This is a genomic window from Lutimonas vermicola, from assembly GCF_038433205.1.
Classification (GTDB): Bacteria; Bacteroidota; Bacteroidia; order Flavobacteriales; family Flavobacteriaceae; genus Lutimonas; species Lutimonas vermicola.
Map to the genome: position 1 here is coordinate 718,090 of NZ_JBCDNA010000003.1, position 115,343 is coordinate 833,432.

Consider the following 115,343-nt stretch of genomic DNA (forward strand, 5'->3'; position numbering starts at 1 on the left):
TCGGGGCCGAGTAGACATAGTCATCCAATACTACGGCAACGAACTTTCCAACATTGGCTGTAGTCATTTTTGCCCATTCCTTGGTTCCTTTGCTATTCATGGTCATGCTCACCTCAGGGTTAGCACCTAACTGATCGAAAACCTGTGAAGCGTCTGAAATTACATCACCTTGAATCGGTGCTACATCGTTACGGTTAGATTTCAGGGCATAAAAATTAATAAAATCATTGTTCGATTTTGCATCCCAGGCGAATTTGGCATATTTTAACTCACTTGGAAGCAGTGCCCTTACCTCTTTCATCGCAAGATATTCATTGATAACAGCGGTGTCTTTAACACTGGCAGTTGCAATAATTGAACTGATATCATTTTGTGTTTGCGGAAAACGCACAAATAATTTGCTGAATAAAGGGTTGGTGCTTTCAAAATCCACCGAATCCTTAACTTCTCCTAAAAGATCATCAATTTCATCATCCTTTGAAAGTACAGAATCCTTTTCGACTGTCACTTCCTCAACTTTTAAAATTTCGGCGAGCTTTGTATTGGCAGATAAAAAGAACTGAACCAAATCCTGGTTGGTATATACTTCCCAAAATTGCAATTCAGCAGTACTTTGCAGTAATTTTCTTACACGATCAATGTCTTTGGCACCCGGAAGTTCAATAAGAATTCTCCCTGATTCCCCAATTCTTTGAATGTTGGGTTGGGTTACACCAAAACGGTCAATCCTGCTTCTCAATACTTCAAATGCCGTATTTATGGAACCTTTTACTTCTTCCTGTAAGATTGGTTTAACCTCGTCATCGGTCATCTTGAAATTGATCTTATCTTTCAGGGATTTATTTCCAAAAATACTGGGATCACTGAGTTTTACCGAACCGTTGCTGGCTGCATCAAAAGCTTCATAGAACAATTGTAAATAGTCTTTATCACTATCTTTTTGCGCTTTTGTGGCATTGATAAGTGCCTCGTTGAACACCGGATTTTTCGATTCATTCGATAAACCGAATAAAATATCTCTAACAGATACTTCTAAAATCGCATTAATCCCTCCCTTCAGGTCTAGCCCAAGGTTGATTTCTTTTTCTTTGACTTCATTGTAAGTAAATTCAGTGAAACCCAAATTAACGACTGGTTCATTGGCAACAGAATCCAGGTATTCTCTTTCCATAACACGCAGTGCTTCAGTGTCTGTTGCATCAGCTTTGGATTCTGAGTAGATAACGGCATCATTCTCAACATTTTTTGCAAACCACGTGAATGATAACTGGTATATGCATACCACACTCAAAATGACTGCAAATAATCTAATAAGTCCCTTGTTTTGCATTCTTTATCTTATTTAAAATCTTATTTTTGATATAATCGGGCAAATATACTCAAAAGATTTAGCTTTGAAAGAAATAAGTCCTAAATTTTGGGGCAATTCTGGGATTAGTTTTAGCCAGAAATTTTGCTATTTTAGTAATGTAAATCTAAAAGATAAATGGAACACTTAACTGACATTGAAATCGCCCAGAAAACCACTTTGATTCATATTAAGGACATTGCCTCCAAACTAAAAATTGATGAGGACGATCTTGAATTGTACGGTAAGTTTAAAGCAAAGCTGCCCCTTGACCTCATTGACGAGAAAAAAGTATCTTTAAACAACCTTGTTTTGGTAACAGCCATAACCCCAACGCCTGCCGGTGAGGGTAAAACCACGGTATCTATAGGGCTCACAGAAGGTTTAAACAAAATTGGAGAGCAGGCAACCGTAGTTTTAAGAGAGCCGTCGCTTGGCCCTGTTTTTGGTATCAAAGGGGGAGCTGCCGGAGGCGGATACTCTCAGGTGGTTCCTATGGAGGATATTAATTTGCACTTTACCGGTGATTTCAATGCAATAGAGAAGGCAAACAATTTGTTGTCTGCGCTGGTAGACAACAATCTGCAGGCGAGCGATAATTTGAATATTGATCCGAGGTCAATTTTCTGGAAAAGAGTTATCGATATGAATGACAGGTCATTAAGGAATATTACTATAGGCCTCGGAGGCACAGCAAATGGTGTGCCTAGAGAAGATGGCTTTAATATTACACCTGCTTCAGAGGTGATGGCAATACTTTGCATGACCTCCGGGTTTGAGGATCTTAAGAAACGACTCGGCGATATCTTTATTGGTTTTACTTTTGATAAAAAACCTGTTTTTGCAAGGGATTTAAAAGCAGAGAATGCCATGACGATTTTATTGAAAGACGCGATCAAACCGAATTTGGTTCAAACCCTGGAGAAAAATCCCGCTATCATTCACGGAGGACCTTTTGCCAATATTGCGCAGGGAACAAACACTATTTTGGCCACAAAAATGGGCTTGTCTTTATCAAAGTATGTGGTTACTGAAGCTGGTTTTGGAGCAGATCTCGGGGCAGAAAAATTCCTGAATATTATATGCGCGGCATCGGGCCTTAGCCCAAAAGCGGTCGTGTTGGTGGCCACTATAAGGGCTCTTAGGCACCATGGAGGAGCAGCTACGGATGCTCTCAATAAACCGGATGTAGGCCTTGTGGCCAAGGGATTTGCCAATCTGGAAAAGCACATTGAGAATATTAGAAAATTTAACATACAACCTGTCGTTGCCATTAATTCATTTATAAATGACAGTATTGAAGAAGTTAAACTTGTAATCGAAGGCTGCGAGAAATTAGGGGTTAAGGCGGTTGTTTCAAATGGTTGGACAAATGGGGGAGAAGGCTGTAAAGATTTGGCTTTTGCAGTTAAAAAAGTTGTGGAAGAAGACCGGTCGCAGTTTAAACCTTTGTACGATTGGAAATCTCCTGTAAAAGAGAAGATCGAAAAAATAGCCCGTGAGATTTATGGCGCTTCGGGCGTGAATTATGATAAAAAGGCCGAACTTAATCTAAGGAGAATTGATCGGCTTGGTTTTAACAATTTTGCTATTTGTATGGCAAAAACTCAAAAATCATTCTCCGATGATGAAGCACTGAGAGGCCGACCAGAGAATTTTGTTGTTACTGTCAGGGAAATTGAGATTGCTGCCGGAGCCGGATTTATCATACCTATCTTAGGTAAGATGATGAGAATGCCCGGATTGCCTGCCCATCCGGCATCCGAGAATATGAGTATTGATGAAAATGGTGTGATCTCTGGCTTGTCATAAGTATTGAAAACAAATGAAAAAAGCCATCAGTCTTAAGAATGATGGCTTTTTTTATATTAAAAAGGAAGAGAATTAGTTAACTGTTTCTTCCAACAGGCCATTTGTTTTTCTTACGGCTTCAGCGCTGGTTGTCAACTTCTCTTTTTCAGCATCTGTTAAATCGAGCTCAACAATTGATTCGATACCATTTTTACCGATGATACAAGGAACACCTATAGAAATGTCATCAAGCCCGTATTCTCCCTCTAAAAGTGCAGAACAAGGAAACATTTTTTTATGGTCGCAGGCAATAGCCTGAACCATAGATGATACAGCCGCTCCAGGCGCATACCAAGCACTTGTACCGAGCATTTTTGTCAAAGTAGCTCCTCCCACTTTAGTGGCTTCTGCAACTTCACTGATTTTCTCCTCGGATAAGAATTTACTTACAGGTACACTGTTTCTCGCTGCGAGACGCGTCAATGGAATCATTCCCGTGTCACTGTGGCCTCCGATAACCATACCTTCCACATCTGATGCAGGGCAGCCCAAAGCTTCTGCAAGGCGGTATTTAAATCTGGCACTATCAAGAGCACCTCCCATTCCGATAATACGGTTCTTAGGTAAACCAAGTGCCTTATGTGTTAAATAGGCCATGGTGTCCATAGGATTACTTACAACGATAAAAATAACGTTTGGTGAATGTTTTAGAACGCTGCTCGCAACAGATTTGACGATCCCGGCATTGATTCCGATAAGTTCTTCTCTGGTCATTCCGGGTTTGCGCGGAATTCCACTTGTGATAACAGCGACATCACTGTTGGCAGTTTTTGAATAATCATTGGTACTACCTGTGATCAAGGTGTCAAAACCGTTTAATGAGGCGGTTTGCATAAGATCCATAGCTTTCCCTTCGGCAAAATTTTCTTTAATGTCAATGATGACAACCTCAGAGGCGAAATCTTTGATTGCGATGTATTCGGCACAACTCGCTCCAACTGCTCCTGCACCAACTATAGTTACTTTCATGTTACTAGAATTTATAATTAATTAAATATGTTTTTCTAAATGTCAAAACCCAAGGTCTTTTCAGCATCTTGGGTCTTGTCTAATGTTTAAATGTCAATGTTTGCGTATACTGCGTGTTTTTCAATGAATTCCCTTCTAGGGGGAACATCGTCTCCCATAAGCATGGAAAACACCCTGTCCGCTTCGGTGCCATTTTCTATAGATACCTGACGCATGGTTCTGAATTCAGGATTCATAGTCGTATCCCAGAGTTGCTCTGCATTCATCTCACCAAGACCTTTATAGCGCTGTATGGTTCCTCCACCAAATTTCTCTATGATTAAATCCCTTTCAGTATCAGACCAGGCATATTCTTTTTTTGCACCTTTCTTAACCAAATATAAAGGTGGGGCAGCAATATAAATATTACCGTTTTCAACCAATTCACGCATATAACGGAAAAAGAAGGTAAGGATAAGTGTGGCAATATGGCTTCCATCAACATCCGCATCACACATAATCACGATTTTGTGATATCTCAGTTTGCTGAGGTTCAAGGCCCTGGGGTCTTCCTCGGTTCCTATGGTTACACCAAGAGCTGTATACATGCTCTTGATCTCTTCATTTTCAAAAACCTTGTGTTGCATGGCTTTTTCCACATTAAGGATTTTACCTCTTAGGGGTAAAATAGCCTGAAAATTTCTATCACGGCCCTGTTTGGCAGTTCCACCCGCAGAATCTCCCTCGACTAAAAAGATCTCACATTTTTCAGGATCATTCCATGCACAATCAGATAATTTACCAGGAAGTCCACCTCCTGACATCACTGTCTTGCGTTGAACCATCTCTCTTGCCTTCGCTGCTGCATGCCTTGCCTGAGCAGCAAGGATCACTTTTTGAACGATAATTTTAGCATCATCCGGGTTTTCTTCAAGATAGTCGGTTAGCATTTCAGAAACGGCCTGACTAACGGCCGGACTTACATCCCTGTTACCAAGTTTGGTTTTGGTCTGGCCTTCGAATTGAGGTTCAGCTACCTTTACTGAAATGATGGCAGTAAGGCCTTCCCGAAAATCATCACCGGCAATGTCAAATTTTAATTTGCTCAACAATCCGGATGTTTCCGCATATTTCTTGAGCGTTTGTGTCAATCCTCTTCTAAAACCGGATAAATGCGTACCGCCTTCATGGGTGTTGATATTGTTGACGTAAGAATGAAGGTTTTCTGTATACGAGGTATTGTACACCATAGCGACTTCAACAGGGATACCGTTTTTTTCGCCTTCCATGCTAATCACGTCAGATATGAGTTGCTCTCTGGTGGCATCAAGGTATCTTACAAATTCCTTTAGGCCATCATCACTGTAAAATTTGTCATAAACAAAGTTGCCTTCTTCATCTTTATGTCGCTTATCTGTAATTGTGATCGTAACACCTTGATTTAAATATGATAGTTCGCGCAACCGGGCAGAAAGAATCTCATAGCTAAAAACTATTTCTGTTTGAAAAATTGTGTCATCTGCCAGAAAGGTTACTTCTGTTCCGTTTCCATCTGATTCCCCAACTAGTTTTACCGGATAAAGGGCCTTTCCCTTTTCGTATTCCTGTTGCCAAGTTTTGCCATCTCTAAAAACCGTAGCTTTTAATTTATTCGAAAGGGCATTTACAACAGAAACCCCAACTCCGTGCAAACCACCGGAAACTTTATACGAATCCTTATCAAATTTTCCTCCGGCTCCAATTTTGGTCATGACAACCTCCAGGGCAGAAACCCCTTCTTTGGCGTGCTTGTCTACAGGAATTCCTCTACCATTATCTCTTACGGTAACAGAGTTGTCCTCATTTATATAAACATCAATTTTATCACAGTGCCCGGCCATGGCCTCATCGATGGAGTTATCGACAACTTCATATACAAGATGATGAAGTCCTCTTGAACTTACATCTCCAATGTACATGGATGGTCGCATCCGAACATGTTCCATGCCCTCTAAAGCTTGAATGCTATCAGCAGAATATTGATTTTTTTTAGTTTCTTCACTCATATTTTTTAGTTCTCTTTTTGTCCAAAAATTTAAAACGTACAAATATAAGAAAACCCCCATTTTTTAGGTCTTTTTTTGAAGTTATAAACTGTGAAGTTATCAACATTTTTGGCTCCTGAGGTGATATTTTTCACGATGCGGAGCAGGAGGCTGTAAACCATAAAAAAAACCTGCTTAGAAAGTTTCTAATACAGGTCTCTTTTTTGATGCAAATTAAAATAGCTTAATATTTGTGTATTTGCAAACGTTAACCATTTAGAGATATCATTCCCCTCAGTCCAATATTCTAACTGATCAACTTTATTATAAACTAAAAGTTTACTTTTGAAATATAACTTAAACCAAAGTACAAAGCACTCTAATTTAAATCAGATGTAAATTTAATTATCAAATCTGAAGAAAATCTGAAGTTTTATTCAAATTTGATAATATTTTTAAAAAAGCCTGTAAAAAACATTATTACAGGCTTTTTCATTCAAATCAAAACAGGTTAATGTTTTAATCAATGTGCTTAATCTGTCTTGCAGGTTCCATTCCCCTCAAAATATTACCCTTCGGATAGATTATGCTGATATCTTCATTGTTATTTCAGTATTCATAGCATGAATTTTTGAACGTTCTGAAATAGTTATATAAGAATTATAACAATCAGATAACAGGGCAAATGTAAGCGTCGTTTCTAAAGAAAATCTGAAGAAGCGCAAAGATTTTTGAAATATACCTTTTGGTTAAAAATAGATTGAGATATTGTGCTGATTTTCAACATACGAATGTATAATGTTCCAGTTGTAATTATCACATATTTTTTTTACGATGGCCAATCCTAGACCGAAAGAATTGGAGGCGTTACTCTCCTTTTTAAACCTTTCGAAAAGTGAAGTTGACTGCATTTTAGGGGGCTCCCCTGTATTCGAAACACTTAAAAATAAGTTGGTCGTTAATATCTCGATCCGGCCTCCTGGGATATTATGCTTTATCGCATTACTGATCAGGTTGGTAACAACCATATCGAATAATAATGGGTTTGCCTGAATTTCAACTTCAAGAGTCGATCTCATATCAACGGTAAGATTTTTATTTTCAATAAAATCTTCAAAAATTTCAAGTTGCCTTTCGATTACAGAATTCACATTTATGGTCTCAAGATCCTTAAATTGTCTGTTTTCAATTTTTGCGAGCAGTAAAAGGGTCTTATTAAGTTTAGAAAGCCTTTGTACCGACTGATAAATTGTTTTAATCTGGGAAACCTGGCTTTTTGTAAGGTTTTCAGATTGAAGCAGGATTTCAGATTTGGACTGCATGATTGCCAAAGGAGTTTGCATTTCATGAGAAGCATTTTCTGTAAATTCCTTTAAATTATTGAAGTCAGACTTGATTTTATTAGTCAACTTCGACAATGAATTGTTTAATTCCTGAAATTCATCAATATTTGATTCCTGAAGTTCCAGCGGTTTGTCATTTTCGACCGAAAAGTTTTTGAGCGTTTCCAAATTGTTGTAAAAAGGCAGCCAAACATTTCGCATGATAATCGTGTTCACAAAATAAACCGTTATGATCAAAAGCAATACAACAATCCCTACAGATAGGGTAATGGCAAGGATGAAATCCTGATTTCGCACCAATGAGCTTCTGGTGCTGATCTGATATGTTTTCCCCTGCAGCGTCTGTACTGAGGTCAGTTCCCTGTATAATTCATATTTCTCCTTATTATTGACAACCTGATACATCAAAGTGTCTTTAAAATACAAAGTGTCCCTTGGCGGGTTTGTCGATTTAAAGTCTTCTACGTCAAAAATTGGAAGCGGATATTCATATTTGATCTTTTTGGCGATGAGTTCCTGGTCCCACAACAATTTCTCGTCTTGCTTCTTTGTAATGACACGCTTTAAAGTAAAATAAATGACAGTACTGGAAATTATAAAAATAATAACCGAATAGATAATGTAGGTCTTTCTAGTTTTTTCAAATAATTTCATCGATCATTCAAAATTTATAAGGCAGTATTTTCGGGATTGAATCCTTTTGAAGTACAACTGTATTCAACATAGGTGACTTTATTCTCCAAATTTATATCCCAAGCCATAAATGGTTTGAAGATAGTCATTTGCACCGCTTTTTTTGAGTTTTTTCCTCAAATTTCTCATATGGGTATAAATAAAATCGAAATTGTCAACCATATCTATGTTATCACCCCAGAGGTGCTCTGCAATTGCTTCCTTGGTCAAAACGCGGTTTTTATTGGTAATAAAATACAACAGCAAAAAGTATTCTTTTTTGGTAAGATCCAGGGTGACTTCGTTAACGATAGCTTGTTTGGCAACAGGATCGATTTCAATTTCCTGATAAACAATATTATTGCTTCCTTCAAATTTTCTTCTCCTCAACAGAGAATTAACCCTTGAATTGAGTTCGGCAAGATGGAATGGTTTCGTAATATAATCATCTGCACCCAAATCAAGACCTTTAAGCCTGTCATCCAAAGAATCTTTGGCCGATACAATTAAAACCCCTGTTTCCGGGCTTTTTTCCTTGATGAATTTCAATAGGTCCAACCCGTTGCCATCAGGAAGGTTTATATCAAGTATAACCACGTCGTATTTATAGGAGATCAGCTTGTCTTCTGCTTCAAAAAAATTGGGAGCTGTTTCACACACAAAATCTTCCTTTTCCAAATAGTCGGTGGTTGCATTGAGTAACTCTAATTCATCCTCTACAATCAATAGTTTCATCTCGTCATCAATTTAAGTTTTACAAAAATAGAATAATAATGGCATATTGGAGAAATTATTGCAGTTTTAACAGACCTTTGGCTCTTTATGAATCTAGACGAAGAACCTCTTGTTATTTGAAAAATGGAATTGCTTAAAATATTTTTGGAAATATTACGTTATTAATGGTCGAATGATTAATCAATAATTATTTGTTGCTATGAATAAGAAAATAATTACCTCAATGCTTTTCTGTGCATTGTTGTCAAGTGCAATGAGCCATGCTCAAAAATTTGATAATCTTGACAGTGATCCTGTCGATATCGCATATCTGACTACCAAGAAAATTCCAAAGCCTTTGGTAAAGGTTGTATATGGAAGGCCACAGAAAGAATCAACACATGTATTTGGCGATCAGGTCCCTTATGGGGAAATTTGGCGCACGGGTGCTAATGAAGCGACCGAAGTGAAGTTTTTTACCGACATGTCTTTCGGAAGAAAGCTGGTAAAAGCCGGTACCTATGTGATGCACACGATTCCCGGAGAAAAGGAATGGACCATTATACTCAACAGCAATACCGATACCTGGGGTTGTTATTTCTATGATGAAACCAAAGATGTTGTTCGTATCAGGATCCCTGCCAGGGAAGCTGAAGTAGTGGATGTTTTTTCTATTGGTTTTAAAGAGGATTTCAAGAATACTTTTATGGTATTGGCTTGGGATGATACAAGAATAGATATTCCTCTTGCAACTCAAGATGTGATTTTAGCCAAAATTTAAATCTATGAAAAGGATATATTTTAATTTGGGAATAGCTTTTGTGTTTTCGATACTGTTCCTTACTGATGCCGGCGCGCAGGAATTCAGAGATTTGGATGCCAGTCCTCACGACATTGTATATTTTAGGACCAATAAGATTTCGCCACCAAAGATTAAAGTACTTTATGGAAGGCCGAAAAAAAATGGAAGAGAAATCTTCGGAAATGTAATTCCGTTTGGTAAAATATGGAGAGTTGGCGCGAACGAAGCTACTGAAGTTGTTTTTTACAACGATGTGGTGTTTGGAGAAACAGAAGTGAAAGCAGGAACTTATGTCTTATATGCAATACCCGATCAAAATGAATGGACCCTTATTTTAAGTTCCAATACAGATGTATGGGGTACTTATGAATATGAAGAAAAATATGATGTGGCAAGAACCACGGCAAAAGTGAGTAAGGCCGAATTCCTGGAAGCATTCTCAATTGGCTTCAAAGATAAAGGGAAGCACATCAATATGGTGCTTGCTTGGGATACCACAAGGATTACCGCTCCAATCAAAATAATTTTGTAGAAGAATACACTTTCTCCCCATTGATATAAGTTCCATTTATCTTGATATTTGGAACTTCTTCAATTGGTACCTCCATGATATCCTGATCAAGAATAACAAAATCTGCGAGTTTATTTTTTTCGATCGATCCTTTTTCTTTTTCCTCAAAATTGGCGTATGCGGCCCAAATCGTCATTCCTTTTAGCGTTTCTTCCCTGCTTAAACCATTGTTTATTTGAAACCCTTCCTCCGGATACCCTGTAAGGTCTTGTCTGGCAACAGCCGCATAAAAAGTGTACATTGGGTTTACTTTTTCAACAGGAAAGTCGGTGCCCAAAACGATTCTTCCATTAATTTCAAGCAAGGTTTTATACGCATAAGCCCCTTTGATTCTTTCCGGCCCCAAACGGTCTTCGGCCCAGTACATATCACTGGTAGCATGAGTCGGTTGCACAGAAGGTATAATCTCTGTGAAATAATCGAAATCATCGGGATCGATAACCTGTGCATGTTCAATGCGCCACCTTCTGTTCGTTTGGCTTTTGAGTACTCTGGCATAAGTTTTAAGAATATAAGCGTTAGCCGAATCTCCAATGGCGTGCGTATTCATTTGAAAATCAGATTTAGCAATGGTATTGGCTATTTGATCAAGATCTTCAAGACTTGTCACCATGGCACCAAAATGTCCTTCGCGGTCGCTATATGGCTGTTTCAGTGCAGCCCCCCTGGATCCTAAAGCTCCGTCTGCATATATTTTAAAGGACCTCACATGAAGTCGGTCAGTTTTTGTAATTCCTTTTTTTAAGTAATAATCTAAATTTTCGGGACTAACCGAAACCATTGCATAGACCTTAATCTTTAATTCATCATTTTTTTGAAGGCTATCAATAAGGTCTATGGTTTCTTTTTGTAATCCGGCATCGCTCACAGTAGTAAGTCCCAGTTTTAAGCAATGACTCTCTGCATCTTTAAGAGCTTTGACACTATGGTTGATTCCGGCTTTTGGCATGATCTTTTTTACCATATCCTTAGCATTGTCAATAAGAACACCCGTAATTTGGCCCTTGTTTTTTACGATTTCACCACCTGAAACACTGGTTTGAGAATTAATTCCGGCAAGGTTAAGGGCGGCTTGATTTACCAGAAATGCGTGATCGTCTATTCGGGATAATACCACCGGTGTCTCCGGAAAATGAAGATCCAATTGGTCTTTTGTAGGCAATTGCTTCGTTTCCCAGTCATTTTGATCCCAGCCATAACCCGTTATAAAGTTGAGGTTCTTCTCCTTTTGGAAGGCTAAAACTCTATTGACGACCTCATCTAAACTGTTCGTTCCGGTGAGGTCGACTTGTTGCATAAAAAAGCCCAAATCGTTGAAATGGCAATGGCCGTCAATAAGTCCTGGAACTATGGTTTTGCCTTTAAGGTTCAGGATTTCTTTTGAGGTGAATAGATTGTTTATTTCCTTTGAACTGCCAACGCCAATAAACAGGCCATCTTTAATGGCAAAGGCCTGTGCCTTGGGCAATGCGTCATCAACCGTATAAATATTGGCATTGGTTACAATAAAATCGGCTTGCTGTTTATCAGAAGTACAGGATATAAGCACGAAAGTGCTTATCAGGTATATGAGGGGCTTATACATGATTTTTTTTTAGAGGTAAATAAAAAGTAAAGATATAAAAATTAAGATATACTTGACACTTTGTGCTTTCCTTCTTTAAGTGTAACTTTGGCCACTTGAAATAAACAGCACATCAGGCCTTGGGTTTTAAAGGATAAATCAATTGTTTTCAGGGAATTGAAGTTTAAAACCCAACTATTTCGGGGCTTGTGTTAAAAGATCAACTGAAGGGATACCTTATATATAGAAACGAATGAAATATTACTTTAACGAGATTGAAGCCAAATGGCAGAAATACTGGAGCGAAAATCAAACATTTAAAGCTGAGAATAAGAGTGAAAAAGATAAGTTTTATGTGCTTGACATGTTTCCTTATCCTTCAGGGGCAGGACTTCATGTAGGTCATCCCCTTGGGTATATCGCTTCGGATATTTACGCGCGTTACAAGCGACACAAAGGCTTTAATGTATTGCATCCTCAAGGATTTGATTCTTTTGGATTGCCTGCCGAACAATATGCGATTCAAACCGGACAACATCCTGCCAAGACCACACAGGAAAATATCAAAACCTACAGAAGGCAGCTTGACCAGATGGGCTTCAGTTTTGATTGGAGCAGAGAGGTGAGAACTTCAGATCCGTCATATTACAAATGGACACAATGGATTTTTATCCAGTTATTCAATGCTTACTATTGTCTGGATGCAGATAAAGCTAAAGATATTTCGGCATTGACGGCAATATTTGAAAAACACGGAAATGAAAAGGTCAATGCTGTCTGTGATGAAAATACTGCTTTATTTTCTGCCGAGGAATGGAATTCTTTCGGTCCGGATCAGAAAGAATTGGTGCTTTCTCAATACAGGTTGACTTATCTGTCGGAAACTGAAGTCAATTGGTGCCCGGATTTGGGAACCGTATTGGCTAATGATGAAATAGTGAACGGGGTATCAGAAAGAGGAGGCTTCCCGGTTGTACGAAAGAAAATGAAGCAATGGTCGATGAGGATTACTGCTTATGCGCAAAGACTGCTGGATGGTTTGAACAGGATTGACTGGCCCCAGCCCTTAAAAGATGCTCAAACGAATTGGATTGGGAGATCTGAAGGAGCGATGGTCAGTTTTGAAATAGAAGGTTATGCTGCCTCGATTGAAGTGTTTACAACAAGGCCAGACACGATTTTTGGAGTATCTTTTATGACTTTGGCCCCTGAACATGAACTGGTTGCAAAAATCACAACTAAAGAGCAGAAATCGGACGTTGACAGCTATATATTGTCAACCTCCAGGAGAAGTGAGCGTGACCGGATGGCTGACGTAAAAACTATTTCGGGAGTGTTTACAGGTGCCTATGCCGTTCATCCCTTTAGCGGTGAGAAAATTCCCGTTTGGATCGGTGACTACGTGTTGGCAAGTTATGGAACGGGAGCTGTTATGGCAGTGCCATGCGGAGATCAGCGGGATTTTGAATTTGCCAAACATTTTGATTTGGAGATACCGAATATATTTGAAGGTCAGGATATTTCAGAAGGTGCTTGCGAAGACAAGGGCGCTGTAATAGCAAATTCCGATTTTATCAATGGTTTAAAGGTCAAGGATGCGATCAAAAAGGTTATTGAAGCACTCGAAAAAAGAGGAATTGGAGAAGGGAGGATCAATTACAGGTTGAGAGATGCTGTTTTTTCAAGACAGCGATATTGGGGAGAACCCTTTCCGGTGTATTATGTGAATGGCCTGCCTAAAATGATCGACAAGGATTATTTGCCTGTTACCCTGCCGGATGTTGAAAAATACCTGCCCACCGAAGATGGAAAACCGCCTTTAGGAAATGCCACCATATGGGCCTGGGATACACAAACCAATAAAATCGTATCGAATGATTTGATCGATGAGCAAACAGTTTTTCCTTTAGAATTAAATACCATGCCGGGATGGGCCGGAAGTTCCTGGTATTTTAACAGGTATATGGATGCTGATAATGACAATGAATTTTGCGGTAAGGAAGCACTGGATTATTGGCAAGATGTTGATTTATACATTGGAGGTAGTGAACATACAACGGGGCATTTGCTTTATTCCAGATTTTGGCAGAAATTTTTGTTTGACAGAGGCCATGTACCCGTAGATGAATATGCTAAAAAACTTATAAACCAGGGAATGATATTGGGAACATCTGCCTTTGTTTATAGAAAAAAAGGTGAAAATACCTTTATTTCACATGGATTGATAAAGGATAAAGACGTACAGCCCATTCATGTGGATGTATCACTGGTCAATGCATCAAACGAACTCGATCTTGAAGGTTTCAAGGATCACGCTTTGAATAAAGATTTTAAGGATGCAGCTTTTGTTCTTGAAGATCGTAAATATATCGTGGGACGCGAAGTGGAAAAAATGTCTAAATCCAAATATAATGTTGTGAATCCTGACGATATTTGTCGCGATTATGGAGCCGATACCTTGAGGATGTACGAGATGTTTTTGGGTCCCCTTGAACAGGCAAAGCCATGGAACACTGCCGGAATAACGGGTGTTCACGGATTTTTAAAACGTCTTTGGAAGTTATTTCACAATTCAGGTGAATTTTCGGTGAGCGAAGATGCTCCCGGTCCAGAAGAATTAAAAATTCTGCATAAAACCATTAAAAAAGTAGACGAGGACATTGCTAATTTCTCCTTCAATACTTCTGTGAGCTCCTTTATGATTGCCGTTAATGAATTAACATCGCTTTCATGTTCCAAAAGAGGCATATTAGAGCCCTTGGTTGTGCTTATTTCACCCTATGCACCTTATATTGCCGAAGAACTCTGGAGTAAGTTGGGTCACAAGGGATCTGTTTCGACTGTTGATTATCCCGTTTTTGAAGCTAAATATGTGATTGAAAGCACAAAAACCTACCCTATTTCTTTTAATGGTAAGATGAGGTTTACCAAAGAATTGTCTTTGGACCTCGATAAAGAAGCCATTGAGAAAGCCGTTATGGAAGATGAACGAACGCAACAGCAAATGGGAGGCAGAAGCCCTAAAAAAGTAATTGTTGTTCCAGGTAAGATCGTGAATATTGTAGGTTGAGTAATTGATTTATCTACAGCAACTCATCTTTGTATTTTGTTTGAAACTATTTGGATATTTCTTTTAAAAAGGTCGAATATTCAAGAATTTTATTCTAGTTTTGGATTTAAACACAGCCTATGAATTTAAAATTACACAATCCTTTTATTTTTCGAAATTGCTATTTAAGCCTCTTGTTATTGGGTGCTCTTCCTTGTGTTATGGCACAAGACCTTTATGTTGGACCGAATGCAGAGTTTTATTTGGCTAAAGATCTGGCATTTACAACCAGCAACACTGTTGTTGCTGTTGATGCCAGCGGAACTTTCTCTATGGAAGCCGGGACGAACTGGGGTTCTGCTCAGGAATTTGTCGATGGAAATGTCAGCGTTTTTGGTGCTGGCGAAACGACCCTTCCGGTTGGTAACAAAGGGGTGTATGCTCCGGTTGTTATGAAACACAGTGCAGATGTTTCTGCTCAATATTCAAATTCAGCGCCTTCAGGAGGAACTAATGGTACTGACGTTGACGCGGTAAGCGGAGTAGAATTCTGGGAACTGACAGGAAATGCAGTTGTTACCTTGCCATGGAATGAAAATAGCGATATTACTTCCCTTGTTAATGATAATGGAGGGGTATTGAGCGCTGTTTCAATCGTTGGACTCAACGGGGGTGTTTGGGATTTGATCAGCGCATCTCATAGTTTTACGGTAACCGGCGATCTTTTAAACGGTAATGTAGCGAGTGACCTTAACAACGAAGTTAATTTAGACGGATTTGGTCAATATACCTTTGGAATAGACAATCAGGTGGTTTTATCTGTCAATGACCTGTTTCTTTCAACCGGTATTAATTTGTTGTCAAATCCTGTCAAGGCTGAAGAAAGTGATATAAGGTTTATGGCTTCAGGAGAAATGGTTGACCTAAAAGCTTCTATTTATGACATCAACGGCAGGCTAATGAAACGGTTTGATAAAATTGAACTCTCTGTTGGAGAAGGCAACCTTCCCAAATCAAATTTGAAAAGCGGTTTATATTTTTTAAAATTTGAACACGAAGGAAAACAAGGCGTAAAAAAACTAATCATTGAATAACAATAAAACCATCATGAATAAATTATATACATTTTTACTATGCACAGTTATAGCAATAACTTCAATACATGCTCAGGTTGGAGTAGGAACCAGCTCACCGGATGCCTCATCGGCTCTTGATATCAGTTCAACTGATAAAGGTTTGTTGATCCCCAGAATGACCACGGCTCAGAGAACTGCCATCACGACACCTGCGAACAGCTTAATGGTTTTTGATACCGATACGAATTCCCAGTGGATATATATTGATGGTGCCTGGGTTGAGTCCAAAGCAGGGGTGGGGAAGTTTGTAGATGGAGCTTCGCCAGATATAGCCTATTATCCTGGTAGGGTGGGCATTGGCCTAGATCAGTTTTCAACCGTACATAAGTTGTATGTGAGAGGGGAAAGTGATTTAAATGCGATTAGAACTTCTGTTAAAGTTGATGCTTTTTACACTGGATCCGGTACAAGTGTGGCTACCTATGGATTTGGAACAGAAGTGAAAAATAATGGCACAGGAATCATTGGCTATGCCATTGGAACCCAAGGGATCATTAGGAACTCGGCTTCGAGTGGGGGTATGACCAACGCGGTGGGCTCATATCCACAGATTTACAATGATGGTAATATAACTTACGGGTCGGCAATGATTGCTGAAAATTACAATAATGCCGGTACTATGACTACAGGCCGTGGAATGGACGTTGGCTTAATCAATGCCTCCGGGGCTTCTATTGGAACGGCTTCTTTAGCCTCTATGTTCGCTACTAATGAAGGTGCAATCACAGGAGATGGTTATGGTTTATTTATCGGAGGAACGGGCTCAGGCTCAGTGGCAGGAAACTCCTATGGATTATTTTTGTCTACGCCTTTCTCTAATGTCGCAGGAACGGCTTATGCCTTGTACTCGGATAATGTAAATAATTCATATATGGCTGGTAATTTAGGTGTTGGTACCCTGGATCCGCAGCAAAAAGTCCATATCACGGGAGTACTGCGTTTAGAGCCCCAGGCTGTTGAACCAGCCGGAGGTTTGGGGGATTTTTATGTAAACACAGACGGCACTCTCTATTTTCATGACGGAACAAGCTGGAAGGAAGTTCAAGTTGGGCCTTAATCAAGTGTTTGTTATTATAAGCTCAGTTAAATCTGTTTATTGTTAGAAATAACTCAATTTTTCTTTGATAATTAAAAAAAGTTTATAAATTTGCTTGCTCAATATGAGAAATAATACAATTCATACATGGTGGTGGTCTTTACAAAACAGAAAATTTGTGAAGTAGTAACCTGTATATAAAAATATCTATTAGGCTTGTCTTCGCGACAGGCCTTTTTTTTTAATCTGAATTCAATGAATTATAAATTAAGAACTTATTACAAGAAAATCCTTTCAGACACCATAACCCCTGTAAGTATTTACCTAAAGATCAGAGATACCTTTCCAAATAGTATTTTATTGGAAAGTTCTGATTATCATGGAAATGAAAATAGTTTTTCCTACGTGTGCTGTAACCCAATTGCAAGTATTACGGTTAAGGATCAGGTAGTAAGTGAAACTTTTCCTGATGGGGCTTCCAGCCTGACTACATGCAATTCAGCTCATGAGATTCCCGGAATGATACACGATTTCAGTCAAAAGTTTGAAACTGAAAACCAAAAATTCAAATTTATCAATAACGGTCTTTTCGGATATATCGGATATGATGCCGTAAGGTACTTTGAAGACATTGAAATTGCCAAAAAAGAAGGGGACCTTGACATTCCTGATATTTATTATGCGGTTTATCAAAATATCATTGCCATTAATCACTTTAAGAATGAGGCCTATATCTTCTCGCATTCTTATGATCAAAAAAATAATATTGAAGAAATCCATCAGTTGATTGGCAATCGTAATTTTGCCTCCTATTCATACAGCAACGCAGATGACGAGACTTCTAATCTTTCTGATAAGGAGTTTATGGAGCATGTGGAACTTGCAAAAAAGCACTGTTTTCGGGGCGACGTTTTTCAATTGGTACTTTCCCGGAGGTTTTCCCAGGGTTTTAAAGGAGATGAATTCAATGTGTACAGGGCACTTCGATCGGTAAACCCTTCACCATATTTGTTTTATTTTGATTACGGGAACTTTAAGATATTCGGATCCTCACCCGAGGCACAGCTCGTAGTGAACAATGGCAAGGCAGAGATCCATCCTATTGCAGGAACTTTCAAAAGAACAGGAGATGACGAAAAGGATCTCGCGGCAGCCAAATCTCTTGCTCAGGATGAAAAGGAAAATGCAGAACACGTTATGCTGGTTGATCTGGCCAGAAACGACCTGAGCAGAAACGGAAAGAATGTAAAAGTTGAAAAGTATAAGGAAATCCAGTTTTTTTCTCATGTAATCCATCTTGTGTCGAAAGTGATCGGACAGAAGTTTAAAGATGCAATTACTTTTCAGGTCGTGGCAGATACTTTTCCGGCGGGAACCTTATCCGGTGCCCCGAAACACAAGGCCCTGCAACTTATTGAAAAATATGAAAAACACAACCGGACATTTTACGGAGGAGCCATTGGTTTTATGGATTTTAAAGGCAATTTTAATCACGCCATTATCATCAGGTCTTTTTTAAGCAAGAATCATCGATTGCATTATCAGGCGGGAGCCGGAATTGTTTCTAAATCAACTGCAGATGATGAATTACAGGAAGTTTATAACAAATTAGGGGCCTTAAAAAAGGCCATGGAACTTGCCGAAAACATTTAAGCTATGAAGAAAATATTAGTAATAGATAATTACGATTCCTTCACCTATAACCTGGTTCATTATTTACAGGACCTAGATTGTGAGGTTACGGTCAAGCGCAATGATAAATTGAGCCTGGAAGAGGTCGCCGAATTTGAAAAGATTCTTTTGTCACCGGGCCCTGGTATTCCGGATGAGGCCGGCCTTTTAAAGGCAATTATCAAAAAGTATGGATCAACAAAGAGTATTTTGGGGATCTGTCTGGGCCAGCAGGCCATTGCCGAAGTATACGGAGGCAGCATTGAAAACCTGAATAAGGTCTACCACGGTGTTTCCACTTCGATAAAAAGGATCAACGAGGATAAAATATTATATAAGGATATTCCCGTGGAATTGGAGGTAGGCAGGTACCATTCATGGGTGGTGTCAAAAGATTTACCTGAGGATCTCATTGCAACCTCGGTGGATGAAAACGGAGAGATTATGTCTTTAAAGCATATAGTACATGATGTCAGGGCGGTTCAATACCATCCTGAATCTATCCTTACGCCTGAAGGGAAAAAAATGTTGAAAAACTGGGTCGAATCCTGAGTAACAGAAAAAAGCAGAAGAAAAATGAAAGAAATTTTAAATCGCCTGATCAATCAGGAAACAATTTCTAAACAAGAGGCAAAAAATGTGTTGGTCAACATATCAAAGGGCGTGCATAATTCAAGCCAAATAGCTTCTTTTTTGACCGTGTATATGATGAGGAGCATTTCGGTGGAAGAACTGGACGGATTTCGTGAAGCTTTGCTGGAACTATGCCTTCCGGTAAATCTTTCTGATTTTAACACCATAGATCTTTGCGGCACCGGAGGAGATGGAAAGGACACCTTTAATATTTCAACCCTGGCCTCATTTGTTACTGCAGGAGCAGGTGTAAAAGTGGCCAAGCACGGTAATTACGGAGTTTCCTCTTCATGTGGTTCATCTAATGTCCTCGAATATCTTGGGATCAAATTTTCAAGTGAGGAAGTTTTTTTACAGGATGCCATCGCAAAAGCGGGCATATGCATTTTACATGCGCCGCTCTTTCATCCTGCCATGAAAAATGTGGCCCCAATACGAAAAGAACTGGGAGTAAAAACTTTTTTCAATATGCTCGGGCCCATGGTAAATCCTTCCTTCCCCAAAAATCAAATGGTTGGTGTTTTTAACCTGGAACTGGCAAGAATGTATGGTTATTTATATCAGACAACCGATAAGAATTATGCGATTTTACATGACCTTGCCGGATACGATGAGATCTCTCTTACCGGCAGGACCAAAATGATTACCAATGAAGAAGATAAAATTGTTGTTCCTGCTGACCTGGGGATACAACATATTGAGCAAAAGGATATTTATGGTGGTAAATCGGTTAAGGAGAGTGCAGAGATCTTTTTAAAGGTGTTACATGGTGAAGGAACAGAGGCGCAAAGTAATGTTGTTTGTGCAAATGCCGGGTTGGCGATTTCGGTCGTAAAGGAAATCAGCCACAGGGAAGGGTTTGAACTTGCAAGGGAATCCCTTTTTGGGAAAAAGGCTCTGGAAGCCTTTAAGCTATTACACAATATCAGTAATTTAAATTAAGTAGGTTTTGGATATTTTAGAAAAAATAGTTCGAGATAAAAGGGATGAGGTGTCATCAAAAAAGAAGGTATTGCCCTTGTCCTATTTGGTTACTTCGCCTCTTATGCAAAGAGCTTCCTATTCCATGGCAAAAGCGGTACAACAAGGCAGTGGTATTATTGCTGAATTCAAACGAAGAAGTCCTTCCAGGCAGGTCATCAATCAAAGCGACAGCGTCATTGATGTCATCAGGGGGTATCAAAGTGCCGGTGTTTCAGGGATATCCGTTCTAACCGACACAAAATATTTTGGAGGATCCCTGGATGATTTGATCCAGGCCAGAGCACATCTTGAAATTCCTTTGCTTAGAAAGGAATTTATTATCGATCCTTACCAGATCTATGAAGCCAAGGTCTTCGGCGCAGACCTGATCTTATTGATTGCAGCTGTTCTCAGCCCTGAGGAAATAAGCCTGTTTTCACAGTTGGCGCATCAGCTCGATCTGGAAGTATTGCTTGAGGTCCATAATGAAGATGAACTAAAACAATCAGATCTTGAACATGTTGACCTGGTAGGTGTAAACAACAGGAATTTAAAAACCTTTGAGGTAAACCTTGAAACAAGTAAAGATCTCGCTCCACTCATACCTGACGACAAAGTAAAGATATCAGAAAGTGGGATCAGTTCTCCTGAAGCGATCCATATCCTGAAGGGATTTGGTTACAAAGGTTTCCTGATAGGAGAGAATTTTATGAAAACCGAAGCTCCGGGAGCATCAGCCAAACAATTTATAGCAGCACTTCGAGATGAAAATTAAAGTTTGTGGAATGAAATATAAGGATAATATACAGGGGGTTGTTAGTTTGCAACCTGATTACCTGGGTTTTATATTTTATGAAAGGTCGAAACGACATTTTGAGGGAACTTTCCCTGCGATCCCTGATGGTATCAAAACAGTGGGTGTATTTGTGAACGCCGAACAAAGTTTTATAAAGTCTACGGTGGAAGAACACGCCTTGAATGCGGTTCAACTGCACGGGGATGAGTCTGCCTCATATTGCGAGGATCTCCGGGCTGTTTTAGGTAATGATATTGAAATCATCAAGGCATTTTCCATATCAGATCGGTTTGATTTTAACAATTTGAATGTTTTTACGCCTTTCTGTGATTTCTTTTTGTTTGACACCAAGGGGAAAGAAAGGGGAGGAAACGGTATATTATTTGATTGGAATGTTTTGCAGCGTTACGATGTTGAAAAACCTTTTTTTTTAAGTGGAGGAATCGGGCTGCAGGAATTGAATCAGGTCCAGTCTTTTTTGAAATCGAAAGCAGGTGAATATTGTTATGCCATTGATGTGAACAGCAAGTTTGAAAGCGAACCGGGAATGAAAAAGATCAAAGAATTGAAAAAGTTTATTGAATTAACAAAAACATGAATGAGATGAAAAAATCATATCACGCAGATGATAAGGGTTACTACGGTGTATTTGGAGGGTCATTTGTTCCCGAAATGCTGCATCCCAACATGGAAATTCTTCAGGAATCATATTTGAAGATCATGAATGAACCATCTTTTAAGCAAGAATTCAAGGCCTTGTTAAAGGACTATGTCGGAAGGCCATCACCTTTATATCTTGCCAAGAGATTATCTGAAAAGCACGGAGCGAAGATTTATCTGAAACGAGAAGACCTGAACCATACAGGGGCCCATAAAATCAATAACACGATTGGCCAGATCCTTTTGGCCAAAAGACTGGGAAAGAAACGAATCATTGCCGAAACAGGCGCCGGGCAGCATGGTGTTGCAACAGCAACCGTCTGCGCTTTGGCAGGGATGGAATGCACGGTTTATATGGGTGAAATAGACATCGCAAGGCAGGCACCCAATGTGGCCAGGATGAAAATGTTGGGAGCAAAAGTGGTAGCAGCCACTTCAGGAAGTAAAACCCTGAAGGATGCCACGAACGAGGCTATCAGAGCGTGGATCAACGATCCGGTGGAGATTCATTATATCATTGGATCCGTGGTTGGATTTCATCCTTACCCTGATATGGTGGCCAGGTTTCAATCTGTTATTTCAGAGGAAATGAAATGGCAGTTGATGGAAAAAGAAAATACTGAGTACCCTGATTATATAATTGCCTGCGTGGGAGGCGGAAGTAACGCCGCAGGTGCATTTTACCACTATCTCGACCACGAAAAAGTGAAGCTAGTGGCAGTGGAAGCTTCGGGAAAAGGAGTGGATTCAGGTGAATCAGCGGCCACAAGTGTTTTGGGAAAAGAAGGAATCATACATGGAAGCAAGACATTGTTGATGCAAACCGAAGATGGCCAAATTATTGAGCCCTATTCCATTTCAGCCGGGTTGGATTATCCCGGGGTAGGCCCTCAGCATGCCCATCTGTTTCGTTCTGGCCGTGCCCAATTTTTGAACGCCACTGATGATGAAGCCATGTTGGCCGGGCTTGAATTGAGTAAATTGGAAGGCATCATTCCTGCAATTGAAACCTCCCATGCCCTTGCTGCACTTGATAAGATGAAATTTAACAAAGAAGATATAGTAGTTGTGAATTTGTCAGGAAGAGGCGACAAAGACCTGGATACCTATATCAAATATTTTGATCTGTAGGATTTTAATAAATCAAATTCGTTTTTAAAAAACATACAGAACATAAAAAAGTCAAAAAAATGAACAGAATAGAACAAACCTTATCGCTACACGGACCTGAAGGTAAGGACCCGAAGAAACTATTATCCATATATTTTACGGCAGGTTACCCTGAGCTCAATGACACTGCCCGGATCATCAGGGAACTTCAGTCATCCGGAGTGGACATGATTGAGATCGGATTGCCTTTTTCTGACCCTTTGGCTGACGGGCCAACCATTCAGGCAAGTAGTACCAAGGCTTTGGAAAATGGCATGCACACCGAAAAACTTTTTGATCAACTCGCTTCCATTCGTGAAGATGTATCTATCCCCTTGCTGATTATGGGTTATTTTAATCCAATGCTGCAGTATGGGATTGAAGCATTTTGCGAAAAATGCAGTCAGGTGGGTATTGATGGATTGATAATCCCTGACCTTCCTGTAGATGTTTTTCATGAACAGTATGCGCCAATTTTTGAAAAATATGGTCTGTATAATGTGTTTTTGATTACACCGCAAACCTCCGATGCCAGAATCAAATATATTGATCAAATTTCAAAAGGGTTTATTTATATGGTTAGTTCTGCAAGTACTACGGGCGCCAAAAACAGCTTTAACAAGGGCCAATCCGATTATTTTAGGCGTATCTCGAACCTCAAGCTGGAAACGCCACAGATTGTGGGATTTGGTATTTCAAATCATGAGACTTTTAATCAGGCAACTTTATTTGCAAACGGGGCCATAATTGGCTCCGCGTTCGTTAAATTTTTAAAGGAGAATTCCATAAAAGAAATCCCTGAATTTATACAAGGAATTTTAGGAGCCCGAACTTAACAGTAAGATAATATATTCTTAATTTTTCTTTAATAGGATTGTTTAATTCAGCATTGTAAATACACCTAATTTTGCATTTGAAATGTATCCAAAAGCTGTAAGATTGGGATTAGTAGGAAAATTGGAATATCGAAAAAAGATATTCATTTATTTATCGGCAATATTTATTGTGTTTACAATCCTTGTATTGTTGTTTCAGTACAAGCGGGAGCGCGATTTTAAGCGTGATCAGATAGAAGTGAGCCTGAATAATATTGCTGAACTGACCTATAATTTCATCAAGCGAAAAGGCCTTGATCAAAATAGAGGGATGGGCGAGTTGGATTCTCTGTATCTCTATAGCCCAAATGAGAATATTAGGGTCACCGTATTAGATAAAACCGGTAAGGTGCTTTATGATACCGAAGTAAAGGATGTGACGACGATGGAGAATCATTTGTACCGGCCCGAAATTCAAAAATCTTTGAACAATGGAAAAGGGTCAAACATCAGAGAGTCTGCCACGACGGGATATGAATATTATTATTACGCGAAAAACTATTCCGATCTTTTTATCCGAACCGCGGCTCATTATGATATAGAAGTAAAGAATTTCCTTGGCGTCGAAAAGCTTTTCTTGTTTTATTTAATCACGTTGTTTTTGGTGACTTGGGGGTCTATAAGTTTGATCACAAGAAACTTGTCGTTAGCCTTATTAAAGCTCAAGGATTTTGCTACACGACTTAGTCATGGAGAAGAAATAAAAGAAAAAGTTCAATTTCCCAAAGGCGAATTCGGAGAGATCAGTGAGCAAATTGCCGATATTTATGATAAACTCACAATTGCAAAGAGCAAAATAGAGATTGAGAAAAACAAGTTGTATTCCCATTTGATCGCATTAAATGAAGGCATTGCATTTTTTACCCGGGATAAAAAGAAAATTCTAAGGAATAATCATTTTATCCAGTATTTGAATATAATTTCTGATGAAACCAATATATCGGAAGAGCGTATTTTTGAAGTTAAGGAGTTTAGGAAATTAAATGAATTTTTAAACCAATACCTGGTTGAGGAAGTTGTGATCAAACAGAGTGAACTTCCCCATCTGGAGGAGGTCATCTATAAAGACAAGAGAAGCTTTAATATACATGCCATAATTTTTGCAGACAAAACCTTTGAAGTAGTGATCAGGGATATCACCAAAATAGAAAAGCAAAAGAAAATCAAGGATGAAATCACTTCGAATATTGCGCACGAACTGAAAACACCGATCACAATCATTTTGGGTTACCTGGAACTTTTGAAAGAAAACCACCTGGAAACTGAAGATCGAAACAAGTATATTGCTAATGCTTACAAGCAATCCGAAAGGCTTTCTGACCTGATCCAGGATATTTCTATGTTACATAAGATGTCTGAAGCCAGGGAGCAATTTAAATATGAAGAAATCAATCTGAATGAGTTGATTTTCGAAGTAAAAGAGTCTCTTAACCTAAGCTTGAAGGAAAAAGACATTAAGGTAAACATCAGGTTGTCTAAACCGATTATAATCAAGGCAAACAGATCTTTGCTCATCTCGGTTTTTTATAATTTGTTTGACAATGCCATTAAATATGGAGGAGATCATATTGAAATCTGTCTGAATAATTATTTGGAGGACTCGAATTTTTATTATTTTTCATTTTCCAACACAGGCAACAGTATTGATCAAAAACATTTTCTTAGAATTTTTGAAAGGTTTTATCGGGTTGATGAAGATAGGTCCAGGCCAAAAGGAGGTACAGGATTAGGGCTTTCCATCGTAAAAAATGCAATTCAGTTGCACGGCGGGGAGATTACGGCCGGCAGTTTAAAAGAGGGAGGTGTTGAATTCCTGTTTACCATATCAAAATCTTAGAAAAAACAAGGTATAAATGCTTTTTTGAATTTAGTATCTTTACCGAAAAAGCGATGCCAAGTATTAATAAATTTTCCCTGCGAACAAGAATCTTTATTGCAATGATTTTCATTGTTGTAATTGCTTCGGTATTGATTGCAGCTGTTACAATTTATCAGTATAACGAGGAAGCTGAAGAATATCACAAGAACAGGCTTGAGAGAAAAGAAGAGGCAATTAAAGCAGCCATCACTTATGAACTTAACCGCGATACCATCAAGCAGTTTGAAACGGTATTGTTGCCCAGCATCCTGGAAAAAAAGTTGAATGAAATTTCAGACATTCACAATCTTGATATTAACATTTACGACCTTCAGGGAAATTTATTGAGAAGTTCCTATGCAGAGAATGCCACTGACACGACCGACGCCAACCTTTCAAAAAATATGCTGCAGCGATTGGCTTTTAATCCTGATCACCGTCTGGTCCTGCAAAAATCTGACGAAGACGGCGTAAAGTTTAAATCTTCATTTTCATATTTGATAGGATCGGATTATAGCCGTGTTGGTATTATTGGTGTTCCTTACCTGCAGGATAATACATTTCAGGACAAAGAACTGAAGGAATTTTTAGGGCGTTTGTCTTTCGTTTATTTATTGATTCTTTTTATCGCTATAGTCATGGCATATTTTCTTTCCAAATACATTACAAAATCGCTGGAAAATGTAAGCAGAAGGATGCGACAAACCAAAGTGGATGGGACCAATGAAAAAATCATCCTTGACAATGCCAGCCAGGAGATTATCAATTTGGTGGATTCTTATAATAGTATGATTGATCAAATTGAAGACTCTGCAGTAAAACTGGCTCAAAGTGAAAGAAAACATGCATGGAGGGAGATGGCCAGACAGGTGGCCCATGAAATTAAAAACCCCTTGACACCGATGCGATTAACTGTACAAAGTTTTAACCATAATTTTGATCCTAAGGATCCGGACATCATGGCTAAAATGAATGAATTTTCAGAGACTTTAATCCAGCAAATAGATATCATGAGCTCTATCGCCTCTGCATTTTCAAATTTTGCTCAAATGCCCAAGCCTAACAAGGAAGTCCTCAATATTGTGGATGAGGTGAAGAGAGCGCTGGACATATTTCATGAATACAATATTCATTACCATTCCGAAAAGCCTGAGATCATTACTAATTTAGATAAGATTCAACTGACCAGAATAGTAACAAACCTGGTTACCAATGCTATTCATGCTCTTGAAAACAAAGATGATCCGCAAATAGAAGTGAGCGTTTCAGAAACTGAAACAGAGGTGTTGTTAAAAGTAAAAGATAATGGTACGGGTATTGAAAAATCGGATTTGGCAAAAATATTTGAACCAAAATTCACAACAAAATCAAGCGGAATGGGTCTCGGGCTACCTATGGTTAAAAATATTGTAGAAGCCTATAATGGAACCATAACCGTTGATTCCGGAGTGGATGAAGGGACTGTTTTTTCAGTATCTTTACCCAAAGAATAGATAAACTTAATTTTTTTGTCCGATGGCATATCAGCATATTATTATCGAGATTGACGATTATCTGGGCTTGATTACAATTGACCGCCCTAAAAAGTTAAACGCTCTGAATAAGGAGACAATTTCAGAATTACACGATGCCTTTAAAACACTGGATGACGATAAGGATGTGCGGGTAATTATTATTACAGGAAGTGGAGAAAAAGCATTTGTTGCCGGTGCCGATATTGCCGAATTTGCCAATTTTGACATGGCTCATGGAAGGGAATTGTCAAGAAAAGGACAAACTGACCTTTTTGATCTTGTCGCCCACCTGTCTACACCCGTTATTGCAGCCATCAATGGCTTTGCCCTTGGAGGCGGACTGGAACTTGCGATGGCAAGTCATATCAGGGTAGCCAGCAGCAATGCTAAAATGGGCTTGCCGGAGGTTTCCCTGGGCCTGATTCCAGGCTATGGCGGAACCCAAAGGTTACCACAGCTTGTTGGCAAGGGAAAAGCTTTAGAAATGATTACTACCGGAGGTATGATCGATGCTGATGAAGCACTGGCTTACAGATTGGTCAATCATGTTGTTTCTCAGGAAGAACTTCTTTCTTTTTGTGAAGATCTTGCAAAAAAGATAGCCAGGAATTCACCCATGGCCATTAGTGCAGCCATCAAGGCCGTTAACGCAAATTACAAAGAGTCAGTCAATGGATTTGATGTGGAAATTGAGGCCTTTGGAAATTGTTTTGGCACAGATGATTTTGAAGAGGGGACTTCTGCATTTTTAGAAAAAAGAAGACCCAAATTTTAAACAGGCTCACAAGTCATTGAATTCCATTCCACTCATCATAGAATTGATTCAAATAGGCCTCCATAAATTCATGCCTTTTTTGCGCCAGTTCCCTGCCGGTTTGGGTATTCATTTTGTCTTTAAGAAGCAATAATTTTTCATAGAAATGATTGATCGTAGGGGCTTGGCTGTTTTTATAGCTTTCTTTGTCCTGATCGACTGCCGGAGGAATCTCCGGGTCGTATAAGGATCTGTTTTTATACCCTCCATAATTAAATGCCCGTGCGATTCCAATAGCACCAAGGGCATCAAGCCGGTCTGCATCCTGAATTACTTTAAGCTCGTTTGATTCAAATTTGCTGTTATCGCCTTTATCCAGACTGGTTTTAAAGGAAACATATTTAATGATATTTTGAATATGATCAATGATGTCTTCTTCCACGTTTATACTTCTTAAAAACCCAGCAGCTTTTTTCGGCCCGATCGATTCATCTCCTCCATAAAATTTTGCATCGGCTATATCGTGTAACAAGGCTCCTAATTCTACAATAAAAGTATCAACATCTTCGCCCCTGGCGATTAATTTTGCATTTTCATACACTCTTTGAACATGGTGCCAGTCATGACCTGCTTCGGCTCCGCGTAAGGTCTCTTGTACAAAGTCGGCTGTAAGGGCGATGAGCTTTTTTTTATCCATATTGCAAAATAAAAAAACCTCCTGATTAAAAGAGGTTTAAATGAAATAATTATTTGATTGATTTACTGAAAAACCGCGGTACACTTCCCATCCACGCAGGTTATACTACTGGGTGGCATGGCTATAAAGCAATCTGATTGAATACTGTATTTTTCATTATATTCTTTTTCCAGTTCATTGAGTGTTTCAATCTTTGCTAAAAAAGTAACAATATCAATCGAGTTCGAATAAACGATATATTCCCAGAAACCGCCACAGGGTTTTGCTCCAATGCCAACACTGTAACAACTGTATTCCTCAGAGCAAATTGAAGTGCCTGCCAGGTTTTTGATCTCAATTGTGAGATTGTCAATCACTTCTTTTTCGGCTTCCTGTGGAGAAATTTGATCGGAATCGTCACAATAAATGACCAAAAAAGTCATTAACAACAAAAGAAACTTCATAACATGGATTTAACAAAATTCTTCATAAGCCCCAGCCAGATTCGCAGCGATCATGTCGGCCGATCTGCCTTCAATATGATGTCTTTCAAGCATGTGAACCAATTGGCCGTCTTTAAAAAGCGCAATTGAGGGAGATGACGGCGGAAAAGGAATCATCATTTCCCTGGCCTTATTTGTAGATTCAACATCAACACCTGCAAATACAGTCGTTAGATGATCAGGAGCTTTTTCAACCTGCAGGGAGGCAATTGCACCTGGCCTTGCCGTTCCCGCGGCACAACCGCATACAGAGTTCACCATGACCAGGGTCGTTCCTTTTTGTTGCAATGCCTTTTCAACATCCTGTGATGTATATAATTCTTCAAAACCTGCATTCACTAATTCCTGACGCATAGGTTTTACCAATTCTTCTGGATACATAATTTTTATTTTTTAGTTAAATATTTGAGTATACAAAGATAAGCAATGAAAATATATTAACCAGCATAGCCTAAATTAAGTTAAGTCCTGATTGTGGCATAAGAAATCAAAAAGTTTACCATAATTTCCGTTGCAATAGAGCGTAACAGGTGAAGAACAGATGGGTATTAAAACGACCTTTTCCTTCCTACAAGCCCCGGATGGGCTATTTTTCACAAAATATTTGGATTTGAATTGGCTTAAAATGTGTCCAGACGCGTATATTTGTGCTTTTTAATTAAGTATGGCAAATTTTTCGAAATGGCTTGGTGCAGGTTTGGGATGGACCTTTGCAGGTCCAATTGGCGGCATCCTTGGTTTTGTTTTAGGCAGTTTTGTAGATGAATTCTCCGAAAGCGAACTTTTGGATGCAAATAAAAATGCGGGAAAAAAACAATCAACCCAGTCCGGAGATTTTGAGATCAGTTTATTGGTACTGGCGGCTATTGTTATCAAAGCCGACGGAGGTGTCGACAAAAGGGAGCTTGATTTTGTGAGGTCTTCATTTGTAAGCATGTACGGCAAAGAACGTGCTAATCACGCTTTTAAACTTTTTAAAGGAATTATTAGTAACAATCGAATTTCCACTCGACAGGTTTGTATGCAGATCAACAGACATATGAATCACCCCTCAAGGCTTCAGTTACTCCATTTTTTATTTGGAGTAGCCAAAGCGGACGGGATGGTCACTGAGAAGGAATTACAAAAGATCAATACCATAGCCGGATACCTGAATATCAATCAATACGATTTCAATTCCATTAAGGCCATGTTCTACAATGAGGTTGACAGTTCGTATAAAATCCTGGAAATTAAAAAATCGGCATCCAATGAAGAGCTCAAAAAGGCTTATAGAAGAATGGTCAAAAAATACCATCCTGATAAACTTCAAAATCTGGGCCCTGAACATGTTAAAGGAGCAGAAGATAAATTCAGGGAGGTACAAAGGGCCTATGAGCATATTCAGAAGGAAAGGGGTTTATAAGAAGACAGGCCTAAATGATCTCCTTGTTTAGAACGAACAGATTATTCCGGTTCTGACCTTAAGGAGTCTTTCTCTTTTGCAAACCAGGGTTTGATCACATCATTTAGGATATTCCATTTTTGACTTTCTTTTTCAATTGGGTTACCAAGGATCCATTGGTCATAGATCCGATCAAAGGTGCCGTCCTGCTTTCTGAAATCGATCCATTTATTGATATAACCACGCCAAATATTGTCTCTGGCGAGAGGAAATACCAGTGCGTTATTGATGTGATACGGCAAAGGGTTAACTACCTTATAATCTGTTTTAAATATTGTGACTGAAGCAGCCCTCTCAGCGCTGGTTAGATGGGCATCAATAACCACGGAATCATTACGGGTGCTATCAATTTCATTTTTCATATGTTGACTAAGGGTAAAAAAGTCATTGATCTCAGGAACAGGATAAGCACCACCCTTAGGAAAATAGGATAAGAATTCTTTAGCGATTTCTTTGCGGTCTATATATGAAACTGTAAATGTGTCCAGTTTTGAAGCTGTGTTAAAATTATCAAACATATTGTTATCCTGTTTGGTGAGGAGTGCCAGGCTAACATTGAGATAAGGCTTTGACAATTCAACTTCTTCAGCATAACGGCTTGACAAGAAAATATCGGACATCACTATGTCAAAATAATCTGATTTAATGCCGTCTAAGACAAAACCTGGTTTGATAGGCACAAATTCAATATTTACATCAAGATCGGCCGCCAGTTGATGGGCCAGGTCAATTCCATAACCTACAAGGGCGCTGTCTTTATTGTAAAAAGTAAAAGGACCTGCGTTTTCATAAAATCCGATTCTGACCTTATTCCTTCTTTTGATTCTGCTCAGGGTATTTTCTCCTCTCCACTTCGGATTCGGATTGGGACCTGACTTCTCAAGGATGACATAGTTTTGTTGGTTACTGATCAGTTTAAACTGATTAACGATCTCCAGATTGCTTGGGATATTTTTCATACTTGACTCCAGGATCAATCTTAGGGCAACGACTGATATAACAGTCGTAATTGAAATAACGACAAGAGCCTGAATAAACTTCCTTTTTTTAAACTTTATATACCCTCCGCAGGCTGATACTGTCAAAAGGGTCAGGGTAATCAGGTGAAAAGCACCCAATACGACCCTGATCCTATCTGTAATGACAGTTGAAACCACGAAAAGCTGGAAGGTTTCTTTCGGGATTTTTAATAGGTCCAGGCTAAAAGGCAGACCTGTGATGGGAGCCACAAAACTACTCAGCAGGGTGGAACTTAGAAATATGGGATAATCTGAAAAAGCAAGGGCTTTACCCGTGAACCAGGCCGCAAAGGGCACAAAGATAAAAATCATCAAGGTACCGAGGTTGGGAAAAGGATAAGCCAGCGGCATGATAATATCCACCCGGTCCTGATCCTCTTCCGTGGCATGATCATCAGATTGGATGATTTCTTTGATATTCTCGATAAGTTGCGGATATACAACAATGATTTTCCCTGTTGCAAAAATTGTTATCAGGGTTGATCGGGTAATTCTAAAAATGGTTTTTGAAGAATAGGGTGTAAATATTGCTATGAGATAGGGTAGCACGATAAAGGTGATCAGAATCACAGCGAGCAAATAGACGAAAAGGTAGCCCTGTAAACGGCTGAGATCAGACCAGCTTAAGGTGCTCACAACACCTGCAGCAATACTAAAAACGCCCAAAGGTGTAATTTTAATGATCATTTTATTAACTTGATTGAGCCCGTCGGTAAGCACATCCAGTGGTTTTAAAAGAGACTCCTTATTTGGTAGTTTCATGACCCCCAAACCAATAAAAATACTGAAAAGAACAACTGCCGGAACCACATTGTCACTCATTGACTCAAAGGGATTGGCTGGAATATAAAGTTTGACAAAATCAAAGGGAACCACGGGTTGTATAAAATCAGCACTGTAGAAATTACCACTTGACCATGAAGGAAAGCTCAAGGGTAAAATAATCAAATAAAGCAGTCCTATGTTTAACAGGAGGAACAGGAATATGAGCCCGTATCGAATAATTTTTTTCCCTGTATCCATCGATAGCCTTCCGATGTTCACAATGAGTGAAAACATGATATAAGGAAGGACAGTCATTTGAAGCAAACCAATAAATACATCTCCTGCGATGCTGAGCCAAGCCACTTCTTCTCCAAAAAACAAACCGGTCGTAATGCCACCCAAAACACCCATAAGAACTTTAGAGGATAGCGATAGTTTCTTCATAGGTTTTATAGTGTTATAATCGGTATATATGATGTCGGATCATGGATAAAAATATAAATTTTATATTAAATTTTGGGTGGCAATCTTTATTAGTGCTTTTAGATTGGTATTGTCTTTAATTGAAAGCCCCGAATTTAATCGGCTTATATGGAAATTTTAAAGAGAAGGACTATCTTTGCGCCATGTTAGAAGATAAAAATCAATCAAGAACTTCCCTTTCAGAATTGGGAGAGTTTAAGTTAATAGATCACCTTACCAAACAAACTGTTATCCATCATCATCAGACCATAAAAGGAATCGGTGACGATTGTGCGGTTATAGGTCGAGGAGAGGTTCAAACGCTGGTTACCACAGACCTGTTGGTTGAAGGCGTACATTTCGATTTGAGCTATATGCCTCTTAAACACCTCGGTTATAAAGCTGTCGTGGTGAACCTTTCGGATGTTTATGCCATGAATGGCGATGCCAAACAAATTACCGTATCAATAGCGGTTTCCAATCGGTTTCCTCTGGAGGCTCTGGAAGAATTGTATGCCGGTATTCACCTGGCCTGTAAAGCGTATCAGGTGGATTTGGTAGGAGGAGACACGACTTCGTCAACAAAGGGATTGCTCATTAGCATTACCGCACTTGGTGAGGTCAAAAAGGAGAAATGTGTTTATAGAAACGGGGCCAAATCAAAGGATTTACTTGTGGTAACGGGTGATCTGGGCGCTGCGTATCTTGGTTTGCAGGTACTTGAAAGAGAAAAGCAGGTGTTTCAGGTCAATCCTAATGCCGAACACGAACTAGAAAATTACACATATCTTGTGGAGCGTCAGTTGAAGCCTGAAGCCAGAAAAGATATCATCCAATTGTTGGCGGATCTGGAGGTGCAACCTACTTCAATGATCGATATTTCAGATGGTCTCTCTTCTGAAATATTGCATTTATGTAAACAATCAAATACGGGATGCCAACTTTTTGAAGATAAAATCCCCTTAGATCAGCAAGTCATTTCCACATGTGAAGAATTCAATATTGACAGTACAACCATTGCCTTGAGCGGGGGTGAGGATTATGAGTTGTTATTCACTGTCAAACAAGAAGATTTTCCTAAGATAAAGGCCAATCCAAACTTCAGTATCATTGGATACATGACAGACGAAGCCAACGTGGCTGAACTGGTAACACGCGGAGGACAAAAAGTAGCTATCGTGGCTCAGGGTTGGAACGCAATGAAATAACTTATTCCTTTGGTTTAGGCTTCTTGGTCATTCCGTCGTATTTAATATTTGAGCGGTAATTACTGTTGACATTGACAAGTGTTTTTCCATTTTTGAAAAACGATAGGGTAAAGTCGTATTGCTCATTTTTACTGATGGCACTAAATGTCACACTTATCTTTTTTTTGTTGTCGTCAGCCGTCATTGTATAATCTTTCATGAGCCCTTCAAATTCGATACCACTGTTTCCGGTTATGGCTGATGTGCCTGAATACAAATTCCCAAAGTACGGCAAAAAGATATTTGCGCTGTCTTTGTTGATTTTTATAAAGTTGGGATTTGTGGTTAAATTGATTCGGCCTCCTTGCTGAGCATTGGCCCAGTCTGCCTCAAAATCATATTTCTCGCTCTCGATCAACTCCAGCATTTTTTTGTATTCTTCGGTTTCCAGCATCTCTTTTTTTTCTTTTTTTGTCTGACCCAAAACGGCAGGTACAAAAAGCAGACTCATCATAAGCACAGTAATTATTTTCTTCATCGCATCGATCTTTAGTTATAATAATATAGCCAACCTTAAATTTAGCAATTATTTGGAAAAGGTGATTACCCGATCAGAGATTTCTGCATCTTTAAAATCACAAAATTCTTTAATCCATTCTATGGTTTTATCCTGGTAAATAAAAACATGAGAAGGGTCATTTTTGTAATACCAGCTATCAAAGTCAATTTCCTTTTCAAAAAGATGTGTTTTACAGATCAGTTTCCCGTCGGGGAGCAGGGACTTATATAATTTTTTGAATTCCGTCAGGGGATGGTAAAAATGCTCCATGACTTCGCAGCAAACAATAAACTCATATCCATAATTCATCAGTGAGATGTCATTAAAAAAGATGGGATCAAAATACGACATGGTATAGGCCTCTTTTGAAAGATGTTCAGATAAAACCGGTGTATGTCCGCAGCCATAATCAAGACCCCTGGCTCCTTTGCCAAAATAATGTTTTACCTGTTTGATGATAGGGCTTACGAATTTAAGATAGCCCATATCTTTTACGTCACTTTTATGGTTAAGGTATCTCTTTTTTTCATCGTAAATATGCAATAATTCATGCCGGTCCCTGAAAATTCCCGCACAATTGGGGCAAAGCAGGAAATGCTGATTATTATCCTTGAAGAACGTGCTGGAAGGCGCAGTACAAAGTGGACAAATATCTTTCATATGTAGATTTATTAAAGATCTAAACGCAGAGGTCCCCACTCAGAAAGGGCTTTAATTAATTCCTGTTTATTCTCGATGTGACTCATATGGCCATCTTCAAAAACGACCTTTTCCACAGATCCAACAGCGCTTTGAAGCAATGAACTTTGGTAATCGAGAGCGGGATCCTTCTTGCCTATAACCATCAGTACAGGGTAATTGTTTTGCTCTAGTATATGAGTGCGATCTGTTCTTGTTTTCATCCCCTCAAGGGCAGCAATAATTCCTTGCGGGCTCATTTGTAAGGCTTTTTCGGTAGTTCCCTGAATTTCTTTTAAAAAGACTGATCTGTTCTCTTCAGAAAATAAATTAGGGATGGCTATTCTGATAAAGGTTTTATGGTTTTGTTTTACGGCCTTAATACCCCGATCCCTGTTTATTTTTTTCTCTTCTGTATCGGCAAGCGCCGTAGAATTCATAAGGCAGATACCTTGAACCATTTTCGGGAACAATTCAGCGAAAGCCAAAGCAATATACCCCCCCATGCTATGACCAATAAGCGTGCATCGGGGTATGTCGAGGTGGTCCAATAAAAAATGCAACATCCGGGCCTGGGCTTCCATCGTGTGTATATAGCCCAGATTATCAGTTTTTCCATGACCCAGAAGATCAAGGCAAATAACACGATGAGTCTGCCGAAGGGAACCTACGATATCGTCCCACATGCTAAGGTCCTCCAGGAATCCATGCAAAAGCACTAATACCGGCCCGCTTCCCTGATCAGAATAATAAAATTTTGCATTTTTATAAAGTAGTTTTGGCATAAAGAAGTAATTGCTTCGCTAATTTACTATATTTATCACATTCTGAATCTATGAATAGAACCAAACAAATCTTCGTACTGGGTTTTGCCATTTTTGCCTCGTTCTTTGGCGCGGGTAACCTGATACTTCCACCCCTTTTAGGTTTTAATTCAGGGCCTGATTGGTGGATGGTCACCATTGGCTTTATTATTTCAGCAACAGTGATTCCATTACTTGCCCTATTAGGCCATGCGAAACTACAGGGGACCATGGTTGATTTTGGTAAAAAAGTATCCATGAAGTTTGGTGTCATATTCAGCATTTCAGTTTATGTAATTGCGACTGTTCTAGCTTGCCCAAGAACGGCAGCAGTAACCCATGAAATGGCGATTCAGCCATATTTTGAGATAAATTCTTTGATAACCAGCACCGTTTATTTTTCTGCTGTTTTTGTTTTTGCGATTAACAGGGGGAAAGTCATGGACTTTCTCGGTAAATATTTGACACCCATTATTGTGATTATTTTATTAATTATCATTGGGATTGGTGTTACCGGTTCCTCAGAAAATATGGTGGCCAGTCAATATAAAAACTCTTTTATCAGCGGTTTTTTAGAAGGATATCAAACCTATGATGCGATTGCAGGTCTTCTTGTGGGTGGTATAATCGTGGTCAATGTAAATAATTCCAATTGGGATATTCAGGTTTCAGATAAAAAAAGCATCATTATTCGTTCGAGCCTGATTGCCCTGACGGGTTTGTTTATCATTTATCTGGGCTTAATTTTTATAGGCGCAAAATACAATTTTGAGTTTCCATCCGACATTAGCAGGCCACAGCTTCTCAGTTCTTTGGCAACGATAACTTTAGGGAAATACGGATCTGCATTCCTGGCAGTTTTGGTGGCGGCTGCCTGTTTTACGACAGCGGTAAGTATCGTGGTAGGTACTGCTGATTTTTTTAAGGAACTGTTTCATGATTCGAAACCAATCTATATTATTACAGCTGCGGTTTCAAGCGTTTTTGGAATTCTTATAGGTCAGTTTGACGTAAAGTTTATCATTGATCTGGCTGTATACGTCCTGATGTTTATTTACCCTATTGCGATATCATTAATAATGTTGAATTTACTCCCTGAAAAATATGCAGGCCCAATTGTTTTCAGAACCGTAGTTGGGATCGCAATTTTATTTAGTATTCCGGATTTTTTAAAATTTTTGATCCCGGTTGAAAACCTGGAATTTTTATACAACATAATCCCTCTTTCCAGAGAAGGCTTGGGTTGGATAATCCCTTCTATTCTTGGGTTTGCTTCAGCAAACATATACAGCTCGATAAAAAACAATACTGCTAAAAATGCCTGAAGAATTTTTAATCAGAGGTTTGCTTATTTCGACATCCATTTTTCAATATCTTCTATTTCGATAGGGATATTTTCCATAAGATTAACCGGGTCCCCACTTTTTTGGATCAGGTAGTCGTCTTCTAACCTGATACCAAGATTTTCATCTGGAATATAGATTCCGGGTTCCACGGTAAAAACCATACCTGCCTCCATAGGCTCTGTTAGGATACCATAGTCATGCGTGTCGAGCCCCATATGATGTGAGGTCCCATGCATAAAATACTTCTTGTATGCCGGCCAGTTTGGATCTTCCTTCTCAACATCTTCTTTGGAGATCAATCCAAGTGTGAGTAATTCTTTAGTCATGAGCTTGCCCACCTCCACGTGATAATCTGCCCAAATAGTTCCAGGGACCAACATTTTAGCAGCGGCATTTTTTACCCTTAGAACAGCATTATAGACATCTTTTTGCCTTTGAGAAAATTTTCCTGAAACAGGAACGCTCCTTGTCATATCACTTGCATAATTGGCATATTCAGCGCCAACATCTATAAGGACAACCTCCCCTTCTGAACAAGGCTGGTTATTTTCTAAATAGTGTAATACACAAGCATTAAATCCTGACCCGATAATAGGGCTATAAGCAAAGCCTGCCGATCTGTTTATTTTGAATTCATGAATAAACTCTGCCTCAATCTCGTATTCCATTACACCCGGTTTGATAAAACCTAAAACCCTTTTAAATCCTTTTTCGGTAATATCACAGGCTTTTTGTATCATTTCTATTTCCTGTGGTTCTTTAACTGACCTCAACCTTTGGATAATCGGTTGGCATCTTTTATAACTATGACCCGGATATTTTGCTTGCAGCCATTTGATAAACCGGGCATCACGGGTTTCAGTTTCCACATTTGCCCTGTAGTGTTCATTGGTATTCACATACACGGTTTCAGCCTGCGTCATTAGTTCAAATAACACTTTTTCCATTTCCTGTAACCAGTATACGGTTTTGATACCTGATGTTTCAAAAGCCTTTTCCTTGGTTAATTTTTCTCCTTCCCAAACGGCGATATGATCATTTGTTTCTTTCAAAAAAAGTATTTCCCGGTTTTCCTTTTTTGGACAGTCAGGAAAGAGCACCAAAACACTTTCTTCCTGATCAACCCCTGAGAGATAAAAGATATCCCTGTGTTGCGCAAAGGGCAGTGTGCTGTCTGCACTGATGGGATAAATATCGTTTGAATTAAAAATGGCCATTGAATTTGAAATCATTTTATCTGCAAATTTAGCCCTGTTCTTTATGAACAATTGTTTATCGATGGGAAGATATTTCATATGAGATTTGTTTTTTAGACTTGGATTTCCAAAATTAGGAATTTTACGACGAAATATGGGTTAAAAAGCAAAAATTACGATGTACTTCTTTTAGTATCTTTAACCTATGAAAACAATCATCTTTCAGGCGGTTTTATGGAGTGTTTTAACCATGAATAGTTATGGTCATGATAAGCGTGCAAGTTTCTGGAATTTAAGTAGCCCTGAGAAATGGTGGGTGATCTGGCATCCCTTTAAGGCAAAAAATGCTTTAGAAGTATCTCTTAAAACGCTCCGTGTAACTGATTCAATTCTCAAATTGGGTATCGTTGGCACTGACATAAGCGGTGGCCGGCTGGATGCGTTTAAGCATGCTTACTGGATGGCTCTTCTAAGTCAAAGAATTGGTGAGAAAGCGGCTGTCAAATTGGGTAAGGCACATGAAAAGGGAAATTACAGGACTTTTCTCAAAGGGAGAACCGAAGACGGGTCTTTGCCTGATAAGGCCTCTTCTGATATGGATCATTTCAACAACAAGGCCGGGCTTGATATTTATAGAAAAAACCCGAAGGCAGATGAAACCGCTCTGGCAGCGTTGGTCATCAAGTCATTGTTGTCCGGGGAGCTAATAATCATTAAAAAACAAGGAAACACCTACCTCACCTGTGAAGGAATACCTATCAAAGCAGACACTTTAAGGGGAACATGGGAAAATGACAAATGCCTTGTTCCATCAGATGAAATTTAGGGACATATATTTTCTAAGTACTATTCCAATAGATCGTAATCCTTAAAAAGGCTGAGTTTGGCTTTTTCTACCTTTCCACGATAATCCATCCAGTCCCGGGCATAAAACGCATTAATCTTTTTGATCACAGGATCGAGTTTGACTTGAGCATTTTGAATCAACTGTTTTTCTGTTTTTCCCGGTACCCTGTCTAAAGCCCCTACATAAGATATAGCTGTATTTAAAAAAGAAATATTAGAGGGGGTCTTTGTTGCGGTAATCCCTTGACGTTTATCTTCTTTACCGAGCACATCATCAATGAGTTGGTCGATTGATTTTTGAATACTGTCGCTTAACCGGATAAGGTCTTTGTGCAGAATAGTGTCGTTTATTTTAGCTTGTTTTTTAACAGTCAAGACGGTATTTTTTGAGGACTTTAACTGTTCAACCGACCTAAAGGCCAGATCTTTCTTTTGTTCCAGTATTTTAAGAATATCGTGCTTTTCCTTCAGGCTTTCATAGGGTATATCTATCCTGGGATCAAACGCAACTTTTATTTGCGCCGAATCTTTGAGGCCTTGAAAATGTAAAACCAGTTTATATGTACCGGGTATCACCTTGACCCCGGAAGGTTCAACATGGGTTGTTACTGTACTTCTTGACGGACTGAATACGCCTTTCTCATCCAGGTTCCAATACAATCTTTGCAGGCCGTTTTCTTTGGGAACATCCGGTTTCAAGGTGCGGATGAGGTGGTCATTGGCGTCGTAAATTTTTAAAATAAGAGAATCATTTACCGTGTTTTTCTTAACCTCCTTTTGGCTGTTCTTTTTTGTTTCCTCCTTGTTGATCATGTAGCTGATCATGGCGCCTTTTTTACGATTTTCTCCGTTAAATGTGGCATTTGCTCCAAATCTTGTTCCGCTCGGTTCCTGGTACTGGACGCGGTAGGCCATTGGGGGTTCAAATAATTTTATGGTCCTGTCAAGAATTTCGGTACCGTTCTTAGCTATTTCTCTCAACGGACGAATGTCATCCAGAACGTAGAGGGATCGTCCAAACGTTCCAATGGCAAGGTCATGTTCCCTTGGATGAATGACCATATCCATTGTGGAGACACTGGGGTAATCATTGGTCCATTTGGTCCATGAGCTCCCTTCATTCAAACTGATATACAAACCATTTTCGGTACCGAGAAAGAGCAACTTTTTTTCCAAGGGATCCTGAACCAAAGAAAGGCTATAGCCAAAGTTTTCTTTTTTGTCTTTTAACAAATTTATCCAGGTTTTTCCATAATCACGGGTTCTCAATAAATAGGGTTTAAAATCAAAATTTCGATAATTATTGACAAGGGCGTAAGCTTCGCCTTTTGCAAAGGCAGAGACCCTGATCTGTGCAACCCAACCATCTTTTGGTAATTCACTTGATTTAGGACTGACATTTGCCCAGCTCTTTCCTCCGTCCCGGCTTAGTTGTATCTGTCCGTCATCTGTACCAACCCATAATTCATCTTTTTGCAGGGTACTGGGACTGATCACAAGGATACTGCAATAATTCTCTGCTCCAGTAGCATCCATTGTAAGCCCACCACTATCGTGTTGTTTTTGCTTTTCAGGATCATTTGTTGTGAGGTCATCAGAAATCAGCTCCCATTCATGGCCCCGGTTCTTTGATTTATGCACAAACTGACTTCCATAATAAATTGTTTGCTGATCAAAGGGATCAATGGCAAGAGCCGAATTCCAGTTGAATCGCAGTTTGACATCGGGATCAGGATGTTTTGGTTTTATAAACTTAGCGGCCCCCGTTTCACGGTCATATCTGTATAAATTACCTCCCTGGGACATGGCATAACCATAACGATTGTTTTTTGGATCTGGAATCACATCAAAGCCATCGCCGAAAAGGATCTCCTGCCAATATGAATTTCGAATGCCTTGTGACTTGAAAACATAAGCCGGTCCTGCCCAGGATCCGTTATCCTGCATACCGCCATAAAGGTTATATGGGAATTCATTGTCAACGTTGATGTGATAGAATTGTCCAACAGGCAGGTTTTCAACAAACTTCCATGTTTTACCTTTATCTTTTGTGATGTTTAATCCACCGTCATTCCCATCGATCATATATTCAGGATGATCAGGATGAATCCACCAGGCGTGGTGGTCCGGGTGTATACCCACTTCGGAATTATAGGCTGGCATCAGCTGTTGGAAGCTTTTTCCACCGTCAATGCTGTAATTGACATAGGTAAAAACCGTATACAATCGATGTTCGTTTTTGGGATCCACAAAAATATCGGAATAATAAAAAGGACGGTCCCCAATTCCTGAACTCCCTCTGTCAGAGGAATTGCTATTGATTAGTTTCCACGTAAACCCGCCATCATCAGACCTGTAAAGACCGTTTTTTTTGGCCTCAATCAAGGCGTAGACCACTTTAGGATTGCTTTTTGAAATAGCGAGTCCAATTCTGCCCAGCTCTCCTTCGGGTAAACCGTCTTCCTTGGCCTTTTTGGTCCAATTGTCTCCTCCATCAAAGGAGACATACAAACCTGACCCTTCGCCTCCGGAATGAAAAGTGTAAGGTTTTCGCCTGTGTTGCCACATAGCGGCTATCAGTTTATTGGGGTTGTTTGCATCCATAACCAGATCAGCCGCTCCTGTTTGATTATTCACAAACAATATATTCTTCCAGGTTTTTCCACCATCGATGCTTTTAAAAACCCCTCTTTCGGAATGTTCACCCCAGGGAGAACCTATGGCGGCAACATAGACTGTATTCGGATGATCCCGATCTATGATGATACGATGGATATTCCTGGTTTTTTCCAGTCCCATCAGTTTCCAGTTTTTCCCTCCATCGATACTCTTGTAAATACCAAATCCGCTATTCATACTATTTCTGGGGTTTCCTTCTCCTGTTCCCACCCAGATCACGTCGGGGTTGCTTTGTTGGATACTGATGGCTCCGATTGATTGTAAATTTTCTTTGTCAAAAACAGGTTCCCAGGATATACCTTCGCTTTCCGATTTCCAGACGCCCCCGGATGCGGCTCCCACATAGATAATATTGGGTTTTTCATTGACCACATCGATTGCAGTAATCCTTCCGCTCATCCCGGCAGGACCCACTGCTCTGGCCTTCATACCCTTTAACTTTTCAATATCCAGTTGCTGGGCTTGACTTAAAAATGTAGTAAACAGAAGGATAAGGAATAGTTTTTTCATCAGAGAATTGTTAGTATCTAGAGAAAGAATTGCTGCTTTTTTGGTATATTGCGTATCAATATTACAAAGAACTTTTTGATTACAATGCATCTTAAACTGATTAAATATACGAGCCTGTTGTTATTGTTTATGGCAGGAAGCTTTCAAATGAAAGCACAGGATTATTTACCTGAAAAGCCAAAAACCCAAACCAGTGTTTATGACAAGGCTCAAATGATGAGTGGAAACGAAGCAAAAAGACTCGAGCAAAAACTCATTAATTACAGCGATACAACTTCAACCCAAATCGTTGTGATTACGATTAATTCTTTGGAGGGTAAGGACATCGCTATGTATGCGACCGAACTTGCCCATAAATGGGGTATTGGTCAGAAAGACAAAGACAATGGGGTACTGCTTCTCGTTTCAAAAGAAGATCGCCGCATGACCATAAGGACCGGCTATGGAGTAGAACATTTACTTACCGATGCTTTATCAAAAAGAATCATTGAAAACATCATCACACCTGCCTTTAAACAGGGTCGGTATTATCAGGGACTCGATCAGGGAACCGATGCCATCATCCGAATCATGAATGGCGAATATCAGGGAGAAAGAACTCGTGAAGGGCCGCAGGGAAAATTCCCTGCATTTCTTATCGTGATCATTTTTATCGTAATCATGATGATTCTTTCACGAAGAAATAAAGGAGGGGGCAGAAAAGGAGGAAGAAAATCGGGTGGATTTTCACTTCTGGATGCGATCATACTGAGTCAAGCCGGCAGGGGTGGTTTCGGAGGCGGCAGCTCAGGCGGAGGTTTCGGAGGTGGCGGCTTTGGCGGAGGCTTCGGAGGCGGCTTCGGAGGCGGCGGCTTCGGAGGTGGTGGAGCAAGCGGAGGCTGGTAGTATGTTCATACAAGCGGGTGGATATATCAGCAATTTGTTTTTAAAGAAATTCCCGATTGCTTAATGAAAGAATGATATTATCTTCATTGTCCGGGTCTTTTTCTTCAGCTAGAATCACAAAGCCATTTTTCTTTAATAAATTTATTGAATTTTCATTGGCATGATGCGTATAGGCTTTGATATGATTGAGTTTTAAGGTTTCAAATCCAAATCCAAGAACCGCTTGTAAAGCCTCATTCATAAAACCCTTGTTTTGATAATTGGGATGCAGGTCATAGCCTATTTCGCCGGTTTTAAGGTCCTTTGAAAAATTCCAAAGACAAATTGAACCTATCATTTCGGGCTTCTCATGTTGACAAATAGCCCAGTTGACATTGGCACCATCGGCCATGCTATTTTGAACTTTTTTTACAAAGTCCATGGCGTCTTCTAACGCTTTGGGATGTTCCCTTTTAATAAATTTGGTGACTTCCGAGTCAGATCTTAAAAAAAACACCCGGGTATAGTCATCTTCGCAATAATCGCGCAATTTTAAACGTGTCGTTGTGATTTCGGGGAAAGGTTTAAATGTAAAATTCATCCTGCTTTTCTGCTCATTGATGATTAGATATCTTCTTTAACAAAGGTAGCATGAAGCTCATTGACCTCCATCAAAGCGGCTGATGCATACCATTCCCGGAGTTCGATCTCCAAATCACCGGCCTTAATCGAAGGATCGGTATTGGAAAGCAATCTTGCCTTCTCAATGGATTGCACATTCAAAACATAGATCCTGCGGAGGTCATCATTTCCAAAAAAAGGACCATCTAAAACTAATTTTCCTTTGTTCGCCAAACGATTTATATTATCCAAATGTGCCCTTTGTAAATCACTTCGCTGAACTGAATCAACACTATGATTAGGCCAGCTTTTTAGAAAGGCCATGATATACTTTTTCATACCATAAGCGTCTGCCCCATAGTGCCTGGCTTTTACTGAATCACAAACTTTAGCAGCAATTTCAGTTGTTTCTTTACTGACTACTTCCTTAGGTCCGGGAACCGTTTTTTGACACCCGACGATGGCAAAAATAAAGGTCATCAGCATTAAAACGTTTTGATATTTCATTTTTAGACATTTAGAAAAAGTCCTGAAGTTCTAAAGGTAAAAAATGATTTGTTACTTTTTCCTAAAATAAACAACCACGGGAACTCCTTTAAAATTGTAAATTTCCCTCAGTTTGTTTTCAATAAATCGCTTATAGGGTTCTTTGACATACTGTGGCAAATTTGCAAAAAAGACAAATTGAGGTGTTGGAGAAGGCAACTGCATGCAGTATTTAATTTTGATATATTTTCCTTTGTAGGCCGGTGGAGGATTTAACTTTATAATTTCCAGCATGGTCTCATTCAGCTTACTTGTGGCGATTTTTTGTTTTCTGTTTTCAAATACTTCTACAGCCGTTTCAATGGCTTTAAAGATTCTTTGCTTTGTAAGTGCCGAAATGAAAACTATGGGAACATCGGTAAAAGGCGCTGTTTCCCTTCTTATCATGGCCTCAAATTCTTTGGTGGTATGTGTGTCTTTTTCCACAAGATCCCATTTGTTCACCAAAATAACGATACCCTTTTTATTTTTTTCTGCCAGCCAAAAGATATTTTGATCCTGCCCCTCAAAACCTCTCGTGGCATCAATAATTAAAATACAAACGTCACTGTATTCAATGGCTCTTACAGATCTCATGACCGAATAGAATTCAAGATCGTCTTTTACTTTTGACTTTTTCCTGATCCCAGCCGTGTCAATAAGATTGAAATCAAAGCCAAACCTGTTGTATTTGGTGTCAATTGCGTCCCTGGTAGTTCCGGCGATATCAGTAACGATATATCGGTCTTCTCCGATTAAAGCGTTGATAAAAGATGATTTTCCCGCATTTGGCCTTCCAACCACAGCAAACCTGGGCAGATCATCTTCTACTTTTTCTTCTTTTTCAGGAAGTGCTGCCACAATAGCATCTAACAACTCTCCTGTGCCACTCCCATTGGTGCTTGCAATGGTGTAGTAGTCACCCAAGCCCAGCGCGTAAAATTCAACCGCATCAGCAGCTCTTTTAGCATTATCCACTTTGTTAACTGTTAAAAAAACTGGTTTTTTAACCTGTCTTAATAAATGGGCAACTTCTTCATCCATCCCTGTGACCCCACTTTCAACATCAACCATAAATATAATGGCATCGGCTTCATCAATGGCCAATTCGACCTGTTTGTCAATTTCAGCTTCAAAAATATCATCACTGCCCACAACATAGCCACCTGTATCGATCACAGAGAATTCCCTGCCGTTCCAGTCGGTTTTACCGTAATGCCTGTCGCGTGTAACGCCGCTAACAGCGTCAACTATAGCCTCTCTTCTCTGAATCAAACGATTGAAAAGCGTCGATTTCCCAACGTTTGGCCTTCCAACAATAGCAACAATATTTCCCATGTTTTTTTTATAAAATCGCTGCAAAGATAAGCTTATAAAGTCGAAAAGGAAAGTGCTTATTGCGGATAAGAAAAAAAGTCTATATTTAGGTTTGGGATGTTAGAAGTGAGAGGTGAGAAGGGAGACGTAAGAAGTGAAAATATTTTTTCATTCATGCATCAGCTCCGCTGAATCCCAGCCTGCCGGAAGGCAGGTTCGATTTCAAGTATTAAAACCAAGAACCATGAACCAGCCTATTCATGACGATGAGCTCAACAGGATTCTGCTCAAACCCAGATTCAAATTTAAATTCAAAGAATCTGAACAGCATATTCTTGACAGTTTCAAAGAAAAGCTTTCAGAAGATACTTGCATTTATACCGGCAAAGTCGTTGACCATCACGTTATCATTGATGTGCCCGCAGAACAAGAGTATTTCTGGTCACCTCAATTGCATGTCGAAATCGAAAAAGAAGGGGATTTCACTATCGTAAAAGGTATTTTAGGGCCGAAACCTAAAATCTGGACCTTTTTTATGTTTTTGCATTTTATCGTGGCTATTGCTTTTTTCGTGTTTTTTGTAATCTTTTACTCAAGATGGAGCCTGGGTCAGGATTACGAATTAACCATGATTATGTGCTTGTTGATGCCTGTAGTTTGGGTAGCCCTGTACTTTTTTGGTCAGTTAGGAAAAAAATTCGGCTATAAACAGATGGTTGGTTTACATGAACTGCTTGAACAAGCAGTCAAGAACTTCAAGGATTATAATGACTAAAGGCCCTTTTCATCAAGGATGACCTGCATTTCTTTTTGCAACTCCAAAGCCTTTTTTCTGGCAATTTCAGCAAAATTCTCATTTGGGGAAGCATAAATGATTCCTCTTGAAGAGTTAATGAGTAAACCGATATCATTGTTTAATCCGTATGTACAAACTTCCTGAAGATCTCCTCCCTGCGCTCCCACACCGGGAACGAGAAGAAAATGATCCGGTACTATATTTCTGATCTTTTGGAAATACTCGGGCCGTGTGGCACCGACGACATACATCAGCTGTTCGCTGTTTTTCCACCCTAAGGAAGTTTTCAAAACTTTTTCATATAAGGTCGCACCTTTTTCGTCTTGCATGAGCTGAAAATCAAGGCCTCCTTTGTTGGATGTAAGCGCGAGCATAATGGTGAACTTATTTTCAAAAGCAAGGAAGGGTTCAACTGAATCGCTTCCCATATAAGGGGCTACGGTCACGGAGTCAAAATTCAAATCTTCAAAAAATGCCTTGGCATAACGCGTTGAGGTATTGCCGATATCTCCTCTTTTGGCATCGGCGATTGTAAAGATGGAAGGGTAGTTTTCATTGAGATAGGCAATGGTTTTTGACAAGCTTTCCCATCCCTTCAGACCATATGCTTCGTAAAAAGCCGTATTGGGTTTATAGGCTACCGTTATATCGTGGGTAGCTTCAATAATGGCCTTGTTAAATTCAAAAACGGGATCATCTAATTGAAGTAGATGGGCAGGTATTTTTTCGAGGTCAACGTCCAGTCCTATGCATAAAAATGATCTTTTGGCTTTGATCTGATGAATTAGCTCTTGTTTTGTCATTTTTTTTGAAAATTGATTGCAGCAAAAGTAATCAATTTATCAGTTTAGGTTATCTTTGCGTTTCATTTTAATTTCAACCAAAAAACCAATTTAATGAGAACTAAAATTGTAGCAGGTAACTGGAAGATGAACAAGACCTATAAAGAAACCAAGGCCTTGGTCAAAGAATTAAATCACGCTGTAAAAGAACTTACTTTAGATAATACCCGTGTGATTATTTCACCGACTTTTGTCAATTTGCAGAAGGCGTCTAAAATGACCAAGAAATCGGTTATAGAAGTAGCGGCTCAAAACATGCACCAGGAAGCAAGTGGTGCTTATACCGGAGAGGTTTCTGCTCAAATGATCAAAGGTGTTTATGTGGATACCGTGATTTTAGGCCACTCAGAAAGAAGGGAATATTTTGGTGAATCAGATTCGCTTCTTGCGGCCAAAGTCGATGCGGCCCTGAAGAACGACCTGGAAGTGATCTTTTGCTTTGGAGAGGTGCTTCAAGACAGAAAGAGCGGTAATCATTTTAAAGTGGTTGAAAGCCAGATCAAGAATGCGCTTTTCCATTTGGATTCAAATGCCTGGTCAAAAATTATTTTAGCATATGAACCCGTATGGGCTATCGGAACAGGTGAAACAGCTTCGCCGGATCAGGCTCAGGAAATGCACGCTTTTATAAGAGAATTGGTTGCAGAAAGATATTTAAGTGACGTTTCTGAAGAAGTTTCTATTCTTTACGGTGGAAGTGTGAAGCCGGGTAACGCCAATGAGATTTTTTCCAAGACCGACGTAGATGGAGGACTGATTGGCGGTGCAGCCTTAAACGTAGACGATTTTACAGCCATTATCAAGGCTATCTAAGGGTTTTCACCCTTTTAAGAATATTGCAAATCTGTGAAGTCTTATCTTTTGGAAAAGACTTCACAGATTTTTTAACTTTAGGATCATTATGAATTATATAGGATGCTTTTTTAAGATAAAATCAGGATCATTAGAAGCGCAAACCGCTATTGATATTTTGGTTGCAGAGCTTGGTCAAGCTGGATTTGAAAGTTTTACCGAAAACCCGGACGGGGTAGAAGCCTATATTCAAGAAAAGGACTGGAATGCCAGTTTACTCGATGGCATTCAGATTCTGGAATCAGGCGAAGTTAGCTTTTCTTATGAGGTCAAAAAAATTGAACAGGTAAACTGGAACGAAGAATGGGAAAAGAATTTTGAACCTATCGAAGTAGACGGCCAAGTGAGCGTGAGAGCTCCTTTTCATAAGGATCCTCAATTGAAATACGATATCGTTATCGAACCAAAAATGAGTTTTGGTACGGGCCATCATGAAACAACCCATTTAATGATTCAACATTTGTTGCAGATGGACCTTAAGGACAAGAAAGTTCTCGATATGGGATGTGGCACCGGAATACTGGCCATTTTTTCTGAAATGAAAGGCGCTGCTGATATAGATGCCATTGATATTGACAACTGGTGCTACGAAAATTCATTGGAAAATGTTGAGCGGAACAACTGCAGGAACATATCGGTTTTTGAGGGGGATGCAAGCCTCTTAAAACCCAATGCTTATGACCTTATCATAGCCAACATAAACCGAAACATTTTACTGAATGATATGCATATTTATGCCAGGAGTTTAAAGAAAAATGGGACGGTGCTTTTAAGTGGTTTTTACAATGAAGATCTTGAAAAGATCAATGAAGTTGCTATGCAGAACGGGCTAAAATTTAAAAAGAAATTAGAGAGAAATAATTGGGTTGGATTAAAATATGTAAATTAGCCCCATGATTTGAACAAGAATATCATGATTTATTCAACTAAAGAAAAAATTCAGGAATCTGTTGACCTGTCCGAACAGGAGGTCAAGATGTACGAGATTGTGCTGTTCAATGATGATGTTCATACTTTTGATTTTGTAATTGATTCGCTTATAGAAGTTTGTGAACATTCACTGGAACAGGCTGAGCAATGTACCTATCTGGTGCATTACAAAGGCAAATGTGCGGTTAAAACAGGAGAGTATGACGAACTCAAGCCCAGATGCACGCAGTTGCTCGAGAGAGGCCTAAGTGCAGAGATCGTATAGTGTTGATTCTTGCAGTGATTCCGTATGAAATAACCTTATAAAGGTATGTTTCCGTGTTTTCTATCCGGACCGGTTAATTCTTTGTTTTCAAGCATTGAAAAAGCTTTGATCAGTTTTCTCCTCGTATCCTTGGGCAGGATAACTTCATCGATAAAGCCCCTTCTTGCAGCACGGTACGGATCAGCAAATTTATCAGCATATTCTGCCTCCTTTTCTTTCCATTTGGCTTCTGGGTCGGAGGCTTCCGAAATTTCTTTTTTAAAGATGATCTCACTTGCTCCTTTAGCTCCCATAACAGCAATTTCTGCAGTTGGCCAGGCAAAATTCATGTCGGCACCAATATGTTTTGAATTCATCACGTCATAAGCCCCACCATAAGCTTTGCGGGTTATTACCGTTACCCTTGGAACCGTGGCTTCGCTGAGTGCATATAAAAGCTTTGCTCCGTGAACGATGATGCCATTCCATTCCTGGTCGGTACCCGGTAAAAATCCCGGGACGTCGACGAGTACCAGAAGAGGGATATTAAAGCAGTCGCAAAACCTTGTAAAACGGGCCGCTTTTTTCGAACTGTTCACGTCGAGAACACCTGCCAGGCTCAAAGGTTGATTTGCGATGATCCCAATACTTCTTCCGGCTAAGCGATTGAATCCAACAACGATATTTTCTGCATAATCCTTGTGTATTTCATAAAAGGAATCCTTATCGCATATCCCCTTAATTACTTTTCGCATGTCATAGGGTTTATGCGTATCCTCAGGAATAATATGCTCCAGTTCGTCCCGCAATTCATCTGAAAGCGTGAAAGGTAGTTTGGGTGTTTTCAACTTGTTGTTTTGAGGGATATAACTCAGCATTTTTTTAATTTCCTCTAAACAGGCCACGTCATTTGAGGCAGTTACATGGGTAACACCCGATTTGGTGGAATGAGTGGAAGCTCCTCCCAATTCTTCTGAGCTCACTTCTTCATTGGTAACGGTTTTTACTACGTTCGGTCCGGTGACAAACATATAACTCGTTTCCTCGACCATGATTGTAAAGTCGGTCATTGCCGGTGAATATACCGCTCCACCGGCACAAGGACCCATGATTGCCGAAATTTGCGGAATGACACCCGATGACCGGACGTTTCTGTAAAATATATCGGCATAGCCCCCCAATGAACGTACGCCTTCTTGTATTCTTGCTCCTCCGGAGTCATTAAGGCCAATAACAGGAGCGCCTGTTTTTACGGCAAGATCCATGATTTTACAAATTTTTTCGGCATGTGTTTCAGATAAGGCCCCACCAAAAACCGTAAAATCCTGGGCATAAACATAAATCAACCGGCCGTTTACCGTACCATAGCCGGTAACAACTCCATCACCAAAAAACAGTTGTTTTTCCATGCCAAAATCGGTGCTGCGGTGCGTAACCAGCATACCAACTTCTTCGAATGACCCCTCATCCATCAGGTATTCTAACCTTTCCCTGGCCGTAAGTTTTTTCTTCTTATGCTGTTTTTCAATTCTTTGTTCACCACCTCCTAACCTGGCTTCGGCCATTTTCTCCAACAGGGCTTTTTGTTTCTTGTTCATACTATTTGGTTTAAGTTTATCAGGATGTTTTTCAACAGGTATACCTTGTGTGAATATCACTGTTTCAATTAGTCTGGTGTTCGTAAAATGCTGAGTTCTTTCTGATGGAGTTTCAGGGCTAAAAGGGCGGCTATTTTGGCCTCCTTATCCCTTGTTTTTATCAGAATTTCCGGACTGAAATACTTGCTTACAAAATGAGTATCAAAGTTTCCCTGTTTAAAAGATTCATGCTCACAAACGAATTTTCCAAACGGTAATGTCGTTTCAACGCCCTGGATCAGGTAATTATCAATGGCGTACACCATCCTTTGAATAGCCTCTTCGCGATTTTTCCCGAAAGTGATCAGTTTTGAGATCAGGGGGTCATAGAAAATGGGAATTTCCATCCCTTCTTCGTATCCGTCATCAAGTCGGATATTTTCTCCCCGAGGGATGGCATAGGTTTTTAATCTGCCTACATTAGGAAGAAAACCATTGAGTGAATCCTCAGCATAAACCCTTAATTCAAGTGCATGGCCATTGAAACTAAGCGCTTCCTGAACCATAGAAATCTTTTCTCCCCGTGCTATTTTGATCTGTTCTTCAACGAGATCAAGCCCTGTTATATATTCGGTTACCGGATGTTCAACCTGCAGGCGCGTGTTCATTTCCAGAAAGTAAAAATTCAAATCTGCATCGACAAGGAATTCAACTGTTCCTGCACTTCTGTAGTCACACGCTTTAGCAACCATAACGGCTGCTTCTCCCATTTTTTTTCTCAGTGCTGCAGTAAGTATCGAAGATGGTGCTTCTTCAATAACTTTTTGATGCCTTCGTTGAATACTGCACTCCCTTTCAAATAAATGCACAATATTTCCGTGATTATCTGCAAGAATTTGAAATTCAATATGCCTGGGGGATTCTATATATTTTTCTATAAAGACAGAACCATCGCCAAAAGCAGACAAAGCTTCACTTGAAGCCCTCATCATCTGAGCTTTAAGGTCACCAGCCGATTCAACGATTCTCATGCCTTTTCCTCCTCCACCAGCGGCCGCTTTGATCAGAACAGGATAACCTACCTGATTGCTGATCTCCTCGGCTTTTTTTATCTCTGTCACTGCCCGGTCGATTCCGGGCACCATGGGGATATTGAATTTTTTCACGGCTTCTTTTGCTGCCAGCTTATCGCCCATGATGCTGATGGCTTTATGGCCAGGCCCGATAAAAATCATGTTATGTTCCTCAACGGCCTTGGCAAAGCCGGCGTTTTCGCTCAAAAACCCATATCCCGGATGAATCGCATCAACGTTCAATTCAAGGGCCTTTTTGATGATCGTATCTCCTAATAAATAGCTTTTATTCGATGGATTATCCCCGATATGTATGGCTTCATCTGCAAAGGTTACATGAGGGGATTTTCTGTCAATGGTCGAATAGATGGCCACGGTTTTAATTCCTAAACGTTTAGCCGTCTTCATAACCCGTAAGGCTATTTCACCCCGATTGGCAATGAGTATTTTTTTCATAAGTGCAATTTTAGTTCTGCTTATTCAAGTTCAATAAGAAGTTTGTTTTTGTCAACGGTACCTCCAACTGTTACGTGAATTTCTTTGATCACGGCATCCTTGGGGCTCAGAATTGAATTTTCCATTTTCATGGCTTCCAAAATAAGCAGGCATTCTCCCTCTTTTACAGTTTGCCCTTTTTTAACCTGAATTTCTAAGATAATTCCTGGCATTGGAGCCTTTATGAGATTAACCACCTTAGAGGTCCCGGCGGTATAGCCCATTTTTTTGATAAGCTCATCAAGTTCTCCTTGAATTTTAACTTCATATACATTTGAATTTATACGGATCAAATAGTTTCGATTGAAGAAATCTGAATTGATAATTTGAGCATCTATCGATTCATTGTCGAGCAGCATGTGATAGCTATCATTTCCATGATTGACAACATTAAGGCCTTCGATTGTATTTTGACTAAAACTAAATTCCTGAATATTGTTAACCAGAGCTTTAGAGGGGATTTTCATGTAGGATTACTATTTAGTGGCAAATAAAGATACTAAATTATTAGCTCAAAATTTAAGCTAATGAAAACATATTTAGGTCATTGTAAGTATAATTCTCCTAATTTATAAGATTCTTTATTTGTGTAAAATTAACCTTCAATTAATATATATAAATCAATAGGGTTAATATAGTATATAAATTGATCAATAAAGTTGTTCTTTTTGTCAGACGTTTGGATTTATTTTGTACCAAAATTATAAAACTAGTGTCATGAGTATTAAAAAACAATTTTTAAAAAGCAAGCCAGTTTGTAAAGTGACTTTTTCTTTGAATCAAGAAGAAGCACTGAACGCTGAAAAAGTTCAATTGTTGGGAGATTTTAATGATTGGAATGTTGAAGAGGCGATAGATTTGAAAAAATTCAAAAACGGAACCTATAAAGCAACATTGGATCTTGAAACTGCCAAAAGTTATCAATTCAAATATTTGATTGATAGCACGAAATGGGAAAATGATCAGGAAGCTGACAGTTATGTAAATAACGGGATCGATGCAAACGAAAACTTTGTTGTAGTCTTATAAGAATCATTTTAGCCTTTCTTTAATAGCATAAACATCATGCTTAATATTTGCATTAGCGGGAACATGAGTTTTTCATTATCCCGCTTTTTTTTATGGAATAAACTGGCTCGTCTTTCACAGCCTGAATAAAAAAAGGCCTCTTTTACAAGAGACCTTTAATAACAGCACATTGGTGTCAAAATTCGTTCATCGTCGTCTAATGGCAACAATTCTTATTCCTTTTTACCCCCGTATTGGAATATCTGATACCTAATTACATTTTTGATTTCCCAATGTGCGTTACTTATCCTGGAATCGGAAACTTTTCCTTTTTCACTATTATTTCCTGATGATTCTCTCAATCAATTGATTTTCAGCATCACTAAGGGCCCGCCCTTTTAACGTAACCAACAACCTGGATAATTTATGTTTATCCTCTAAAGGCACTGCCTCTGCTTCATAATCAATCTGATTGAGAAGCTCTTTCAAGTTCTTAACCGCTATTAAATTCTTTTGCTCTGTATAGATATTATACTTGACCTCCATTTCAATATCGGTTAGTAATTTTTGGATCATATCTGATTTTTGACAAAGATAAGGGCATCCTCATGCTGTGCTGACGACACCCCGTGTCATGTATCAGTCTTTTTAATGGCGCTGGATTTTTTGTTATTTTACCATATGCCAGTGTCCCTATTCCCACCTATTATAATTTTAGCCTGAGGAAGTATTCCCTGTCAAAACTTACCAACAAACTCCCTGAGGTCCAGTGGTTCAAAAGAAACCTAAACATTACTACCAAGAGAATTCGAACCCTTGATTACGAGGCGGATATTGATTATATCGTACGCTATATGAAATATCACAAGACAATAATTTTTATATCAGCAGCTAGCAGTTGCGGTTTGTTAGAGACAAGCCCAATCAAAAATATCTGTTTTGTTCCATACCTATTCGATATGATAATCTGTAATTAAGTGAACAAATGGGACTTAGGATAATTTGGGAAGGGGAGAGAGGAAAAAATGAACACGGTCTCGACGTATTTCCAAGGTTTCAGGATGGTAATTTCAGAAATTTTCTGTCTGAAGACAACTGATAAGATACAACCATCATGATAATACCTCTAGCATCGTCATCCAAGATGTTCTGATATAGTTCTACTGAAATCAATTCTTTGTTTTGGAACATATTTGTCTTTATACTTTAGCTGAAAAAGAAGTAAAAATAGTCCCAACCTATCAAAACGATAGCTATCCTAAAATCTAGTAAACCCTTTTTTCCCCCTGATTTACTAAAGAATATTATGTCCGATAAGATTGGGACCTTCTTCAATTGATTAATCTAATGGTGTCTAACCTAAATTATTTTGGCAAATAAATACTAAATTATAATCAACCGTAGAGAAATAATAATTACCATTATTCCTGGACAAAGATATTTTACTATGAAGCATGTTCTCACGACATGCTGTGTCTGTTATCAAATTTTGTAATTTTTTTAACATATAAGATTGACGTATCAACATTTGACAATGTTTCGGGTTTACTTTTCAAAACTTGTTTACTAACTTGGCCGGATGATAAAAGACGAGCTGTTTCAACTAGGAAAAGAGTTTCAAAATTACTTAAAGTATTGGATGCTGTATATGTTCAGGGCCGACCAATCTGCTGTTTATCCTGAAATTTCCATTGAGGATATTCCCAATAATAAGGCAGATTTGGGCTCTATGTATTTGGCAAGGATCATTTATGGGTCCGCCAGGGCAAGCCAACTTTCAGATACTGAAGATTCACGGCCCCTGGCAGAGGCAGCACTGGAAAAACTCAAAGAGTTTAGCAACCCACAGGGTGGTTACTATTGGGGGAGAACATACAATATGCAGTGGGTACACGACCCTGAAAATGTCAACATGGGCCAGGCCTTTGTCTTGTACGGACTCGCCTCTTATGCAAAAATCAACCCATCTCCTGATTTGGAACTCCTTATCAAGGAACATTTGCGATTTATACAAACCTCTTTAAAAGATGCAGACAAAACTCAATTCCTGGATGGGTTTGACGAGCAGTGGATGAAGGGTGAGAAAATGACCAGATCATTTGGAACCCATTTTCATATGATGGAAGCTTTTGTTAAGGTTTATGAACTTTACCGGGAGGAAGAGGTGAAAGGAGCTATTCAGGATTTATTGACTTTAATCCTTGATCGATTTATTGAAAAAGAGCATTATTCATGTATTCATAGATTTAGTCCAGACTGGGTACCTCTGGCCAACGAAAACTGGGCCGGGCATAATGCAGAATGCAGTTGGGTAATCTGTGATGCCGCAAGAATTATCAATGATGCAATACTCATCAAAGAGACAAATAAACTCGCTGTGCTGATGATGGCCAAAGTTGTTGAGGAGGCCAGGGATTTGGTTAACGGAGGTTATTATAACCTGATTCCTGAAGATGGGGCTTGGGAAGCATCAAAATCCTGGTGGCCTCAGGCAGAAGTTGTATTAGGACTGGTAAACGTTTATCAGATAACAGGAGACCCCTCGTATATGGAACTCGCACAGGAGCAGGTCTCTTATATTCAAAAATATTTTGTTAGAAACAATGGAGAATGGTATGCCCAGATAGATCATAAGGGGGAACCCGCAAGAGATACCCCTTTAGTGTTTTTTTGGAAATCGATGTATCATACCGTGCGGTACTATGATTCTATGCTATCCCGAATTTAGACGGCTGCTTGTGTCAATGAGAAGGAATCATCAGGGTCTAAAAGTTTATAGGTTTTCTATGGAGCCGGTACATTATTGTTTTGGCTCAATGAGGTATAGCTAAAAGTGTTGTTATGAAAGTTAAAAAGCAGTGATAATCGTATGGCAGAAAACCCTAATGATTTATTTAGGGCTGCCGGTAAACCCGCTCGGGATACCTGAAGTGGATTTTTGAAGAAGAGGATAGCTTGTAAACATATGAAGTTATTTGTTTTTAGGCTTTAACGGCGTAATTTCTGTGTTTCGACCATCTTACTCTTTTACTGTTGTTAAATATTGTAGTTCTCATGATGTTGATTTTTATAATCTGTGATTCGTTTTTTTTGCTTAGGATCTGACGGCATAAGTTCTGCGTTCTGACCATCTTACTCTTTTACTGTTGTTAAATATTGTAGTTCTCATGATGTTGATTTTTATAATCTGTGATTAGTTTTTTTTGCTTAGGATCTGACGGCGTAATTTCTGTGTTCTGACCATCTTATTCTTTTACTGTTGTTAAATATTGTAGTTCTCATAATGTTGTTTTTTTTATATTCTGTGATTAGTTTTTTTGCTTAGGATCTGACGGCGTAATTTCTGTGTTCCGACCATCTTACTCTTTTACTGTTGTTAAATATTGTAGTTCTCATGATTTTTAAATTGTTGATTATACTTATAAGACTACATATCTTCAATAATGTTACAGTACTATGTTAAACAAAGTACTATTTTAACAATTATTTTAGAATAAAATAATATAAATACCTAAAAAACAATTAATTATAAAAATGTTAAAAAAATCAAAATATTTTTATTTGAGAAATAATTTGGGATATAAAAGAAAAAATAATGAGGCCCTGGCGTTGTTTAGCAGGTGAAAATTAAAAACTTTCTGATGTTTCAGAAGGCTTTTTTGTATTTCTCGTTTATGTAACGATTATAGGGATATAGAAAGTTCCTGTTATAATTACAGGAATATGAATGCCATATACAACGAGTCATTCATCCTGTATTCAATGCCTAAGTAATTTCAGAATGCTGCACTATATAAAAGGATGTTATCTGTCAAACCTGAAATTATCCAATTTTATGTCATCAAGCCCTTTATCATCAAAAGGATATTCGAGTTGATTTTGGATATTGTACAAGGCGATCAAAATAAATTGACTTGTTAGTACTATCGCATAAGTGATCCAATGAGAATGATCGTATCCTACGCTATTGATAATTGAAGGGGCGTAGATCAAAGGGAAGATATAAATGAAAATCAGGCAATAGGCCTTTAAGCTTATCGGGGTCCTGTGAATATTAATGGCGTGCACGTTCTCAACGCTTTCATGCAGGTCTTTTAGGAAACGAAATATTTTTTCTTTTCTTTTCCCTGAAAGGGCTTCGATATGTTGATCAACAAAAGAATATACCTCATGTATAGATCGATCAATATTGTCTGTTTTTACTTCATTCGTTCTCAGATGCGTCATCACGGTATTACTGATATTGACGAGAACTCCTTTAACCTGCTCCTGTTCTTCCCCGGTCAACAGGTTGTTGCTCGTAAAAAAATAGTACAAGGTTTTTAAGGTACTTCGAAATTCACTCAGGTGCTCCAGGGCTTTTTCCCTTCTTCTGAACGATCCTCTAATGGTAAACACCAGAGGAAATATCATTGCAATACTGATAAGCGTAAGATCAATATCAAAATGCACATCAAACCTGAAGCACATATACGTAGTCACGAGAGCTGTGAAGAGCGCGATAAATGTTCTTTGGTTTATAATAACTAGATATTGTTGCAAGTTAATCTGATTAAAGCTTAATAAGTTAAAGGTAGGCAAAAAATAAGAATATGCAAATGGGTAATTTCCAAAAATAAGTTTAGCTCTTTCAGCCGTGGCCGTGTCATTTTATTCTGGAGCAATAAAAAGACCTTGCAGCCCGTGGATCGAGGCTAAGAGCAAGGTCTTTTTCTCAAATTGATAACTAATAAAGGCCAAATATATTAAGCTCAGGGATGTCATTCAATGACAAATGTCATTGAATACAAAACTATATCTATAGGATGCAAAAAAAACCGCTACGATAATAGCGGCCTTTGGTATATTAAAAAGCAAATCTCACTTTTTAGAATTCAAGATCTGTTATAAGATCAAATTCGTCATAAATCGCTTTGTCTTGCAAATCATCGAAAAAACTGGTTGATCCATATCTTACATCAAATTTAGTCCTGTCAATTTTCACGTTAGCTGTTGCTTTGTTTCCATAAACTGAAAGTTCAAACGTAACAGGTTTCGTTATCTCTTTAATTGTTAGGTCACCAACAACCTCATATGAATTTTTCCCGGTACTTGTAACCTTTTTGAAAGTTAGAAGAGCAGTAGGATATTCCTCCACGCCAAAGAAATCCTCAGATTTCAAATGTCCTTCAAGTTTTGTTTTGTATTCACCTTCCATATCGGTATTTTCAATTGACGTCATGTCAATCACGAATTCACCGCCCGTAAGTTTGCCTTCATTAAAAGTGAGCGTGCCTTCTTTTAAAGCAATTTTTCCTTTATGAGAACCGGTTACTTTGTATCCTTTCCATGTTACTGAACTTTTTTCTACTTTAACTTCTACGGTTCCATCCTCAATGTTTGTAAAGGCAAAACTCACCGTAGCTATTACTAATGCTACTAAAATTGTTTGAATTCTATTTTTCATGATTATTAAATTTAATGGTTAAATATTTATGTTATTTTATTTCAGTAATACAGTTTTTCTTTTATAATCAAGCCTTCTTTCCAGTCTTGAACGGCAACCTGAGTATAATTTCTTTCCCCCAAACGCCTGTGTTTATAATTCAATTGCCACTCTACCATCGTTGTTTGCTCTCCAAAGGCCACATGCAACGGTTTCGCACTTTTAAACTCAACAATATCGTTCAATTCACTTTCCTTGATTTTTCTGTTCGTAGCTTTTCCTTTAACAGGTGCCTCATCATTTTTCTGAATAACGACTTCCTGGTGATAAAACCTGTCCAGGGCTTCGAGACTCTCTCCCTCCATCAAAAGATCATTCAGATCACTCACTTTTTCAATTAACAACTTCATGTTATTTAATTTCTAATGAACAATGCAAATATCGGATGAATGTAAAGGCTATGAAATAAGGCAGTTTATCAAATGATGTTAAACTAGATTAACATTCTATTGCTCAAGGATCAATTGGCTTTTGATCTTGCTTAAAAATTCCTTGGTGATTCCAAGGTAGGAGGCGATAAGGTATTGTGGGATGCGTTGTTCAATCTTGGGGTATTCATTTCTAAAGAACAGGTAACGGTCTTTGGCACTCATGCTTAAATTTCTTACCACCCTTTTTTGAGAAGCCACAAAGGCCCTCTCAATTATAATCCTGAAAAACCTTTCCAGTTTTGGGATTTGGCGCAGCATTTCTTCCTGTTGCTCAAAGGAGAACTGGATGAGTTCTGTTTTTTCAAGGCACTGGACGTTAAAATCGGCGGGTTTCTGCGCAATATAACTTCCCATATCAGATGTCCACCAATCTTCTGTGGAAAACATAACGACATGTTCCTGTCCTTCATCGTCAACATAGAATGTTTTGGTACAACCCGAAACCACAAACCCACTAAATTTACAGACATCTCCCTGTTGAAGAAAAAACTGGCCCTTTAACAATTTCCTGGTGGAAATCAAGCCGACGAGTTTTTGTTCTTCTTCTTCGGTAAGTTCAACAACGCGGTTGATATAATCGAGTAAAGGTTGAAATTTTTCCATAAATAAAACAGCAGCAAAAAATAGGCGCTTTCAAAAATAACCATTTTCAGCCATTTAGTTGCGAACTTGTTGCAAGTAAGCCAATACATAAACTGCGGGAGCATTCCAGTTGATGCATACTTCATTAGATGCGAAACTAGCCTCGACATCCATATAGGCTTTGGCAGGAAATTCAGACTGGTAGGTCACTTCATGTGCATCCTGCCTGTCGTTGTTTGGTCCTCCTGCTATAAACCCGGGAACAGGATCGGGTATGCTATCGGCTCCACTTGGGCGGTGATGCGGAAACATGACCTTTTTAGACCCAAAGCCAGTAAGGAAGCAATATCCTGTTGCATTTTTCCCAAAGATATAATCACTAATTTGTTCGGCGCCCAAAAGGTATTTTTCATCACCTGTTAACCTATGGGCGACACATAAAATATATGCCTGGTTAAGTATATCGCTGTTAGAACCCCATTCGAAATCATCCAGGGCAATACGATAGGGGTGCCGGTCTATTTTTTGGAGGATCTCATTGGCTAGGGCCTTATGTCCTTGAATAAGAGAATTTGCGAATTCGGCATCCAGCTCATCTTTATTTTCGAGTAAAGAGTGGAAGCCAACGTTGCGAACAAAATTCTTCCAGCTGTCTGCCAGCTGATGCTTGTATTCCTGCTCATACTTCTTCATGGCATTGCTGTAGGTGTCTTTTTTTGTAGCCAAATACAATTCTGAAGCAGCCCAGAAAAAATCATCTGAGAATTCATTATCTCCATACTCGCCGGTACTTACGTCTTCAGGGTTTTTAAAGGCAATATTATCGTTTTTTTCTGCCCATGCCCACGCCTTTTCAGAAGCATCCAGCGCTTTTTCAGACCATTCAGGGTCGATCTCTTTGTACAACCTGGAGGCCTGTGCCAGAACAGCGGCAAAATCGAGCGTGGAAGCAGTACTTTTCCCAATGATATAGCGATCAAGATCATAATCCCCGGGCATTATAAATCCACTGAATCCTTTGGCAGTCAGTTTAAAATAAACGCCGCCATCGTCATCCTGCATGGTTTGTATCCAGTCAAGTTCATACCTCAATTCATCCCATAGATCGATGATTCCATTACCCGTTTCGGGAATATTAAGGCCAATGTTTGTCATCATTTTAGGATATTGTTCAAGGATCAAAAGCATCTGACCCACTGACAGGGAGGCATTGACGATATATTTTCCGTAATCTCCTGCATCGTACCACCCTCCTTTGGAATTAAGCGTCCCCTTACTTTTGCCGGTTGAGGGATGAAACAGGCATTCGTCATCAGGATGGCCTGCTGCTCTTGCGTATTCTCCGCCATATTCCTCTTCAATAGCCATGGAAGCCCTTTGAAAATAGTAACTTTTGATAGCCGCTTTCAAGGCAGGCAGATACAATTCTTTTTTAATTTTAAATGGATATGAGGCAATGGTGTCGTTAATCACAACATAATAAGCCCCGGGAGCAGTAAACGAAGAAAAATCGCCCAACATCACTTTTTCACCTGAAGCTTCCCAGGTGCCCAGGTCTATAAGTTCACCCGAATACACTTTATTTTTATAGCCGTCTACTACTTTAAAGCTGCTGGCTTTGGTATCTACCAGGGTGAATTGTTTTGCTGATGAGGGATAAAATCCAATTTGATTAATCCTTATCTGATCAGAAATTTTTGCCGATCCTTTTTTTGAATCGCAGGAAGCAATAAACATGAGTACAATGGCGCTTAAGGCAATCAACTTTTTCATTGTAAATACTTTTTGTGTTATTCTTTTAAAGGCACATTCAAATGTAAAAGAATGTTATCTATAAATTTAATATTAAATTGTCACAAATGTATTCAAATTAACCATGATCTTCAATGATCTAAGTTATTGCAGGACATTGGTTAAGCCATGGCATCAGAGGCATTTGCTTATTGTTCTGTCCTGAGGAATGGTTGCCATTTCATATAGGTGGCACTGCGCCAGAGCCATTCAAGCGGACCGTATTTAAACCTTTTGAGCCAGTATTTGCTCAGCAGGCTTTGAAGGGCTATTATCAGCAGCCCCATCAAAAACAGATAGGAATATCGAATTTGTCCCAGATAGCCCAGGCCCCATCCAAAAAAGATAAAGGTACCTATCACTGATTGCAGGACATAATTGGTAAGTGCCATCCTGCCATAGGGAGCAAAAAAAGTCAATCTTTTTTCCCAGATATCCCTTTGGAACAATAAAAGGAAGCCACATAAAATAATGGTCGACATGGAGATATTGATCCAGTCCATAAAGTTCATACCAAATGTAAAATGCAAAGAGGCATTATCAACGGGCTGGGCAATGGTGGCAAACGTAGCGAAGGTGATCACCACCGAAACCAGCAAGCCTGCAATGGCCCATAACATAATGTTTTTGATCTTTTTGGCATGGCCGGCGATATCCTTAAAAACACCTGTTTTGCCCAGCCACAGGCCAATTAAAAAGTAACCGAATGTATAGTAGAACCGTCCAAATATCGACATTTGAAAATCGATTTTAGTCAGCATTCCATAAACGGCATTGGATTTGAATACCTCAATCAGGCTACCATTTTGAATGCTGTCAAAATAGGTCAGGACCTGCTCATTATTGGTATCCATCATAGGGTGTATCCCTGTGATGCTCTCTCCGCCGAAAATATAAAAGGCGATGAACCTGGGAATACCCAGGAAAATCAATCCGGCCGTGATCAGTATCCATTTGGCAGGAACCTTGTAAAAAGGAATAAGGAAAGGAGCCAAAACAGCATAGATGGTGAGAATGTCACCTCGATAAAATAGCTGATGGACATAGCCTATCACAAAAAGGAGCACGGCTCTCCAAATGAACCGGCCTCCGAATTTTATATTTTTTTCCTCGGCTGAATGCATTTGAATGGCAAAACTCAATCCGAAAATAATAGAAAACAAGGCAAAGAACTTACCCGCGAAAAAGAGTTGCAACAGTCCCTGTACAATCTGGTCGGGAAGGCCGTTTACCCCTTCCATAAAACCTTCGGGTGCAGGCCCGGCCATATATTGTTCAATCATATGCACGAGGACGACTCCGGCAAGGGCGAAACCTCTCAATGCATCTATACTGATAATTCTTTTGGTTTTGATAAGGCTGGTCATGGTTGGGCTGTTTTTAGACCAAAAAATCTGTTCATTAACCTGACGCTTTTACTGAGAAAATGTTACGTATAAAATTAAAAATAATTCTTTCAATTTCAGGGCAGTGTTATGGGGAGAAAAAAACAACTAGCCTTTAAATACTGACATCAATATATCCGGAAAAATTCTTATCGTACAGGAATTAAAGCAAAAATTGGTTGACTTGTTCAGTTTTATGCTGTTTCGATATACTGCTCATAAGCCAGTATCTTTTCTTCCAGCCTTTTCTCAAGATAGTGGTTCCCACCTTTAAGCATCGACAAGATCACACAGGCCATAAGCAGATAGCCGATTCTTTTATTGTTATCCCAATGAGCAGGAGGAGGCTGCATATTAGACGTCCTGTCGGCCAGTTTTACGGCCCATACTTCTTTGGGCTGTAATTTTATCCGTTCAAGGCTATCAGGAATTTGCGCCTCGGGTTCGAGGGCTTCATTTTTGGAAAGGGCCAAGACGGCATCGGCAATTTTTTTACCGAATGCGGCCTGCAGTTCGTCAAAAGTAGTGTTGGTATCTTCGAGCACATCGTGCAGCAGTGCCACCTGAACGGCAAAACCCAGGTCAAAATGATCTGTATGCCGGGCTGCAATCATCGTTTCCATGGCTACGTTCGACAAGTGCAGCAAATAGCTGCTTTGCGTACCCGGAACTTTTTGATCTCGGTGCTTTTCACCGGCAAAGGCAATGGCTTTTTGATAAAGAGACTGTAGCTCCATAAGAAAAGGATATTGAGGTTTAAAGATACCGAATTATAAAAACTTTTGAAAAATCAAACTTGTTTTTGAACCAAAGCTTTTTACAAATATCTTTACCGGCTTAAAAATAACATATCATGAAGCTATTTAAAGAGTTTAAGGATTTCGCGGTTAAAGGGAATATGATGGATATGGCCATAGGTATCATTATCGGAGCAGCCTTCAATAAAGTAATTGATGTCTTGGTCAAAAAGGTTTTGTTACCACCTTTATCCTTGCTTTCGGGTAATACGAACATGGGCGATAAGCGGATCGTCTTAAAAGATGCTATCATTGCCGCTGATGGTTCAGTTACCAAGGAAGAGGTAGCCATTGGTTACGGGGCTTTGTTCGAAGCGGCCATCGATTTTTTTATCATTGGCTTTACCATTTTTATCGTGGTTAAGTTTATGAACCGTCTCATCAAAAAAGCAGAAGACACCACAGATGCAACTGTAGAAACGCCCAAGAATATAGAGTTGCTAAGTAAATTGACTGATCTGATGGAGGAGCAAAATGCTTTGTTGAAAGTGAGAAGTGAGAAGTGAGAAGTGAGAAGTGAGAAGTGAGAAGGGAGAAGGGAGAAGGGAGAAGGGAGAAGGGAGATGGATAGCTCATCACCTCGGAAGTGAGCACCTCGGAAGTGAGCGCCTCGGAAGTGATCGCCTCACGTGCGGGGTGATGAGTTAAGATTCGATATTCATTCAACCATCGTGACTCGCCACTTTTTCCGAGCTATTAACTTTAAAATCAAAGCGCTGATACAATTCCATCACATTATCAACGCCGTCGAGGCCGCAGAGATAGTCAATGGCAGCACAAAGGCCCTTAAACATCATTTCTTTATCGATGACCGGGGCGGGTTTGAGCAAGTGATTTCTGGAAGTAAGCCGGTAACCGCAGGCTTTTAAAAACACCTCTTCAATACTTAACAATTCCAGAGGGGAATACCCATTGATCCTTTTACCTAAAGTTTCATGTAAGCGACCCAAATAGTTTAGTTTGACCGAGCCGTGAATATCAGTAAAGTGTTTCCAGCTGTCAATGCGATCACAAATATTTCCAACGGCACAATGACAACAATCTTCAGGATCCAACTGGTCATTGTAAAACGCAGTATACAGTTTTTCAAGGGCGATTTCGAGTCTGTAGGGCAGGTGCATCTTATTAGTTTTAATGAAGGTTTAAGATACTAAAAAAAATTAAAAAACAAGGCTCAGGTTTTTTTTCGCTTTCGAATTCCTTTTATATCAAAGTTTTCTCTGTGAATTTTATAAAGACGGATTCTGCGGTCTTGAGAAGATTTAAAACTCGTGATCATATCTTCTTTTGAGCGCAGTAAGACGCCAATTTTTATGTTGATGTCTTTAATCTTTTGTACTTTGATACGCTCGTTATGGGTCGGGCTGTATTGTGGTTTTTCGACGATTTGCAGGATCTTGCTCGACGAAACCTCTTTTTCATTTAGCAGCAGCCTGATAATCGCCATGGATTCCTGGTCAAACTCTGTAAATTTAAGGTGGTAGCGAAGCCCGTTATCAAGCAGTTTGATCTTGTTCCTGCTCAAAGAATATTTTTTGAGCAGCCAGAAAATCATTATGATAAAAAGCATGACCAGAAAAAAAACACCTCCATGCTTCAGCCAGTAGGCCTGGTTTTTGTAAAAATTTGTCTGTTCAATGGTTTTCCCAAAAAAATCTGCCTCTTGAACGATATACAGATATGCGCCGGTACTGTTGGCAAGAAACATATAAAACCGTCCACCGGCATAACTTATATAGCGAATTCCATTAATCTGGGCTGTTATGGGACTATGCAGATAGACTGTTTTGGTATTGCGCTCTATGTCAATCACAGTGATATGGTTGTTATTGACCAAAACCAGTTTATTGCGGTATGGAATCGATTTAGGAAACTGTTCGATCTCCTCGTGTTTACCCAGAAAATTCCATGTAGTGGTTTTAAAATCAAATGCCCAGAGCTCATTGTTACTCAGTTGTTCCCTGCGATTATTTGGGTTTACTGTGCTCCCGCCAAAAACATGAAAGAGATTCTTGTCTTTGATAACATAGGGATAGCCTATTCCTTGAGGGACTACTTTAGATTCAATAGGGTGGTAGACTTCCCATTCATTTTGATTCATATCAAAATACGTAAAAAAATCGCGATTTGACCAAAAGCCATAACCCCCGTATTTAAAAAGTGTACCCTCATGCTCAAAAATGGGGGCCCCGTATTGCATGCCGTGATCAAAGGAATTATCAATTCGTTTAACGGTATCATTTTGTACGGAATACACCATGCCACCACTACCACTAACAAAATAAATGTTGTTTGACATCCAAACAGGGCTTAAAGTCAGGTAATCGTTACCCGGACTAAGACCTTCTTCATAGATAAGGGGGGCTGTTCGTTTTTCAAAATTAAATAGGTCGATGGTCAAGATACGATCATCTAAATACACGTGAAATTCTTGCCTGAGAGTATCGAGAGATGAATTTTTATAACCGGTCATATCCCCCAGGTAAATTTTTTGTGAAAATACGTTAAGGCTTATAAATATGGTAAAAAAAAATAATCTCATTATTATGCGAGGATATAATCAATCCAAATATACGGTTTAATTTTACATGTATAATAAAGCCCCTTATGAAAGGTCATTTTAATAGACATCGCGATGCACTGATCGACAATATCGATACTTTGGAGATGGAAGCTTTTTTTGAAAAGGTTACCGGTATGTTGTCTGGTGTTCCGGATCAGGGCCAAACAGAAGCAGCCTTGCCCGGGGAACTTCATTTATTGCCAGGGGAATGCCATTTTATCACAGATTATAAGGCAAAGCGATTGTTGTTTAAAAAAGGATTTGATCAATTGCTGGGATATAAAGATGCTGAGGTAGATTTTGACTTTGTCTTTAAAGGCTATCACCATGAGGATGCCGTTATGGTGAGTCAGGTCATCAAGTCAGTGATCGCAAGTGCCGTAAATTCATTTACAAAAGATCCTGACCTGCAATTGAGCATGACTTACCGAAGAAAGCGAAAAGACGGGAGCTATATTCATTTACTGAGCCAGTCATCGGTATACGAGCAGGATGATCAGGGAAACCTTTTAAAATCGTTTACCCGGTTAACCGATATCTCTTATTTAAATATACAGACCCCTGTGAGCTGGTCGGTACGCTCAAATAATGTGGATGATGAATTTATTCAAGGCAAAATATCCAAAGCCTTTGAAAACCCTTTTACAAAAAGAGAGATCGAAGTAATCAGGGAAATTCAAAAAGGAGGTTCGAATAAAGAGATCGCAGAGAAATTATTTGTAAGCCACCACACGATTGCCACACACCGCAAGAATATTTTCGGTAAATGCAACTGCCAGAACATAGTTGACCTGTTGATGTTCTGCAGGCAGCTAAAGATTATTTAAAAGGAACATCAGCCTGGCAAAACCATTTTCCCCTCTTTACACCACAGCCCCTTTTCAGGGGCTGTTTTTTTGGGTATGTCTTTTCTCTAAAACCGGTTAAACAATTAGGTAAAGGATCGGAGAATTTTTTCAAGTGAATTATTATCTTTACAAACCCGCCTGAACGGGTAAAATCATGAATACTTCCTTATGATGAATAGATATACTTTTTCTGTACTGCTTTTTTTTATAAGCTTTTTTATTTCAAATGCACAGGTCGAAAACCTCGATACCCTGTTGTTTGAACTTCCCGATGTGATTTTCGCAAAGCTGGAGCCGGCCAAAGGTTATCAGGCAACCTATGAATTAAAGATCAAACAACCTTTAGACCATGAAGATTCTTCAAAAGGGTTTTTTTATCAAAAGGCGTTTTTAACCCACAAAGGGTTTGACAGGCCCACTGTACTTATAACCGAAGGATACGACAGGGATGAAAACAGGATTTATGAACTCACAGATTTTATAGGCGCAAACCAGATCGATGTGGAGCATCGGTTTTTTGGAGAAAGCCTGCCCGATTCATTGGATTATGACTACCTGAACTTAAAACAGGCCACTGCCGACCTGCACCATATCAAACAACTTTTTGAAAGGCTTTATGCCGGGAAATGGGTGAGCACCGGAATTTCCAAAGGAGGGGCAACGACCATTTACTACCGTTACTTCTATCCGGATGATGTTGATGTGAGCGTACCCTACGTGGCTCCGATCAACAGGGAATTGGAGGATCAAAGATTGTACAGTTTCCTGGAAACAATTGGCTCGGATGAGTGCAGGGGGAAAATAAGGGCATTTCAAGAGCGAATCCTGTCTGACAGGGATCAGGCACTGCCGCTCTTAAAGTTTTATAGTTTAGGGGCCAAAGTAAATTATACCTACCATACTTTTGAGGAGGCTTTTGAATATACCGTCCTGGAATATCCTTTTTCATTTTGGCAGTATGGCAAGGATTGTTCTGCGATTCCGGATGAAAACGCTTCGACGGCACAGATGGTGACCTACCTTCTTTCTGTTTCCGATATTGCCTTTTTTGGAGATGAACAGATCAAAAAATATGGTTCACATTATTACCAGTCTGCTCAGGAAATGGGTTATTATGGATACGAGACAAGTAAATTTGAAGGATTTCTAGTGGCGCTTCCAAATGACGAGAATCCTCAAGCCACCTTTGTGCCGAATAAAATGGAGGTTGAATTTGACGGGCAGCTTTTAAAAGACGTCAATAACTGGCTCGAAAAAGGAGTAGACCGAATGGCCTATATCAATGGTGCCATAGATACCTGGTCTGCAACTGCTGTCCCGCAAAGTGAAAAGGGAGATTCAGAATGGTTTTTTCTCAAAGGGAAACACCACGGTAATGCCCGGATCACCGAAATGACCGACACAGAAAAAGAAAGGTTTACGGCGACATTGGAAAAATGGCTTTCTATAAACATAGAGAACCCTTAGTCATTAAGTCTGATCTCTTTTTTTTGTGATCTTTTATGGATGTTACTTTCTGATTTTTTTGATAAGTGCCAGTATTGATCTTACATCGTGTTCCAGTTTTACAAAGTCTTTATTGGCAAGAAGCTCTTTGGAAATCAATTGAGAACCCATACCAACACAGGTCACTCCGGCATCAAACCATCCTGTTAAATTTTCAAGGGTAGGAGATACGCCTCCTGTGGGCATGATGCTTGTCCAGGGCTGGGGCCCTTTTATGCCTTTGACAAATTGGGGCCCGTAGATGTCACCGGGGAACAGTTTCACGATTTCACAACCCAGTTCCTCGGCTCTTGTAATTTCTGTTAAGGTTCCGCATCCTGGAGACCACAACACTTTTCGTCTGTTACATACTATGGCAATGTCTTCCCTTAAGACAGGTGTTACGATAAAATTTGCGCCCAGGGCCATATAGAGAGAAGCCGCCCCTGCATCAGTTACAGAGCCGACGCCCATGATCATCCCGGGGAGTTCTTTGATGGCGTATTTTGTTAATTCACCAAAAACTTCATGTGCAAAATCACCCCGGGCAGTGAACTCCATCAAGCGGGCACCTCCGTTATAACATGCTTTAAGAACTTTTTTGCTTAGCTCAGCATCATTATTGAAAAACAAAGGAACCAATCCGGTTTCCTTCATGACCTGTGCTACTTCCAGTCTAGTGTATTGTGCCATTTTCTTCTTTTTTTTGTTCAGTGCATAAAACCATTTTGTCTACGGGGCACCTGACGGTTTTTTAAATACAAATTCAAAAATAACTAATATTCAATATTTTATCTCGCAACCCTTCCTGAAGCATCACCTCCCATTAATTTTTCTACTTCAGCAACCGTTACCAGGTTTGCATCTCCTTTGATCGTGTGTTTTAAACAGGAGGCTGCAACCGCAAAGTCTAAAGCGTTTTGGTCATTATCAGGATAGGATAATAAGCCATAGATCAGGCCGCCCATAAACGAATCGCCACCGCCTACGCGATCTACAATATCAGTGATTTGATATTGACGCGATACATACATTTTGCTCCCGTCATATAAAACCCCCGCCCAGGTATTGTGTGAAGCGGATATAGATCCCCTTAAGGTCGTTATTACTTTTTTGGCTTTTGGGAATTTCTCCATCATTTGTTGACACACAGACAAGAAAGCCTCTGCTTTTACATCATGCCCCTGTGTGGTAATATCCAGACCCTCGGGTTTAATGCCAAAGTGCATTTCTGCGTCTTCCTCATTGCCCAAAATGATATCACAATAGGAGGTAAGTTCTGTCATGATTGCCTCACGGTCCCCTCCGTATTTCCATAACTTGGCCCGGTAATTTAAATCAGTGGATATCGTTATGCCTAAATTACTGGCTGCTTTGACTGCTTCCAGGCAGACATCTGCCGCACCTTGCGAAATGGCAGGGGTAATACCGGTCCAGTGAAACCATTCTGCGCCTTCAAACACTTTGTTCCAGTCGATCATTCCTGATTCAATTTCGGCAATAGCAGAATGGGCCCTGTCGTAGACTACTTTGGATCCTCTTGATACTGCTCCGGTCTCTAAAAAATAGATACCGAGGCGCTCCCCGCCGTATACGATTTTATCGACGCCTACGCCTCGTTTTCGCATTTCCATCATGGCACATGCTCCGATATCATTTTTCGGCAAGCGGGTTACAAAATCTACTGAAATCCCATAATTAGCAAGCGACACAGCCACATTCGATTCTCCACCACCATAAATGGCGTCAAATTGGTCTGTTTGTGAGAACCTTAAAAACCCGGGAGGTGCCAAACGCAGCATGATCTCTCCAAATGTTATGACTTTACTCATTTTTTAAATGTTTTATAAATTTAATAATCCTGGCGAAAACATTGATATTCTTATCAAAGAAAATGCAAGGTATAATGAACGTAAAGAAAGGGATTTTCAACTCAATGATCATTAGATCATTAGACAATTAGGTCATGGGACCATCAGATCTTGAATCGAATGGACTGAAGGTATCATTTCTCATCGCCTCACTTCCGATCGCCTCACTTCCGATCGCCTCACTTCCGATCGCCTCACTTCCGATCGCCTCGCAAGTGAGCACCTGAGAAGCAGTTTTCCAAAAGAAAAAGCAGATCTTCATTTCTAATCTTTAACAGGTATGATTCAATATTCAGGGTTATGTATTCAGACGTGGATGCTAGTCCTTAGCTGATAAGCGATAAAACGCAGAACATATCCATGCCTCTATCCGGCACGGGTTTTCAAATTTTATGTTTGAGTTGTCGCATGGTTTTAATCACTTTTTTTTACCTCTTCAAGAAAGAAGTAAAAAGCAATTCCAAAACCGAAAGTCACTACTCCGGCAGCATATGGTATTAAATCGATCATTTTTTATCTTTTATTAATTTTAAAAAAATGGCAAACCCCAAAATTGACGGAACCCATAATCCTACAAATAGGGCACCATCTCTTTCTCCTTTAAACCACATCAGTTCCGAAAAAATTAAAGTTCCCAAAGCCAGGATCAATAAAATTTTATCTGTTTTACTCAGTTTACTTATCATATGTATGATTTTTATTGTGATTCAAGATACAATAATTTTAATTCATCCAAAAAATCGCTTTTAAAATAATGCGCTTGATTCAACCTGTTACGTAGTGAAAAAGGTTGAGGTTCATAACAGAAAAACCTGATGCCGGAACGTAGTGATGATGTACATGTTCGATATATCCTTACATCGTAAAACCCTTATAAAACATAATAAATTCCAGATAAAAAGAGCTTTATCCTTGCCTCAGTTTAAATTGATTGAAGCAAAGGTTAGGTATGGATTTTGACAATTAGCAGTGTCATTATTTTATCGACTCCAACATTTTTTCTATTTGTTTCTCAACAGCTTCAAGTGCTCCCATATAGACCACTTCGCTATTTTGGTTGAGTACCATGACTGTTGGATATTTGTAAACATCAAGTTTGTCCATTACTTCCTGAGTTCCCTGGAGTACCGGGAAAGAATACCCTCTTCTCACTTTATTTGAAAACTGTATTGATGCCAAAATGTTATGCATTCATGATCCTGTTTAATTTCCAGCAAACGGGGTTCCAAATATTCCGACTGCCAGCTCTATCCAAATTAGAATCAGGATAATTAAAATAAGGGCCAACAGAGCCAGTTTGTAGTTATTGTTCTTTATTTTTCTCAGTACCATTTCGGATATCAATCCGGCTCCGAATAGCAAAACTCCGGCGATTATGAAATCTGATGTTGTCCAATTTACTTCATCGGTAAACTGCATTGCAATTAATGGAATCAGCAATAGAAATGATGGAATGAGTAAAATAATAATAAGTCTTTTGTTTTGCATAGTCTTAAAATGTTTTTACCGGTTTATCTTTTATGTGATCATTGCCATTAAGGAATCGAATTAAATTCAACGTTTTGGAAGCTGCGCTTTATCGGCCGTGATATTCCATGTTTGGAACTGGCGCGTCGTTCTTTAAATATTTATCAAACCATCTGATGATTTGTTCATTCACCTCTTCTCTGTGTTCAGAAATCCCATGGTCACCGCCATCATACATTACAAGACGGTAAGGAACCCTGTATTTTTCAAATTCTAGTGCCATATTTAAGCTTTCCTGTGGTTTTACCCTCCAGTCAGAATTCCCGTGAAGCATAAGTATCGGAACATTTTTAGGGAATTTATCGGCCCACATTATTGCCGACCGGTTATGTAATTCAATTTCTTTGTTTTCTTCGTAATTTGGAATTAATTCTGCCAGTACATTGGTTTCCATCTCGGGCCGATCCTTTATCAGGCCCAAAAGGTTTGAAGGTGCTCCGCCAACCACAGCGGCTTTTATATTATTTGTTTTGGTCAAAGTAATATATGTCATCATTCCACCCCTGCTCCAGCCGTACATACCAATTCTTTCAGTATCTGCTTCCTCTATTTCGTTTAAGACATCTTTTAGAATGATAATGTCATTTATTTCTATGCCTCCGAATTCTTCTTTGCCTTCACCTCCTGCATTGCCCCTATATTGGCTCGCTATTAAAACATATCCTTCATTGGCTATCTTGCCAAGAGTCAATAAGCCACTGGCCATAACCAATTTGCCAAAATCCCTGTTTCCACCACGATTATAGATAATAGCCGGATACTTGCCATTAGCCTTGGGTTTAACTAAAAGGCCATTGATTTTTAGGCCGTCGCTTACATATGTTATCGAATAAACGTCAATGCTGTCTATATAAGCATACTTTTCTTTCCATACTGTTTTACCCTCTTTTACTTCAGTTAAGTACTCATAAATGGGATATCCGGAAAAATCAGAAATCACAGTCTTTTTTAACAGAAGGTTAGACACTTGGGCCTGGGAATTTGAAAAAAACAGAATAAAGACGAAAAGTTTAAGGAATTTCATTTGATTGCTTTTAAGGATTTATAACGGTGCGGGAATGATCAGCGGCCCTCCCGAATTTTTTTATTTTATTTTTTGACTTTGTATTCATTACACATACGTACCTGCTAAATACGCTTTTTAAAGGCATTTACTTTTTTGTCAAGTCCATTTTTCTGATCTTATCGATCGACTGATCTATTCCATAAATATAATTATTTTCAGTCGCGAGTTTCAAAGCCTCCAAATAATATTCTAAAGCCTGGTCGGCTTGCTTTTTTTCGATATAAATATCACCCATTTGTAAATTTGGGTATAATTGATACCGGACAAAACCTATGTCTTTTGCAATTTCTAAAGATCGGGTATACATTTTGATAGCTTGATCATATGCACCCATTTTTATATAAACATCCCCAAGGGATGAATATGAAGCAGGAATAAAAGGTTTAAAACCAAGCTCATTTCTTAATCCCAATGAGAGATTGAAAAGGCGTAAAGCTTCTTCATAATTAAATGTCTGCCTAAGGTATATCTGTGCTAAGTGCCTTGTGTTGTATGACAATGCATACATACTGTGAACCTTACTGTATGCTATTTCCTCCTTATACTTTGGAATTAACTCCAATATTTCTTGTTTCTTGCCTTCTTGAAGCAACTCGTTGTGATGCCTGGAAATATTACCGGCTCTTATTTTGGCAACTTCTTCGAAGTTTCTGGTTTTATCAAAAATTGAGATTGCTCTTTCTTGATAGATGGAGGAAGAGTCTGATTTTCCTATAGATCTGTATGCAATCGAAAGCGCAAGAAAATATTGACCAAGAACATTGTAGTCGTCCAGATCCTTTGCAAAAGGCAACAAGCTTTTCAATTTTTGAAAATTTTCAAGATTGTTTGCTTTTCGGGCAAAAACGATATTCATAAATCCGGTAATACGAATATCTTGTATAGTGAGTAGTATTTTATGTTTAGGTTTATAATTAGTGAAATTTTCAAAATATAACAAATCCACTGCTTTTTTTGCTTCCTCAAATTTTGCCTCAAAAAGAGCTTCTTCAGAAAGTGATATAGCCAGCCCAACGATAGAATCTACTTTAGATATATCCCGGGACTGGCTTAAAACCGTGCTCGGGATAAATGCTAAAAGCATGATATATAAAAGGGTTCTTTTCATCGGTTTTGAGCGGAGTGGGCATGGGCAGCTTCCTTCCCGAATAGTTGATGTTAATCTTAATTTTGTTTCCTTTATTGATTTTCGTAACCCTGAGAATTGGAGCTGTTGCCGATATTCCTTGCTGTCAATCGCTTTTGCTTCAATTTAGGTATACCAATATAAGAATTTAATTGAATCGTTTTGAGCAGGATCAGTGTCTGAATGACATAATCGACACATCTACAGATATTTATAAAGAAGAAATTTAAAAATAGATGCTAAAGCGCAATAATGATTAAAAAAACCCGAGCGATGATTCACTCGGGTTGATACATAATAAATTTGCATTGTATGTAGCTTAAACAAAGTCCCCTCAGATCTTTTTTAAGCTGGTCAAAGATACGACAAAAAATAAAACCCTGATATAAAAACAGAAGGGTAGACAATTAGAGCCGAAATAATGAGGGCTTCAATAATCGAATGATATTTTAATTTTCCTGGAACTTTAACTTCTAAAGTTCCATAAGCTTATGGTTTTTTGTAGACATATAACATGGCCCTTGCATCACAAACTACGTAAATATGGTTGTCTGTAACTGCAATGCCTTCAGGTTGCGCTACCTTGATTTTAAAAGATTCTATCAATTCACCACTTAAAGTACATTTGTTAACTGTTTTACTTTGGTCGCTCACAATCCAAAGCTGATTGGAAGAATTTTCATAAAAAATCCCAGAATAATCGGCAGCAAAATTAAGATCATGTGTTGACAGAACGGAAAAATCATTTTGCAGCCTGATTAATTTCCCCGGTTCTTTTTCATTTAAAATAAAAATTGTGTTGCTGTTGTTATCAAAAGTAACACCTTCGATCCCACTATTCTTATCCTTGTTTTTATACTTGATTTTATGCTTTGAAGATTCTCCTGTTACCATGTCCAAAACAACAATTTTTTTGTTTGATTCCTCTGCCAGTAAAAGTTTATTTTTTGTGTAGGTTGAAACGCCCTCAAGATTAGATCCTTTAAAATCAATCGTTTGGATCACATCCCCTGTTGGGGATAAGGTATAAACAACTGAAGTATTATCGCTAACCGTATATAATTGTGTACCTGAATCATTAATTGATAAGCCCGAAGGTTCTGAAACATTAATTTTATAAGAAGCTTCCAGCTCTAAATAAGCTTTCTTATGATCATCGCAGGAAATAGTAAGCATCATTATGATAAAAATAATTGCTCTGTTTTTTAATAATGACATAAGACTATGTTACGTTTGGGGTTTTGACCATTTTCGAGATGAAAGGTGACTTTTTCTATTTAATTTTCTTTATTTAAAGATTAATTTATTGGGATATTTTTAGGAATCTGGTCTGAAGTTCCTGAATCTAAAGACATACCACTTTTTTTATAAGATTGGTTATCGATATTTTTCATTGAGCTTTTTTATCAATGCAATAAAGCGTGGTTCATTTCTGAGAGAGTCATAATCATGATCTCGTTCGATCCATTCTTTATTTCCGTATCCTTTCTCGACTGCTACTTCCAGTAAACTAATGGCCTTTTTTTTATTTCCATCTTTTGCATAAAGGCATGCTCCATTAAAGATAACCCCTCCATCTTCGGGGTATAGCTCAACTGCCTTGTTAATCCATTTCATAGCCTTTTCCTTTTCTCCATTTTCAAAAAGTGAAACAGCTCCCAAAGAAAGAGCTCTTCTATCCGTTGGATTGAGTTCCAAATGCTTTCTGACCCTAATGAGCCCTTCTTTAAGTGCCTTAGCAGCTTCATTCTTCCCCAATATTCTTAATGACTGGGCAAGAAGAAGAAGACTTTGAAAATCTTCTAGTCTGACTTCGGATGCTTTAAGAAACATTTCAGCAGATTTTTCAATATGACCACGGGAAAAGCTATACCTCGCATATCGGTAATAGGCATCAAACGAATTTGGATTTAGCCTTATAGCTTCTATAAATTCTTTTTCAGCTTCATCGTATCTTTTACGCAAGGAGAGAACAAATCCATATGACGCATGACTTTCGGCCATGTTTGGGGATATAGAAAGTGCTCTAAAACTATGATTTTCTGCAAGTGCCAGGTCATCATTATTTCCTCCATGCCATTCATAAATTTGGCAGAACACATCTGAAAGGCCTGCATGGGATGGAGCATAATCGGGATCGATTTTAATCGATTTCTCAAACATTATTTTAGATTCCAAGAGGTTTAACTGGTGAAATAATTCAATTCCTTTGAGAAAATACTCATAGGCTTGGATCGCTGTTTTCTGAGGCCGTATAACCTCTTTTTCATAGCTGGTAAGAAAACCTTTGAGTTCAGTAGCAACATTTTTGGCAATGTCTTCCTGGATGGCAAATATATCTTCAAGTTCACGATCATATCGGTTCGTCCATAAATGAGAACCATCAGAAACACTCACCAATTTGGTGGTAATTCTCAAACGATTCCCTGATTTACGCACACTGCCTTCTAAGAGCGTCGTCACATCCAGTGTCCTGCCGATTTCCCGCACATCAAGGTTTTTTTCTTTGAATGAAAAAGATGATGTCCGAGCAATAACGCGCAGGTTGTTTAGCTGAGCGAGCGTATCTATAATCTCCTCTGAAATTCCATCACAGAAATAGTCCTGGTCAGGATCATTGCTCATGTTCGTAAAAGGAAGAACTGCGATACTTTTTCCTGATGATTCTTGTGTCGATCCCGTAATTGGTATTTGTGAAGAATCTTTCTTAGGAGCTGTAACCACCTCATACAGGCGCATGGGAGAATTTACATTCTTTAATTTTACTTGTTTTACAAAACTTGTTTCAATGCCTTGCTTATTCGAAATATTGTTATGGATTGCTTCTGAAATGTAAATACTATCAGGAATTGCAAAGGCCTGTATCCTTGCGGCAATATTTACACCATCCCCAAATACATCTTCATTTTCAAATACCACTTCGCCAAGATGTATGCCTATTGTTAAATGAAGGCCAGGTACAGCGAGGCTTTCTTTCTGAATTCTAATTGCTGCATTAACAGCATCCGAGACAGTATTGAAACTCACCATCACTCCGTCACCTAATTCCTTTATCCATTTTCCATTATACTGTTCAATAATTGGTTTTTGTAATTCTCTGTTCTTACTAAGTATTCTAAAAGCTCCTTCTTCATCATTGCCCATCAATGCAGTGTAACCTACAATATCAGTAAACATAATAGCAGCAAGTTGACGGTTTTGTGGCATTGATTTTTTATTATTTTTTCAAGATAAACATTTCATTCAATTCTGATATAAATAATTCAATTTTCCGATTTATTTATCAGCTTGCAGACAAGTAGTTAAAAAAGTTAAATGGTTCTTGCTACTCTTAATATCATAAGCCTTAACGCCCTACTGTCACTTGTTTCTGCTTCTTTTTGAGTATAACAATATACTAAATATAGTTGAATGATTTTGAAAGAGGGACAGTTGCTTACATTGATATAATCAGGGAATCTATGCAATGCGCCTACTCCGGAAGTAAGGAAACTAACGATGGAAGACTTGAGGATTGGGCAACTTGCATACCCGGAGAATATTAGTTAGTTTTAAGCCGAATGTTAGCCTTATTATCTATTAGATAAGGCTATTAACTTAACCCATATTCTATGAAATCATCAATTTTTCTTTTAGTACTCTTTCTGTCGTTTAATGTCATTGCCCAAAGTGGTATATTTGATCAAGAAGGGAAAAGGTTGTATTATACTGAAGACAGCGACAAAAAACATGAAGTAACGCTTTCTGACGGACGCAAAGGAATGTATACTGAAAAGATATTATTCCGTGAATCAGGTAAAACCTATTTTTATGATTATAAATGGGAGCAAATTATTAGTGACGGCAAGGTAATGATGAGTTACAATTTCAACAGAAGGCGTTGGGAATGGGTCGAGGCGGCAGGTCTTACTGCTTCCAAATTTGGTAAAAAGGAGGATATTCAGCGAATTTATGAAAGGGTTGACGATAAATATACCACACCTGATCAGGGTGAATATGCAATTTTAACCTATAAGGAGGGGGATTACATAGACGAATTCGGACATGCTGTTTTTTCTTTAAAAGGAAGGTCTACAGTGTGGATGAATATTATTCTTTTACACAATTATTACCAGGAAAATTATTTGGATGACAATTTCGTATCGCGTGTTAAGGATCGTAGAAAATTTGTTGCAGACAGTTTGGCGAAAACCAACTCAATTGCCATGGCTATGCTCGAACTTGGGAATGATTATGAGACAAATCAAATGACTTTTATGGGGGACAATTTCGAGATGATGTATTTCACCGAGATTCAAGGGGCTCTAAAGATGCTCGATAAAGAAGAAATCAAACGGTTGAAAAATGATTGGTTGATTTTAAACACGAATACCTATCGAAGTACTAATCCGCACAGTATGCCTGAAGGAGGCTTTTATGTTACCAAGAAACAGGCCAAAAAAAAGGGTATTCAGGGAATTAATTCGAGAAGCATTGTGCTGGAAGTTAAAATCAAACCAGAATCTATAGCTGATTTTCAGGCTGCCATGGGTGAATAGACTAGGCTGAAGTTTTACTGGGTGCTTGAAAATAGTGGTAAGTGTTGGAAAGAAAGACTTGAATCAATTGTAAAAAAAAACCAGCCATATTGATATAGCTGGTTTCTTTTAAATATCTTAATTTCTTTTATTTTTCTTTGCTAACCTTTGGTATTTCTAAATTAGAAAGCGAATACGGCACCAGCATTAAAACTTGATGCATAATTGATATTATTATCACCGCCTTCAGAATTAATATTTGTCATACCGTATAATCCTTGGTAATCAACCAGAATGCTAAATCTATCTGTTATTTCTATCTTGTAACCAATGCCATAGGTAAGAGCAAGCTGAAAAGATTCAACAAAATCTTTAAAGTCCTCACCTTCAATTTCTGCTTTCATCAAAAATCCCGGTGTAAACCCAAAATTTAAATTCCATTTTCTTGTACCTCCGAAATGCCAATTCGCATTCAAAGGAATATTTAGGTAATCTAATTTTAAGTCAGACCCTAAAAATGAAGCTCCCATACTATTATAAGCCAGACCCGAACGAATGCTCCATCTATCACTAAAATAGTAGTCTCCAATAGCACCAAAATTAAAGGCGCTTCTTGCATCAAAATCTTCTGTATAATCTCCAGCTAAGTTGGAAGAAGAATACCCAATAAAAGGGATAAATTCAATGGTCCCGGTGTCTCTGCTTTGTGCAAAAAATGCTACCGATGCGAGCGTTAATCCCACAAATAATAAAATGGTTTTTTTCATAATTAAATATTTTGAGATACAAATCAAACATACTCTTTTTAAAGGAAGTATTTATGATAAATATCATATAATCAACAATATACCATGATGAGGGTATGGGGAAAGTGGAAGAAATGAGAGGGAGTGATGGATTGAAAAACCCGAATGATGATTCACTCGGTCGTTTAATCTCCACAATTCGGATCCAACTCTATTTTATCCTCATCTAAAAGTCTAAGTGCGGAATTTCTTGTTATTTCAACCGGTGAAACATCATTGACCCAAAATGAAGCCTGCATAACCATTTGGATATAATAGGTTCCCCCTGCTTCTATTTCAATTTCTATGATTTCAGCCTTTTTTTTGCCTTTTTTACCTCCGAATTGAGCCATAAATTCATGGATACCAGGAGTCACCTCATGTATCGAATACCTTCTATTATTAAGTTTACAAACTCTAACACCGTCAATTAAAGCACTAAACGCTGTTGCTGAGCCCGCATGACCTTTACCTCTTAGAAAGTAAACAATTCCCACCTTCGAACCTTCTGTATTTTCAATTAAATCCTGTGAGTGACACAGCGGTGCCATAAACATTGAAATTAAAAAAATAGTGATTAAAGTAGCTTTCATAATTTATATTTTTAACCAAGTTACACTTTAAATCAGCGATCATTTATGATAATTGTCAGCATATCAGTAAAATAGTCTGATGAGGGTACATGAAATACGTATTAATCTTTGGGAATATTGGGATATGGAGTTGATTCCCTAACCTCAGTTTAAATTGATTAAAATCAATTTTGAGAGTAATCTTTGTCAATGCACACGTATTTATGAAAGTATAACTTTAAGAAAAATAAACCGAAGAGATTATGAAAATAAAATTTCTAAATTATAGATATCTCTACTTTTTTGTAATACTTAGTGCGCTTTTTCCCTTTAATAACTGTAATTCGGATGATGGTGACTTTATTCTTTGTGATTGAGTTAGTCAAAATCACTTCTAATTAACGATAAAACATTAAATTATGAGTAACTCATTCATATTCGAAAACAAATCTAGTCAAACTAAAAAAAAATTAGGGAGAATATTTGTATCATTATTACCAATTTTAATTGCTTTGCCGTTACTTTTTTTTAACTTTTTTAACCTTGGCGTTGGTAAAGTAAATTTTACTTTAGACATTAATGGGTTTACTCAGATTCTAGGGTCTGTACTTATACTCTCGCTTATAGTAGAAAGATTTGTGGAGGGATTTGTCCCTGACAAGGATAAATCAGAGAAAAAACTCCTTAGAGAAAAAAATCAATATGCTATAAATGCTGTTGAAAATAATAAAATGGGTATTTTAAGGGGGTTAATAAAAGAAAATCAGCCAAAGGGCAGAAAGACTTCAACAGACGAAAATGAGATTTCGAAAATATTACCTTGGATTCTTGATAATTCCAAGAAGGTAGAAGATTTCAGAGGAAAGAGAATGAGTAAGGTGAAGCCGATTGCATTAACCCTTGGAGTTCTAATAAGTATCTCTGGTATTAGATTCATGTCAGAATTATTTACTCCTGTAAACTTCTGCACTTGGCAAGACAATTATTTTATTTTTGTAGATATTGTGTTATCCGGAACTGTTATCGGAGGAGGAAGTGATTTTGTTCATCAGCTCATGAATCGTTTTGATCCAAAGTCTTAAATAATTAGATTATGAATAGTTTTAAGCATAGTTTGATTCGGATAGCTATCTAGAATCCTACAGGATTCAATCAGCACAAACCACACTCATCGTAATGTTTACCCTTACCAAAAAGTCAATATCAGTTATTAACTTTGGGTTATGGGTTCACTACCCTTAAAATATCAAAAGGACCTTAGAGAGCTTATTGCCCTGTATGATATCTTACCCTCGAAATAGAAAAGGAAGGCTTAAATAAGGATAATGGGAAACGGCTGTATAATGTTTATGATGCTATGAGTAATCTATTAAGAGATATTTATAAAAAGATACGGCAGGTGAACAATTAAGGGAATAAGTACTTGGTAACGGTTTGATTATGATTAGTTGTGGATTGATTTAATTTTACCCTCTCTTTTCACTCGTACTCTTTGACTTACTCTAACTTAGGTACAGATCTGAACCACTATCAATTATACACTTTGTTGTGCCTAGTTGGTTAATTTTAAATAGTTTATATTTAGATATCTTATAGTTATGAATATAAAATTAATATTTACCAGTATTAATAAAAATTTAGGCATTATTCACAATTTAGCATTTTTATGTGTTTTGTTATTTTTTGTGACTCCTATTGTCCAGGCTCAGGAACCTGTTTCAAATTTGGGCGTAGATAGAAGTTTTGATTTATCAAAGAATGTTGTTATACATACTAAAATTTATGGTGAAGGAACTCCGATAATAATATTACCTGGATTAGGTGGTTCTGGTATTGAGCAATTTGCTGAATACGGACCACTAATTGCTGATTCAGGTTATACCGTAGTGTTGGTTGATCCAAGAGGGATAGGTGAAAGTAAAGGTTCTTTAGATTCTCTAACACTACACGATTTAGCTGCTGATATTGCTGGTTTAGTAAAGAAGCTTGATTTAGGCAAGGCTGTAATTATTGGCAGGGCCTTTGGAAATCGTGTTGCACGATGTGTAGCAGCAGATTATCCCGAAGTAACAAAGGCAGTAGTTTTGATTGCTGCAGGTGGACTAGTTCCAATTCATAAGGATATCGAACATGATTTTAAGAAATTAATCTCTGGTAATTATTCTGATGACAAAGAACTGTTAGAGCTTATTCAAAAAACTCAATTTTCTCCAAAATCTGATGCTGCATTGTATCCAAGAAATAGTTTTTACAAAGAAGTTGGCGATGCTCAATGGTCAACTAGGTTGTCTACTCCATACAATGATTGGTGGTCTGCTGGAAAAGCTCCAGTTTTGATTATTCAAGGTTTAGACGATTTGATTGCAGTACCAGAAAATGGTCGCATTCTAAAAATGGAATTAGGACACCGTGCTGAGTTAGTTGAGATTTCTGATGCAGGACATTCGTTGTATATAGAAAAGCCAAATGAGATAGTTGAAGCAATTCTTGAATATCTTCAAACGCTAAACTAAAAGTTCAAGTTTTTTAATCGTTCATATATAAATATTGATTTTGGCTTTCAATTAGGCACAGCGGTGTGGGTATGAGCAGTAGCTCCTGCAAGACAGTTGATTCATAATTTTGGTTTGCTTTCTTCTTTAATTTTCCTTGGATTTTAACTCAGTTCTTTGTTGGCATTTCGTTATTTATTTTCAAATTCTTCTGTCCTTTTTATTTGCTCTTCAATATTCCATTCAAAGTCAAATCGATTTTTCAGGAATTCCGCGATTGGCTCAAGTCCAATTTCTGCTCGTCTTTTATCGATATTTATAGGGTCATAAACTGGCCATACATTAAAACTTTTTGTTTCTGGATAGTATTTCATTTGTCCTCCATAGATTTGTAACTCACCTTTATCAGTTGCAATTCTATCTTCAGCACGAACCAGAAACCTTGGGTCTAATTTTTTGTCCAACACAGCTTGTTTCATTAAAGGAATATAATGTTCCCTTGTTTTTTGATCAGCATGTTGAAGAACATTGCAAATAGTTCTATTGCCTTGTTCTCCTATTTGTGTCAATTCAGGCCAATCATATTTGTCAAGGATTTTTTTGATTTTTTTAATATTAAGAGTGTGATTTTTTCTATATTCTTTTTGATATACTTCAGCTTCTTTAGATTCTGCTCCATAAATATTTATCAAAGAATCTCTTAATCTTATTGGTGTTTGTTCTTTTTCCCAAATAGTGTCTAAAACAGCAATAAGATTTTCAGTTCTATCAATACTTGTTATGGTTTTTTTTGATTTGTTTTTGTTTGTACAAGATATTGTTATTAGTAAAAAGAGTGTAAATATAAATCTCATCTTTAATTCTATATTAGTTCAGGTTTCGTAATGAATGCCAACGTATTTGTATAAGATTCGTTGCGTGTTTAAGCACCTAATCTAGTAAAAATGGAACTAACCAGAGGAAAATCAATAAGGTTTTCCGAGTAGGCAAGAACCAAGCAATTAATTTTATACAGTGTTGTGCCCTCGTACTTTCTTATATTATTCGGTTGATATTTTTCTAAATTTCTTAATTCTTTTACCGGATGTTTCAGCGACATAAATATCTCCGTTGTCATCAACGTCTATATCATGATAGCGAGGAACAGAAATACCATCTGCATTAGCCCTGCCTAATCGCATCAATAAATTTAGCTTTGAATCGAAATGTAAAATGTCAGCCCCTTTGACTAAAGAATCATTGACAGTTAAATTATCAATTGCGAATAGGTTATTTTTTTTGTCAATTGCTAAAGCATATAATTGTGTTGCCGTAGTGTTTTTCCATTGCTTCAAAAACTGTCCATTTTCATCAAATTCCTGAATTCGGTTATTTTCCCTGTCAGCGACATAAACTTTCCCATGTGAATCCAAATCAATACTGTGGGGTGTATTAAATTCGCCAGATTGGTCTCCCATTTTTCCCCATTCATAAAGGTATTTACCTTCTTTTGAAAATTTCACAATCCTGCTGTTTCCATATCCATCACTTACATAAAATGAACCATCATCTCCAACAGCAACATCTGTGGGAAGATTAAAATGTAGGGAATCATTTCCTGGAGTTTTTGCTTCCCCTAATGTCATTAATAAGTTGCCTTCGTGACTGAATTTAAAAATTTGATGCAAACCAACATCAGCTATCCAAACATTATTTTCTTTATCGACTGACAATCCATGTGGCATTATAAAGAGATTGGCTCCCCAGCTGTTTAATATTTTCCCAGTGTGCCTATCCAGTAGAAATACGGTATTAGATGAAATTAAAGAGTCGGGAAAGGTCTCTGTCCATTCCCTGCCTGTTCTTTGAAACATGAAAATATTTTGCTGGATATCCACTCCTACAGCAGAAACGGCACTTAATAAAAATCCTTGCGGTAACTGGGGCCAGTCTTTTACTAATTCATATTTTGATAAGGATTTATTTATGTTTTCCTTTTTGGTTTTTTTTACATTATTACATGAAAAACAGATAAAAGTTAGGAAAATAAAAAAATAAAACTTGGATTTAATTTTTAGCATTTTGGTTTTCATTTTAGTATGGTGCACAACGGTCTCGGCTATGAGTAGTTGCGTGTTTTAGCGGTTAACTTAGCAAATAAATCACAGATAGAATATTCCGAAGGAATGTTCGCAAGTCGGCAAGTGCCCCAAGCAATTAATTATACACGGTGCTGGCAGTAGTTTTTTTACTCATTAGGATCAAGTTCATATGTTCAATGCAGATTCTCAAAATATTTTTAGGTACAAATTTTTGGATGTGAAAAATAATAATTATCACTGTTTATTTGCCCACTCATCCATGGAGCGTTCAATAATGTCTAAGGGCATACAACCATCTTTTAAGTATTCATCATGGAAAGCGGCCAGATTGAATTTATCACCTAAAATGTTGCTGTATTTATTTCGTAACTCCCAAATTTTTAAAGAACCTGTTTTATAGCTCAATGCCTGGCCGGGATTAACCATATACCGCTCTATTTCTGCTACTGCCCCATCTTTGCTGATGGCTAAATTTTGCATCATGTAGTTAATGGCTTCTTCCCGTGTCATTTTACCGGTATGTATAGCAACATCTACCACCAGTCTTATGGCACGCCAAATCTCATCACCCAAAGCACCAAGGTGCTGATAAGGGTCCGTATATAATCCCAGTTCCTTTCCTAAACTTTCACAATACAGGGCATATCCTTCACCATAGGCTCCATACCAAATGTATTTCCGAAATGCAGGTAAATCATTATTTTCAGATTGAATACTGATCTGGAAATGATGCCCTGGTAATGCTTCATGCAGGAATGTACTTTCCATACCATTGGTAATATTGAATTTTGTTGCATCCACAATGGGGATATAATAAATGCCCGGCCTGCTGCCATCAGGCAAGCCTGGATAATATTCTGCACTAGCACTTGCTGCCCTGAAGTCTTCCGTCTGCCGTATTTCAAATTTTGTTTGTGGCATTAGGGAAAACATTTTTTTTAGGTTCGGATCGATTCGCTCCTGTATTTTCCTGGTAGCAACCAACACTTCCTCTGCAGTTTTAAAAGGCATAAATTGTTTATCCGTCCTCATAAAAGTGAACAAAGAATCAAGGCTGCCTTTGAATGCAAGCTGATTTTTTACCATTTCCATTTCATCCCTGATACGACTCACTTCCAACAGACCCGTTTGGTAAATTTTATCTGGAGTATTATTTGTTGTGGTCCAGTATTTAACAAGGTAGGTGTATAGACTATCACCTCCTGGCAATGCATTAATGCCTGAAGTTGATCTGGCTTTTGGCAAATATTCCGTTTGTAGAAAATCGGCCAGTTTTTTATAAGAAGGCACAATGATATTATTGATCACATCAATATATCCTGCGGTCAATCTTTTTTTATCTGCATCGCTGAAGTCATCAGGCATTAATTGGACGGGGCCATAAAACAAACTGTTGTTTGTATCAGAGGTAACAAGGTCCAACATCTGCGGGATCATTTTTATTACTGCTGCTTTAGGCAACACATAATTATTTTCGATACCTTTTTTAAAAGCTACTATAGCACTGTCAGTCCAGACCGAAAAAGCAGTAGCTCTTTCTAACCAGTTTTCGTAATCTTTAACTGTTTTAAAAGGTTGAATACCACTGCCAGATCCCATTTGCCCGAAGATGAGAGGCAACCCATTAAACTGGTCAAAGGGGATGTATATGTTGTCGTTTAAAAATGTGCTTCCCATGAAATTTAAATCCAATCCGCGGAGTTCCATGTCTATATCATAGCTTAAAATGTCATAGCTTTTTTTATCATTGTCATTCAAAGTGGCTGGATCAAACTTGCTGAGCGCTTGCTTATATTTAATGAAAAAATCTTTGAGCCGGGTACGGTAGCTATCTGTAAAATCAGCAGGCAAAAGATGATTATAGCGGGTATCACCATTGTAAGTTGCTTCCAGTGGAAATAGTTCCATCCTTTCATCATAATAATTTTCCAGAGTATTTGCCAGATCAACATTAGAGGAGATTTCCCGGCTGTGTTTATTTGAATTACAACTTAAAGCGGCAATTATTAGAAACGAATAAATTATTTTGTTCATTTTTTTGGTTTTAGTGATTTTATTAAAATTACTATCAACGGTCTCGGTTATGAGTAGTTGCGTGGTTTAGCGGTTAACTTAGCAAATAAATCACAGATAGAATATTCCGAAGGAATGTTCGCAAGTCGGCAGTGCCCCAAGCAATTAATTATACACGGTGCTGTGCTTTCGTTATTTTCTTAATTCAGATTCTATAATTGCAAGTGTTTCTTTTATATAACCTTGGATTTTAAGTTGATATATTAGTCTATGGTTTTCAACAATCGTTTTATCTATCAATAACCCTAAAAATATTTTGTGAGATAAAATTTCATTAGCAGCTTCTTTAATTTTACTATCGCCTATTACGAGGTTTAAGTCATCATATACTTGATGCCTCATTAAAGTAGGAGAAAATGGTGCGGCCAGCTTATTAATCTCATTCATAAAGAACATAGATTCTTCATGGTCCTCAAAACCAGATTTAACTTCAGATGTAAATTGAGCAAGATTTTTTTTTAGAGTTTCATTTTTTAAAATATTAATGTTTCCTGAACTTAAAATGCCATCATAAGTACCGGTAACATATTCAGCTCTATACCAAGATTGTGCACCATTAGTAAACATTTCCGCTATTGAATCAGGCGTAATATGTTTATTATTAGACAAAATAGTTTTTATTAATTCTTTGCTATATCTAATAACCTTTTCTTCTTTTTTAATAGTTTCTTGAAGCCGTAAATTATTTTCTTTAAAGTCATCATTTAGAGAAATAAGTAGTTTTTGTTCCTCTTTCTTTAATTTGTTGATTTCGTTCCAATTATTTATCTGAAGAGCTATTAATATCCCAATCACCACCAGTATAATCTCCCCAATAGCATATCTCATATACTTCAGAGGCTTATTATCATCTGCCATTTTTTTTCTGATTCGTCTAAAAAAATTTATCATAATTATTAATATCAATGCCCGCGCGCCATCTGGCCCATGCGCTAAAAATGTCTACCAGACATTTTCTTGACGCTCTGTCCTCTGAAGAAGGGGATCATATGTTTGGTTGTTGAAGTTTAAATATAGGTTAAATGCCTGTTCCAAAAGGATCATATAGGACGAAGGATGCTAAATCACTTTCGAGGGTGTTTAAATACTTACCGAGGGCATCAAGAAAAAATAAATGCTAATGTGCGGCAGTGGAGGTTGTTCTAATATCGTTTTTAGCGATGATTATACTGAAATGTATATCTACTGCCTAAATCTATTTTAAAGCAAAAAAGTGTCGGATGGCAGTGCCTTAAATTGGAAGATTTGTATGATGCTTAAACTTCAGAAATAAGGAAATTGGTGTATTATAATTTTTGGAATATGGAGTTAGATGAATTGATTGATGAGTTAGGGGAGTGAAAAACTACACATCTAATTCTGATATAAATATCAAAATGGTTTCTTCGACACATTGGTTTTGATAATGAATTTCTAATAAATGAATGCCATTTGATTTGAGGTAAGTTCTTTTTATATCATCTCTTCTCAGTGTTTCATTCAAGCCTTTTTCCCCCCCCGAATTGATTGACTGGCTCATAATGTTGCCTTCCGTTAAACTCAATAACCATATTGAAATTAGGTAAATAAAAGTCACATTTCAGCATCCTCTTATCTCGCAGTTTTCTAAAAGTAAATTGTTGATGAAATTCAATTTGTCTATTGGTCAAAATTCGTTTTACTAAATCTTCACCTTTAGAAATATTACAATTAGGACAACCGCTACCTCCTTGATGATAGGCAGGAACCTGAAAAAATGAACCATGCTTAGAGCATATTATCTCCACGGGAGTTTTCATGTCTGCAAAATCAATCAGAGAGTAGTTGTACAAATTATTATGAACTTTGAGAGAATCTGTTATAAAACCTTCTTTAGACTTCTTTTGCTGTTCATGAGTTTCAATAATAGAACAAGTTAAACATCCACTTCCGTTTAGATGATTTTGTGGTTCTTGCTCAAATTCTCCATGTTCGGGGCATATTATAATGACTTTAATATTATTTCTCCTATAATCTACCTTTGAATAATCATACTTGTCTGAATGCTTTTCGTTTGAACGCAGAATGAAATCATCTAATGGAAGTCTTTTTAAATCTCCAATTTTTAGCAAACCACATTGAGGACAACCTTGCCCGCTCCTTGCATGCTCATCTGCTAATTGAAAAAATATCCCATGCTCAGGGCATTCTATCTTTGTCTTAGAAGACAATTTCTTGAAACTATCTTTAAAGTAAGTGTATTTGTATTCATGAATTTCATTAGCCTTTTTTACAAAGTCTATAAATGAAGCCCTTTTAGATATTCCACTCTGTTTTTTTCCGCAAGTGAAACATCCTTGACCTCTAAATAGTTGTTCTGTAGTCGTAAACCAACTGCCATGCTCCTTACAAACTAACTCGATTTTAGTTCTTCGATTTACATACACGATTTTTGACAAGTCATACTTATCACAATGGACTTCTCTAATGCGTTCAATTATATCCGCTTGAGTTAATTTCTTAGCCATTCCCTAAAGATATGTTACAACTAAACCTTAAACCATGAGAATTATCAATCTATTGAAATATGCCCTTATGAAGGTATGGGGAAAATTATAATTATTGCATGAATCAATTTACGCATGCGAGGTTGAAATCATGCAATTAACCATATCAAACATGCACACACAGCATTACGATTTAAGCTTTTACAGCCTTTTGGTGATTCATGGTATATAAGGTTAGAATTCAAAAGATAAGACCTAAATCTATTCATTGTAAAACTATCTGTTTAACCTTCTTTCGAAGGCACTTCGTATCCCCTGTTAAGGGTATATTTACTTCTCAATGATATATATCACAACATTCTTAAAGTAAATCCTATATATTCGATTCTAATTTTGATCAAAAGCTAGTAAGAAAGTAAGGTCGCATTGTTATTTTGTTGAATAGTCCGATATAAGCTGATAAATATTTTCATATAGCTAGTTGGCAATAATTTGTAGCAAAACAACTATGTAAGTCGTCACCCAAGAAAAGTAAACATGAAAAGATATATTATTGTAATACTATTACTTCATTCTTATTCGATTTTAAAAGCGCAAGAAGTTGAAGTATTAACACTTGGAACATTTCATTTTGCATTTCACAATAGAGACGTTCAAAAGACTGATAAAAAAGATCAGATTGATGTATTAAAGCCCGAATATCAAAATGAAATAGAAACAATTGTTAGCATGATTGCCAGATTTGAGCCTACAATAATAGCTATTGAAATTGATCCGGATAAACAGTCTAAAATTGACTCCCTTTATAAAGCTTATCTTACCGGTAAGCATATGCTAGAAAGGAGCGAAACAGAACAGATTGGATTTCGATTGGCAAAGCAGTTTAGATTAAAAACCCTCTATTGTGTTAATGATTGGGGAAAGCTTCCTGACGAAATTCAACAAGTTGTATATGGGAATGATACGATTGCAAAGCAAAAATTTATGAATTTTTTCTATAACAACCCAGACTCCTTGTTGATATATGAAGACGACAACCTTTTTAAAAGTGAAGGTATCTTGGCAGAATTACGTAATAGAAATAGTGAAGAATTCTTGAAACATGATTTAGGAAACTATCTAATCAGTATTTTTAAATACGAGACAGATGATAATGAATTTTTTGGAGTAGACTTTACAACAGGTTGGTGGTATAATCGAAATTTAAGAATATTCAGGAACATACAGAAAATTCCAACCAAGCCTAATGATAAAATATTAGTAATCTACGGATCTGGTCATATGAACATGCTTAATACTTTATTTGAAGTCTCACCTGAATATAGATTAGTTCGTGCAAATGATTATTTAAAATAAACTATTGCCAACAATATTAACCATTGAGTTTTAGATTTCAATTTACGTATATGACGAGAAAATAGGTGAAATGATCATACCAAACATGCACATATAGCATTACGATTTAAGCTTTTACAGTCTTTTGGCGATTCCTGGCATATAAGGTTAGAATTCAAAAGTTAAGCCCTAAATCTATTCATTGTAACATTCTCTGCTAAACTTCATTTCGAAGGTACTTCGTATCCCCCGCTAAGGGTATTTTTCTCACTAAATGATATAAATCACAACATTCTTCAAGTAAAACCAATATATTCGATGTTAATTTTGATTAAAAGCTATCAAGAAAGTAAGATTGCATTGTTATTGTGTTGAATAGTCCGATATAAGCTGATAAATATTTTCATATAGCTAGTTGTGCACCATGCTTAAAACCTAATTTGAAGGTTATGAAAAAAACTATCGTTATTTATTTTCACAGGCTGCGTGAGCAATTATGGTTTAGACCTTTGCTATTCTGTTTAGGATCAGTTGCTTTGGCATTATTTGCTCACCAAGCAGATGGAACCAGATTAGACACACTAGTTCCTAGCATAAAAACAGAATCGATTAAGGGTTTGCTGGACACTATATCTGCCAGTATGTTGGTAATCTCAATATTTGCTGTTGCATCAATGTTATCAGCATTCGCTGCAGCAAGTAACACTGCAACCCCAAGGTCATTTAAGATTGTAGTGACAGATGATGTGTCGCAAAATGCCCTATCTGTTTTCATAGGATCATTCATATTTAGTATAGTTGCTACCGTAGCCCTTGATAATGGGTATTATGACAAGTCTGGAATATTTATTCTTTTTTTACTCACCTTATCGCTATTGACATTGGTCATACTTACTTTCTTAAGATGGGTAGACGGAATTTCAAGATTAGGAAGATTAGAATATACCATATCTCAGATAGAATCGGTTGCTGCTAAATCATTATCCGCACACATTAAACAACCTTTCCTGAATGCGCTTCCTATTACGACCCCTTTCTCACATGGACAATCCGTTCTTAGTAACTCTGTTGGTTATGTCCAACATGTAGATATGGCAGCTTTACAAGCATTGGCTAAAAAGATGGGCTTGAAAATTCAACTCCATTGTCTACCAGGAGATTTTATTCATGAAAATTTTGAGATTACATCCTTCACTACTATTGAGGATTCAAACTTGGACGAAATAACACAAAAGATCAATGCTGCCATTCATATTGGTGATACCAGATTGTATGACGAAGATCCTCGATTTGGGCTTATTGCATTAACAGAAATTGCCAGCAAAGCACTATCTACGGGAATTAATGATCCCGGAACTGCCATTCAAATTATTGGCAGTCATGAACGACTGTTTTTTTTATGGAACGAAGCAATTGAAAATAAAAAAGAAACTACCATCCTTTATGATTGTATAGAAGTTCCCAGCATTTCGATGATAGATTTTTTTGATGATGCTTTCACACCTATTTCCAGAGATGGTGCTGGTAATTTAGAAGTGATGCTAAGGTTGCAAAAGGCATTTAAATCAATAGAAACGATAAATCAAACGGATATAAAAAAAATGGCAATCAAATATTCAAAAAAGGCATACAATAGAGCGGAACTATCCATGAAATATAAGCCTGACCTTGAGATATTAAAAAAGGAATGCTTATTCTACCATTAAGTAAACAAAAAAACGGATGCACAACAAAGACTATATCCAATAAGGGTTTTAGTGGTAAACCGAGAGTAAACACATATATTGAAAAATAGAAATAGAAAATTAAAAATAAATAAGCTTGGTACTTAAAAAGTTTTAAAACTAACAATGGCAATAAGCAATTCCAAGTTCTCGCTTACTTCTGAAAGTTTGCGTTGATTTTCAGTTCTGCCGTTATAATAATCGTACCATTTTGGACTTCATATGGACCAAGACACCTAAATAAAAAATGCAATCAGCTAGTTTGTAGATGATTGCATTATTGTAAAGTGACCTCGACAGGATTACTTGGCAATGATCCTTATAAATCAAAATTCCGAGTAAAAGCAGCAATTTTCAATTGAATTACTTCGAAATTCAAAGTTCGGTATTCAGAGTTCGATATTCAAACAGGATTACTTGGTAGTGATCTTTATACGCGATAATTTATTTTCTCATCGCCTCGCAAGTGATCACCTCAGCTCCGATCGCCTGAGTTCCGATCGCCTCACAAGCCTACTTCGACATTCAGAGTTCGGTATTCAGAGTTCGATATTCAAACAGGATTACTTGGTAGTGATCTTTATAAGCGATAATTTATTTTCTCATCGCCTCGCAAGTGATCGCCTGAGCTCCGATCGCCTGAGTTCCGATCGCCTCACAAGCCTACTTCGAAATTCAAAGTTCGGTATTCAGAAAAGAAATATTAGGAGTGATTACGAAACGGATTGCCTTCGGCCTTCCTGACAAAGCTCCGCTTTGAAAATCAAAAAGCCGCAAAATCAAAAAAGCAAGCTTTATGATTTAGCTTGCTTTTTGATTCATTCGTGACCTCGACAGGATTCAAACCTGTAACCTTCTGAGCCGTAATCAGATGCGCTATTCAGTTGCGCCACGAGGCCTGATTGATAAGGGCTGCAAATATATTTCTTTTTTAGAGAATAGAAAAAATAATGATAAAAAATTAAATGCCCATAGCTTTCTTAAAAGCTTCTAAAATCGGGCGTGCATTTTCAAGGTCTTCTTCGTAGATAAAGAGCTCAACCTGAGAAGGAGAGCCTCCATAAAACCCGGCGCGTAAGCCTGATTGAAAATTATTCTTGACCATTGAAGGAATTTCGTTGTCATCGAGGTCAAGTTGTAAACGTTGAATCTCAATAAGTGATCCCGTAAATAATTTGATGTGTTTCGATTGATCATCCATAACAAAGAGTTTTCTTAAAGATACGAAAATGCCTTGATTTGAAAATGCCTTGATTCAAAAATTTTAAAATTGCTTAGAACTTTACGCTTCAGCTTTAAAACTCAATCCAAGCTATTCCTCGTCACGTAATACCGCCATCCTATAAGGGCCATTTGCCACTTTTTTGCTTTACTCATATCAACTTCCCTTTTACCCAGGCTTGGGAGGATTAGTTTATTGATTCTGGCCAGAATCCTGAATAATTGTTTTTTCATAAAGACAAAAATAAAAAATCGCCTTGAACAAGGCGATTTTTTATGATTTAGTTTTGATTGAACTTACTTTTTTGTTTTGATGACCACCACGCCATTCTTGGCTTTTTCGCCATATTCTTCAATAGCCTTATCGCCTTTATAAACATTTACGGTTTCAATGGACTCAGGGTCTATGTCTTCTAAACTGCCGCCTTCCATTTCTTTGCCGTCAACAATCATCAGGGGTTGTTCGCCGTCTTCGCTGATGAACATCATTTTTTTGGCACCTTTATCTGATTTGCCTATTTTCTTAACGGTTACCTCAACTTCTTCCCCGTCTTTATGGACTTTTTTGATCATCACTTGATTTTCACCGTCATTTTCTTCATCAATTTCAATGATTTTAATTTTTTTGACCTTGGTCGTATCACCTGATTCGGAGACCCAGACTTTCTCCTCCCAATCATTGTCACCTTTGGTTTTTATAACCACTTTTTTCCCATTGGTTACTTTGACTTCGGTTTGTTCGCCTTCTTTTGAAACCCAAACGAAGTTTTCATTATGGTTTTCCGACCCCTCTCCTGATTTACGGATAAAAATTTTATTTCCATCGCTGTCGCTATCTGTGCTGAAAAAAACATGATGGCCTTCCATGCCTTTCATATTGCCCAGTGCAAGGGCTCCTTTGTCATCAAATTTGATGCTGATGGGTTTAATGGGCGAAGTGCCTGATTGCGAAATCCGGGCCTTGTTGTTCTGCTTGTTTGAAACGTTCACCTGAATGCCGGTGATCTCGTTATTGTCATTGTATTTCAGTTTTTTATAATTTAGATTGATGCCTTTTTTCAGCAAATTGGCCTTGAGGGCTTCAAGATCGCTTTTCTGAAAATCCTTGGTAATCATTTCGATTTCCACCTTGTTATGGATCTCATGTTTTTCTGTTTTTTTCTCCTGGGCGATGACCTTGGTATTGAAGGTCATCACGAATGCGACGAGTATGGGTATGATGAATATAAATTTTGCGTACATCATTTTACCTGATTTGTTTTTGTGTAACATGTTGATTCGTTTTTTAATGATTGAGTTATAGAAATTGCTTGTTAATGGCAGTGAATAATTGGGAGTAACTGTTTTTAACAATAAATACTGATAAGATTCTTTGGCCTTGAGGTCTCGCTGAGCACCCTGATCTGCAATGAATTCAAGGTTTTTTTGTATTTCCCTGTGATATAACCAAGCCAATGGGTTAAACCAGTTAAAGATGATCAGCAGTTGCGATAACAGTATGTCCAGGGTATGGAATTGTGTTGCGTGCACCTTTTCGTGTGCTATGATCTGATCCAGTTCATTTTCATCAAATCCGTTGTTCGGATAAATGATATAGTTGAAGAATGAAAACGGGCTGATCGACTCTTCGGTCGAAATAAAGATAAAGCGTCCTATTTTCTTTTTGGGCAACCTGATGATAAAGCGAGACAGGGAAGCAAGTTGCATCAAAAACCTGATAGCAAAGAAGATGATCCCTGCGCCGTAAAGTGTCAGAAGTATGGTCATCAGATCAAATTGTCCTGATTCAGATGAAGCAGTTTCGGCAACTGAGGTAGTGATGGTTTGTCCGGCAAAAAGATCTTCAATATAGACGTATTCAGGGATGAGGATCAGGGGTGTCACAAGGGCGCTAATGACCCCCAGGATAAAATATACCCTGATGCTGTTGAAAAAAGTTTCGTTTTCAAGGAACAGTTTATAAAATATATAGAACAGACTGAGTACAGCAGAGAATTTGATAAAATATTCCATAGCGCTAAGATTGTTTTTTTTGTTTTTTTTCAATAATCGAAATAATCTCCTTTAGTTCGCTCACGCTGATCTTTTCTTCCTTGGCAAAAAAGGAAACCACGTTTTTATAGGAGTCTTCAAAATAATGTTGAATGGTTTTCTGCATAAATGTTTTTTTATACGCCTCTTTGCTGATTGCGGGATAGTACTGATGAGATTTGCCAAAAGCGTGATACTTTATAAACCCTTTTTCCTCCATATTGCGAACCACTGTTGAAATAGTGTTATAGTGAGGTTTTGGATCAGGTAATTCGGCAATGATTTCTTTGACAAATGCCTTTTTGAGATTCCATAAGACCCTCATGATCTCTTCTTCTTTGTTGGTGAGCTTCTCCATATTAAATTTATTTCAAATCAAATATAAACTAATAATGTAGTTGTATAACTAGAAATATAGTTATTTAACAAAATATTAATATAATGAAGGGAGAAGGGAGAAGGGAGAAGTGAGAAGTGAGAAGGAGCACACTTTCAATCACCATGCAAACAGGAACCAATTTAATTTGTGGGTCCCAAATAAATTCTAAGGCTTATATTTGCCGAAAACAGATTGCATGAATTATGTTTTGATACTGGCAGGCTTTGCCATTCTTATTTTTGGGGGTAATTGGTTGTTAAAAGCTGCCGTTTCTCTTTCTCTTCGGTTTGAGATTCCAAAAATAGTAATTGGTATGACCGTGGTTTCTTTTGCCACTTCCGCACCTGAATTGATCGTGAGTCTGAATGCTGCTCTTGACGGACATCCTGATATTGCCCTGGGCAATGCCATAGGCTCAAATATTGCCAATTTAGGTTTTGTTTTGGGTATTGTGATCATTGTATCGACTATTCAGGTTGAAAAAAGTTTTTATATCACTGACTGGCCCGTAATGATGCTGGCTTCTTTTTTACTGTATGGATTTTTAGCTTTTGACGGGCAGATTCAGCGTTGGGAGGGAGTTGTTATGTTTTCGATGCTTCTCGTATTTCTTGTTTATCTTCTTAAATTTCAAAAAACAGCTGTTGTCGATGAAATGCCCGAAGATGATCAGGTCTTCACATATGTTCAAACAATGGGTTATCTGGTATTGGGGGGAGTAGGCTTATGGATTGGTTCTGAACTCCTGATAGAAGGTGCCGTAAACCTGGCCAATGAATTTGGCGTTAGCAAAAGGATCATTGGTGTAACCATCATCTCCATAGGGACAAGTATTCCCGAACTCGCAGCCTCTCTGATAGCTGTTTTAAAAAAGGAAAAAGCCATTTCTCTTGGGAACCTTTTAGGATCTAATGTATTTAATATTTTGGCAGTTCTCGGAATCACCTCCATGATCACTCCAATCATAGCTGAAGATGAGGGTTTGATGAATTTTGATCTGATCTGGATGCTTTTGTTTGCCCTGATCGTGTTCCCCCTGGTATTTGTTCCTGTCAGGATGAGATTGTCCTGGAAAGAAGGGCTTATCCTTTTAGGGTCTTATGTGGTGTTTATAGCCATGCTTGTTCAATAAAAATGCCCTCTAAAAAAGAAGGCATTTTTACTTATAAACCAATATAAAATTTTATTTCAAACTTAGATCTTGGCAGATTTAACCGTCTGGATAATTCTTCCTGCGATCTTATATGGATCACCGTTAGAAGCCGGTCTACGATCTTCTAGCCATCCTTTCCAACCGTTCTCAACAGTAATTATAGGAATACGGATAGAAGCACCCCTGTCAGAAACTCCATAGCTAAAGTCAGAAACGTGTGCTGTTTCGTGCAGTCCTGTCAGCCTTTCATCATTATATGCTCCGTAAACACCAATGTGTTCATCTGTCAATGGTCTGAAGGCTTCACAAATTTTCTCATAAATTTCTTTAGAACCACATGTTCTTAAGGTAGTATTTGAAAAGTTGGCATGCATACCAGAACCGTTCCAGTCTCCTTTAACAGGTTTTGGATGTAGTTCAATGTAGTAACCATAGCTTTCGGTTAACCTGTTTAATAAATAACGGGCAATCCAGATCTCGTCTCCTGCTTTTTTTGCTCCTTTGGCAAACAATTGGAATTCCCATTGTCCCGGCGCCACTTCCTGGTTGATACCTTCGAAGTTTAAACCTGCGGCTATACAAAGATCAGCATGTTCTTCAACAAAATCTCTTCCCCATGTGTATCGTCCACCAACTGAACAATAGTATTTTCCTTGTGGACCAGGAAAACCACCTCTTGGGAATCCAAGTGGAAGATCTGTTTCATTATCCATTAAGAAATATTCCTGTTCAAATCCGAACCAGAAATCGTTGTCATCATCATCAATTTTTGCTCTTGCGTTTGAAGGATGCGGGGTTCCATCAGCAGATAATACTTCAGACATGACTAACCATCCATTTTCTCTTGCAGGATCCGGGTAGATCGAAACAGGTTTCAATAAACAGTCTGATGAACCTCCTACTGCTTGCTCCGTAGAAGATCCGTCAAAAGACCATAATTTACAGTCTTCTAATTTTCCACTAAAATCTTCTTCGATTTTAGTTTTACTTCTCAATTCCTGAGTAGGTTGGTGTCCGTCTAACCATATATACTCTAATTTTGCTTTGCTCATAAATTTCTAGATTAAATAGTTCGACGACAAATATAATTATAATTGATATACATCAAAAATTATGGGGGTAAATATGTATATAAGTGGATAATTTTTATGAATACCCAATTATTATAGGGGTACATTTAAAAAATCAGTATTTTTATACCGTTAAAATTTAATTTTTAGTGTATGTCTACATATAGATCGAGGGCCCTGCAGCAAACTTTAAACAGGAAATCCATACCCATAAGTGAACCAAAGAACCGTTCGGCCTATTTTGGCAGCCATGTGTTTAATGAAGAAAGCATGCAACAGCACCTTACTAAGGAAGCTTTCCAAGGAGTCATGAATGCGGTGAAACACGGCTCAAATATCGACAGGAAAATTGCTGATCAGGTGGCTAATTCCATGAAGAACTGGGCCTTGTCAAAAGGGGTTACCCATTATACGCACTGGTTTCAGCCCTTAACAGGTGGAACCGCCGAAAAGCACGATGCCTTTTTTGAACTTGGAGAAGACGGCAAAGCATTGGAAAGGTTTGGGGGAAATGAACTTGTACAACAGGAACCTGATGCCTCGAGTTTTCCCAGCGGGGGAATCAGAAACACGTTTGAGGCACGGGGCTATACAGCTTGGGACCCGACCTCTCCGGCTTTTGTCTATGGCACGACTTTATGTATTCCAACGATTTTTGTAGCCTATACCGGAGAAGCGCTTGACAATAAAACTCCTTTGCTAAGGGCGCTCAATGCCATCGATAAACAGGCTACGGGAGTGGCCAGGTATTTTGATAAAAATGTATCAAAAGTCAATGCTTCACTGGGCTGGGAACAGGAATATTTTCTTATTGACAAAGCCCTCGTCCTGTCAAGACCTGACCTGGTCTTGACGGGCAGAACACTATTGGGGCAGTCATCTGCCAAAGGGCAGCAATTAGAAGACCATTATTTTGGAAGTATACCCCAAAGGGTCATAAGCTTTATGATAGAGCTGGAAACGGAGTGTATTAAGTTGGGGATTCCGGTTAAGACAAGGCATAACGAGGTTGCTCCCAATCAGTTTGAAATTGCTTCGATTCACGAAGAAGCGAATCTGGCAGTTGATCACAATTCACTTTTAATGGATATTATGGGTAAAGTGGCTTCAAAGCATCAGTTTAAAGTACTGCTTCACGAAAAGCCGTTTAAAGGAATCAACGGATCGGGAAAACATAACAATTGGTCCTTAACTACAGATAATGGCGTCAATTTGCTGAGTCCCGGAAAGACTCCTATGAGAAATTTGCAGTTTCTAACGTTTTTTGTGAATACGATCAGGGCCATTCATACCTACGAAGAACTTATGAGGGCAGAAGTGGCCTCAGCGAGCAATGATCATCGATTAGGGGCGAATGAAGCTCCTCCGGCCATTATTTCGGTATTTATAGGAGAGCAATTAACTTCGGTACTGAAAGAATTGGAAAATGTAACTGACGGAAAACTCTCACCCGAGGAGAAAACAGACCTTAAATTGAATGTGGTGGGTAAAATACCCGAGATTCTTTTGGACAACACCGACAGAAACAGAACCTCACCTTTTGCATTTACAGGGAATAAATTTGAATTCAGGGCAGTTGGATCCATGGCGAACTGTGCCAATTCGATGACGGTTTTAAATACCATAGTGGCCAAGCAATTAAAGGATTTTAAGGCAGAAGTCGATAAATTAATAGATAATAGATCCTTTAAAAAGGATGAGGCAATTTTTAACGTTCTAAGGGAATACATTAAACAATCGAAGAATATTCTTTTTGAAGGAAATAGCTATGATATAGAATGGGAAAAGGAAGCAAAGAGGCGAGGTCTTAGTAATAATAAAACAACACCGAAAGCCGTTAAGGCAAAGGTGAGTAAAAAAGCAATTGACCTTTACAGGGAAATGGAAGTTATGAACGAGAAGGAATTGCGCGCCAGGAAGGAGATTGAGCTGGAGGCATATTCTTTAAGAATTCAGATCGAAGGTCGCGTCCTGGGGGATGTGGCCATGAACCATGTTATTCCGACAGCAGTCAACTACCAGAACACGCTTATTAAAAACGTCAAAGGCTTAAAGGAAGTTTTCGGAAAAGAATTTGAAGCTGTGGCCAAAGAACAGATGGACCTGATCAAAAGGATATCTCAGCATATCTCGGGAATCACCAGTAAGACCAATGCTATGGTTGATGAAAGAAAGGCGGCGAATAAAACCCTTGACGTCGAGAAAAAGGCAATCTTGTATTGTGAAAAAGTAAAACCTTATTTTGAAGAGATCCGTTATCATTGTGACAAGCTTGAACTGATGATTGATGATGAATTATGGCCCTTGGTAAAATACAGAGAGATGCTTTTTACGCGCTAACAGGATTATGTTGTATACGATTGTCAGCGCTAATCACCTGATGTAAAAATTGAAGATGCACCACCTCATCATACCCCTGATTTCTTTATTGATGAGAGTGGTTTAACCTAAGGTATAAAGTCAATGGTAAATCTTACTTTAGATTGCATGAAGATATATGGAAAATAGAATTTGTAACCAGCGTTACATAATATTCATAGTTTTTTAAGACCTTTGCAGGAAATTTGTAATTCATAAAACAATATGGGAATATTTAATTTATTCGGAGGAAGTACAAGCGTTGATCTGGTTGAGCAGTATCTTGAAAAAGGTGCAGTGGTTATTGATGTGAGAACGATTGAGGAATTTGAAGAAGGACATGTACAGGGATCAAAGAATATCCCTTTGAATACCATCGGAAGCTATTTACAGGAGATAGCCGCTTTGAATAAGCCGGTAATTACCTGTTGCAGGAGTGGTGCCAGAAGCGGCTCAGCTGCTACCATACTCAAACAACATGGTATCGATGCTATCAACGGAGGGCCATGGGGCAACGTTGTGAATTGCATCAAATAAGGTGTTGAAAATCTTTTAAAAAAAGGGAGTGTTAGTCACTTCCTTTTTTTTTGAAATTTATCTGAGGGTATCTGGTTTGAAGATGTTCAATTTTAAGTTCCAGGCTTCTGAGGAATTTTTTATGGGCCTCAGATTCAGGATCAAACGGTTTATGCGACAATGATTTTTGAATATCTTCTATTTGAACCATCGTTCTAATAGAACTTTCACTGATCCATGAATTTTTAAACAATTCCCAGATATAGTCAACTGCCATTTCATTAGGATGAACCAGATCACTTTTATAAAACCTGTAATCTCTAAGGTCATCCATCATGATTTCAAATGCAGGAAAATAAGCTGCCAAACCATCTTCTTTTAATGCCTGTATGGCTGCATACAATAATGCTTTACTCAAAGTATTTTCAGTAAAACCATCTTTGAGGTGCCTCACAGGGCTTAGGGTAAAAATAAAAGACGCTTTTTTATTAATGCTTCTCACATAAGTGATGATTTGCCTTAAACTTATCTGGATCTCACGGGAAGTAAGGAGTTCTTTGGTGAAATATTTCTGTGGGATCTTATGACAATTCCCAACAATACGTCCATCCTTTTTCCACCTGTAAACCCAGGAAGTGCCTAAGGTAATGATCACATGTGAAGCCCTTTTAAGTTCCTGATATCCGATTTCTATTTCATTATTGATCCCTTGGAGAACAAGCTGTGGATCTCTTTGGTCAAAGCTACTGTGATGATCAAGACTGATCCATGCCTCTCCGTATTGCAGCAAATCATTTTGACCGTAAAAGGTCTGATTCACACATTTTTGAACAGCTGTTTCTATCGCCCTGGGATGAAAAAGAATACCGAAAGGGTTGGCATATGTGTTGAATTTGAAATAATTAAATTTCTCTACCATATGTTCCGAAAAGCAAGATCCCAGCAAGACCACATTCGACTGGTAGTCAATTTTAACCGATCCCGGTATACATTTTATCTCGGTTCTGAATTTCATTTCTGTTTGTTGGTCGTATCAATGTTCTGATCGTTGGTTTCAAGCCGGATATAAGCCTGAACAAACTTTTTATCAAGAATGAGGTCTTGTATAAACCTGTTGACCAGGTCAGTTTGTAAATAAGCGTCATCTGCCCAATCGTGATTTCCCTCAGGATCGAAAGCAAGTATAAAAGAAGTGCCTTGTTTTTTTAAATTACCGGTGATTGTCTCAGGGCCGTCAAGCATGAGGTAACCGGTACGGCCTGCTTCGCAATAGTGGTGAGGAGCAGTTGCATAGGGCACAAGTTCATCTTTTTTTCCATGAATAAATAAAGACGGGACAGCGTTTTTATTAGTGATATATGCGGCATTGGAAACAGCTCCTGAAAACGAGATCACTCCCGAAATATGAATTTCAGGAAGATGGCTGAATCGATAATCACTAGCCATAAAAGCAGTATGCAACACAGCTTCAGCGCCTGCACTGCTTCCAATGAGAACAATCGTATCTCTGTCAAAAACAAGATCGCTTTCCTTCTTCATAAATTGAAGCGCTTCAGAAAGATCTTCTGATGCAGCCACAAATGAGTTTATTTTTTTTTCGGTATCACAATCGCAATTGAACGGATCACCCTTTCGGGTTAACCTGTAACTAATGGAAGCCACGGCATAACCTTTTTCTGCCATACTCGTACAGAAATCACGCTCATATTTACCGTCTCTGTTACCCGATTCAAAACCACCGCCATGCATCAGGACCAATAGAGGGGGAGCTTTTTTATTTCCTGATTGAAAACTGTAAAAATCAAGTTCTAGGGTGTCTTTATAACTAAGTGTAACAATATCAACTTCTCCTGATTGGGAAAACCCCAATAAGGAAATCAAACAAACGATAGTTCCGATTATGTGCTTTTGCCCAAACATTTTAATTTTCAAGTATCTTTTCAGCCTCATCCAATGCCTGTTTCAGGCCTGAAGGGTTTTTTCCTCCCGCAGTGGCGAAAAACGGCTGGCCACCGCCTCCTCCCTGGATGAATTTTCCAAGTTCGCGAATAATATTACCGGCGTGTAAACTTTTGGTTTCAACCAGGTTTTTAGAAATATAAATAGTTAAGATTGCCTTTCCGTCGAGGTTTGAACCTCCGATAAAGAACAGGTTGTCAATTTCTCCCGCAATTTCAAAGGCGATATTTTTCATGGAACCGGCGTCAGTGTCAAGCAGCGCCCCGATAAAATTAACACCGTTGATCTCTTTTTTGTTTTTGATCAGGTCGTCTTTAAAAGATGCCGCTTTCAATTTATTTAACTGTTCAATTTCCTTTTTTAGCTTGTTGTTTTCCTCTTGCAGATTTTGTACAGATTTCAAAAGGTCAGCGGGGTTTTTAAGTACGGCTTTTATTTTTCCATAAGCCTCGTCCTGTTCAAAATAATAGTCCCTTGCAGCGTCATTGGTAATGGCTTCTATCCTCCTGATTCCTGAAGCTATCGCACTTTCACTCATGATCTTAAAATGCCAGATATCCCCGGTATTTTTTACATGTGACCCACCGCAAAGCTCAGTTGATTGCCCAAATTTAATTGTTCTTACGGTATCCCCGTATTTTTCACCAAAAAGCATTATGGCTCCCGATTTTTTCGCTTCTTCTAAAGGAACATTCCTGTTTTCCTCGAGCGAAATATTTTCCTGAATTCTTGCATTTACAAAATTTTCAATGCTTTTCAATTCTTCTGGACTCAGTTTTGAAAAATGCGAAAAATCAAACCTAAGGCCTTTAGAATGAACTGCGGATCCTTTTTGTTCCACATGGGTGCCGAGCACTGTACGCAGGGCTTGATGCAATAAATGCGTAGCCGTATGGTTAGACATTATTCTGGAACGATATTCCCGATCCACAATTGCTTTGAATTTTTGCGTGGGATCCTCAGGAAGGCTTCTGACATAGTGAAGAATCAGGTTGTTTTCTTTCTTGGTATCTAAAATATAGATTACATTGCCATTGCTCAATTCCAGATAGCCCTTGTCTCCGGCCTGTCCGCCTCCTTCGGGATAAAAGGGCGTCAAATTAAAAACCAGCTGGTACATGTCGCCATCTTTTTTAGATGACACTTTTCTGTATCTCGTAATTTTGACGTCAGCCTGTAAATAATCATAGCCTATAAATTCCTGTTCCACGTCATCCGAAAGGATATTCCAGTCATCGGTATCCACAGCGGCAGCTGCCCTTGAACGCGATTTCTGTTTTGACATTTCCTTATCGAATTCAGCTTCGTCAAAATCCATATTCCTTTCCCTTAAAATCAATGACGTAAGGTCTTTCGGGAAACCGTAAGTGTCATATAACTCAAATGCTTTCTTTCCTGAAATACGTTTCTCTGTAGTGTTTGAGATGATGGAGTCAAGCAGGATAAGGCCCTGATCAAGTGTTCTTAAAAACGAATGTTCTTCTTCTTTGATCACATTGTGAATCAGGTTTTTCTGAGACACTATTTCAGGAAAATTTTCACCCATTTGCGATTCAAGAACATTTGCAAGCTGATAAATAAAAGGCTCTTTTTTGTTTAGAAAAGTAAAGCCGTAACGGATGGCTCGTCTCAGGATTCTCCTGATTACATATCCGGCACCGGTATTAGAAGGCAATTGACCGTCTGCAATGGCAAAGGCCACCGCTCTAACATGGTCTGCTATAACGCGAATAGCAACATCTGTCTTTTCATTCTTGCCATAAACAGTATCGGTAATCGTCTCAATCTCTCTGATGATCGGATGAAAAACATCCGTATCATAATTTGACTGTACTTTTTGTATGACCATACAAAGCCTTTCAAAACCCATCCCCGTATCAACATGTTTTTCGGGGAGCTTCTCCAAAGAACCATTGGCTCTTCGGTTGAATTCCATAAAAACGAGGTTCCATATTTCAATAACCAAAGGATGATCCATATTGACCAGGTCTTTACCCGGTGTTAGGGCTTTCTCTTCGTCAGACCTGATATCTATATGAATTTCACTGCAGGGGCCGCAAGGTCCCTGGGCGCCCATTTCCCAAAAGTTGTCTTTTTTATTTCCTTTAAGGATCCTTTCGGCAGGTATATGTTTTTTCCAAAAATCATAGGCCTCATGATCAAAATCAAGCTGATCTTCTTTGTCTCCCTCAAATACGGTCACATAAAGGCTGTTTTTGTCAATTTTAAAAACTTCAGTCAAAAGTTCCCAGGCCCAGGCAATAGCTTCTTCTTTAAAGTAGTCGCCAAAGCTCCAGTTGCCCAGCATCTCAAACATGGTATGGTGATACGTATCCATCCCAACCTCTTCAAGATCATTGTGTTTTCCCGAAACCCTTAAGCATTTTTGAGTATCAGCAACTCTTGGATAAACCGGTTCTTTCTGTCCGAGAAAAAATTCTTTAAATGGATTCATCCCTGCATTGACGAACATAAGGCTTGGGTCGTTTTTGTTGACCAGCGGAGCCGACTGAACTATTTCATGCTGTTTGGAAGCAAAGAAGTTCAAAAATTGTTTTCTGATTTCCTGTGAAGTCATAAAATTTTATTAGAAGCGATATCTTTGAGATATATCAGAGACAAAAAAAAATTGTAAATTTGTTTTTTCTGCAGCTGATCTAGGCCAATTTTAGTTGCAAAAATAGTATATTTATAATTATGGCGAAGGTAAAATATTATTACGATTCTGATACCTTATCTTATAGGAAAATAGAGCTTAGGAAGCGAGATAAATTCAGAAAAATGATGGTTTTTGTTGTGGCTTCGGCCATGATGGGAGGATTGATCGTTTTTTTTATGTACCAGTTCGTTGAATCTCCAAAGCAGAAAGTGCTTAAGCGTGAATTGGAGAACATGAAACTTCATTATGAGCTGTTGGAAAAGAAAATGGCCCAGGCAGAGGAAGTACTTGATGGAATTCAAAAAAGGGATAATAATATTTACAGGACTTATTTTGAAGCCAATCCCATTCCCGAAGAGCAGAGAAAAGCAGGGTTTGGAGGAGTGAACCGTTATAAGTCCATGGAAGGATTTGACAATTCTCAAATGATCATTAATGCGAGAAGAGACCTGGACATTCTTTCGAAACAATTATATGTTCAGTCCAAATCATTAGACGAGATCATTGATCTTGCCAAAGACAAAGAAGAACTGCTGGCTTCAATACCTGCGATTCAGCCCGTGAGTAAACAGGACCTTACAAGAATGGCTTCAGGTTTTGGATGGAGGCTGGATCCTTTTACCAAGGCGCGAAAAAGGCATAAAGGGATGGATTTTACATCTCCAAGGGGAACACCTGTTTATGCAACGGGTAACGGAAAAGTGTTAAGAGCAGATTCAAACTCTTCCGGTTATGGCAAACATATCAGGATAGACCATGGGTTTGGTTATATAACCCTTTACGGGCACCTTTCAAAATACAATGTAAAAAGAGGGCAGAAAGTTAAAAGGGGTGACCTGATTGGTTACGTCGGAAGCACCGGTCGCTCTCAGGCACCTCATTTGCATTATGAGGTCCGCTATAACAAACAACAAGTTAATCCTATCAATTTTTACTATGGTGATTTGTCACCACAAGAGTTTCAGGAAATGTTAAAAATGGCTTCGCAAGAAGGGCAATCACTTGACTAATGCAAATAGACCTTAAGGATAAAAGATATTATAAAATTGGCGAAGTGGCCAAGGCTTTTGGAGTAAACACTTCATTGATTCGGTTTTGGGAAAATGAATTTGAAGTCCTTAAACCAAAAAAAAATAAAAAAGGGAACAGATTATTTACCCCTGAAGATCTTGAAAATCTAAAAATGATTTATTATTTGGTAAAAGAAAAGGGTTTTACCCTTGAAGGGGCCAAAAATAAACTTAAGGAGAATCCGGATGAGGTTTTTTCAAAGCACAAGATTATTATGAGACTGGAAGAGATCAAAAACGAACTTGTTCAAATCAAGAACCAACTTTAAAATTTAACAAGAACCAACTTTAAAATTTAAATAGAATATTATGAAAAAATGGCTTCCCTTAATTATTATCGTAGTGATCATTATTGGCATATTCCAATGGGGTATTGGCTTGAACAACACTATGGTTGAAAAGCAGGAAACTGCTAAAACCCAATGGGCCAACGTAGAAAGTGCCTATCAAAGAAGATCAGACCTGATCCCTAATCTTGTGAATACAGTTAAAGGTTATGCTGATTTTGAAAAAGAGACCTTGGAGGCTGTCATCCAGGCTAGGGCCAATGCAACAAAAACAACCATTGACCCTTCGAATATCACTCCTGAACAAATGGCTGCTTTTCAGGAATCTCAAAATTCACTATCAGGCGCCTTGAGCAGATTGATGGTAGTTGTTGAGAGATACCCGGATCTAAAAGCAAATCAAAACTTTTTGGAATTGCAAAGTCAACTGGAGGGAACCGAGAACCGTATCAATGTTGAAAGAAATAGGTTTAATGAACAGGCAAGGGATTACAACGTTTATGTAAGAAAATTTCCTGCAAATATAGTAGCCGGATTTTTAAATTTTGAGCCGATGGCATTATTTCAAGCTGCTCCCGGAAGTGAACAGGCGCCAACAGTAGATTTTAATTGATGCTCAGATCATATTAACTTAGGGCCAAAGCATCTCTTTGGCTTCTTTTTTATCATGTAGGAACTTATGGAAGTAGAACAATTTTTAACAAACCAGGAGGAGCAAGAGATCATCGAAGTTATCAAGGAAGCGGAAAGGAATACGTCTGGCGAAATCAGGGTTCATTTGGAGAAGAGCCTCGACAGGGAACCTATTGCCAGGGCTCAGGAATTATTTTATCTATTGGGAATGGATAAAACAGCTGATAAGAATGGTGTTTTATTTTATGTCGCTGTTGATGATCATAAATTTGCCATTATCGGTGATGAAGGGATTGATAAGGTAGTTCCGGATAACTTTTGGGAAAGTATAAAGGATGAAGTGATCAACGAGTTTGTAAAAGGGAATTCCAAAGACGGATTGGTCAAAGGAATACGCCATGCAGGAGATAAATTAAAAGAATACTTTCCTTATAACAACAAGGACAACAACGAGCTCTCTGATGAGATTTCGAAGCATCATTAGGAATTAATTACTACAGATATCGTAAAACAATTTCGTATTTTTGTAAACAAATTATTAAGCTTCAATGTCAATATTTCATCAACTCCGCGTAAAGGAGGTAAGAAGAGAAACTGTCGACGCCGTATCAGTGGCATTCGATGTCCCCAATGAGTTAGAAAAGGAATTCAGGTTTTCACCCGGTCAGTATATCACAATTCAAAAAGATTTGCAGGACAGTCTTTTGAGAAGGGCCTATTCCATATGTTCTTCTCCCGATAGCGGAGAACTAAGAGTGGCTATAAAGGAGGTTGATAAAGGCAGGTTTTCACACTTTGCCAATCAAGTTTTAAAACCAGGAGACCTGCTGAATGTTGCAGGCCCTGAAGGGCGATTTGTTCTCGAGACAAATGAGAAGCATCAAAAAGATTATTTGGCTATTGCCGCCGGTAGCGGTATCACGCCTGTCATCTCTATGATTAAGGCTGTACTGCAGAATGAAAGCAAAAGCAGATTTGCTTTAATTTATGGCAGTAAATCAAGTGATAAGACCATTTTTAAAAAGGAACTCGATTCATTGGTGGCTTCCTCTGAAGGAAGGTTGAAAGTTCAATATGTTTACAGTAAAATCATTAGTGATAAGGCATTGTTTGGCAGGATAGACGGTAAAATGGTCAAAGGACTTTTAAAATCTGATTTTTCGGGATATAACTTTGACACTTATTTTCTTTGTGGCCCTGAAGAAATGATCGATGATACAAAGAAGGTTCTGTTGAAAAATGGCGTAAAAGAAGAAGCTATAAAGCTGGAATTGTTTAGTGCAACGTCTTATAAAAAAGAAGTCACAAAATCACTGAGTGGAAACGTAGAGATTACAGTTGTTCTCGATGATGAAGAAACTACTTTTGATATGAGGATGGATGAACTTATACTGGATGCTGCAATTGCCAAAGGCCTTGATGCTCCCTACTCATGTCAGGGAGGGGTTTGCAGCAGTTGTCTGGCAAAAGTTGTTGAAGGCACTGCGCTTATGGAAAGAAATACTATTTTAGATGCTGATGAAATTGAGGAAGGTTTGATTCTAACCTGTCAGGCTCACCCCACCACCTCAACTATAAAAATTGATTACGACGACGTATAGTATTTTCTGGAAAATTTAAATTTTACCCTATGATCAATGAATATATCAATGCGGTATTATTAGGTTTCGGACTGGCCTTTATGGTAGGGCCGGTGTTTTTTACATTGATAGAAACAAGTATTACCAAAGGATTTCGTGCTGCTTTGACATTTGACCTTGGAGTGGTATTGGCCGACGCAATGTTTATTACCATTTCTTATTTTGGGAGTGTTACTATTTTACAAAAAATACAGGACGATCCAAGGATTTTTATGATTGGAGGCTTTGTGCTGGTATGTTATGGGTTGTACACTATTTTTTATCAAAAAACCAAAAAGATAGTTACAGACAAGGATTTGGTAGTCGTTGAATCAAACAATTATCCCGGTCTCTTTCTTAAAGGATTTTTTTTAAATACGATTAATTTTGGCATGCTGGCTTTTTGGCTGGCCGTAGTGATAGCGGTAAGTTCGAATTTTCAGGTGGATTCGGGAAAGGTCTTTAATTATTTCGCTGTCGTCATCATTACGTTTTTGTTAACGGATGTTGTTAAGATTCTTGCTGCTAAACAGTTAAAGGAAAAATTGACACCTGTTGTTTTAAGGAAGATCCGTCATGTTCTGGGTATCTTTTTTATCGTTTTCGGAATCATACTGGCTACGAAAAGGTATATTCCCCAAAAAACCATTGATAGAATTGATAATGTGATCGAAAAGGTGAGGTCTTAATTATTTTGAACCTTGAGATTGTATTTATCTGCCACTTTATTAAAGACTTCAAGTTTGTCCTGATTTTTTAGATCCTTATACATATAACCGATTTTTTTTGCCGCATCAGCCCTGTAAGGAGAATTCTGCGCAGTATAAATAGTATAGGCTCTGATCAGGTGGTCCAGTCCGGCTTCTTCCTGATCATGTGTGTATAAAATAAGACCTAATCCATAGTACCCCTCTGGATCTTCAGAATAAATTTCGATGAATTTGTTATAATACGTAACGGCCTCTTGATATTGTTTGTTCAGATTATAGGTTATTGCAATATTGAGCAAAGGAAGCCTACCCTCTGGGTAGATCTCAAGCGATTTTAAATAAGCCTCAATGGCTTTTTCGTATTGTTCGTTTTTACGGTAACTGATCCCCATATTGTCCCAGGCAAAAGCAAAGTTAGGATCAATCTCAACTGCTTTTGTGAATTTTATTATGGCATTTTCAATATCACCGTCATTGATGTATTCCATCCCGTCATCATAGGCTAGTTGTGCAAGTACGTTATCAGAAGATGCGTATTTAAATTTTTTGTTTTCTGTAAAGGCTAACTCTTTAAGTGGCTGACAATGTTGAACCAAATAGTTTTCCACCATCTTATAATTCATGTCAAGATTTTGCTGTTCAGTACTACCTTGAGCAGCATTTTCTAACGATTTTTTGATACAGGCCTGGATATTTTGATTTTTGTTTTCCAGTGAGGATTCGATTTCTGATATACACTCACAGGCATCTGTTGATGCAGCAAGCAGTTTATCTTGATTTTTATCCTGGGCATACCCGAGTGCAAATGCGAATATTAAAATATATTTAATTATTTTCAAAAGAAGGATATTTTTAATGTGTTCTGTTTTGTTTAAATACCTGTGCTGCCAAATCCGCCTTGTCCGCGTTTGGTCACATCTAGAACGTTTACTTCCTCCCATTTAGTATGTACATACCTTGCAATTATCAATTGTGCGATCCTGTCACCGTCATTTATACTAAAGTTTTCATTCGATAAATTGACCAGAATGACGCCAATTTCACCCCTGTAATCGGCATCAATAGTGCCGGGTGCATTCAGTACACTTATGCCGAATTTAGCGGCCAGTCCGCTTCTAGGCCGTACTTGTGCTTCAAAGCCCGGAGGCAGGGCTATAAATAAGCCTGTTTTAACAACAGCTCTTTCTAATGGTTTGAGGGTAACATTTTCGCTTAGATTGGCTCTTAGGTCCATCCCGGCAGATGAGCTCGTTTCGTATGCAGGGGTAGGATGAGCTGACTTGTTGATGATCTTGATGATTACGTTTTCCATATTTGTTTAATTTCAGATTTTTGAGTCCAGATGGTGATACTTAAGAAAATCAGAATGATGGCAGTTGAAATGAAATAATTGCCTCTAAAATAACTAAATGACACATAACTGCCCGCAATGGTTACCAATAAAGTGAAAAAAATGGGTTTTAAAGGATAAGGAATATGATAATATTTTTTTCCGTAAAAATAACTCAGCAATGTAATAGAGCAATAAGTGATTAAGGTTGCCCAGGCCGAGGCCATATACCCGATTTTTGGAATAAATACAACGTTAAAACCAATGGTAACAAGCGCCCCAATAATTGAAAAATACATGCCATAACGGGTTTTATCGGTGAGTTTGAACCATACCGCAAGATTGTAATAAATACCAAGAAACAAATTGGCCAACAGAATCACGGGTACAATTTCAAGTGCATTAAAATATTCTGATTTTCCCAATAACAGCAGGGCAAACTGATCTATAAATCCCACGATGATGATCATGAACAGGGCACCAAAAACGATAAACCAGTTCAAAATCCTGGCATAGGTTTGCCTTGCATTCTTTTCTTTGGCCTGATTAAAAAAGAAAGGTTCAGCACCCATTTTAAACGCCATGATATACAATGACATAAACACACCTAATTTATAACAGGCGGCGTAAATACCCATTTGTTCTTTGCCCAGATATTTGGTAAGCAGTAATTTGTCGAGGTTCTCATTTGTTACATAGGCCAGGCTGCTCACCATGATGGGTATTCCATAGGCCAGCATCTGGTAGAGTATTTTTTTATCAAATCTGAATTTGAATTTAAAGACCAATGGGAACAAAAGCAAAAAGGTGACAATGCTGGCGATTAAATTCGAGATGAAAATATAAAGCACTAAAGGATTATTGCTAAAACCACTGGCAATAAAACCTGGCACATAATTTCCATGGGCCAAAGCATTGGGCACATATAAAAGAAAATACAAATTGAAAATTGCAAAAATGACGACGTTCAATACTTTGTAAAAAGCAAATTTTATAGGCCGGTTGTTAACCCTGAGATAAGCAAAGGGAATCACCACCAAAGTGTCAAATGTTGTAACCAGAATCAAAATTTGTAGTGGCAGCGGGCTTGAAAAACCCAGGTAAAAAGCTATAGTTTTACTAAAAACAAAAGCAATGACCATAAAAAGAAGGGTAGTAAAGAGCAAGCTAAGAAATGCCGTTGAAATTACTTTGCCTTTTTCCTTTTCTTTTGTAAAGAATCTGAAAAATGCAGTTTCCATTCCGTAAGTAAGGAGTGCGTTGAAATAAGCCGCATAAACAAAATAGATAGTACTTTCGGCATATTTTTCAGACACTAAGGTATTGGTATGTAATTTCACCAATATGATGTTGATGGCCCTTGGTAAAACGGCGGCAATCCCGTAAATAATAGTATCCCTGAAAAACCGTTTTAAAGTGCTCAATGTAGAATCGATTGAATGATCATCAACAAAAATAAAATTTATGAAATACAAATGGTGAAATATGCCGAAAATCTTTTAACATAAAAAAAGCCCTTGCGTGTGCAAGGGCTTTTTTTAATTTTCTAACCAAGAATTAAGCTTCAATTGGTTCAATAGATACATATGATCTATTGTCTTTTTTCTTAGTAAATTTTACAATTCCATTTACTTGTGCATGTAAGGTATGGTCTTTACCCATATATACATTTTCACCCGGATGATGTTTGGTGCCTCTTTGACGAACTAGAATGTTTCCAGCTAATGCGCCTTGACCACCAAAGATTTTTACTCCTAATCGTTTCGATTCTGATTCTCTACCGTTCTTAGAACTACCAACACCTTTTTTATGAGCCATGATCTAATATTTTTACTGGATTAATTTATTTTTTTGGGCTTTCTTCTTTTTTTGCAGCTGGTTTTTTAGCTGCTGGCTTAGAAGCTGCTTTTGGAGCTGCTTTTTTCGGAGCTGCTTTTTTCGCAGGAGCCTTTGCTTCTTTTGTTGCTGTTTTTTTCGCAGGAGCTACTTTTTTAGCTGCTACTTTTTCCTCAGCTTTTGATTCTTCAGTTTTCGCAGCGGCTTTTTTGGCCGGAGCTTTAGTTGAAATACCTTCTATCTGGATTTCAGAAAGATACTGGCGATGGCCATTTTTCTTTTTAAAACCTTTTCTACGTTTCTTTTTGAAAACGATTACTTTATCACCTTTAAGATGACCCAGAACTTTTGCAGTTACTACTGCATTTTCTATAACTGGGGCGCCAATAGTAATTTTGCCATCATCAAGTAAAAGAACTTTGTCAAAGGAAACTTTCGCTCCTTCTTTCTCTTCCAAGCGATGAACAAAAACCTTTTGGTCTTTAGCAACTTTAAATTGCTGCCCTGCTATCTCTACAATTGCGTACATGGATTTATGTTTTTGCTTTAAATAAAAATTATTGCCCATTCCATTTAGGCGGGTGCAAATATACATCTTTTTATTAAATGGTAAAAACTTTTTAAAGGCATTATTTCCATAAGAATCTGGTTCACACATATGCACGGACCGTTCATTTTCCTTTATTGGTTAGATATACCCCGAGAAGTATTAATGTACCTGCTAAAAATTGACCAAAGTAGAGTCTTTCACCATCTATTACTCCCCAAAACAGGGCAACGATTGGAATAAGATAGGTTACCGAACTTGAAAATATTGGGGATGTCATTTGGATCAGCTTATTAAACAAGGTTTTTGCCATGGCTGTTCCGAAAACCGACAATAGTAAAAGGTAAAGCAAGGAAGGTTTAGCTTTCTCAATGTAGACTAGTTCAAAAAAGCCGGTCCACCAAAGTACGATCAAAGCAGGGATAAATATAACAACGAAGTTTCCGGTAACAATCGTGAGCGCATTCAGGTCATTGAGATGCTTTTTAAGGATATTCACGTTAAAAGCATAACCAATGGAGGCAAAAACGATTAATACAGCATAAGAATAGTTTTGATCAGGGTTTAGTTCTGCCCCTTTTAAAATAAGGACCAAAGCCCCTATCAATCCAATGATCACCCCTGTAAGTTGCTTTCTTAAAAAACTAAAACCAAAAAAAAGCGCTCCGACGAGCAAGGTATTAAGCGGTGTGAGTGAATTAAGAATGGATACAACAGAACTATCAATTTTTTGAACCGCAAAAGCAAACATAAATGCGGGGAAAAATGATCCGATAAAAGCAGTTATGACAATGTAGTACCATTGCTTTTTATTAACTTTAGTAATATTTTTAAATCCGATGGCAAAAAGCGTAAGAGCAGTAAAAATAATTCTAAGGGATCCGACTTGAACAGGGCTTAAATATATCAGAGCTTTTTTCATCAAAATGAATGAACTGCCCCAAATAAATGCCAGCAGAATCAGTATAAACCATCTTGATTGTTTGTTATTCATGGTTTAAGGTGGCTTGGGTAATCAATATAATGCTTATTTTTGTTCAAATATTATAAATATTGAAGAGGTGAAAGTACTCATTAAAATTTTTCCGATAGTGATGTTAGTGTTGTTTTTTATTTCTTGTGAATCAAGAAAGGAAACAAAACAAGAAGTAAAAGAAGCTTTTGAAACAACTGCCGTTGCTCAAAACATACGACAGGTAAAAGTTGATATCAAAGG

The 115,343-nt window shown here is 38.2% G+C and carries 108 protein-coding genes and 1 tRNA gene (2 of these 109 only partly in view); 45 read left to right on the plus strand and 64 right to left on the minus strand.

Going from position 1 to position 115,343, the window contains the following annotated elements; translation table 11 throughout:
* Window positions 1–1,330, minus strand: partial view of a protein translocase subunit SecDF gene (secDF, locus tag AABB81_RS15195; protein WP_342161414.1) — the 5' end (the start) only. Its footprint begins 1,643 nt before the window's first position; 1,330 of the gene's 2,973 nt are visible here — the first part of the coding sequence; the start codon lies at window positions 1,328–1,330; its stop codon lies off the left edge, out of view.
* A gap of 156 nt (window positions 1,331–1,486) precedes the next feature.
* Here secDF and AABB81_RS15200 point away from each other — a divergent pair, with 156 nt between their 5' ends.
* Complete coding sequence (locus tag AABB81_RS15200; protein ID WP_342161415.1) at window positions 1,487–3,160, plus strand: formate--tetrahydrofolate ligase; 1,674 nt, start codon at window positions 1,487–1,489, stop codon at window positions 3,158–3,160.
* A gap of 72 nt (window positions 3,161–3,232) precedes the next feature.
* Here the strand turns inward: AABB81_RS15200 and mdh are convergent, their stop codons facing one another.
* From mdh to AABB81_RS15220, 4 genes are all read right to left on the minus strand, one after another.
* Window positions 3,233–4,168, minus strand: coding sequence for a malate dehydrogenase (mdh, locus tag AABB81_RS15205; RefSeq protein ID WP_342161416.1), 936 nt, complete (start codon window positions 4,166–4,168; stop codon window positions 3,233–3,235).
* An 86-nt stretch (window positions 4,169–4,254) separates the two neighbouring features.
* Window positions 4,255–6,192 carry a DNA topoisomerase (ATP-hydrolyzing) subunit B gene (gyrB, locus tag AABB81_RS15210; protein ID WP_342161417.1) on the minus strand — a complete coding sequence of 646 codons (1,938 nt, stop codon included), beginning with the start codon at window positions 6,190–6,192 and terminating at the stop codon, window positions 4,255–4,257.
* 728 nt (window positions 6,193–6,920) lie between these two features.
* Window positions 6,921–8,168, minus strand: coding sequence for a sensor histidine kinase (locus AABB81_RS15215; RefSeq protein ID WP_342161418.1), 1,248 nt, complete (start codon window positions 8,166–8,168; stop codon window positions 6,921–6,923).
* A 78-nt stretch (window positions 8,169–8,246) separates the two neighbouring features.
* A complete protein-coding gene (locus tag AABB81_RS15220; protein ID WP_342161419.1) occupies window positions 8,247–8,921 on the minus strand; it encodes a response regulator transcription factor in 675 nt (224 codons plus the stop codon).
* A 199-nt stretch (window positions 8,922–9,120) separates the two neighbouring features.
* On the opposite strand from AABB81_RS15220, the gene AABB81_RS15225 reads away from it, so the two are divergent.
* Both AABB81_RS15225 and AABB81_RS15230 read left to right on the plus strand, forming a co-directional pair.
* Entirely contained in the window at window positions 9,121–9,681 is a 561-nt protein-coding gene (locus tag AABB81_RS15225; RefSeq protein WP_342161420.1) for a DUF2911 domain-containing protein, read from the plus strand.
* Between the two features lie 4 nt (window positions 9,682–9,685).
* Window positions 9,686–10,234: a DUF2911 domain-containing protein gene (locus tag AABB81_RS15230; protein WP_342161421.1), complete on the plus strand. Its 549-nt coding sequence runs from the start codon at window positions 9,686–9,688 to the stop codon at window positions 10,232–10,234.
* Here AABB81_RS15230 and AABB81_RS15235 read toward each other — a convergent pair.
* On the minus strand, window positions 10,218–11,858 hold the full coding sequence (locus tag AABB81_RS15235) for an amidohydrolase (protein WP_342161422.1): 1,641 nt from the start codon (window positions 11,856–11,858) through the stop codon (window positions 10,218–10,220). The genes AABB81_RS15230 and AABB81_RS15235 overlap by 17 nt on opposite strands.
* A gap of 232 nt (window positions 11,859–12,090) precedes the next feature.
* Here AABB81_RS15235 and leuS point away from each other — a divergent pair, with 232 nt between their 5' ends.
* From leuS to AABB81_RS15300, 13 genes are all read left to right on the plus strand, one after another.
* Entirely contained in the window at window positions 12,091–14,907 is a 2,817-nt protein-coding gene (leuS, locus tag AABB81_RS15240; RefSeq protein WP_342161423.1) for a leucine--tRNA ligase, read from the plus strand.
* A gap of 119 nt (window positions 14,908–15,026) precedes the next feature.
* Entirely contained in the window at window positions 15,027–15,980 is a 954-nt protein-coding gene (locus AABB81_RS15245) for a T9SS type A sorting domain-containing protein (RefSeq protein ID WP_342161424.1), read from the plus strand.
* Between the two features lie 13 nt (window positions 15,981–15,993).
* Window positions 15,994–17,079: a hypothetical protein gene (locus AABB81_RS15250; RefSeq protein WP_342161425.1), complete on the plus strand. Its 1,086-nt coding sequence runs from the start codon at window positions 15,994–15,996 to the stop codon at window positions 17,077–17,079.
* Window positions 17,080–17,313: 234 nt separating this feature from the next.
* Window positions 17,314–18,711: an anthranilate synthase component I family protein gene (locus AABB81_RS15255; RefSeq protein ID WP_342161426.1), complete on the plus strand. Its 1,398-nt coding sequence runs from the start codon at window positions 17,314–17,316 to the stop codon at window positions 18,709–18,711.
* Window positions 18,712–18,714: 3 nt separating this feature from the next.
* Window positions 18,715–19,281 carry an anthranilate synthase component II gene (locus tag AABB81_RS15260; RefSeq protein ID WP_342161427.1) on the plus strand — a complete coding sequence of 189 codons (567 nt, stop codon included), beginning with the start codon at window positions 18,715–18,717 and terminating at the stop codon, window positions 19,279–19,281.
* Window positions 19,282–19,305: 24 nt separating this feature from the next.
* Window positions 19,306–20,304, plus strand: coding sequence for an anthranilate phosphoribosyltransferase (trpD, locus tag AABB81_RS15265; protein WP_342161428.1), 999 nt, complete (start codon window positions 19,306–19,308; stop codon window positions 20,302–20,304).
* A 7-nt stretch (window positions 20,305–20,311) separates the two neighbouring features.
* Window positions 20,312–21,100, plus strand: coding sequence for an indole-3-glycerol phosphate synthase TrpC (gene trpC / locus AABB81_RS15270; RefSeq protein ID WP_342161429.1), 789 nt, complete (start codon window positions 20,312–20,314; stop codon window positions 21,098–21,100).
* A 10-nt stretch (window positions 21,101–21,110) separates the two neighbouring features.
* Complete coding sequence (locus AABB81_RS15275) at window positions 21,111–21,719, plus strand: phosphoribosylanthranilate isomerase (RefSeq protein ID WP_342161430.1); 609 nt, start codon at window positions 21,111–21,113, stop codon at window positions 21,717–21,719.
* Window positions 21,720–21,724: 5 nt separating this feature from the next.
* Window positions 21,725–22,912: a tryptophan synthase subunit beta gene (trpB, locus tag AABB81_RS15280; protein ID WP_342161431.1), complete on the plus strand. Its 1,188-nt coding sequence runs from the start codon at window positions 21,725–21,727 to the stop codon at window positions 22,910–22,912.
* A gap of 59 nt (window positions 22,913–22,971) precedes the next feature.
* Window positions 22,972–23,766 carry a tryptophan synthase subunit alpha gene (gene trpA, locus AABB81_RS15285; RefSeq protein WP_342161432.1) on the plus strand — a complete coding sequence of 265 codons (795 nt, stop codon included), beginning with the start codon at window positions 22,972–22,974 and terminating at the stop codon, window positions 23,764–23,766.
* 82 nt (window positions 23,767–23,848) lie between these two features.
* Window positions 23,849–25,642, plus strand: coding sequence for a sensor histidine kinase (locus AABB81_RS15290; RefSeq protein ID WP_342161433.1), 1,794 nt, complete (start codon window positions 23,849–23,851; stop codon window positions 25,640–25,642).
* A 101-nt stretch (window positions 25,643–25,743) separates the two neighbouring features.
* Complete coding sequence (locus tag AABB81_RS15295; protein WP_342161434.1) at window positions 25,744–27,156, plus strand: sensor histidine kinase; 1,413 nt, start codon at window positions 25,744–25,746, stop codon at window positions 27,154–27,156.
* 22 nt (window positions 27,157–27,178) lie between these two features.
* Entirely contained in the window at window positions 27,179–27,952 is a 774-nt protein-coding gene (locus AABB81_RS15300) for an enoyl-CoA hydratase/isomerase family protein (RefSeq protein WP_342161435.1), read from the plus strand.
* Window positions 27,953–27,965: 13 nt separating this feature from the next.
* Here the strand turns inward: AABB81_RS15300 and AABB81_RS15305 are convergent, their stop codons facing one another.
* From AABB81_RS15305 to AABB81_RS15315, 3 genes are all read right to left on the minus strand, one after another.
* The gene (locus AABB81_RS15305) at window positions 27,966–28,628 is read right to left on the minus strand and encodes an HD domain-containing protein (RefSeq protein WP_342161436.1); all 663 of its coding nucleotides are present in this window, start codon (window positions 28,626–28,628) and stop codon (window positions 27,966–27,968) included.
* Between the two features lie 62 nt (window positions 28,629–28,690).
* Window positions 28,691–29,071 carry a hypothetical protein gene (locus tag AABB81_RS15310; protein ID WP_342161437.1) on the minus strand — a complete coding sequence of 127 codons (381 nt, stop codon included), beginning with the start codon at window positions 29,069–29,071 and terminating at the stop codon, window positions 28,691–28,693.
* Window positions 29,072–29,080: 9 nt separating this feature from the next.
* Window positions 29,081–29,491, minus strand: a complete 411-nt coding sequence (locus tag AABB81_RS15315) for a BrxA/BrxB family bacilliredoxin (RefSeq protein ID WP_342161438.1) — start codon at window positions 29,489–29,491, stop codon at window positions 29,081–29,083.
* Between the two features lie 283 nt (window positions 29,492–29,774).
* Here AABB81_RS15315 and AABB81_RS15320 point away from each other — a divergent pair, with 283 nt between their 5' ends.
* The gene (locus tag AABB81_RS15320; protein ID WP_342161439.1) at window positions 29,775–30,515 is read left to right on the plus strand and encodes a TerB family tellurite resistance protein; all 741 of its coding nucleotides are present in this window, start codon (window positions 29,775–29,777) and stop codon (window positions 30,513–30,515) included.
* 41 nt (window positions 30,516–30,556) lie between these two features.
* On the opposite strand, the gene AABB81_RS15325 is transcribed toward AABB81_RS15320, so the two are convergent.
* Window positions 30,557–32,782, minus strand: coding sequence for a cation:dicarboxylate symporter family transporter (locus AABB81_RS15325; RefSeq protein WP_342161440.1), 2,226 nt, complete (start codon window positions 32,780–32,782; stop codon window positions 30,557–30,559).
* A 182-nt stretch (window positions 32,783–32,964) separates the two neighbouring features.
* Here AABB81_RS15325 and thiL point away from each other — a divergent pair, with 182 nt between their 5' ends.
* A complete protein-coding gene (gene thiL / locus AABB81_RS15330; RefSeq protein WP_342161441.1) occupies window positions 32,965–34,008 on the plus strand; it encodes a thiamine-phosphate kinase in 1,044 nt (347 codons plus the stop codon).
* Between the two features lies 1 nt (window position 34,009).
* Here thiL and AABB81_RS15335 read toward each other — a convergent pair whose 3' ends face one another.
* Genes AABB81_RS15335 through AABB81_RS15345 form a run of 3 tightly spaced genes read right to left on the minus strand, consistent with a single transcriptional unit; the run spans window position 34,010 to window position 36,009 of the window.
* Window positions 34,010–34,525 carry a DUF4251 domain-containing protein gene (locus tag AABB81_RS15335; RefSeq protein ID WP_342161442.1) on the minus strand — a complete coding sequence of 172 codons (516 nt, stop codon included), beginning with the start codon at window positions 34,523–34,525 and terminating at the stop codon, window positions 34,010–34,012.
* Between the two features lie 48 nt (window positions 34,526–34,573).
* Entirely contained in the window at window positions 34,574–35,206 is a 633-nt protein-coding gene (locus AABB81_RS15340; protein ID WP_342161443.1) for a methyltransferase domain-containing protein, read from the minus strand.
* 11 nt (window positions 35,207–35,217) lie between these two features.
* A complete protein-coding gene (locus AABB81_RS15345) occupies window positions 35,218–36,009 on the minus strand; it encodes an alpha/beta fold hydrolase (protein WP_342161444.1) in 792 nt (263 codons plus the stop codon).
* Between the two features lie 50 nt (window positions 36,010–36,059).
* On the opposite strand from AABB81_RS15345, the gene brnQ reads away from it, so the two are divergent.
* The gene (gene brnQ / locus AABB81_RS15350) at window positions 36,060–37,352 is read left to right on the plus strand and encodes a branched-chain amino acid transport system II carrier protein (protein WP_342161445.1); all 1,293 of its coding nucleotides are present in this window, start codon (window positions 36,060–36,062) and stop codon (window positions 37,350–37,352) included.
* A 23-nt stretch (window positions 37,353–37,375) separates the two neighbouring features.
* On the opposite strand, the gene AABB81_RS15355 is transcribed toward brnQ, so the two are convergent.
* Window positions 37,376–38,668, minus strand: a complete 1,293-nt coding sequence (locus tag AABB81_RS15355; protein ID WP_342161446.1) for an aminopeptidase P family protein — start codon at window positions 38,666–38,668, stop codon at window positions 37,376–37,378.
* A 106-nt stretch (window positions 38,669–38,774) separates the two neighbouring features.
* Between AABB81_RS15355 and AABB81_RS15360 the strand changes: the two genes are divergently transcribed.
* Entirely contained in the window at window positions 38,775–39,395 is a 621-nt protein-coding gene (locus tag AABB81_RS15360) for a DUF6973 domain-containing protein (protein WP_342161447.1), read from the plus strand.
* 20 nt (window positions 39,396–39,415) lie between these two features.
* Here AABB81_RS15360 and AABB81_RS15365 read toward each other — a convergent pair whose 3' ends face one another.
* Window positions 39,416–42,604, minus strand: coding sequence for a WD40/YVTN/BNR-like repeat-containing protein (locus AABB81_RS15365; protein WP_342161448.1), 3,189 nt, complete (start codon window positions 42,602–42,604; stop codon window positions 39,416–39,418).
* An 84-nt stretch (window positions 42,605–42,688) separates the two neighbouring features.
* On the opposite strand from AABB81_RS15365, the gene AABB81_RS15370 reads away from it, so the two are divergent.
* Window positions 42,689–43,489 carry a TPM domain-containing protein gene (locus AABB81_RS15370; protein WP_342161449.1) on the plus strand — a complete coding sequence of 267 codons (801 nt, stop codon included), beginning with the start codon at window positions 42,689–42,691 and terminating at the stop codon, window positions 43,487–43,489.
* A gap of 40 nt (window positions 43,490–43,529) precedes the next feature.
* Here the strand turns inward: AABB81_RS15370 and AABB81_RS15375 are convergent, their stop codons facing one another.
* From AABB81_RS15375 to der, 3 genes are read right to left on the minus strand one after another with little or no spacing between them, the layout of a single operon-like run.
* Window positions 43,530–44,069: a GNAT family N-acetyltransferase gene (locus AABB81_RS15375; protein WP_342161450.1), complete on the minus strand. Its 540-nt coding sequence runs from the start codon at window positions 44,067–44,069 to the stop codon at window positions 43,530–43,532.
* Between the two features lie 23 nt (window positions 44,070–44,092).
* Window positions 44,093–44,596 (minus strand): YciI family protein, encoded by a 504-nt coding sequence (locus AABB81_RS15380; RefSeq protein ID WP_342161451.1) that lies wholly within the window; start codon window positions 44,594–44,596, stop codon window positions 44,093–44,095.
* Window positions 44,597–44,647: 51 nt separating this feature from the next.
* Entirely contained in the window at window positions 44,648–45,952 is a 1,305-nt protein-coding gene (der, locus tag AABB81_RS15385; protein WP_342161452.1) for a ribosome biogenesis GTPase Der, read from the minus strand.
* A 223-nt stretch (window positions 45,953–46,175) separates the two neighbouring features.
* Here der and AABB81_RS15390 point away from each other — a divergent pair, with 223 nt between their 5' ends.
* The gene (locus AABB81_RS15390) at window positions 46,176–46,706 is read left to right on the plus strand and encodes a GTP-binding protein (protein ID WP_342161453.1); all 531 of its coding nucleotides are present in this window, start codon (window positions 46,176–46,178) and stop codon (window positions 46,704–46,706) included.
* On the opposite strand, the gene pyrF is transcribed toward AABB81_RS15390, so the two are convergent.
* Window positions 46,703–47,530: an orotidine-5'-phosphate decarboxylase gene (gene pyrF / locus AABB81_RS15395; protein ID WP_342161454.1), complete on the minus strand. Its 828-nt coding sequence runs from the start codon at window positions 47,528–47,530 to the stop codon at window positions 46,703–46,705. The two genes, AABB81_RS15390 and pyrF, sit on opposite strands and share 4 nt — an antisense overlap.
* A gap of 93 nt (window positions 47,531–47,623) precedes the next feature.
* Between pyrF and tpiA the strand changes: the two genes are divergently transcribed.
* From tpiA to AABB81_RS15410, 3 genes are all read left to right on the plus strand, one after another.
* The gene (tpiA, locus tag AABB81_RS15400) at window positions 47,624–48,382 is read left to right on the plus strand and encodes a triose-phosphate isomerase (RefSeq protein WP_342161455.1); all 759 of its coding nucleotides are present in this window, start codon (window positions 47,624–47,626) and stop codon (window positions 48,380–48,382) included.
* A gap of 88 nt (window positions 48,383–48,470) precedes the next feature.
* Window positions 48,471–49,310, plus strand: coding sequence for a 50S ribosomal protein L11 methyltransferase (gene prmA, locus AABB81_RS15405; RefSeq protein WP_342161456.1), 840 nt, complete (start codon window positions 48,471–48,473; stop codon window positions 49,308–49,310).
* Between the two features lie 24 nt (window positions 49,311–49,334).
* Window positions 49,335–49,616 (plus strand): ATP-dependent Clp protease adaptor ClpS, encoded by a 282-nt coding sequence (locus AABB81_RS15410; protein ID WP_342161457.1) that lies wholly within the window; start codon window positions 49,335–49,337, stop codon window positions 49,614–49,616.
* Window positions 49,617–49,651: 35 nt separating this feature from the next.
* Here the strand turns inward: AABB81_RS15410 and AABB81_RS15415 are convergent, their stop codons facing one another.
* The 3 genes from AABB81_RS15415 to AABB81_RS15425 all read right to left on the minus strand — a co-directional run bounded on the left by AABB81_RS15415 (window position 49,652) and on the right by AABB81_RS15425 (window position 53,207).
* Window positions 49,652–51,193, minus strand: a complete 1,542-nt coding sequence (locus AABB81_RS15415; RefSeq protein ID WP_342161458.1) for an acyl-CoA carboxylase subunit beta — start codon at window positions 51,191–51,193, stop codon at window positions 49,652–49,654.
* Between the two features lie 68 nt (window positions 51,194–51,261).
* Entirely contained in the window at window positions 51,262–52,701 is a 1,440-nt protein-coding gene (locus AABB81_RS15420) for an acetyl-CoA carboxylase biotin carboxylase subunit (protein ID WP_342161459.1), read from the minus strand.
* Window positions 52,702–52,721: 20 nt separating this feature from the next.
* On the minus strand, window positions 52,722–53,207 hold the full coding sequence (locus tag AABB81_RS15425; RefSeq protein ID WP_342161460.1) for an acyl-CoA carboxylase biotin carboxyl carrier protein subunit: 486 nt from the start codon (window positions 53,205–53,207) through the stop codon (window positions 52,722–52,724).
* Window positions 53,208–53,457: 250 nt separating this feature from the next.
* Between AABB81_RS15425 and AABB81_RS15430 the strand changes: the two genes are divergently transcribed.
* Entirely contained in the window at window positions 53,458–53,769 is a 312-nt protein-coding gene (locus AABB81_RS15430) for an isoamylase early set domain-containing protein (protein WP_342161461.1), read from the plus strand.
* A 318-nt stretch (window positions 53,770–54,087) separates the two neighbouring features.
* Here AABB81_RS15430 and AABB81_RS15435 read toward each other — a convergent pair whose 3' ends face one another.
* A complete protein-coding gene (locus AABB81_RS15435; protein ID WP_342161462.1) occupies window positions 54,088–54,324 on the minus strand; it encodes a hypothetical protein in 237 nt (78 codons plus the stop codon).
* Window positions 54,325–55,327: 1,003 nt separating this feature from the next.
* Here AABB81_RS15435 and AABB81_RS15440 point away from each other — a divergent pair.
* Entirely contained in the window at window positions 55,328–56,476 is a 1,149-nt protein-coding gene (locus tag AABB81_RS15440; RefSeq protein ID WP_342161463.1) for an AGE family epimerase/isomerase, read from the plus strand.
* A 1,076-nt stretch (window positions 56,477–57,552) separates the two neighbouring features.
* On the opposite strand, the gene AABB81_RS15445 is transcribed toward AABB81_RS15440, so the two are convergent.
* The 7 genes from AABB81_RS15445 to AABB81_RS15475 form a co-directional block, all read right to left on the minus strand.
* Window positions 57,553–58,290, minus strand: coding sequence for a hypothetical protein (locus AABB81_RS15445; RefSeq protein WP_342161464.1), 738 nt, complete (start codon window positions 58,288–58,290; stop codon window positions 57,553–57,555).
* Between the two features lie 325 nt (window positions 58,291–58,615).
* Window positions 58,616–59,194, minus strand: coding sequence for a YceI family protein (locus AABB81_RS15450; protein WP_342161465.1), 579 nt, complete (start codon window positions 59,192–59,194; stop codon window positions 58,616–58,618).
* A gap of 41 nt (window positions 59,195–59,235) precedes the next feature.
* Complete coding sequence (locus AABB81_RS15455) at window positions 59,236–59,583, minus strand: hypothetical protein (RefSeq protein WP_342161466.1); 348 nt, start codon at window positions 59,581–59,583, stop codon at window positions 59,236–59,238.
* 96 nt (window positions 59,584–59,679) lie between these two features.
* Window positions 59,680–60,267, minus strand: a complete 588-nt coding sequence (locus AABB81_RS15460; RefSeq protein WP_342161467.1) for a Crp/Fnr family transcriptional regulator — start codon at window positions 60,265–60,267, stop codon at window positions 59,680–59,682.
* 54 nt (window positions 60,268–60,321) lie between these two features.
* The gene (locus AABB81_RS15465) at window positions 60,322–62,019 is read right to left on the minus strand and encodes a glycoside hydrolase family 9 protein (protein ID WP_342161468.1); all 1,698 of its coding nucleotides are present in this window, start codon (window positions 62,017–62,019) and stop codon (window positions 60,322–60,324) included.
* Window positions 62,020–62,186: 167 nt separating this feature from the next.
* Entirely contained in the window at window positions 62,187–63,404 is a 1,218-nt protein-coding gene (locus tag AABB81_RS15470) for a DUF418 domain-containing protein (protein ID WP_342161469.1), read from the minus strand.
* Window positions 63,405–63,616: 212 nt separating this feature from the next.
* Window positions 63,617–64,159, minus strand: a complete 543-nt coding sequence (locus AABB81_RS15475) for an HD domain-containing protein (protein WP_342161470.1) — start codon at window positions 64,157–64,159, stop codon at window positions 63,617–63,619.
* Between the two features lie 116 nt (window positions 64,160–64,275).
* Between AABB81_RS15475 and mscL the strand changes: the two genes are divergently transcribed.
* Entirely contained in the window at window positions 64,276–64,725 is a 450-nt protein-coding gene (mscL, locus tag AABB81_RS15480; RefSeq protein ID WP_342161471.1) for a large conductance mechanosensitive channel protein MscL, read from the plus strand.
* A gap of 156 nt (window positions 64,726–64,881) precedes the next feature.
* On the opposite strand, the gene AABB81_RS15485 is transcribed toward mscL, so the two are convergent.
* Window positions 64,882–65,340: a Na(+)-translocating NADH-quinone reductase subunit F gene (locus tag AABB81_RS15485; RefSeq protein ID WP_342161472.1), complete on the minus strand. Its 459-nt coding sequence runs from the start codon at window positions 65,338–65,340 to the stop codon at window positions 64,882–64,884.
* 53 nt (window positions 65,341–65,393) lie between these two features.
* Entirely contained in the window at window positions 65,394–66,692 is a 1,299-nt protein-coding gene (locus AABB81_RS15490; protein WP_342161473.1) for a hypothetical protein, read from the minus strand.
* A 134-nt stretch (window positions 66,693–66,826) separates the two neighbouring features.
* Here AABB81_RS15490 and AABB81_RS15495 point away from each other — a divergent pair, with 134 nt between their 5' ends.
* Both AABB81_RS15495 and AABB81_RS15500 read left to right on the plus strand, forming a co-directional pair.
* On the plus strand, window positions 66,827–67,609 hold the full coding sequence (locus AABB81_RS15495) for a LuxR C-terminal-related transcriptional regulator (RefSeq protein ID WP_342161474.1): 783 nt from the start codon (window positions 66,827–66,829) through the stop codon (window positions 67,607–67,609).
* Between the two features lie 189 nt (window positions 67,610–67,798).
* A complete protein-coding gene (locus AABB81_RS15500) occupies window positions 67,799–69,097 on the plus strand; it encodes a S28 family serine protease (RefSeq protein WP_342161475.1) in 1,299 nt (432 codons plus the stop codon).
* Window positions 69,098–69,139: 42 nt separating this feature from the next.
* Here the strand turns inward: AABB81_RS15500 and AABB81_RS15505 are convergent, their stop codons facing one another.
* From AABB81_RS15505 to AABB81_RS15550, 10 genes are all read right to left on the minus strand, one after another.
* Window positions 69,140–69,808, minus strand: coding sequence for a bifunctional 4-hydroxy-2-oxoglutarate aldolase/2-dehydro-3-deoxy-phosphogluconate aldolase (locus tag AABB81_RS15505; protein WP_342161476.1), 669 nt, complete (start codon window positions 69,806–69,808; stop codon window positions 69,140–69,142).
* A gap of 98 nt (window positions 69,809–69,906) precedes the next feature.
* On the minus strand, window positions 69,907–70,947 hold the full coding sequence (locus AABB81_RS15510) for a PfkB family carbohydrate kinase (RefSeq protein ID WP_342161477.1): 1,041 nt from the start codon (window positions 70,945–70,947) through the stop codon (window positions 69,907–69,909).
* 127 nt (window positions 70,948–71,074) lie between these two features.
* The gene (locus AABB81_RS15515; protein WP_342161478.1) at window positions 71,075–71,248 is read right to left on the minus strand and encodes a hypothetical protein; all 174 of its coding nucleotides are present in this window, start codon (window positions 71,246–71,248) and stop codon (window positions 71,075–71,077) included.
* 244 nt (window positions 71,249–71,492) lie between these two features.
* Window positions 71,493–71,672 (minus strand): hypothetical protein, encoded by a 180-nt coding sequence (locus tag AABB81_RS15520; protein ID WP_342161479.1) that lies wholly within the window; start codon window positions 71,670–71,672, stop codon window positions 71,493–71,495.
* Window positions 71,673–71,961: 289 nt separating this feature from the next.
* Complete coding sequence (locus tag AABB81_RS15525; RefSeq protein ID WP_342161480.1) at window positions 71,962–72,177, minus strand: TlpA family protein disulfide reductase; 216 nt, start codon at window positions 72,175–72,177, stop codon at window positions 71,962–71,964.
* A gap of 12 nt (window positions 72,178–72,189) precedes the next feature.
* Window positions 72,190–72,474 carry a hypothetical protein gene (locus AABB81_RS15530; RefSeq protein ID WP_342161481.1) on the minus strand — a complete coding sequence of 95 codons (285 nt, stop codon included), beginning with the start codon at window positions 72,472–72,474 and terminating at the stop codon, window positions 72,190–72,192.
* An 88-nt stretch (window positions 72,475–72,562) separates the two neighbouring features.
* Window positions 72,563–73,537 (minus strand): alpha/beta hydrolase family protein, encoded by a 975-nt coding sequence (locus tag AABB81_RS15535; RefSeq protein ID WP_342161483.1) that lies wholly within the window; start codon window positions 73,535–73,537, stop codon window positions 72,563–72,565.
* Window positions 73,538–73,664: 127 nt separating this feature from the next.
* Entirely contained in the window at window positions 73,665–74,687 is a 1,023-nt protein-coding gene (locus tag AABB81_RS15540; RefSeq protein WP_342161484.1) for a tetratricopeptide repeat protein, read from the minus strand.
* 507 nt (window positions 74,688–75,194) lie between these two features.
* The gene (locus AABB81_RS15545) at window positions 75,195–75,923 is read right to left on the minus strand and encodes an SdiA-regulated domain-containing protein (protein ID WP_342161485.1); all 729 of its coding nucleotides are present in this window, start codon (window positions 75,921–75,923) and stop codon (window positions 75,195–75,197) included.
* A gap of 159 nt (window positions 75,924–76,082) precedes the next feature.
* Window positions 76,083–77,912: a TPR end-of-group domain-containing protein gene (locus AABB81_RS15550; RefSeq protein WP_342161486.1), complete on the minus strand. Its 1,830-nt coding sequence runs from the start codon at window positions 77,910–77,912 to the stop codon at window positions 76,083–76,085.
* 404 nt (window positions 77,913–78,316) lie between these two features.
* Here AABB81_RS15550 and AABB81_RS15555 point away from each other — a divergent pair, with 404 nt between their 5' ends.
* On the plus strand, window positions 78,317–79,243 hold the full coding sequence (locus AABB81_RS15555; RefSeq protein WP_342161487.1) for a hypothetical protein: 927 nt from the start codon (window positions 78,317–78,319) through the stop codon (window positions 79,241–79,243).
* A 161-nt stretch (window positions 79,244–79,404) separates the two neighbouring features.
* Here AABB81_RS15555 and AABB81_RS15560 read toward each other — a convergent pair whose 3' ends face one another.
* Complete coding sequence (locus AABB81_RS15560; protein WP_342161488.1) at window positions 79,405–79,989, minus strand: porin family protein; 585 nt, start codon at window positions 79,987–79,989, stop codon at window positions 79,405–79,407.
* Window positions 79,990–80,153: 164 nt separating this feature from the next.
* Window positions 80,154–80,600: a hypothetical protein gene (locus AABB81_RS15565; protein ID WP_342161489.1), complete on the minus strand. Its 447-nt coding sequence runs from the start codon at window positions 80,598–80,600 to the stop codon at window positions 80,154–80,156.
* Between the two features lie 398 nt (window positions 80,601–80,998).
* Between AABB81_RS15565 and AABB81_RS15570 the strand changes: the two genes are divergently transcribed.
* Window positions 80,999–81,661, plus strand: a complete 663-nt coding sequence (locus AABB81_RS15570) for a hypothetical protein (RefSeq protein WP_342161490.1) — start codon at window positions 80,999–81,001, stop codon at window positions 81,659–81,661.
* 516 nt (window positions 81,662–82,177) lie between these two features.
* On the plus strand, window positions 82,178–83,092 hold the full coding sequence (locus AABB81_RS15575; protein WP_342161491.1) for an alpha/beta fold hydrolase: 915 nt from the start codon (window positions 82,178–82,180) through the stop codon (window positions 83,090–83,092).
* A gap of 170 nt (window positions 83,093–83,262) precedes the next feature.
* Here the strand turns inward: AABB81_RS15575 and AABB81_RS15580 are convergent, their stop codons facing one another.
* From AABB81_RS15580 to AABB81_RS15600, 5 genes are all read right to left on the minus strand, one after another.
* Complete coding sequence (locus AABB81_RS15580; RefSeq protein ID WP_342161492.1) at window positions 83,263–83,925, minus strand: DUF6624 domain-containing protein; 663 nt, start codon at window positions 83,923–83,925, stop codon at window positions 83,263–83,265.
* Window positions 83,926–84,111: 186 nt separating this feature from the next.
* Window positions 84,112–85,131, minus strand: a complete 1,020-nt coding sequence (locus tag AABB81_RS15585; protein ID WP_342161493.1) for a peptidyl-alpha-hydroxyglycine alpha-amidating lyase family protein — start codon at window positions 85,129–85,131, stop codon at window positions 84,112–84,114.
* Window positions 85,132–85,386: 255 nt separating this feature from the next.
* Window positions 85,387–87,186, minus strand: a complete 1,800-nt coding sequence (locus tag AABB81_RS15590) for a DUF885 domain-containing protein (RefSeq protein WP_342161494.1) — start codon at window positions 87,184–87,186, stop codon at window positions 85,387–85,389.
* Between the two features lie 171 nt (window positions 87,187–87,357).
* Window positions 87,358–88,083, minus strand: coding sequence for a DUF6090 family protein (locus AABB81_RS15595; RefSeq protein ID WP_342161495.1), 726 nt, complete (start codon window positions 88,081–88,083; stop codon window positions 87,358–87,360).
* 617 nt (window positions 88,084–88,700) lie between these two features.
* Window positions 88,701–89,711: a hypothetical protein gene (locus tag AABB81_RS15600; RefSeq protein WP_342161496.1), complete on the minus strand. Its 1,011-nt coding sequence runs from the start codon at window positions 89,709–89,711 to the stop codon at window positions 88,701–88,703.
* A 516-nt stretch (window positions 89,712–90,227) separates the two neighbouring features.
* On the opposite strand from AABB81_RS15600, the gene AABB81_RS15605 reads away from it, so the two are divergent.
* Both AABB81_RS15605 and AABB81_RS15610 read left to right on the plus strand, forming a co-directional pair.
* Entirely contained in the window at window positions 90,228–91,046 is an 819-nt protein-coding gene (locus tag AABB81_RS15605) for a DUF5694 domain-containing protein (protein WP_342161497.1), read from the plus strand.
* 428 nt (window positions 91,047–91,474) lie between these two features.
* The gene (locus AABB81_RS15610) at window positions 91,475–92,731 is read left to right on the plus strand and encodes a DUF2254 domain-containing protein (protein WP_342161498.1); all 1,257 of its coding nucleotides are present in this window, start codon (window positions 91,475–91,477) and stop codon (window positions 92,729–92,731) included.
* 843 nt (window positions 92,732–93,574) lie between these two features.
* Here the strand turns inward: AABB81_RS15610 and AABB81_RS15615 are convergent.
* The 5 genes from AABB81_RS15615 to AABB81_RS15635 all read right to left on the minus strand — a co-directional run bounded on the left by AABB81_RS15615 (window position 93,575) and on the right by AABB81_RS15635 (window position 96,359).
* Window positions 93,575–93,648, minus strand: a tRNA-Arg gene (locus AABB81_RS15615).
* Between the two features lie 62 nt (window positions 93,649–93,710).
* Window positions 93,711–93,950 (minus strand): putative signal transducing protein, encoded by a 240-nt coding sequence (locus AABB81_RS15620; protein ID WP_342161499.1) that lies wholly within the window; start codon window positions 93,948–93,950, stop codon window positions 93,711–93,713.
* A 101-nt stretch (window positions 93,951–94,051) separates the two neighbouring features.
* Complete coding sequence (locus AABB81_RS15625) at window positions 94,052–94,204, minus strand: SsrA-binding protein (protein WP_342161500.1); 153 nt, start codon at window positions 94,202–94,204, stop codon at window positions 94,052–94,054.
* Window positions 94,205–94,267: 63 nt separating this feature from the next.
* Window positions 94,268–95,983 (minus strand): M56 family metallopeptidase, encoded by a 1,716-nt coding sequence (locus tag AABB81_RS15630; RefSeq protein ID WP_342161501.1) that lies wholly within the window; start codon window positions 95,981–95,983, stop codon window positions 94,268–94,270.
* A gap of 4 nt (window positions 95,984–95,987) precedes the next feature.
* Window positions 95,988–96,359, minus strand: coding sequence for a BlaI/MecI/CopY family transcriptional regulator (locus AABB81_RS15635; protein WP_342161502.1), 372 nt, complete (start codon window positions 96,357–96,359; stop codon window positions 95,988–95,990).
* 217 nt (window positions 96,360–96,576) lie between these two features.
* On the opposite strand from AABB81_RS15635, the gene AABB81_RS15640 reads away from it, so the two are divergent.
* The gene (locus AABB81_RS15640; RefSeq protein ID WP_342161503.1) at window positions 96,577–97,512 is read left to right on the plus strand and encodes a calcium/sodium antiporter; all 936 of its coding nucleotides are present in this window, start codon (window positions 96,577–96,579) and stop codon (window positions 97,510–97,512) included.
* 62 nt (window positions 97,513–97,574) lie between these two features.
* Here AABB81_RS15640 and AABB81_RS15645 read toward each other — a convergent pair whose 3' ends face one another.
* The gene (locus AABB81_RS15645) at window positions 97,575–98,585 is read right to left on the minus strand and encodes a glutamine synthetase beta-grasp domain-containing protein (protein ID WP_342161504.1); all 1,011 of its coding nucleotides are present in this window, start codon (window positions 98,583–98,585) and stop codon (window positions 97,575–97,577) included.
* A 171-nt stretch (window positions 98,586–98,756) separates the two neighbouring features.
* Between AABB81_RS15645 and AABB81_RS15650 the strand changes: the two genes are divergently transcribed.
* On the plus strand, window positions 98,757–100,943 hold the full coding sequence (locus AABB81_RS15650; RefSeq protein WP_342161505.1) for a glutamine synthetase III family protein: 2,187 nt from the start codon (window positions 98,757–98,759) through the stop codon (window positions 100,941–100,943).
* A gap of 243 nt (window positions 100,944–101,186) precedes the next feature.
* Window positions 101,187–101,498, plus strand: a complete 312-nt coding sequence (locus AABB81_RS15655) for a rhodanese-like domain-containing protein (protein ID WP_342161506.1) — start codon at window positions 101,187–101,189, stop codon at window positions 101,496–101,498.
* Between the two features lie 31 nt (window positions 101,499–101,529).
* On the opposite strand, the gene AABB81_RS15660 is transcribed toward AABB81_RS15655, so the two are convergent.
* Genes AABB81_RS15660 through alaS form a run of 3 tightly spaced genes read right to left on the minus strand, consistent with a single transcriptional unit; the run spans window position 101,530 to window position 106,014 of the window.
* Window positions 101,530–102,492, minus strand: a complete 963-nt coding sequence (locus AABB81_RS15660; protein WP_342161507.1) for a GSCFA domain-containing protein — start codon at window positions 102,490–102,492, stop codon at window positions 101,530–101,532.
* Window positions 102,489–103,427, minus strand: coding sequence for a carboxylesterase family protein (locus AABB81_RS15665; RefSeq protein WP_342161508.1), 939 nt, complete (start codon window positions 103,425–103,427; stop codon window positions 102,489–102,491). Before AABB81_RS15665 ends, AABB81_RS15660 begins: the two co-directional genes overlap by 4 nt.
* Window positions 103,399–106,014, minus strand: coding sequence for an alanine--tRNA ligase (gene alaS, locus AABB81_RS15670; protein ID WP_342161509.1), 2,616 nt, complete (start codon window positions 106,012–106,014; stop codon window positions 103,399–103,401). The genes AABB81_RS15665 and alaS overlap by 29 nt, the downstream gene beginning before the upstream one ends.
* A gap of 119 nt (window positions 106,015–106,133) precedes the next feature.
* Here alaS and AABB81_RS15675 point away from each other — a divergent pair, with 119 nt between their 5' ends.
* The 6 genes from AABB81_RS15675 (at window position 106,134) to AABB81_RS15700 (ending at window position 110,393) form a co-directional block, all read left to right on the plus strand.
* Entirely contained in the window at window positions 106,134–107,105 is a 972-nt protein-coding gene (locus AABB81_RS15675; protein ID WP_342161510.1) for a M23 family metallopeptidase, read from the plus strand.
* Entirely contained in the window at window positions 107,105–107,434 is a 330-nt protein-coding gene (locus AABB81_RS15680) for a MerR family transcriptional regulator (RefSeq protein ID WP_342161511.1), read from the plus strand. Before AABB81_RS15675 ends, AABB81_RS15680 begins: the two co-directional genes overlap by 1 nt.
* Before the next feature lie 40 nt (window positions 107,435–107,474).
* Window positions 107,475–108,065: a LemA family protein gene (locus AABB81_RS15685; protein WP_342161512.1), complete on the plus strand. Its 591-nt coding sequence runs from the start codon at window positions 107,475–107,477 to the stop codon at window positions 108,063–108,065.
* A gap of 66 nt (window positions 108,066–108,131) precedes the next feature.
* Entirely contained in the window at window positions 108,132–108,569 is a 438-nt protein-coding gene (locus AABB81_RS15690) for a TPM domain-containing protein (RefSeq protein ID WP_342161513.1), read from the plus strand.
* A 64-nt stretch (window positions 108,570–108,633) separates the two neighbouring features.
* Complete coding sequence (locus tag AABB81_RS15695) at window positions 108,634–109,686, plus strand: 2Fe-2S iron-sulfur cluster-binding protein (RefSeq protein WP_342161514.1); 1,053 nt, start codon at window positions 108,634–108,636, stop codon at window positions 109,684–109,686.
* Between the two features lie 29 nt (window positions 109,687–109,715).
* Window positions 109,716–110,393, plus strand: a complete 678-nt coding sequence (locus tag AABB81_RS15700) for a LysE family translocator (protein ID WP_342161515.1) — start codon at window positions 109,716–109,718, stop codon at window positions 110,391–110,393.
* Here AABB81_RS15700 and AABB81_RS15705 read toward each other — a convergent pair.
* The 6 genes from AABB81_RS15705 to AABB81_RS15730 form a co-directional block, all read right to left on the minus strand.
* On the minus strand, window positions 110,390–111,253 hold the full coding sequence (locus AABB81_RS15705) for a tetratricopeptide repeat protein (protein WP_342161516.1): 864 nt from the start codon (window positions 111,251–111,253) through the stop codon (window positions 110,390–110,392). The two genes, AABB81_RS15700 and AABB81_RS15705, sit on opposite strands and share 4 nt — an antisense overlap.
* A 32-nt stretch (window positions 111,254–111,285) precedes the next feature.
* On the minus strand, window positions 111,286–111,726 hold the full coding sequence (dut, locus tag AABB81_RS15710) for a dUTP diphosphatase (RefSeq protein WP_342161517.1): 441 nt from the start codon (window positions 111,724–111,726) through the stop codon (window positions 111,286–111,288).
* A complete protein-coding gene (locus AABB81_RS15715) occupies window positions 111,714–113,168 on the minus strand; it encodes a lipopolysaccharide biosynthesis protein (protein ID WP_342161518.1) in 1,455 nt (484 codons plus the stop codon). The genes dut and AABB81_RS15715 overlap by 13 nt, the downstream gene beginning before the upstream one ends.
* Window positions 113,169–113,301: 133 nt before the next feature.
* Window positions 113,302–113,562, minus strand: a complete 261-nt coding sequence (gene rpmA, locus AABB81_RS15720) for a 50S ribosomal protein L27 (protein ID WP_342161519.1) — start codon at window positions 113,560–113,562, stop codon at window positions 113,302–113,304.
* A gap of 25 nt (window positions 113,563–113,587) precedes the next feature.
* Complete coding sequence (gene rplU / locus AABB81_RS15725) at window positions 113,588–114,238, minus strand: 50S ribosomal protein L21 (protein WP_425287350.1); 651 nt, start codon at window positions 114,236–114,238, stop codon at window positions 113,588–113,590.
* Window positions 114,239–114,251: 13 nt separating this feature from the next.
* Window positions 114,252–115,121 carry a DMT family transporter gene (locus tag AABB81_RS15730; protein WP_342161520.1) on the minus strand — a complete coding sequence of 290 codons (870 nt, stop codon included), beginning with the start codon at window positions 115,119–115,121 and terminating at the stop codon, window positions 114,252–114,254.
* A gap of 67 nt (window positions 115,122–115,188) precedes the next feature.
* On the opposite strand from AABB81_RS15730, the gene AABB81_RS15735 reads away from it, so the two are divergent.
* Window positions 115,189–115,343 carry the beginning of a heavy-metal-associated domain-containing protein gene (locus AABB81_RS15735; protein ID WP_342161521.1) on the plus strand. 238 nt of this gene lie beyond the right edge of the window, so 155 of the gene's 393 nt are visible here — the first part of the coding sequence; it begins with the start codon at window positions 115,189–115,191; its stop codon lies beyond the right edge, outside the window.

What these genes read in the sequence shown, in the direction of transcription:
- AABB81_RS15200 (WP_342161415.1), top strand. Translation starts at nt 1,487, where the DNA reads ATGGAACACTTAACTGACATTGAAATCGCCCAGAAAACCACTTTGATT.
- mdh (WP_342161416.1), bottom strand. Translation starts at nt 4,168, where the DNA reads ATGAAAGTAACTATAGTTGGTGCAGGAGCAGTTGGAGCGAGTTGTGCC.
- gyrB (WP_342161417.1), bottom strand. Translation starts at nt 6,192, where the DNA reads ATGAGTGAAGAAACTAAAAAAAATCAATATTCTGCTGATAGCATTCAA.
- AABB81_RS15215 (WP_342161418.1), bottom strand. Translation starts at nt 8,168, where the DNA reads ATGAAATTATTTGAAAAAACTAGAAAGACCTACATTATCTATTCGGTT.
- AABB81_RS15220 (WP_342161419.1), bottom strand. Translation starts at nt 8,921, where the DNA reads ATGAAACTATTGATTGTAGAGGATGAATTAGAGTTACTCAATGCAACC.
- AABB81_RS15225 (WP_342161420.1), top strand. Translation starts at nt 9,121, where the DNA reads ATGAATAAGAAAATAATTACCTCAATGCTTTTCTGTGCATTGTTGTCA.
- AABB81_RS15230 (WP_342161421.1), top strand. Translation starts at nt 9,686, where the DNA reads ATGAAAAGGATATATTTTAATTTGGGAATAGCTTTTGTGTTTTCGATA.
- AABB81_RS15235 (WP_342161422.1), bottom strand. Translation starts at nt 11,858, where the DNA reads ATGTATAAGCCCCTCATATACCTGATAAGCACTTTCGTGCTTATATCC.
- leuS (WP_342161423.1), top strand. Translation starts at nt 12,091, where the DNA reads ATGAAATATTACTTTAACGAGATTGAAGCCAAATGGCAGAAATACTGG.
- AABB81_RS15245 (WP_342161424.1), top strand. Translation starts at nt 15,027, where the DNA reads ATGAATTTAAAATTACACAATCCTTTTATTTTTCGAAATTGCTATTTA.
- AABB81_RS15250 (WP_342161425.1), top strand. Translation starts at nt 15,994, where the DNA reads ATGAATAAATTATATACATTTTTACTATGCACAGTTATAGCAATAACT.
- AABB81_RS15255 (WP_342161426.1), top strand. Translation starts at nt 17,314, where the DNA reads ATGAATTATAAATTAAGAACTTATTACAAGAAAATCCTTTCAGACACC.
- AABB81_RS15260 (WP_342161427.1), top strand. Translation starts at nt 18,715, where the DNA reads ATGAAGAAAATATTAGTAATAGATAATTACGATTCCTTCACCTATAAC.
- trpD (WP_342161428.1), top strand. Translation starts at nt 19,306, where the DNA reads ATGAAAGAAATTTTAAATCGCCTGATCAATCAGGAAACAATTTCTAAA.
- AABB81_RS15275 (WP_342161430.1), top strand. Translation starts at nt 21,111, where the DNA reads ATGAAATATAAGGATAATATACAGGGGGTTGTTAGTTTGCAACCTGAT.
- trpB (WP_342161431.1), top strand. Translation starts at nt 21,725, where the DNA reads ATGAAAAAATCATATCACGCAGATGATAAGGGTTACTACGGTGTATTT.
- trpA (WP_342161432.1), top strand. Translation starts at nt 22,972, where the DNA reads ATGAACAGAATAGAACAAACCTTATCGCTACACGGACCTGAAGGTAAG.
- AABB81_RS15290 (WP_342161433.1), top strand. Translation starts at nt 23,849, where the DNA reads ATGTATCCAAAAGCTGTAAGATTGGGATTAGTAGGAAAATTGGAATAT.
- AABB81_RS15295 (WP_342161434.1), top strand. Translation starts at nt 25,744, where the DNA reads ATGATTTTCATTGTTGTAATTGCTTCGGTATTGATTGCAGCTGTTACA.
- AABB81_RS15300 (WP_342161435.1), top strand. Translation starts at nt 27,179, where the DNA reads ATGGCATATCAGCATATTATTATCGAGATTGACGATTATCTGGGCTTG.
- AABB81_RS15305 (WP_342161436.1), bottom strand. Translation starts at nt 28,628, where the DNA reads ATGGATAAAAAAAAGCTCATCGCCCTTACAGCCGACTTTGTACAAGAG.
- AABB81_RS15310 (WP_342161437.1), bottom strand. Translation starts at nt 29,071, where the DNA reads ATGAAGTTTCTTTTGTTGTTAATGACTTTTTTGGTCATTTATTGTGAC.
- AABB81_RS15315 (WP_342161438.1), bottom strand. Translation starts at nt 29,491, where the DNA reads ATGTATCCAGAAGAATTGGTAAAACCTATGCGTCAGGAATTAGTGAAT.
- AABB81_RS15320 (WP_342161439.1), top strand. Translation starts at nt 29,775, where the DNA reads ATGGCAAATTTTTCGAAATGGCTTGGTGCAGGTTTGGGATGGACCTTT.
- AABB81_RS15325 (WP_342161440.1), bottom strand. Translation starts at nt 32,782, where the DNA reads ATGAAGAAACTATCGCTATCCTCTAAAGTTCTTATGGGTGTTTTGGGT.
- thiL (WP_342161441.1), top strand. Translation starts at nt 32,965, where the DNA reads ATGTTAGAAGATAAAAATCAATCAAGAACTTCCCTTTCAGAATTGGGA.
- AABB81_RS15335 (WP_342161442.1), bottom strand. Translation starts at nt 34,525, where the DNA reads ATGAAGAAAATAATTACTGTGCTTATGATGAGTCTGCTTTTTGTACCT.
- AABB81_RS15340 (WP_342161443.1), bottom strand. Translation starts at nt 35,206, where the DNA reads ATGAAAGATATTTGTCCACTTTGTACTGCGCCTTCCAGCACGTTCTTC.
- AABB81_RS15345 (WP_342161444.1), bottom strand. Translation starts at nt 36,009, where the DNA reads ATGCCAAAACTACTTTATAAAAATGCAAAATTTTATTATTCTGATCAG.
- brnQ (WP_342161445.1), top strand. Translation starts at nt 36,060, where the DNA reads ATGAATAGAACCAAACAAATCTTCGTACTGGGTTTTGCCATTTTTGCC.
- AABB81_RS15355 (WP_342161446.1), bottom strand. Translation starts at nt 38,668, where the DNA reads ATGAAATATCTTCCCATCGATAAACAATTGTTCATAAAGAACAGGGCT.
- AABB81_RS15360 (WP_342161447.1), top strand. Translation starts at nt 38,775, where the DNA reads ATGAAAACAATCATCTTTCAGGCGGTTTTATGGAGTGTTTTAACCATG.
- AABB81_RS15365 (WP_342161448.1), bottom strand. Translation starts at nt 42,604, where the DNA reads ATGAAAAAACTATTCCTTATCCTTCTGTTTACTACATTTTTAAGTCAA.
- AABB81_RS15370 (WP_342161449.1), top strand. Translation starts at nt 42,689, where the DNA reads ATGCATCTTAAACTGATTAAATATACGAGCCTGTTGTTATTGTTTATG.
- AABB81_RS15375 (WP_342161450.1), bottom strand. Translation starts at nt 44,069, where the DNA reads ATGAATTTTACATTTAAACCTTTCCCCGAAATCACAACGACACGTTTA.
- AABB81_RS15380 (WP_342161451.1), bottom strand. Translation starts at nt 44,596, where the DNA reads ATGAAATATCAAAACGTTTTAATGCTGATGACCTTTATTTTTGCCATC.
- der (WP_342161452.1), bottom strand. Translation starts at nt 45,952, where the DNA reads ATGGGAAATATTGTTGCTATTGTTGGAAGGCCAAACGTTGGGAAATCG.
- AABB81_RS15390 (WP_342161453.1), top strand. Translation starts at nt 46,176, where the DNA reads ATGAACCAGCCTATTCATGACGATGAGCTCAACAGGATTCTGCTCAAA.
- pyrF (WP_342161454.1), bottom strand. Translation starts at nt 47,530, where the DNA reads ATGACAAAACAAGAGCTAATTCATCAGATCAAAGCCAAAAGATCATTT.
- tpiA (WP_342161455.1), top strand. Translation starts at nt 47,624, where the DNA reads ATGAGAACTAAAATTGTAGCAGGTAACTGGAAGATGAACAAGACCTAT.
- prmA (WP_342161456.1), top strand. Translation starts at nt 48,471, where the DNA reads ATGAATTATATAGGATGCTTTTTTAAGATAAAATCAGGATCATTAGAA.
- AABB81_RS15410 (WP_342161457.1), top strand. Translation starts at nt 49,335, where the DNA reads ATGATTTATTCAACTAAAGAAAAAATTCAGGAATCTGTTGACCTGTCC.
- AABB81_RS15415 (WP_342161458.1), bottom strand. Translation starts at nt 51,193, where the DNA reads ATGAACAAGAAACAAAAAGCCCTGTTGGAGAAAATGGCCGAAGCCAGG.
- AABB81_RS15420 (WP_342161459.1), bottom strand. Translation starts at nt 52,701, where the DNA reads ATGAAAAAAATACTCATTGCCAATCGGGGTGAAATAGCCTTACGGGTT.
- AABB81_RS15425 (WP_342161460.1), bottom strand. Translation starts at nt 53,207, where the DNA reads ATGAAAATCCCCTCTAAAGCTCTGGTTAACAATATTCAGGAATTTAGT.
- AABB81_RS15430 (WP_342161461.1), top strand. Translation starts at nt 53,458, where the DNA reads ATGAGTATTAAAAAACAATTTTTAAAAAGCAAGCCAGTTTGTAAAGTG.
- AABB81_RS15435 (WP_342161462.1), bottom strand. Translation starts at nt 54,324, where the DNA reads ATGATCCAAAAATTACTAACCGATATTGAAATGGAGGTCAAGTATAAT.
- AABB81_RS15440 (WP_342161463.1), top strand. Translation starts at nt 55,328, where the DNA reads ATGATAAAAGACGAGCTGTTTCAACTAGGAAAAGAGTTTCAAAATTAC.
- AABB81_RS15450 (WP_342161465.1), bottom strand. Translation starts at nt 59,194, where the DNA reads ATGAAAAATAGAATTCAAACAATTTTAGTAGCATTAGTAATAGCTACG.
- AABB81_RS15455 (WP_342161466.1), bottom strand. Translation starts at nt 59,583, where the DNA reads ATGAAGTTGTTAATTGAAAAAGTGAGTGATCTGAATGATCTTTTGATG.
- AABB81_RS15460 (WP_342161467.1), bottom strand. Translation starts at nt 60,267, where the DNA reads ATGGAAAAATTTCAACCTTTACTCGATTATATCAACCGCGTTGTTGAA.
- AABB81_RS15465 (WP_342161468.1), bottom strand. Translation starts at nt 62,019, where the DNA reads ATGAAAAAGTTGATTGCCTTAAGCGCCATTGTACTCATGTTTATTGCT.
- AABB81_RS15470 (WP_342161469.1), bottom strand. Translation starts at nt 63,404, where the DNA reads ATGACCAGCCTTATCAAAACCAAAAGAATTATCAGTATAGATGCATTG.
- AABB81_RS15475 (WP_342161470.1), bottom strand. Translation starts at nt 64,159, where the DNA reads ATGGAGCTACAGTCTCTTTATCAAAAAGCCATTGCCTTTGCCGGTGAA.
- mscL (WP_342161471.1), top strand. Translation starts at nt 64,276, where the DNA reads ATGAAGCTATTTAAAGAGTTTAAGGATTTCGCGGTTAAAGGGAATATG.
- AABB81_RS15485 (WP_342161472.1), bottom strand. Translation starts at nt 65,340, where the DNA reads ATGCACCTGCCCTACAGACTCGAAATCGCCCTTGAAAAACTGTATACT.
- AABB81_RS15490 (WP_342161473.1), bottom strand. Translation starts at nt 66,692, where the DNA reads ATGACCGGTTATAAAAATTCATCTCTCGATACTCTCAGGCAAGAATTT.
- AABB81_RS15495 (WP_342161474.1), top strand. Translation starts at nt 66,827, where the DNA reads ATGAAAGGTCATTTTAATAGACATCGCGATGCACTGATCGACAATATC.
- AABB81_RS15500 (WP_342161475.1), top strand. Translation starts at nt 67,799, where the DNA reads ATGATGAATAGATATACTTTTTCTGTACTGCTTTTTTTTATAAGCTTT.
- AABB81_RS15505 (WP_342161476.1), bottom strand. Translation starts at nt 69,808, where the DNA reads ATGGCACAATACACTAGACTGGAAGTAGCACAGGTCATGAAGGAAACC.
- AABB81_RS15510 (WP_342161477.1), bottom strand. Translation starts at nt 70,947, where the DNA reads ATGAGTAAAGTCATAACATTTGGAGAGATCATGCTGCGTTTGGCACCT.
- AABB81_RS15515 (WP_342161478.1), bottom strand. Translation starts at nt 71,248, where the DNA reads ATGAAGATCTGCTTTTTCTTTTGGAAAACTGCTTCTCAGGTGCTCACT.
- AABB81_RS15520 (WP_342161479.1), bottom strand. Translation starts at nt 71,672, where the DNA reads ATGATAAGTAAACTGAGTAAAACAGATAAAATTTTATTGATCCTGGCT.
- AABB81_RS15525 (WP_342161480.1), bottom strand. Translation starts at nt 72,177, where the DNA reads ATGCATAACATTTTGGCATCAATACAGTTTTCAAATAAAGTGAGAAGA.
- AABB81_RS15530 (WP_342161481.1), bottom strand. Translation starts at nt 72,474, where the DNA reads ATGCAAAACAAAAGACTTATTATTATTTTACTCATTCCATCATTTCTA.
- AABB81_RS15535 (WP_342161483.1), bottom strand. Translation starts at nt 73,537, where the DNA reads ATGAAATTCCTTAAACTTTTCGTCTTTATTCTGTTTTTTTCAAATTCC.
- AABB81_RS15540 (WP_342161484.1), bottom strand. Translation starts at nt 74,687, where the DNA reads ATGAAAAGAACCCTTTTATATATCATGCTTTTAGCATTTATCCCGAGC.
- AABB81_RS15545 (WP_342161485.1), bottom strand. Translation starts at nt 75,923, where the DNA reads ATGTCATTATTAAAAAACAGAGCAATTATTTTTATCATAATGATGCTT.
- AABB81_RS15550 (WP_342161486.1), bottom strand. Translation starts at nt 77,912, where the DNA reads ATGCCACAAAACCGTCAACTTGCTGCTATTATGTTTACTGATATTGTA.
- AABB81_RS15555 (WP_342161487.1), top strand. Translation starts at nt 78,317, where the DNA reads ATGAAATCATCAATTTTTCTTTTAGTACTCTTTCTGTCGTTTAATGTC.
- AABB81_RS15560 (WP_342161488.1), bottom strand. Translation starts at nt 79,989, where the DNA reads ATGAAAAAAACCATTTTATTATTTGTGGGATTAACGCTCGCATCGGTA.
- AABB81_RS15565 (WP_342161489.1), bottom strand. Translation starts at nt 80,600, where the DNA reads ATGAAAGCTACTTTAATCACTATTTTTTTAATTTCAATGTTTATGGCA.
- AABB81_RS15570 (WP_342161490.1), top strand. Translation starts at nt 80,999, where the DNA reads ATGAGTAACTCATTCATATTCGAAAACAAATCTAGTCAAACTAAAAAA.
- AABB81_RS15575 (WP_342161491.1), top strand. Translation starts at nt 82,178, where the DNA reads ATGAATATAAAATTAATATTTACCAGTATTAATAAAAATTTAGGCATT.
- AABB81_RS15580 (WP_342161492.1), bottom strand. Translation starts at nt 83,925, where the DNA reads ATGAGATTTATATTTACACTCTTTTTACTAATAACAATATCTTGTACA.
- AABB81_RS15585 (WP_342161493.1), bottom strand. Translation starts at nt 85,131, where the DNA reads ATGCTAAAAATTAAATCCAAGTTTTATTTTTTTATTTTCCTAACTTTT.
- AABB81_RS15590 (WP_342161494.1), bottom strand. Translation starts at nt 87,186, where the DNA reads ATGAACAAAATAATTTATTCGTTTCTAATAATTGCCGCTTTAAGTTGT.
- AABB81_RS15595 (WP_342161495.1), bottom strand. Translation starts at nt 88,083, where the DNA reads ATGGCAGATGATAATAAGCCTCTGAAGTATATGAGATATGCTATTGGG.
- AABB81_RS15600 (WP_342161496.1), bottom strand. Translation starts at nt 89,711, where the DNA reads ATGGCTAAGAAATTAACTCAAGCGGATATAATTGAACGCATTAGAGAA.
- AABB81_RS15605 (WP_342161497.1), top strand. Translation starts at nt 90,228, where the DNA reads ATGAAAAGATATATTATTGTAATACTATTACTTCATTCTTATTCGATT.
- AABB81_RS15610 (WP_342161498.1), top strand. Translation starts at nt 91,475, where the DNA reads ATGAAAAAAACTATCGTTATTTATTTTCACAGGCTGCGTGAGCAATTA.
- AABB81_RS15620 (WP_342161499.1), bottom strand. Translation starts at nt 93,950, where the DNA reads ATGGATGATCAATCGAAACACATCAAATTATTTACGGGATCACTTATT.
- AABB81_RS15625 (WP_342161500.1), bottom strand. Translation starts at nt 94,204, where the DNA reads ATGAAAAAACAATTATTCAGGATTCTGGCCAGAATCAATAAACTAATC.
- AABB81_RS15630 (WP_342161501.1), bottom strand. Translation starts at nt 95,983, where the DNA reads ATGGAATATTTTATCAAATTCTCTGCTGTACTCAGTCTGTTCTATATA.
- AABB81_RS15635 (WP_342161502.1), bottom strand. Translation starts at nt 96,359, where the DNA reads ATGGAGAAGCTCACCAACAAAGAAGAAGAGATCATGAGGGTCTTATGG.
- AABB81_RS15640 (WP_342161503.1), top strand. Translation starts at nt 96,577, where the DNA reads ATGAATTATGTTTTGATACTGGCAGGCTTTGCCATTCTTATTTTTGGG.
- AABB81_RS15645 (WP_342161504.1), bottom strand. Translation starts at nt 98,585, where the DNA reads ATGAGCAAAGCAAAATTAGAGTATATATGGTTAGACGGACACCAACCT.
- AABB81_RS15650 (WP_342161505.1), top strand. Translation starts at nt 98,757, where the DNA reads ATGTCTACATATAGATCGAGGGCCCTGCAGCAAACTTTAAACAGGAAA.
- AABB81_RS15655 (WP_342161506.1), top strand. Translation starts at nt 101,187, where the DNA reads ATGGGAATATTTAATTTATTCGGAGGAAGTACAAGCGTTGATCTGGTT.
- AABB81_RS15660 (WP_342161507.1), bottom strand. Translation starts at nt 102,492, where the DNA reads ATGAAATTCAGAACCGAGATAAAATGTATACCGGGATCGGTTAAAATT.
- AABB81_RS15665 (WP_342161508.1), bottom strand. Translation starts at nt 103,427, where the DNA reads ATGAGGCTGAAAAGATACTTGAAAATTAAAATGTTTGGGCAAAAGCAC.
- alaS (WP_342161509.1), bottom strand. Translation starts at nt 106,014, where the DNA reads ATGACTTCACAGGAAATCAGAAAACAATTTTTGAACTTCTTTGCTTCC.
- AABB81_RS15675 (WP_342161510.1), top strand. Translation starts at nt 106,134, where the DNA reads ATGGCGAAGGTAAAATATTATTACGATTCTGATACCTTATCTTATAGG.
- AABB81_RS15680 (WP_342161511.1), top strand. Translation starts at nt 107,105, where the DNA reads ATGCAAATAGACCTTAAGGATAAAAGATATTATAAAATTGGCGAAGTG.
- AABB81_RS15685 (WP_342161512.1), top strand. Translation starts at nt 107,475, where the DNA reads ATGAAAAAATGGCTTCCCTTAATTATTATCGTAGTGATCATTATTGGC.
- AABB81_RS15690 (WP_342161513.1), top strand. Translation starts at nt 108,132, where the DNA reads ATGGAAGTAGAACAATTTTTAACAAACCAGGAGGAGCAAGAGATCATC.
- AABB81_RS15695 (WP_342161514.1), top strand. Translation starts at nt 108,634, where the DNA reads ATGTCAATATTTCATCAACTCCGCGTAAAGGAGGTAAGAAGAGAAACT.
- AABB81_RS15700 (WP_342161515.1), top strand. Translation starts at nt 109,716, where the DNA reads ATGATCAATGAATATATCAATGCGGTATTATTAGGTTTCGGACTGGCC.
- dut (WP_342161517.1), bottom strand. Translation starts at nt 111,726, where the DNA reads ATGGAAAACGTAATCATCAAGATCATCAACAAGTCAGCTCATCCTACC.
- rpmA (WP_342161519.1), bottom strand. Translation starts at nt 113,562, where the DNA reads ATGGCTCATAAAAAAGGTGTTGGTAGTTCTAAGAACGGTAGAGAATCA.
- rplU (WP_425287350.1), bottom strand. Translation starts at nt 114,238, where the DNA reads ATGTGTGAACCAGATTCTTATGGAAATAATGCCTTTAAAAAGTTTTTA.
- AABB81_RS15730 (WP_342161520.1), bottom strand. Translation starts at nt 115,121, where the DNA reads ATGAATAACAAACAATCAAGATGGTTTATACTGATTCTGCTGGCATTT.